A 115,343-nucleotide genomic window follows, 5' to 3' on the forward strand; every position below is an offset into this window, starting at 1 on the left:
CCGGAAACCGGTTGCTGACTTCCTTCGCCTTCGCCTTGGCGAGGACGAGCGCCACAGTATCTGGCGTAGCGCCTTCTCGTTCGAGAGGCGCTTCGACCGCGCGCTCGTCAATCTGGGCTGCATGTGCGTCGAAGGCGAGCCCGGCATTTTGCATCAGCATGCGGCGGAACGGGCTGGAGGATGCGAGAATAAGCTTGGGTACCATGGAGCCTCGAACAGGTCTGATGTGACAGCGCTTAACGGAGCTTCGGACGGAGCGCAACAATCGCTGCTGCAGTCTCTTCGATGGAGCGGCGCGTCACGTCGATAAGGGGCCAGTTGTGCCGGGCACAGAGCGACCGCGCGTATTTCAGTTCCTCCGAGATGGCAGCCCGGTCGGTGTATTGCCCGCGGTCAAAGCCAGGAGTTGCTCCCAAAATACGGTTCTCGCGAACCTGCGATATCCGATCGGTCGTAGCAATCAGGCAGACAATCAGAGGTTTGGTCGCGGTCAGTAGTCCGTCCGGAAGCGGCACGCCGTGGACAATCGGTATGTTCGCCGTCTTGATGCCGCGATTGGCGAGGTAGATGCTCGTCGGAGTTTTCGACGTCCGGCTGATGCCAATGATGACAACATCGGAGTCATTGTAGTCGTCGGGCATCTGTCCGTCATCGTGATCCATCGTAAAGTTAAGCGCTTCGATGCGTGCAAAGTAGCCAGCATTCATTACGTGTTGCGCACCGACACGACGGCGCGACGGTGCACCAAGATAGATCTGGAAGGCATTCATGACGGGTTCAAGTACGTTGACGGACGCAACACCCATCTCCGTGCAGCGTTGATCGATGAAGGCTGCCAGCTCACGGTCGACAATCGTATAGAGAACGATCCCGGGCTGACTATCGATCGACTGCAGCACCTGCAGAAGCTGCTTGCGATTGCGGACCAACGGGTAAACGTGCTCGATCGGCTGTGCGGCTTTGAATTGTGCCGAAGCCGCGCGGCCGGCAGAAATCAGTGTTTCGCCGGTCGAGTCAGAAATCAGATGCAGATGGAAGAAGTTTGGGCGGTTCTCCACGTTATTATTGGCCACCTGTTGAAAAGACTGGACAGCCGAGAGCTAAGAGACGCGGCGGGGATAAGGCAAGGGAAAACATGCCACCTTTTCCACAAATCGAATTTCGCGGAAGCTCAAAAAAGTCGCTTGTTGGTTCTGTGGATAGTTGGTGGCCGTTCCACGAAAGTCGATACCTTTTCCACAGTTCCGCCCGAACTTGCAGTTCACTATCCGATTGTAACTATTCTCATATTTCCGCCTATCCACGATTTGCGTATAGCGGTTCTCAGTTTCCTCCCTTTGGCGCGGCGGCAGCGCGACAAAACGCTCCGGTAGTGGATCGATTTTAATCCTTGATAGAAACAGACTCTAAGAAATAGAAACCTTTTAAATTATCTTTGATTTTTTATAGGGAAGAGAAGCGTGGGAGACAGCCGCCGGAAAATCATGAGGGTCTTGGACGGCGAGACACTCAGCCCCCCTCCAATCTGGCTGATGAGGCAGGCCGGACGATACCTTCCCGAGTATAAAGAAACGCGCGCGAAGGCAGGAAGTTTCCTGGACCTTTGCTATACGCCTGACCATGCCGTTGAGGTAACGCTCCAACCCATTCGTCGCTATGGTTTTGATGCAGCCATCCTCTTTTCCGATATTCTCGTGATTCCGGATGCGATGAAACGTAACGTTCGCTTCACGGAAGGGCATGGACCGGAGATGGATCCGATCGATGAAACCGGAATCGGCCGACTGGAGTTCGACCACGTCGTCGACTACCTCAAACCGGTTCTCGAAACAGTTGAGCGTCTTCGAAATGAGCTGCCTGCCGAGACGACTTTGCTCGGCTTCTGTGGCGCTCCGTGGACGGTGGCGACTTATATGATAGCCGGTCACGGAACGCCCGATCAGGCCCCTGCCCGGCTCTTCGCCTACAAACATCCGAAAGCTTTCGAACACCTGCTTGCTGTTTTGGCGGAAGTGTCAGCCGACTATCTCGTCGCGCAGATCGATGCCGGGGCCGACGCTGTGCAGATTTTCGATTCCTGGGCCGGTGTTCTCGGTGAGCGGGAATTCGAGGCATTCGCGGTGAAGCCGGTCGCGCGGATGATCGCCTCCATAAAGGCACGACGGCCGAATGCCCGGATAATCGCCTTTGCAAAGGGCGCCGGCTTCCTGCTGAAGAGCTATCGTCAGCAGACGAAGGCGGATGCGATCGGTCTCGACTGGTCGGTGCCACTGAATTTCGCTGTAGAGCTGCAGAAAGACGGTGCGGTTCAGGGTAACCTCGATCCGATGCGCGTGGTGGCCGGTGGCCGAGCTCTGACGGATGGTATCAACGATATCCTCGACAAGCTCGGTAACGGCCCGCTGATCTTCAATCTCGGTCATGGGATTACCCCCCAGGCGAACCCTCAAAATGTCCAGCTGCTCGTGGACCATGTCCGCGGTTGGAGGCGATAGCGCATGGAGAAGCAGACCGATGAGAAACCTGGCGCCTACGCACGTCGCCGGGCGCATTTCGCGATCCTATTCTTTGCACTTCTGGCTGTGGGGTTATTTCTCTGGAATCCGGATGATCTCTACCTTTGGATCAAGGCGCTTCATATCATAGCGGTGATTTCGTGGATGGCCGGCCTCTTCTACATGCCGCGCCTCTTCATCTATCATACCGATGCCGAGCCGGGTTCAACGCAGTCGGAAACCTTCAAGGTCATGGAGCGCCGTCTTCTGAAGGTGATCATGAACCCGGCAATGATGCTGACGTGGATTCTTGGCCTCTATCTTGCCTGGTCGGTCTACGGCTTCCAGGGAGGATGGTTGCATGCAAAGATCGGTCTCGTCGTACTTCTGACAGCCGTGCACGTCTTCTTCTCACGCGCCGTCAAGGCGTTTGAGCGTGATGAAAACCGCCGGTCTGCACGCTATTGGCGTTTCATGAACGAGGCGCCGACCCTATTGATGATCGGGATTGTTATCCTCGTCGTCGTCAAACCGTTCTAAAGAGTCGTTGTCGGTTTAAATTTGCTTGATTTTAAGCAGCCCCCTTGCGGCGGTGAACCTTACTCGCTATTTTCCCTCCACCTCATCCTTGTGGCATGTATGTAAAGTTTGATCGTCTGCGATCTCTTCGCAGGACCGGTTACAGCCTCGACATCGCCTTCCCCCCAGAATTTAAGAGTAATGGTCACTTCATGGCTGAAATGAAGCTTCAAGAACTTAAGAGTAAGTCCCCGACGGATCTGCTGGCGTTTGCCGAATCGCTCGAGGTCGAAAATGCAAGCACCATGCGCAAGCAGGAACTGATGTTTGCGATCCTGAAGGTGCTTGCCAGCCAGGATGTGGAGATTATCGGCGAAGGTGTTGTTGAGGTTCTCCAGGATGGTTTCGGCTTCCTGCGGTCCGCCAACGCCAATTATCTTCCGGGTCCCGACGATATCTATATCTCGCCCTCCCAAATTCGCCGCTTCTCGCTAAAGACTGGCGATACCGTTGAAGGCCCGATCCGTGGACCGAAGGAAGGCGAGCGCTACTTCGCACTGTTGAAGGTCAACACAATCAATTTCGACGATCCCGAAAAGATTCGTCACAAGGTGCATTTCGATAACCTGACACCGCTCTACCCCAATGAACGTTTCAGGATGGAGCTGGAGGTTCCGACCTCCAAGGATCTTTCGCCGCGCGTCATTGACCTTGTTGCGCCGCTGGGCAAGGGGCAACGTGGACTGATCGTCGCGCCGCCGCGCACCGGTAAGACCGTTCTTCTCCAGAATATCGCTCATTCAATTACGGCGAATCATCCCGAGTGCTATCTCATCGTTCTCCTCATCGACGAGCGTCCCGAGGAAGTGACGGACATGCAACGCTCCGTTCGCGGGGAAGTCATTTCGTCAACCTTCGACGAACCGGCCGTGCGCCACGTTCAGGTGGCGGAGATGGTCATCGAAAAGGCCAAGCGCCTCGTTGAGCATGGCCGCGACGTTGTCATCCTGCTTGATTCGATCACCCGCCTCGGTCGCGCCTATAACACTGTCGTACCCTCTTCCGGTAAGGTCCTTACCGGTGGTGTCGATGCTAACGCCCTGCAGCGCCCCAAGCGTTTCTTCGGCGCGGCCCGCAATATTGAAGAGGGCGGATCGCTCACGATCATCGCCACAGCTCTCATCGATACCGGTAGCCGCATGGACGAAGTTATCTTCGAAGAATTCAAGGGCACCGGTAACTCGGAAATCGTCCTCGACCGCAAGGTTGCCGACAAGCGTATCTTCCCGGCGATGGACATCCTGAAGTCCGGAACACGTAAGGAAGACTTGTTGGTACCGCGCCAGGACCTGCAGAAGATCTTCGTGCTGCGGCGTATCCTTGCGCCGATGGGCACGACCGACGCAATCGAATTCTTGATCGACAAGCTGAAGCAAACGAAGAATAATCCAGACTTCTTCGACTCTATGAACACCTAATCCTTAGCCGGTTTCACCAAGGTAAGCCGGTCACAGCGTGGCCGGTTTTTTCTTTTTATACAGCTGTTATCTTCAGCCTTGCACTGGAGAAGGAAAATGCTGCCCAACATGGACACAATATTCGCGCTGTCGAGCGGTGCCGTCCCTGCCGGTCTCGCGGTGGTTCGAATCAGCGGCGCTGATGTCCCTAAAGTTCTGGCCTCACTGATTGGCGCGCCACCCCCGGCTAGACAAGCAGCACTGAGGTCGATTCGGACTCGTAATGGTCTGGTGATTGACACCGGGCTCGTTCTATATTTCCCGGCGCCGCATTCATTCACGGGCGAAAGCGTCGCAGAGATACACCTCCACGGCGGCCGCGCCGTGGTTGATGCTTTACATCGGGAACTTGCGGAATTCGAGAATTTAAGACCAGCGGCGCCGGGAGAATTTTCGCGACGCGCCTTCGAAAATGGCAAGCTGGATCTAATCGAAGTCGAGGGTCTGGCAGATTTGATTGCAGCCGAAACGGAGATGCAGCGGCGGCTAGCTGTCGAGCAGAGCTCCGGCGGCCTTTCATCGGTTTACTACGGATGGGCGGATCGGCTGACGCGCGCCCGCGCCCTAATCGAAGCAGAGCTTGATTTTCCAGACGAGGAGGACGTGCCGGGTTCCGTATCGGATCAAGTATGGGCCGGCGTGGCGAACCTCGTCACGGAGATGCGCGAGCATCTTCTACAGCTCGAGGCTGGTGAGATTATCCGTGACGGTTTCAAGGTTGTTATCGCCGGCAGACCGAACGCCGGTAAGTCCAGCCTGATGAACGCCTTGGCTAAGCGCGACGTTGCGATTGTCACCGATATCGCCGGGACAACAAGGGACGTGCTGCACGTTGATCTGAACATGGACGGCTACCTGGTCAAACTCTACGACACGGCAGGCCTTCGTGACGCAGCGGAGAGAGTTGAACGCGAGGGTATCCGACGGGCCGAGAAGGCGATCTCCGAAGCCGACCTCTTGATCTTTGTCGAGGATATGTCGTTAGATTCCGCAACGGACACGTACCCTGAGGGTGCGTTGCTGGTCGGCGCCAAAAGCGACTTGCCCCGTAAGAGTATGAATGACTATGATCTCGTCATCTCGGCGACGGACGGAACCGGCCTGGGAAGACTGCGCGAGCTGATTGTCGAGCGCCTTAGAGCCAAAGTGCATCCACAGTCGATGGCTATCCCGAGCCGGACGCGTCACAAGGATTCGTTGGCGAAATCGCTCTCGGCTTTGGAGACTTCGCTACTAAACCCCACGCGAGGGTTGGATCTGCGCGCCGAAGACCTAAGAGCGGCCGGTGATGCACTGGGGCGTGTGACAGGACGTGTCGACGTGGAGAACTTGCTCGACGTGATCTTCGGAGAGTTCTGCATCGGAAAATGATTCACGTGAAACATCCGAATCGGTGCCGCCGCAGAGCGGTTTCACGTGAAACGCCTTGACTCGTTGCAACACTTCGATCATCACCGGACAATCTCAGGAGCTCGAAGAATGAACACCTCACGGTTCGATGTCATCGTCATCGGCGGCGGACATGCCGGATGCGAAGCCGCTGCGGCCGCTGCGCGTCTTGGTGCCAAGACGGCGCTGGTCACGCATCGCCGGGAGACGATCGGTATCATGTCATGCAATCCGGCGATTGGAGGACTTGGTAAAGGTCACCTGGTTCGAGAGATCGACGCCATGGATGGACTGATGGGACGGGTGGCTGACGCCGCCGGCATTCAATTTCGTATGTTGAACCGGAAGAAGGGGCCAGCGGTTCGCGGCCCGCGCACCCAAGCCGATCGCAGGCTGTATCGAGAAGCGATGCTCGCGGAAATCGAAAGCGTCGAAAATCTTACCGTCGTCGAAGGTGATGCGTTCGATCTGACGATAATAGAAAATCGTGTTGCAGCGGTTGTCATGAAAGATAGCCGGATTCTTTCCTGCGGCTCTGTGGTGTTAACCACCGGAACTTTCCTACGCGGTCTTATTCACATCGGCGAAAAGAAGATACCGGCTGGTCGCGTTGGTGAGGAGCCGTCGCTTGGCCTCTCTCATACGCTTCTGAGCCTAGGTCTGGGGCTTGGACGCCTCAAGACCGGTACCCCGGCGCGCCTGGATGGCACTACCATCGATTGGCAGAGTGTTGGCCGACAGGGTGCTGATGACGAGCCCGTCCCGTTCTCGTTCATGACAGATCAGATCGTGAACCCGCAGATCGAATGTGGCGTCACACGTACCACCGAGGCAACACATCGGATCATCGTTGAGAATCTCACGCGATCCGCAATGTACTCGGGTCAGATTGAGGGAGTCGGCCCGCGTTACTGTCCGTCAATCGAGGACAAGCTGGTGAAGTTCGGCGAACGCGACGGACATCAGGTTTTTCTTGAGCCTGAGGGTCTCGACGACAGGACGGTCTATCCCAATGGAATCTCGACCTCACTGCCTGCCGAGATCCAGGACACATTCATTCGAACGATTCCCGGTCTTGAGCGCGTTCAGATTCTGCAGCCGGGTTACGCGATCGAATACGATCATGTAGATCCTCGCGAACTGAAGCCGTCGCTGGAAGTTAAGAAGATGCCTGGATTGTTTCTGGCTGGGCAAATCAACGGTACAACGGGCTATGAGGAAGCGGCAGCTCAGGGTCTCGTCGCCGGTATCAATGCCGCCCGCCTGGCTGGCGGCCAGAGCGAGGTTCTCTTTAGTCGCACTGATTCGTACATCGGGGTGATGGTCGATGACCTAACATCTCGCGGTGTTGCTGAGCCATATCGGATGTTTACGTCCCGTGCCGAGTATCGTTTGTCGCTGCGGGCAGACAACGCAGATGTACGCCTCACGCCGTTGGCTATTCAGATCGGGAGTGCTTCATCCCGCCGCCGTGATCGCTTTCAAGCCTATAGTGACGCGTTGGAGCGGGGCCGCTCGCACCTTAAGGCACTGTCAGTGACCCCAAACGAGGCCGGCCGCTTTGGACTGAAGTTGAATCAGGATGGCCAGCGCCGCTCAGCTTACGATCTTCTGTCGTATCCCGATTTTAGCTTGCAGGATCTTCGGCAGATTTGGCCCGAGCTGTCGCGTATTGACAGTCGGGTGGCTGATGCCCTGGAGATAGAGGCGGGCTATGCAGTCTACATGCAGCGGCAATCAGCTGATATCGCGCACGTGAAGCGTGATGAGGACCTGACGATACCGGACGACTTTGACTTCAGTGTCCTCGCCGGTCTATCCAACGAGTTAAAGTCTAAGTTGCACAATACGCGCCCATACAACGTCGCGCAGGCCGCTAAGATCGACGGCATGACGCCAGCCGCCATCTGCTTGTTGCTCGTTCACTTGAGACGTGGTGTCTTTAGCGCCGCGGCATCAGGCTGAAGCGCCTATTGCAATTTACGAGAGTCCTATCATGCACCTAAACGGTCGGCGTGTTTCACGTGAAACACAGGAGCGCCTTGAACATTTCGTGGGCCTTTTCCAAAAGTGGGCAAAGGCTATCAATCTCACTGCGCCGTCCACGCTAAATGACGCGTGGAACCGACATATTGCGGACTCCGCACAAGTCTTTCAGATCCAATCGTCGCCTTTCAGCTGGGTTGACCTCGGTAGCGGCGGCGGCTTCCCCGGCGTTGTAACGGCTATTATGCTCGCCGAACTTGGTGGTGGATGGGTCCATTTGGTTGAGAGCAACCGCAAGAAGGCTGCGTTTCTCCGCACAGCACTTCGCGAGACCGATGCTCGAGGGTCCATACACATTGAGCGAATCGAAGACGCTCCGCCGATTATCGAAAACTGCGATTTTGTCTCTGCTCGGGCTCTTGCAGACCTCACAAAGCTCCTGACCTATGTCGAGCCATGGTCGCAGAAGAATGTGAATCTTCGTGCTTATTTCCATAAAGGACGGGATTACCGCACCGAGATCGAGAAAGCGCGTGGTGAGTGGCGATTCGATCTGTTAGAACATAAGAGCGCTGTCGAAGTGGATTCCGTGGTTCTGGAGATCTTCAACATTCGACGCTTGGCTTAACAGATCGGGCTTTGGCTATGGCTGGCGAACGAAATCGTATAATCACCATTGCAAATCAGAAAGGCGGCGTTGGTAAGACCACGACCGCTATCAACCTGGCTACTGCCCTGGCTGCGATCGGCGAGCGGGTTTTGATTGTTGACCTCGATCCACAAGGCAACGCCAGCACCGGCCTCGGTATTGACCGGAAGCATCGCCGGCTATCTTCCTATGACTTGCTTTTGGGCGATTGCTCTGTGGAGGAGGTGGCGCAGGAGACTGCAGTACCCAACCTCTATATAGTGCCTTCGACAATGGATCTGCTCGGTGTCGAAATGGAAATCGCGAGCCAAAATGATCGCGTCTTCAAGCTGAAGAAGGCTCTCGCCAAAGAGGATGCTTTCCGCTTCTCCTATATTCTTGTCGATTGCCCACCCTCCTTCAATCTGCTGACGATGAATGCGATGGCTGCGGCGCATTCAGTGCTTGTGCCGCTGCAATGCGAGTTTTTCGCCCTCGAGGGTCTTAGTCAGCTCCTGGAGACTGTTGATCAGGTTCGACGTACCGTTAACCCCAACCTCGATATCCAAGGCATCGTGCTGACAATGTTCGATTCTCGCAACAATCTGGCGCAACAGGTTGTTAACGATGTGCGCACCCATCTCGGAGAAAAAGTCTACCATACGTTGATTCCGCGAAATGTACGCGTTTCGGAAGCGCCGTCCTATGGAAAGCCGGCAATTCTGTATGATCTGAAATGTGCGGGGAGCCAGGCGTATCTCCAGTTGGCATCTGAGGTTATCCAGCGCGAGCGCCAACGTCTCGCCGCGTGATTTGAAGAAAGAATGGCGAGTTATTCATGAACGATGATGTCTCGAAGAGAAGACTTGGTCGCGGCTTAGCTGCATTGATTGGCGAGATGGACCAGCCGATTCCGGTTGATACTGCAAAGCCGGGAGTCAACGCCGATCGTATGGTTCCGATCGAATTCGTCAGCCGGAACCCGCGCAACCCTCGGCGTTTCTTTGATGATGGCCAACTGCATGAACTCGCGAGTTCTATCCGCCAACACGGCATTGTCCAGCCGGTCGTAGTTCGCACGCTTGCAAGCAATCAGTTCGAGATCATCGCTGGCGAAAGACGGTGGCGGGCGGCGCAACTGGCCGGTCTCGTCGAAATCCCCGTGATCGTGCGCGACGTCGATGATAAAACCGCGCTCGAGATCGCGATTGTTGAGAACGTGCAGCGCTCCGACCTCAATCCGCTGGAAGAGGCGCTAGGCTATGATCAGCTGATGGCTGAATATGGTTATACGCAGAATGATCTCGGCGAAATTATCGGCAAGAGCCGTAGTCATGTTGCGAACTCGCTGCGTCTCCTGAAGTTACCGGAGCCGGTTCGCGATCTGTTGGCTGCGGGCAGCCTCTCGGCCGGCCACGCCCGAGCGTTGGTGCCGACCTCTGACCCGACCGCCCTCGCCCGCACGATCGTCGCAAAGGGCATGTCAGTGCGCGACGCTGAACGACTGGCTCAGAACGATATTAAGGCTCAATCCGAGCCAAGGGCTCCAGGGCACCAGAAGGATCAGAAGGATTCGGACACGCTCGCATTAGAGCGGACATTGTCGGATGCACTCGGCCTCGATGTGATGATCAATCACAAAGCGAGCGGAGGACAAATTCGAATTTCCTATAAGTCATTGGAACAATTAGAAGAAATCTGCAGACTTTTGGAGCGTCGCTAAGTAGTTATCGACGTGCCGACTGTAATGTCGTTGAAAGCAGCGTTTGGAGAGCGATGCTGTCTTCCAGGGTTGCACGCTTGCGGGTTTGTAGAATTGCAGCCTGCAGGCGATTTGCCTCCCGCGCCAAGGCCTCAGCGGACCAGGTTCGGAGCGCCTGTTCGATGATTGGCTTTCGTCGAAAGTGAAGATGGCGGCCTAACGTCTGCATGACCTGCGCAGCCGGCAATCGCTTCTCGTCCATCTCCGTCTTCATCGCGTCAAGCAGTTGAAATTGCTTTAGGCAGGCCTGAATAACAAGGAACACGGCGGTCTTGGAGGATATAATCTTCTGCATCGCGTGCAGAAAACTTGCTGGATTGCCGTTCAGCACCGCATCGACGGCATCATCTACCGATATTGCGCTAGCGTCGCCAATGATCTCTGTAACGTGGTGTTCTTCGATCGTCGGTTTTCCGCGGCAATAGAGTGCGAGCTTTCGCAGTTCATTGCGCGAGGCAATACGATCTCCCCCAATGAGCTCCAGCAAAACTTGCCGCGCGGCCGGCGTGATGCCGATCCCAGCGCTGGAGAGTTCGCTGTCTATCAGACTGTTTAGCGCACGGGTGTCGTCTGCGTAACAAGGGATTGCCACCACATTGCGCGCCGCTTCGGTTGCCTTTCGCAGTAGGGATCCTTTCTTCAGATCCCCAGCTTCGACGATCACGTACGTGGCTTCGGGCATGTTGATTGACAAGGCCTGGAGAGAGTCGACCAGATATTTCTCGTTCGCCGCTCCGCGTATCCAGATAAGTTTGTCCCCGCCGAAGAGGCCGATTGCCCCTGCCTCGTCCAGAAGACGGCCTTGATCCCGCTGCAAATCGGAGATGTCGAGCTTTATCAGGGAGAAGGGATCGTCAAGCGAAACTCCGGTCTTGCCCGCGAGCAGTGTCGCACGCTCAGAGACGAGGCCGCGGTCTGGTCCGTAGATGACGAATAGGCGGTAGTTGCGGGCGGATCGCTCAAGAAAGCCTTCAAATTCGTGCGATTTGATTTCCACCACGCTCCGGCTCCTCAGCGGCCGAGCGCCGCCGCAATATCTGCACCAACGAACTCGGCTGCCTGCCGCGCGGCACGATTTTCGGCATCACGAATGGCGCGCTGCTTCGCAAACTCCTGACCCGGAAAATCAAGCAGGGCTGTCGCATAGCGGTTGCCAGCCTTTATAACATGGCCGTCCTTCGTCGACTTCAGGGTATAGTCGACGCTAACCGTTGCACGGCCAGCCAGCGACTCATCCGACGACGCGACGAGCAATGTGCTAATGATGTTCGAACGCACGCTCAATTCCACCTTGTAGTCGGGGTTCTCAGGCTCGCCGGCGCCGCGCGACGCGATAAAGATCAGCCGGTTGCGAACCTCCTGACCGACACGGCTGCTCGCTTCTGAGAAACCGACTGACGAGAGCTTGCCGGAGACGCCCGAGCTTTCGGAATAAAGGGGCCGAACTTGGCAGGATGCGAGAAAGGCCGTGGACGCAAGGATTGCGGCAATACCGGTGCCACGCACCAGCTTAAAAGCGATATCAAACGACAATGTTCACAATCCTTTGCGGAACCACAATGATCTTCTTGGGCGTCTGACCGCTCAGAGCCCTCTTAACGTCGTCTAATGCTAGTACGGCCTCGGTAACGGCATTCTGATCTGCGTCGCGTGAAATTGTCAATTCGGCGCGCTTCTTACCGTTGATTTGAACTGGCAAAACCACATCGTTTTCAACGACGAGGGCGGCATCGTAATGCGGCCAATCGGTGTGTGCCAGCAAACCATCGTTGCCGAGCGCTGCCCAGCATTCTTCGGCCAGGTGGGGCGTCATCGGCGCTACCAGCTGGATAAGGATCTGCGCAGCGTCACGTACGGCGGCGCGATAGGCCAAATCGCCCTCGCCGGCAGCAACTTTGGTCAGAGGCGATGCTAGCGCATTGACCAGTTCGTAGATCCGCGCGACAGCCTTGTTGAACCAGAGACGATCATAATCGTTTTCAACGGCCTTGAGTGTCTTGTGAGCGATCTGCGAGATCGCTTGCCCTTCGCCATCCTTAGCCGGAGTCGCAGCTACATTCTTCAGAGCGTCCGCTGCTTCGGCGATCAGTCGCCACAACCGCTGGGTAAATCGGTGAGCGCCCTCGACGCCCGCTTCCGACCAGATGACATCCCGTTCCGGCGGCGAGTCCGAGAGGACGAAGAAGCGGGCAGTGTCGGCGCCGTAAGACGCGATGATATCGTCCGGATCAACGACATTCTTCTTCGACTTCGACATCTTCTCGATCGACCCGATCGCGATTTCTTCCCCGCCGGAGAGGTGATAGGCGCGGCGTTTGCCGTCGAGCTCTTCAATGCGAATGTCGGCGGGCGCGACCCACTCGCGGCTCATTCCCGAGCCGCGGCTGTATGTTTCGTGCACGACCATACCCTGCGTAAAGAGACCCTTGAACGGCTCCCTGGCGTCGACGTGACCCGTCTCGCGCATCGCCCGGGTGAAGAAACGCGAGTAGAGCAGATGCAGGATGGCGTGCTCGATGCCGCCAATATATTGATCGACCGGGAGCCATCGATTGGCAGCGCTGACGTCGGTCGGCTTGTCCTCCCAGGGGGCGGTGAAGCGCGTGAAATACCAGCTCGAATCGACAAAGGTATCCATCGTGTCGGTTTCACGCCGCGCATCCTTGCCGCACTGCGGGCAGCCGACATGCCGCCACGTCGGATGACGGTCGAGCGGATTACCGGGCTGATCGAAGGTAACGTCCTCAGGCAACTTTACCGGCAGATCCGTCTTCGGAACGGGAACGACACCACAGTCATCGCAATGGATGACCGGTATCGGGCAGCCCCAATAGCGCTGGCGTGAAATGCCCCAATCGCGCAGGCGGAAGTTCACCTTGCGCTCCCCTTGAGGAGCATTACCGAGCGTCATCGATGACAGGCGGTCGGCCACGATCTCGAATGCTTCAGTTGTGTTCTTGCCATCGAGGAAACGCGAATTGATCATCACGCCATCACCGTCATAGGCAACGTCGCCGACGCTGAACGTCGCGGCATCGCCATCTGCGGGCATGACAACCGGAACAACGGGCAGACCGTACTTGCGTGCGAAATCGAGGTCGCGCTGATCGCCGGACGGGCAACCAAAAATCGCTCCAGTGCCATAGTCCATAAGAACGAAGTTCGCGACATAGACAGGTAGTTCCCATGAGGGATCAAGCGGATGCCTTACCCGAATCCCGGTATCGATGCCCTTCTTCTCCGCGGTTTCCAGTGCCGCGAGCGAGGTGCCGGCACGACGGCATTCCTCGCAAAAAGCATCGATAGCCGGATTTTTCGCCGCGGCATCCTTCGCCAGCGGATGGTCGGCCGCTATGGCCAGGAACGAGGCGCCAAACAAAGTGTCCGGTCGAGTCGTATAGACTTCGATCTCGGTTTCTCCGGCCGGCGCCGTCTGCTGGACGATCTCCCAGCGCAGCATCAAGCCCTCGGATCGACCGATCCAATTCTTCTGCATGAGCCGGACCTTTTCAGGCCACTGATCAAGCGTGTCCAGCGCGTCAAGCAGATCCTGACTGAAGTCGGTGATCTTGAAGAACCACTGCGTCAACTCTCGTTGCTCGACCAGCGCACCTGAACGCCAGCCGCGGCCGTCGATCACTTGCTCGTTGGCGAGTACCGTGTTGTCGACCGGGTCCCAATTGACCTTCGACTGCTTGCGATAGACGAGCCCCTTCTCTAGAAAATCCAGGAAGAGATGCTGTTGGTGCTGGTAGTAGGCGACGTCGCAGGTTGCGAACTCGCGGCTCCAGTCCAACGACAGGCCCATCGCCTTCAATTGGGACTTCATGGAGGCAATATTCTGATAGGTCCAGGACGCGGGATGGACGCCCCGCTCCATCGCCGCGTTTTCAGCCGGCATACCAAAAGCGTCCCAGCCCATGGGATGCAGGACATTGTAGCCGCGAGCGCGCTTGTAGCGGGCGACGACATCGCCCATCGCGTAGTTCCGCACATGGCCCATGTGGATGCGACCGGAGGGATACGGAAACATCTCGAGGACGTAATACTTCTCGCGCGGGTCGCTGTTGTCGGTCTCGAAGACCTTCGCCTCGTTCCATTTCTGCTGCCAGCGAGGTTCGGCATCGCGCGGGTTATAACGTTCGGTAGCCATGGTATTCGTATTTCCAGAAAATCAGGGGAAGTTGGTGGTGACCTTCACCATGAAACCGCGGTAGCGTCAAGTTTTGTGGGCACCGTAGGCGCCGGATCTCGGTCTTCCGGCCACGATTTCAAGCATGTGGGCCTTGGCAAGCACAGCCCGGGCGTTTAGTGCATGGCCATCTTCTCACGCGACATCTCGAGGCGAACGATGGAACTAGAAGAGCGATTGAACGATGTACGCTCGCGTATTGCTGCAGCCGAGCTGCAAGGCAGACGACCGGATGGGTCGGTCCAGCTGGTTGCCGTCTCGAAGACATTCGGCGCAGACGCGATTCGCCCAGCGCTCGAGGCTGGGCAGCGAATATTCGGAGAGAACCGGGTCCAGGAAAGTCAGGGAAAATGGCCTGACCTGAAAGCTGAGATACCCGGCATCGAACTCCATCTGATCGGACCCCTGCAGTCGAACAAGGCAGCGGAAGCAGTGGCGCTGTTTGATGTCATCGAAACTGTTGATCGTGAGAAAATTGCCCGCGTACTTGCCGATGAGATGAAGCGTCAGGCGAAGACCCCCCGCCTCTACGTTCAGGTGAATACCGGGCTTGAGCCGCAGAAGGCGGGAATCGCACCCAAAGAGACGATGCAGTTTGTTGGTTTTTGCCGCGACGAGCTCGGCCTCGCCATTGAGGGATTGATGTGCATTCCGCCAGCCGACGAAAATCCGGGCCCGCATTTCGCTTTGCTGGCGCAGCTCGCGAAGGCTGGCGGCGTCGAGAAATTATCGATGGGAATGTCCGGGGACTATGAAACGGCGATCGCCTTTGGGGCGACCAGCGTCCGCGTGGGGTCCGCGATTTTCGGCGCCCGCTGATACGCTGCTTTCGTCGGGCTTCCTCTCCTGCCCAGCCTCTCCTAGATTGCTAAGGTAACTTGCATATCCTGGGGAGGAGCAGATGCAGGGTGGCTATCAGCGAACCTATGCCAGATGGAAGGACGATCCCGAGGCCTTCTGGCAGGAGGCGGCGGCGCAAATTGACTGGTTCAAAGAGCCGGAGCTGACGTTCTCACGGGAGGGCGGTCCATATGGCCGTTGGTTCCCCGGGGGCGAAACCAATACTTGCTATAATTGCCTGGATCGCCATGTTCGGGCAGGTCGCGGCGGCGACACCGCATTCATCTACGACAGCCCCGTCAGCGGTGCGAAGACCATCTTTACCTATGGCGAAGTTCTCGCCGAAGTGAGCGCGATCGCCGCGACGCTGCGCGAACGGGGGATTGGGAAGGGCGACCGCGTTATCATCTACATGCCGATGGTGCCGCAAGCAGTCTTCTCCATGCTTGCATGCGCGCGCATCGGCGCTGTTCATTCCGTCGTGTTTGGTGGCTTTGCCGCAAACGAGCTTGCCGCGCGCATCGACGATTCGGGAGCGAAACTAATCGTGACCGCAAGTTGCGGGCTCGAGCCGGGGCGGGTGGTACCCTACAAGCCTCTGGTCGATCAAGCGATTGCCATCGCCAAGTCACAACCAGCGCATTGTCTTGTCCTGCAAAGACCGCAGCTCGCGGCAGATTTGGTCGATGGTCGTGATGAGGATTTCGAGGCTGCTGTTGCGAGAAACCGTGGAGTGAAGGTGGAATGCGTTTCCCTCGGCGCTACGGACGAACTCTATATTCTCTACACATCGGGCACGACGGGCCAGCCTAAGGGCGTTGTGCGCGACAACGGTGGTCACATGGTCGCCCTTAACTGGTCGATGCGGAACATCTTCGGCATCCGGCAGGGTGAAGTCTTCTGGGCTGCCTCCGATATCGGTTGGGTTGTGGGGCATTCGTACATCGTCTATGCGCCGCTGCTGGCAGGCGCCACCAGCGTGATCTTTGAAGGAAAGCCGGTGGGCACACCCGATGCCGGCGCCTTCTGGCGGATCGCTTCGGAGCATGACGTTCGCGTTCTCTTCACCGCCCCCACCGCCTTCCGCGCCATTCGCCGCGAAGATAGCGAGGGTGTTCACCTCAAGGCGTATTCCATGCCGAATTTCAGGGCCCTGTTTCTGGCGGGAGAGCGCGCTGATCCGGAGACATTGAAGTGGGCCGAGCGTATGCTCGATGTTCCTGTGATCGATCATTGGTGGCAGACCGAAACCGGATGGCCGATGGTGGCGAATCCGCTCGGCCTTGAGGTGTTGCCGGTAAAGCATGGCTCCCCATCGGTACCCATGCCCGGATACAGCATCCACGTTCTCGATGACGCAGGCCACCCGGTTGCGCCGGGGATACTTGGCAATGTGGTTGTCCAGCTCCCCCTGCCCCCAGGTTGTCTGCCCACTTTGTGGAATGCGGATGCGCGCTTTCACTCAGCTTATCTGGCCGAATTTCCCGGTTATTACAAAACGGCGGATGCCGGGTATGTGGATGAGGATGGCTACCTCTTCATCATGTCTCGCACCGACGACATCATCAACTGTGCAGGTCACCGTCTATCAACGGGCGCAATGGAAGAGGTTTGTGCTACGCATCCGGATGTCGCCGAATGCGCGGTGGTCGGAATTGCCGACCAGTTGAAGGGGCAGGTGCCCTGCGGTTTCCTTGTCCTCAAAAAGAATGTTTCACGGGAAACATCGGCGATCGAATCGGAGGTCGTTCAGCTCATCCGGGACGCGATCGGCCCGGTGGCTGCTTTCAAAACGGCGATAACCGTCGACCGCCTTCCCAAGACCCGCTCTGGCAAGATCCTGCGCGGCACGATGCAGAAGATCGCCGATGGTGTGCCGTGGAAAATGCCGGCGACGATCGACGACCCGGCAATTCTCGAGGAGATCGGTGAAGCGTTGCGCAAGCGCGGCTTCGGCTCGCTGCCGATGTAGATACAAAGTAAAAAGGCCCCGCTACGCAGGGCCTTCTAAATCACTCATCAAAACAATCAGTACTGATCGTCTTCGTCCTCATCCTTCGGAGAGGACTTCAGCGACTTGAGTTTTGCGAAGACGGCATCGGCGTCGATTTCCTTCTCCTCTTCGCGATCATGGCTCGTCAGACGTTCGGTTTCATGCGCCGACTGCAGGGTCGCGCCAAGCTCGGCCGCCGTCGGCAGCGGACGGCCCTTCGCTGCCTTTTCGACTTCCATGTCGAGATCGATTTGGCTGCAGAGACCAAGTGTCACCGGGTCCATCGGCGCGAGATTTGCGGAGTTCCAGTGTGTGCGCTCGCGAATCTGTTCGATTGTCGACTTTGTGGTACCGACCAGCCGTGAAATCTGCGCATCCTTGAGTTCCGGATGGTTGCGCACCAGCCAGAGAATGGCGTTCGGACGATCCTGGCGCTTCGAAACCGGTGTGTAGCGCGGACCGCGACGCTTGGATTCGGGAACGCGAACCTTGGGCTCGGAGAGCTTCAGCTTATGCGCCGGATTCTTTTCCGCGCGGGCGATTTCGTCGCGTGAAAGCTGACCGGTTGCAATCGGATCGAGACCCTTGATGCCTTGCGCAGCTTCGCCATCGGCAATTGCCTTCACTTCGAGCGGATGCAGTCTGCAAAACTGAGCGATCTGGTCGAATGACAGGGCTGTGTTGTCGACGAGCCAGATGGCAGTCGCCTTCGGCATGAGCAATTGTTGAGCCATGGATATAGTCCTTCTGTCGTCCGCGCCGGTGTCGCGGTCCGTGGATTGTCACCACTATGTCCGGGAAATATGGCGCTATATAACCGCAGTGACGCAGAATTGCAATTGATCACGAATGAAATGACCTTTGTCTAATTGCCGGGCAAATGCGACCTGCTATGAATGCCTAGAGCCAAGCCGGACTGCTTCGTTCCGTCCGGTGTCCGAGTGAGGAGGAGTTCCATGTCCGAAAAGATCTACCCGGTGCAAAAACCGGTGAAGAACCATGCGCTTATCGATAGAGCCAAGTACGAACAATGGTACGAGGAAAGCGTCGAGAACCCTGACAAATTCTGGGGCAAGCATGGCAAGCGGATCGATTGGTTCAAGCCCTACACGAAGGTCAAGAACACGTCCTTTACTGGCAGGGTCTCGATCAAGTGGTTCGAGGACGGGCAGACGAACGTTTCGTACAACTGCATCGATCGGCACCTGAAGACCAACGGCAATCAGACGGCAATCATCTTCGAGGGCGACAACCCGTACGTCGACAAGAAGATCACTTACAACGAGCTTTACGAGCATGTTTGCCGCATGGCGAACGTGATGAAGAAGCACGGCGTCAAGAAGGGTGATCGCGTCACGATCTACATGCCGATGATCCCGGAGGCGGCCTACGCGATGCTCGCCTGCGCACGCATCGGCGCAGTCCATTCGGTGGTGTTCGGCGGCTTCTCCCCGGAAGCACTGGCCGGTCGTATCGTCGATTGCGAATCCACCTTCGTGGTCACCTGCGACGAAGGCGTCCGCGGCGGCAAACCTGTTCCGCTGAAGGACAATACCGACACGGCCATTCACATTGCCGCCCGCCAACATGTCATCGTCGACAAGGTGCTCGTGGTGCGCCGTACCGGCGGCAAGACCGGCTGGGCGCCGGGCCGCGACCTCTGGTACCATCAGGAAATCGCCACGGTTAAGCCGGAGTGCCCGCCGGTGAAGATGAGGGCGGAGGATCCGCTATTCATCCTCTACACCTCCGGCTCGACGGGAAAGCCAAAGGGCGTATTGCATACGACCGGCGGCTATCTCGTCTACGCGGCAATGACCCATGAGTATGTCTTCGACTACCATCCGGGCGATATCTACTGGTGCACCGCCGACGTCGGCTGGGTCACCGGTCATTCCTACATCGTCTACGGTCCGCTTGCGAACTGCGCGACGACGCTGATGTTCGAGGGGGTGCCGAATTTTCCGGACCAGGGTCGGTTCTGGGAGGTTATCGACAAGCACAAGGTCAACATCTTCTACACGGCGCCGACGGCGATCCGGTCGCTGATGGGGGCTGGCGATCACTTCGTCACCCGCTCGTCGCGCTCTAGCCTGCGTTTGCTCGGAACAGTCGGCGAGCCGATCAATCCGGAAGCGTGGGAATGGTATTACAATGTCGTTGGCGACAAGCGTTGCCCTGTCATCGATACCTGGTGGCAGACGGAAACGGGCGGTCACATGATCACGCCGCTTCCGGGCGCGACCGACCTGAAGCCGGGGTCCGCGACGATGCCGTTCTTCGGCGTGAAGCCGCAGCTGGTCGATAATGAAGGCAATGTACTCGAGGGTGCCGCCGACGGAAACCTCTGCATTACCGATAGCTGGCCGGGTCAGATGCGGACCGTCTACGGCGATCACGAGCGCTTCATCCAGACATACTTCTCGACCTACAAGGGCAAGTACTTCACCGGCGACGGCTGCCGACGGGATGAGGACGGCTACTACTGGATCACCGGTCGCGTCGATGACGTGCTGAATGTTTCAGGCCACCGCCTCGGTACCGCCGAAGTCGAATCCGCGCTCGTTTCGCACAACCTTGTCTCGGAGGCGGCTGTCGTGGGGTACCCGCATCCGATCAAGGGTCAGGGCATCTATTGCTACGTCACGCTGATGGCCGGCAACGAAGGTTCGGACGATTTGCGCCAGCAACTGGTCAAGCATGTCCGCAGCGAAATCGGCCCGATCGCTGCACCTGACAAGATACAGTTTGCCCCGGGTCTTCCGAAAACGCGTTCGGGCAAGATCATGCGCCGTATCCTGCGCAAGATCGCCGAAGATGACTTCGGCTCTCTCGGCGATACCTCGACGCTTGCCGATCCCGCGGTCGTCGATGACCTCATCGCCAACCGCCAGAACAAGGCGACCGCATAAAGAAGGAAGCCGCTCCGAGCAATCGGGGCGGCTTCAATTCGCTGCGGCGCAGGTTTCTCGTGGTTTTCGGCCGCCGTTGTAGGTCCGCACGATCCCTTCTTCCAGCAGGTCCTGAGCCGGATTCCTGCCATCTGAAAGGGTGACGTTCGCCAGGATGCGGCCGAAATACTTGTCGCCCGCGATCTGCGTTAGCTGGATTTCCGATGATCCCGATGTCAGGGTTTCGAGGGCATGGCGCGCGTCGATCCCCGCGCGTCTTGTTTCAGCGCAGCTAGAGTGCATTTCGGGCGCGTCGATTCCGCGGATCCGGACATACACTTCCATTGTCTGCTGCGGCCAAGGACGCGCTTCGACCAGCAGCGTGTCGCCATCGATCACCCTCAGGATTTCCGCCGAAACAGGCCCTTCTATTTCGTCGCGAGCAACGGCCGTTACAGGGGTCGCAACAAGGGCAAGTGCAACGAGGGGAGCAATCTTTCTCATAAAAGGAATAAATTCCGATCATGAGGGAAAGTCAATAGGAATATTTACTTAGAAATCGATCGCCCTGCCATTGATTTCCCAATCTCCAAAACGCGAGGGATCTGCGCCGCCGCGACCACCTATCTCTGCAGGCATTTCTACCGGCTTCTCGTTTCGGCGCCGCTCTTCGGCCTCGGCAAGCGCGCGCTTGGCAGCCGGTGATAGCAACTTCCGAGGAGCCTCGGCAGCCTCAGTCGCCAGGGTTTCGTCGTTGTCGTTGTCTGCTGGCTGCATCATGCGATTCCGCCTGAAAAACATTGAAAATGGCTGGTGAATGACCAAATCATAGAACGCCAACGCCGCAATTGAAACCCTGTGGCTTTATGCGGTCCGCTCAGGGGCACTTTGGAGATAGCGATGAATCTTGTCCGTACTGCCATGTTGCTCGCCTTCATGACCGCATTGTTCATGGCCGTCGGCTTCCTAATTGGCGGGCGTGGCGGCATGATGATCGCGTTCGTGATCGCCGCCGGAATGAACTTCTTTTCCTACTGGAATTCCGACCGGATGGTGCTGTCGGCTTATCACGCCCAGGAGATCGACGAGCACAATGCGCCGGAGTTTTTCACGATCATAAGGGATTTGGCGCGCAATGCTGGCTTGCCGATGCCGAAGGTCTACCTCTACGACAGCCCACAACCAAACGCCTTCGCGACAGGTCGTAATCCGGAAAACGCTGCCGTTGCCGCGTCCACTGGGCTACTGAGTGCGTTGACGCCCCAGGAAGTCGCCGGCGTGATGGCGCACGAACTGGCGCACGTGCAGAATCGTGACACCTTGACGATGACCATCACGGCGACGCTTGCCGGCGCGATTTCCATGCTGGGAAATTTTGCGTTTTTCTTCAGTGGCAACCGAGAAAACAACAACAATCCGCTCGGTTTCGTAGGGGTGTTGCTGGCGATGATCGTGGCGCCGCTTGCTGCAATGATGGTGCATATGGCCATCAGCCGGACGCGCGAATACTCGGCCGATCGCCGTGGTGCAGAGATTTGTGGTAATCCGCTGTGGCTTGCATCGGCACTTGGCAAGATCGCACGTGGCGCCTCGCAGGTGCCGAACTACGATGCCGAGCGCAATCCGGCAACCGCCCACATGTTCATCATCAATCCGCTGACCGGTGCTGGGATGGATAATTTGTTCTCCACGCACCCGAACACGGAAAACCGGATCGCAGCGCTGCAGGAAATGGCGCGCGGTGGCATGAATATCTCGACGCCGCCGGTTCGCGCTGATAATCCGATGCGCAAATCGCGTTCGGTTCCGAATACCGGTATTGATCGCGGTGGTTCACAACCGCCAAAAGGTCCGTGGTCTTGAATTCTGACGGCAAGAAAAAGCCATTTCGCAAACCAAAGTCTTCCAATTCGGGCTCTGTCGCTGCTCCGGCAAAGCCCGGATTGCAGGTTCGCGCTGCCGCGGCCAAGATCCTGGCGGCCGTCGTCGACCGGAAGCTTTCGCTTGACGGTGCCTTGGACAATGAACATGGCAATCCGGCGTATAGGGCTCTGAATGAGGGTGACCGAGCCCTCGTCCGCGCCATTCTCAATGCGACGCTGCGCCATTTGCCGCGGATCGACGCCGCAATCGCCGGCTTGCTTGAGTCACCCCTTCCGGAAGGCGCGCGGGCCCTGCATCACGTTCTTGCGATTGCCGCCGCGCAAATTCTCTACCTTGATGTGCCGGATCACGCTGCGGTCGACCTCGCCGTCGAGCAATCAAATCAGGACCCCCGGAATCGCCGTTTTGCAAAGCTGGTGAATGCCGTTCTGCGCCGTCTTGGACGCGAGAAAGACCAGATCTTTGCCGAGATCAACTCCATTCCAGTAATGCCAGAATGGTTTCTCGACCGGCTTGAGAAGGCCTACGGCAAGGAAAGGGCGCGATCGATCTCTGACTCGCAGCTGGAGCCGGCGGCTATCGATCTTACGGTCAAGGATGACGCGCAGGGATGGGCGGAACGTCTGGGCGGCCTCGTGCTGCCGACCGGTGGTGTCCGGCTGGCTGCCTTCGAGGGTGGCGTCCCCTCACTGGAAGGATTTGCGGAAGGCGCGTGGTGGGTTCAGGACGCAGCAGCCAGCATTCCCGCCCAGTTGTTTGGCGACTTGGCGAGCAAGCGCGTTGCCGATTTATGCGCAGCTCCCGGCGGTAAGACAGCCCAGCTGATCCTTGCCGGAGGCAACGTTACTGCGGTCGAACAGTCCGAAAACCGCATCAAGCGACTGCGAGGGAATCTCGATCGGCTTGGATTGAATGCCGAGACTGTTGCCAGCGACCTCACCAAATACGAGCCGGCGGAGCTTTTCGACGCCATACTGCTCGATGCGCCCTGCTCATCGACGGGAACGACGCGTCGCCATCCCGATGTTCTCTGGGCCAAGGGACCTGATGACATAGCGAAACTTGCAAGTCTTCAGGAACGTCTGCTGCGGCACGCGATAACCTTGTTGAAGCCGGGCGGGACGATCGTCTTTTCCAATTGCTCGCTTGATCCGGCCGAGGGCGAAGAGGTAGCCGCCCGCGTACTTTCCGACACACCGATGCTTGAGCGTGTCGCCATTGATGCCCAGCAATGGCCGGGCCTGGAGTCTGCCATCAATGCCCTTGGAGAATTCCGCACCACACCCGACATGCTCGAAGCTCCCTCCGGTTTTGCGAGCGGACTTGACGGTTTCTACGCCGTCATGATGCGCCGTGTTGCCTGATTGAAAGGCAACTGGCATAGTTGAGCACCTGTCATAATTTGATACGTAAGTGTCACTGATTCCGGGCTTATTCACTTATTCTTAACGACGCGGGTCAATAGACAATAAACATGTGGTCCGGGTTCTCGACTCTTTACGTGGGAGAGGCTTGGCGGCGCACGCTGTGCCGCGGAGCAATCCTGCGGCTGCGTCTCTTCCGCCATACCGTTCACGCCCCGGAGCGGTTGATCGTCGCTCCCACCGACCTGCGCGCGGTCGATCCGCATGTGGCCGACGAGATTTTGAACGGTCGCTTCCCGCTCGCCGGTCGGCTCCTCGAAACCGGCGGCAAGTCGCCCTTCAATTTCAGTCTCCCATCCCGATCATTCGCCCTGCGGCTTCATAGTTTTGGCTGGCTCCGCCACATGCGGACTAAGAAGAGCGACCTGCATTCGAGCGTTGCCCGGTCCATCGTCAACAATTGGCTGTCGCTGCATGGCGGCCGCATCGAAGGTATCGCCTGGGAGATCGATGTTACCGCGCAGCGTGTTATTTCCTGGCTCTCGCATTCGCCTGTCGTTCTCCATAACGCCGATCGCGGCTTCTATCGCCGCTTCCTGCGCTCGCTAGCCTTCCAAGTGCGATTTCTGCGCCGCATGGCAAAGTACGCGCCACCCGGCGAGGTTCGCTTTCGATTGCGCATTGCCCTTGCAATGGCCTCTATTGCCATGCCGACGCGCGCAGGTGCCCTTCGGCGCGCTGCTGATGCACTGGACCAGGAGTTCGACAGCCAGATTCTAACTGATGGCGGGCATGTCTCGCGCAATCCGCGTGTCGGCCTGGAATTGCTCCTGGATCTTCTTCCGCTCCGGCAAACCTATGTCAATCTCGGGCATGATTTGCCGCAGAAGCTGATTTCGGGCATCGATCGCATGTACCCAGCGCTGCGGTTTTTCCGGCACCAGGATGGCGACCTTGCGCTTTTTAACGGCGCAACGTCGACGCTCGCGACGGAATTGATGTCGTTGCTGCGGTACGACGAGACTGCGGGTGATCCCTTCAAGGCGATGCCCCATTCACGTTATCAACGGTTAGCCTCAGGTAGAACGGTGGTCATTGCTGATACAGGATTGCCGCCGGCCGGCAGTCTGTCGCGCACGGCGCATGCGGGTTGCCTGTCGTTTGAAATGTCGTCCGGACGTCACCGCTTTATCGTCAATTCCGGATCGCCGAAGTTTGCCGGCAAGCGCTACATGCAGATCGCTCGAACGACGGCTGCGCATAGCACGGTGACCGTCAACGACACTTCTTCCAGCCGTTTTGCGTCCTCCACCTTCGTCGCGAACGTTATCACTGACGGCGTGAAAAGCCTGAATGTGGATCGCGTGCTCGCCGATGACGGCCGCGACGTGATCAAGGCAAGCCATGACGGCTACCTCAACGCCTTCGGTGTTCTGCATGAGCGAGAACTGACCCTGAACGCCACGGGATTGATCGTTACGGGCTGTGATCGGTTGGTTGCGCCGGAAGGCAAGGTCGATGAGGCCGTGCGTGCGGTGGCGCGCTTCCATGCGCACCCATCCATCAATCTGAAGCAGTTCGACAAAGAGTCGGTGATGATGACGGCGCCCGATGGAGAAGCATGGCTGTTCTCGTCGCCTGGAAATGAGATCATGATTGGCGAGGACGTCTTCTTTGCTGATGCTTCGGGCATTTGCGGTTCCGACCAAATCGAGATTGCCTTCTCCTATCCCGAGCGGCCGGAAATACGCTGGTTTTTATCGCGCAAGGGCTAGCGAGTGTTTCCGCGGCGGCAAAGCTGTGCTAACGCGGCGCCATCATCCGCTTATCCCTCGCCGGATATCTCCCGAAGACCAAACGGAGAAGCCTCATGGCCGTTGTTTCCAAGAAAATCCCCGCACCCGACAAGGTCGCAGTCAAGACCGCGTTGCTTTCGGTATCGGACAAGACCGGTATCGTCGAACTCGCGCGTGCGCTCGCCGACAAGGGCGTTCGCCTCCTGTCGACCGGCGGCACACACAAGACAATTGCGGCGGCCGGTCTTACAGTGACCGATGTTTCCGAGGTCACGGGCTTTCCAGAGATCATGGATGGTCGCGTGAAGACCCTGCACCCGAAAGTGCACGGTGGCCTGCTCGCCATCCGGGACGATGCTGAACATCAGGCGGCAATGAAGGCGCACGGTATCGAGGGTATCGATCTCGTGGTCATCAACCTCTATCCGTTCGAGGATGTCCGCGCTGCCGGTGGCGACTATCCGACGACCGTCGAGAATATCGATATCGGTGGCCCGGCGATGATCCGCGCATCGGCCAAGAACCACGCCTACGTAACGATCCTGACCGATCCGGCGGACTATTCTGAGCTGCTCGACCAGCTGGCTTCGGACGCCGGTCAGACTGCCTATGCGTTCCGCCAGCGGATGGCCGCCAAGGCTTTCGCGCGTACCGCGGCCTATGATGCCATGATTTCCAACTGGTTTGCCGAGGCTCTCTCCATCGACACCCCGCGTCACCGCGTCATTGGCGGCGTGCTCAGGGAAGAGATGCGTTATGGCGAAAATCCGCATCAGAAGGCGGCATTCTATGTGACGGGCGAGCGTCGCCCCGGTGTTGCCACCGCGTCGCTGCTGCAGGGCAAACAGCTTTCCTACAACAACATCAACGACACCGATGCGGCTTATGAACTCGTCGCCGAGTTCCTGCCCGAAAAGGCAGCAGCCTGCGCGATCATCAAGCACGCAAACCCCTGCGGCGTGGCGACCGGCACCAACCTGCTGGAAGCCTACAAGCGCGCGCTTGCCTGCGATTCCGTTTCGGCTTTTGGCGGTATCATCGCGCTCAACCAGACGCTCGATGCGGAAACGGCGGAAGAGATCATCAAGCTCTTCACCGAAGTTATCATCGCGCCCGACGTCACCGAGGAAGCGAAAGCCATCGTTGCACGCAAGGCAAATCTTCGACTGCTGAGTGCCGGTGGGCTTCCTGATCCACGCTCTGCCGGCCTGACGGCGAAAACCGTCTCCGGCGGCCTGCTTGTGCAGAGCCGAGACAACGGCATGGTCGAGGATCTGGAGCTCAAGGTGGTTACCAAGCGTGCGCCGACGCCGCAGGAACTCGAAGACATGAAATTTGCCTTCAAGGTTGCCAAGCATGTCAAATCGAACGCCGTGGTTTATGCCAAGGATGGACAGACGGCCGGCATTGGCGCAGGCCAGATGAGCCGCGTCGATTCTGCCCGTATCGCTGGCCAGAAGGCTGAGGAAGCAGCCAGGGCTCTCGGGCTTGCAGAACCGCTGACACGCGGTTCAGCAGTGGCGTCTGAGGCCTTCCTGCCCTTCGCCGACGGCCTGCTGTCGATGATCGCCGCTGGTGCGACAGCAGTGATCCAGCCCGGTGGATCCATGCGCGATCAGGAAGTGATCGATGCTGCAAACGAGCACAACGTCGCGATGGTCTTCACCGGCATGCGGCACTTCCGCCACTAAACCCGTGGGCCGCCGTTACGCCCTGTCCGCGGGATAGGGCGTACGGAAAAGCAGGATCAGCCCTGCAGCCAAGAAGATTACCAATGTTGACATCCCCAGCCGCGACGAACCGGTCGCGTAGGTCACTGCGGAAAAGAGTAGTGTCGCCAGAAAGCTCGTAGCGCGCCCTGAAAGCGCGTAGATGCCAAAATAGCGCCCGGCCTCGTTCAGGTTTACGCTGCGCGCGAGATAGGACCGCGAGGACGCCTGCACCGGGCCGAAGGCAAGACCGATCAGCAGGCCGTAGGCAATGTATGCCTTCTCCGCTGCCGTACCGAAGAGGCCGCCGGAATCGGCAGTTGGCAGCTTCAGCAAACCAAAGAGAGTGTATCCCGGCCCGGTCGACACTATCCCGATAGTGGCGATCAGCAACATTGTCAGGCTGATAACGATCGTCGACTTAGAGCCTATACGCCGATCAACGCGACCGGCAATCATGCAGCCGAAGATCGCAACGACGTTGAGTATGATTCCGTAGATCCCGATCTCAATCGTCGCCCAGCCGAACATTCCGGCAGCAAAAGCGCCGCCGAGGATCAGCAGCCCGTTGACGCCATCCTGATAGATCATCCGGGCGATGAGGAAGCGAACAATGCCACGGCGATGCTTGAGTTCGGCAAGTGTACTCTTCAACTCGGTAAAGCCGGCTCGCACCGCAGCGCCAAACGGAAGGCCCTTGCTGATGTCAGGTGTGAAAAAGAACATCGGCAGAATGAAGATCAGATACCAGAAAGCCGAGATCGGCCCAGTGATGCGGGCATCTTCGCCCTGGTGCGGATCGAGACCGAACAACGGATCGAGACCAAGAATTGTTTTGCCGGATTCGAGATTGCCGGCGAGCAGGACCACGACGGCGATAAGAACAATCATCCCGCCGAGGTAGCCGAGGCCCCAGGCCGTATTGGAGAGTTTGCCGACCTCGTCTTTGCTGACGAGCCGAGGCATCATGGAATCATTGAAGACGATCGAGAACTCGGCCGCGATCGAGGCCAGGATCATGAAGATTATTGGGTAGATCAACGGTGAGCCGGGCGCTGCAAACCAAAGGCCGAAGAGGCTCGCAATCTTGATCACCGCGAAAAACGCGATCCAGGGCTTTCGGGCGCCGGACTGATCGGCGATGGAGCCGAGGATTGGCGACAATATGGCGATGATCACCGAAGAGATCGTCGCCATATTGCTCCACATTGCCTGGGCGGAGACCGGATCGGCCGTCAGGCGCGACACGAAGTAGGGACCGAAGATGAAGGTCGTTACAACAGTGAAGAATGGCTGGGCTGCCCAGTCAAAGAGCATCCAGCCCCAGATGCCCTTCTCCGATGCCCTAGCCGGCTGCGTTCCCGTCCAGTCGATACGATTCACAGTCCGCTCCTGATTCCGAGCGGAACTGTCTCACCTCGCCCCGTCGCGCGCAAGATCGGTCAACAGACCAGCCGCCACGGTGATACGGGCAAGGTTCGGGTCGCCGCTGTCGCTCAACCCCGACAGTTCCTCCGCTATCCGGTTGATCCTGATGCGATCGCCTGCATGCCAAGCTTGGACCGGAAGCTTGTCCTTACCGTGGTTGGCAAGTGCCGAAATGACGATATCGCGTCGCGCGCTTGCGATCTGGTCGATGCTGCGGGCCAGCGCCAGGTTTTCATAGTGGTCAGCCGTGATGATCCGTGAGCCGGCGGCAAGCAAGCGCCCGATCCGGAAGGTCTGGGAGACAGCAAAATAGCTTTCCGCGGCACGCGCCAGCGGTTCGCCCGTGCGGGCAGCGATTTGCATGATCTCAGGTACGAGGGCAAAGCCGAGCAGCCCCGAGATCTCGGCGGCCAACTTATCCGGCACACCGGCGTCACGATACTCCTGCTGCCGCGCTTCGAGCTCCGGCACCGTCTGGTTGGCGAAAATCGGCTTGAGCTTCTTGAGGGCAGTCTGAAGTCCCTCGACAGTTGCGGATATATCGCCCTTGGTCATCTGAGTCTTCAGGAGCAGGCGGGTCAGCACCGTGAACGTATGACTGATTTCCTCGTAGATGCGGTTCTGCATCTGGCCGGAAATCTTGCCATCCAATGCGTCTGTCTCCGCCCAGAGTCGGCTGAGGTCAAAGCCATCGCGGGCGATTATCGCGGCCCGAACAACCTCAGGCGCGGATGCCGCCGTCGCATCCGTCATGCTGATGGCAAAGCTTGGGCCGCCGCGGTTGATGGCCTCGTTTGCCAACACTGTCGCAATGATCTCGCGCCGTAGACGGTGGGTATCGATATCCGACGCGTTCGTCTTGCGCATCTTTGCGGGGAAGTAGTTCGAAAGCGTTGCCGCGAAATAGGGATCGTCCGGCAGATCGCTGGCAGCCAATGCGTCGAACAGCACGATCTTCGCATAGGACAGCAGAACGCCGATTTCGGGTCGGGTGAGCGGCTTGCCAGCGGTATAGCGTTCCGCGAGGACCGTGTCGTCGGGAAGGGTCTCCACCTTCCGGTTCAGCTGCTTTGCGCCTTCGAGCACTGTCATGAGCCGAGCAAGTTCCAGCCCGTTGGCAGTGCCCTTGCGCTCGGTCAGCGATATCGCGAGAGACTGCAAATAGTTGTTCCGCAGCACGAGCCTGCCGACCTCGTCCGTCATGGAAGAAAGAAGCTGATCGCGCTTTGACCGAGTCAGGCGACCGTCGTGCATTGCTGCTGCGAGAGCAATCTTGATATTGACCTCGACGTCGGACGTATTGACGCCGGCCGAATTGTCGATTGCGTCGGAATTGCAGCGCCCGCCTCGCATTCCATAGGCGATACGACCTTTCTGTGTGACACCAAGGTTTGCGCCTTCGCCGATCACCTTGGCGCGCACGTCTTCGGCAACAACACGAATTGGGTCGTTGGCACGATCGCCGACTTCAGCATCGGTTTCTGAAGGCGCCTTAACGTAGGTGCCGATGCCACCGAACCAAAGCAGGTCGACCGGGCTCTTCAAGATGGCCGCCATGATCTCGAACGGCGTTGCTACAGCCTTGTCGATGCCAATCGCAGCCACCGCTTCCGGCGTCAGAGTGACGGACTTTGCCGAGCGCGAAATAATCATCGCACCTTTCGAAAGGACGCTCTTGTCGAAATCCTGCCAGCTCGACCGTGCTAGGTTGAAGAGTCGCTGCCTTTCGGCAAGCGTCTTCGCCATATCTGGATCGGGATCGATGACGATGTCGCGATGGTCGAAGGCCGCAATCAGCCGGATTTTGGGCGACAACAGCATGCCGTTGCCGAAGACGTCGCCCGACATGTCGCCGACGCCGGCGACCGTGAACGGCGTGGTCTGGATGTCGATGTCCATTTCGCGGAAGTGGCGCTTTACCGTTTCCCAGGCGCCGCGAGCGGTGATGCCCATCTTCTTGTGGTCATAGCCAGCCGATCCGCCCGATGCGAAGGCATCATCGAGCCAGAAGCCCGCTTCCTGAGCAAGCGCGTTGGCGGTGTCCGAGAAAGTCGCGGTTCCCTTGTCGGCTGCCACGACGAAGTAGGGGTCGTCGCCGTCGAGCCTCACCGTATCCATTGGCGGCACGATATCGGGGCCACTGATGTTGTCAGTAATGGACAGCAACGTGCGGATATAGGTCTTGTAAGCCTCGCGGCCGGCATTGAAGACTTCCTCGCGGCTGCCGCCAGCCGGCAGTTTCTTCGGGTAGAAGCCGCCTTTGGCGCCGACCGGTACAATGACGGCGTTCTTGACCTGCTGTGCCTTCACAAGGCCGAGTACTTCGGTCCGGTAATCTTCGGCACGGTCCGACCAACGCAAGCCGCCACGCGCCACCTTGCCGAAGCGCAGATGGACACCTTCGACTTCGACGCCGTAGACGAACATCTCGCGGAATGGCCGCGGTTCAGGGAGTCCGTCGACCAGATGCGGATCCAGCTTGAAGGCCAGCATCGCCTTCGGCGAGCCGTCCGCATTGCGTTGGAAGTAATTTGTCCTCAAGGTCGCGTCCACTACGTTGACGTAACGGCGAAGGATGCGATCATCATCGAGGCTCGGCACATCGGAGAGAGCCGCCTCGATCCTCTGATGATGCTCGGCCGCCTTCTTGATCCGTACCTTCTCGGAGATTTTGGGATCGAGCGCGTCGTAGAACAGCCGGAATATCATTGCCGCGATGACCGGATACTTGTCCAGCGTCGTAGCGATGTAATCCAGCGAGTAGGGAATGCCCGCCTGACGCAGGTAGCGCGCATAGGCGCGAAGTACGCTGGTTTCGCGTGCAGTCAATCCGGCCGAAACGATGAGCCGGTTGAAGTTGTCGTTGTCGATGACGCCGCTGAACGCAGCGAGGAATGCTTCTTCCAGCATTTCGCCATGACGGTGAAGGTCGATTTGTATGCCCCCCCGCGGCTCCAGTTCCATATCATGCAACACAACCAGCGTTTCCGCGCCGCCGTGGAGGGTTACGTCGATGTCGAATGTTCCCTCGCTAATGACGTTGAAGCCGAGGTTTTCAAGCAGCGGTACGCGGCGGGACAGGGCAAGTTGGCCGCCGGAATGGAAGATCTTCAGGCAAAGCAGCTCAACGCCGTCTTTTTCCCGCGTGTAGAACGCGATGCGGATCGGCTCCCCGGCCGCGCAGGCGGCGATATCCTCGAGATCGTAAAAGGTTTCTTCCGGCGGGAAGAGATCCTGGAAGGCGTGGCTTACGTGCAACTGAGGGGCCTTCGGCCCGGCTAGGGCTTCGAACCGATCATCCCACCGCGCGGTGATGGCGCGAATGGCTTCTTCCAGCTTTGCCTGCGGTACACGAGGGGTCTTGCCTCCGGACCGGCCGATGATGAAGTGGACGCGTGCGACACCGCCCTCCGGGAAAGCCGGATAGTAGGCCGAGACACGGCCATCGTAGACGGTCTTCAGATAGGTCCCGATCTTCTCACGCACGATCGAGTCATACTCTTCGCGTGGGACGTAAACGATCACCGATACAAATCGGTCGAAATGGTCTATGCGCGGCAGGACTCGAACACGCGGCCGATCGGCAAGATCGTTGATCTGCTCGGCGAAGCCGGCCAGAAGCGGTGTGTCGATCTGGAAGAGGTCGTCGCGCGGATAAGATTCCAGCGTGTTATCGAGCATACGGCCCGAGTGGCTCATTGGGTCGAAGCCGAAATGTTCCTTCACTCGCTCGATCTTGGAGCGGAGCAGCGGGATATCGCTTGCAAGCGACGTGTAGGCAGTCGAGGTGAACAGACCGACAATACGCAGTTCGCCCGTCACATTGCCGTCGGCGTCGAAGCGCTTGACCCCCACATAGTCCATGTAGGCGCGGCGATGGACGATCGACTTCACATTGGCCTTGGTCACGATCAGGAAGTCCGGGCCATCCAGGAATGCCAGGATTTCCGGGGTCGTCGTCACCGCATCCTTGCCGGTGCGCAGAACGAGAACGTCGGGGTTCGACAGGATGCCAAGACCCGTGCCCTTGTCGCGCTCGACCTTCGCGCTCGCGCCCTTGCCGGAATAGACATACTCCCGCATGCCGAGGAAGGTGAAATTTGCGTCGCGGAGCCAGGTCAGGAAGGCAAGCGCTTCGTCCCGTTCAGTCTTCCGCCGGCTGGCATTGTAGGCGGAAAGCTCATCGATCACCGTTCCAAGCTTATCCAGCATGGGTCTCCAGTCGGATACCGTTACCCGCACTTGCTCGACCACCGTTTTCACTCGCTTGACAAGCTCAGCGGCCTGGGCCGCTGTCAGGGGCGCAAGATGTAGCTGGATGTGACTGACGCGATTGGCCGGCTCGCTCGGGAGATCAGCGGTGTAAAGTTCGGGAGCCTTGCCGGGCTCCATCACCAGGATCGGATGCACGGCCATGTAAAGGTCGCGATAGCTGCTGGTAACCTCGCCCATCACCGATTCATACAGGAACGGCATGTTGTGGTCGGTCACCGAGAGAATGGATACCGCAACACCGCCCGGCTCCACGTCGGCAATCGTATCGATGGTGATACGTGCCGAGTTGCTGCCCCAGGCAGCCAGTTCCTTAGCCGAATGAACGGCGGAAAGCGCCAACATCTCCGGTGTGTATTGCTCCAGGTCATCGCCGCTGGCACGCCCAAAGAGGATATCAGGATCGAGATAGGTTTCCCCGGTTGCAGCCGCGATTTTGGTCGCGCTTTCAAGCTGTTTTTCTCGTTTCGGATTGTTTCGACCAGCCATCGCAGATACTCCCTCATCTCCTCGATTTGGCGCAAAGTAGCAGAAGATTTGACGAAAGAATCTCTAAATGAGCGCTTTCTGAGGCAGCTTTCATGCGTTTTTGGCCACCGCAACGCAAATTTTCGAAAGATTTTGCTTCGTCGTAGATATGTGGAAATTTCCCGAGCTGACGTTTTCATGTCTCTATGAAGAGCGGTTGACAGTGAAGCAGCAAAAAGGGGATCAACGGGTGTCGAAAGCTGAGTGGAGCATCATGTCGGAAAGTGCTGCAGGAACTGTCATCGTCATCTCCAGCCATGTTGTGCGTGGTTCTGTCGGAAATCGCGCGGCCGTCTTTGCGCTGGAGACCCTCGGCCATCAGGTCTGGGCGCTGCCGACGATCGTGCTCCCCTGGCATCCCGGCCATGGTCGGTCAACGCGGCTGACATTTACCGAAGCAGAGTTTGACGCGGCGATTGACGATCTCATCCGCGCGCCGTGGATCGGCGAAGTGAAGGCCGTTCTTTCGGGCTATTTCGGCAATGCGGCGCAGGCACGCTCGGTTGCCCGGCTCGTGACTGCTTTGCGCGAACGAAAGCCGGAATTGTTTTATGTCTGCGATCCGGTGATGGGGGACCTGGGTGGGCTCTATGTGCCGCAGGCAACGGCGGAGGCGATCAGGGATCATCTGATACCCCTCGCGTCGCTTGCGACGCCCAATCGCTATGAGCTTGCTTGGCTCGTTGGCGCCTCGCTGGATGACAATACGGCGATCATGGATGCCGCGCTGTCGCTGGGGCCGTCTCGCATGCTGGTAACGTCAGCCGTGCCGATGATGGCAGGCGGCACGGGGAACCTCTATCTTTCGGGGCGCCACGCGCTGTTGGCGGAACATCGCCTTATCGACAAGCCGCCGAATGGTCTTGGCGATCTCCTTGCGGCCCTGTTTCTATCGCGGCTTCTCTCCGGCATGGAGGACGAAAAGGCGCTCCAGCTTGCAACGGCAAGCGTCTATGAGGTGCTTGCTCGCGCTGTGAAGCGGGGCAGCGATGAACTGACGCTTGCGAGCGACTCCTCGAGCCTGGCAACGCCGATGGCAATGGTTCAGATGAGGCGCCTGCTGCATCCGGCCCAAAGGCGCAAGGGCTAGCGGCTATCGTGCGGTGCGATATTGATCTTGTATTGCGCAGGCTGTAATCGAAGATCATGCAGCATTTTCCAAGCACCCTTCTAGACGGTTATCGCAACTTTATGAACGGGCGTTATGCGGACGCCCGTGATCGCTATCGGACACTAGCGGAGCACGGGCAGAACCCCAGTACGCTTGTGGTAGCCTGCTCGGATTCCCGTGCTGCGCCCGAACTGATTTTCGACGCCGGCCCGGGCGAACTTTTCGTCGTCCGGAATGTCGCCAACATGGTGCCGCCCTATGAGCCGGATGGGCATTTCCACTCGACGTCTGCCGCGCTGGAATTTGCGGTTCAAGCCCTGAAGGTTACAGATATCGTCGTCATGGGCCACGGCCGTTGTGGTGGCATCAGGGCGGCTCTGGACCCGAGCGCTGAACCTCTTTCTCCTGGTGACTTTATTGGACGCTGGATGTCGCTCGTGAAGCCTGCGGCAGAACAGATCGGCGCCAACGACGTGATGACTGCCGCCGAGCGTCAAACTGCACTCGAGCGAGTATCGATCCGCAATTCGATTGAGAACCTCAGGACATTCCCGAACATCAAGGCCTTGGAAGAGGCCGGTGAGATCGCGCTTCATGGAGCATGGTTCGACATTTCGACCGGTGAACTGTGGGTGATGGATGCCGAAACCCGCGACTTCATTCGACCGGATGTCTAAGCCCAAATAAAAAGCGCCGAACTTCAGTTCGGCGCTCGTGGCTCAGTGTTGAATACTCAGTTTCCGTCGATTTGCTGGCCGATGTAGGCAATGGCCTGCTGATAGACCGTGGCGGCATTCCAGCCGGCGATCGCTGCAAAGTTGGGCTCGCCGGGCTGATAGCCGGCGCCGGCCTGCCAACCATGGCCCTTCAGGAAATTAGCCGTCGAGGCCAGCGCATCCGCGCGCGAGCCGACCATGTCGACGCGACCGTCGCCATCGCCATCGGCGCCGAAGCGTACGACATTGCGTGGCAGGAACTGCGTCTGGCCAATCTCGCCGTGCGCGGCGCCTCGCGCCTGCGGGCTGAGGTAGCCTTCCGAGACGAGTTGAAGCGCTGCGTAAAGCTGATCGGTGAAGTAATCAGAGCGCCGGCAATCGTAAGCAAGTGTCGATACGGCCGACATGGTGTGCTGGTTGCCCATGTAGCTGCCGAAGCCGGTCTCCATGCCCCAGATCGCGATCAGCGGGCCAGCGGGAACACCATATCGGCGTTCGATCGATGCAAAGAGCGCAGCATTGGCACGCTTCATACCCTTACCACGGGAAATGATCGTTGCACCGCCGCGCTTCTGCATGAAAGCGTCGAAGGAAAGCTTGAAGCTCTTCTGGCCGCGGTCTGCGGCGATGGTCGGTCTGTTATAGGAAACGTTCGCAAAAGCGCGATCAAGAACCGACGGGCTGACGCCGTTCGCAGCAGCCTCTTGCTTGAACTCGCCAACCCAGGCGTCGAAGCCGGCACCGTTATTGCCGCACTGGGCGGCTGTGGCCGCTGCCGGAACTGCGTGGAGAGTACAGGCCGCCGCAGCTGCCAGCAAAAATTTCGTCATGCGCATGGAGATACCCCGATCCCGATCTGACTAGCCTTCAAACCGGGCCAGCTGCCCGCTTCCGGCAATATTGTCACCGTCTTTGAATTGGCAAGCGCGGGAGGCCGAAAACGGCAAACCCGCGCCCAGCAAGCCCTACCTTAATAAGCGGGACTTAACAAATCACAGTTAACAGTTGGTTAGGCTGCCTTCTTGCGTGGCTTCACAAGTCCGCGATTGATGAGAAGCTCGGCGATCTGGATCGCGTTGAGCGCAGCCCCCTTGCGTAGGTTGTCGGAAACCACCCACATGTTCAGGCCGTTCTCGACCGTCGCATCTTCGCGGATGCGCGAGATGTAGGTCGCGTCTTCTCCGGCAGACTCGTATGGCGTGATGTAGCCACCGTTCTCGCGCTTGTCGATGACGAGGCAGCCCGGAGCTTCGCGCAGGATATCGCGTGCCTGATCGGCAGTGATTTCGTTCTCGAACTCGATGTTGACCGACTCGGAGTGGCCAATGAAGACCGGAACGCGAACTGCCGTGCAGGTCACCTTGATCTTCGGATCGAGCATCTTCTTGGTTTCGGCGAGAACCTTCCACTCTTCCTTCGTGTAGCCGTCTTCCATGAAGCTATCGATGTGCGGAATGACGTTGAAGGCAATACGCTTCGTGAACTTCTTGTTCTCGATCGGATCCGCTACGAAGACGGCGCGGGTCTGGTTGAACAGCTCGTCCATACCATCCTTGCCGGCGCCGGAAACCGATTGATAGGTCGAAACAACGACGCGCTTGATCTTGGCGAAGTCGTGCAGCGGCTTGAGAGCAACGACGAGCTGTGCAGTCGAGCAATTCGGGTTGGCGATGATATTGCGCTTGGTGAACTGGGTAACGGCGTCCGGGTTCACTTCCGGAACGATCAGCGGTACGTCCGCGTCGTAGCGCCATGCCGAGGAGTTGTCGATGACAACGCAACCCTGTGCGCCGATCTTGGGAGACCACTTCTTGGAGACCTCGCCGCCTGCCGACATCAGGCAGATATCGGTGTCGGAGAAATCGTAATTCTCGAGATTTGCGACCTTCAGCGTCTTGTCGCCGTAGGACACTTCCGTGCCCTGCGAGCGCGCGGACGCAAGTGCTACGACTTCATCGGCAGGGAAACCGCGCTCGGAGAGGATGTTGAGCATTTCCCGACCGACATTTCCGGTCGCTCCCGCAACTGCAACTTTAAAACCCATTTCTCAAGCTCTCTTTCTCTTCTCTCCTCTTGTCCGGTGAGGGGGGAAGCGCGAAAACATCGCGTCTTCCTTGTCCCCAGCCGAGCCGGGGAGAGAGCGGCAGGCCAGAGACGTCAGACGGTTTTCGTCGTCGTTTTGGCCTTGGTTTTGGAAGAAACCGGAACGGCAATATCCATCCCGGCACTAAGTGCCCGGTCATTGCATGCAGCAATGGCGTGTTCGTGGCGAACCATGGATATTCCTTTTCCGCCGTTGCTCTTAAAAGGTTTTCCACAGGAGTCAAGGTTTTTGCAATTGGAGTACGCAGCAGGATAGCGGGCTGGGAGCGTCGAACCGCCGAAGCATCTCGCCTCCTAACGCCGATCCCTAGAACGATCGACGTGCACGGGAACCGGAACGAAACCTCGGTCGGGCAACCGCCTGGGGCTCCCGGCGTCCAATTTGCGCTTACGCTCAAGATGATAGGCATAGGCAAACTGGACAGCGATGCCGATCACCACAAAGACCGGGCCGACGATCCGATCGTGGTTGTTGATGTAGAGCACCACCTGACCCACCATCGCCAAAATCGTGCCGGCGACGAAAATGCTGAGCGAATGGCGACCAAGAATGGTCAGCGGGTTGTCCGTGGACCTGCTAAGCAAGCGCGAGATCGCTGGAATATTGAGGACGAGATAGGTGAGTGCCAGGACGTGCAACAGCCTCGGCAGCGACAGGAATGTTTTGTCGAAGCCCGTCAGCACGGGCGGCAGCCCGAACGAGGCCAGCGCAATTCCGAAGCTCCAGAGCTGACCGACAACCCAGGCAAAGGACAAGGCGACATAGGCAGCCGCAAGTCCAGAGAGAACGGGATGTTGCGGCAGTTTGCCGCCGCGGCGCACATGCATCATTCCGACAATGCCGATGGTGAAGAGGAATTGCCAGGACAACGGGTTAAGGAACCAATAACCCTCAATCAGCATGTTGTGAGGAGCAATTTCGTAGACGCCGGCAACCAGCCATACGGCGCCCGAAACGGCAAGCGCAAGGAGCGGGCTTACGGCATTGAGCAACAGTATGACCGGCACCATCAACATCAGTGCGCCATACATCGGGAGAATATTGTTGTAGCCGATCTGGTGCCCAAGCAGTAGCAGCGAGGGAATGCCGGCCTTCAGATTGGTGAGAACGGCAAGGATGTTGATCTCACACAGAAGCCCAGGCCGATGGAAGATCCAAGCGCCGGTCAGAAAAAGAGCCAGCGTCATGAACGTCGTAATCATGTGAGCCAGGTAAAGCGTAAACGATCGCTTCGTGGCCTTCATCGCCGTCTGCCACCAGGTGGCCGGTTGAAAGCGCGATCCATAGGCCAGGCCGACCGCAATCCCCGAGATTAGGACGAAGCCTTCGGCTGCATCGGAAAATCCAAAATTCTTGGTTGTGAGATTCTCAAAAATCTGCCCTGGGACATGATTGATAAAAATCGTGATGAGCGCGAGTCCGCGCAGAACGTCCAATCTGGTGTCACGTTTCGGCGTCGCTACCGACACAGCAATTTGCTTGGCGCTGATCTTTCCTTCAAGCGCTACGGCCATGGACTTCTCCTGCTTTCCGATTTGCAAACGCAGTTGCGGCCAAAAGGGTTCCCTTTTGGCCGCAACGAATCGCCGGATGATTAGCGTGGAAGAATGCTGTTATCCGACCGGATATCCCTCACCGGGATCGGTGACTTCGCGTCCGTTGATGGTCACATCGTAGCCCCTTGGTTGGGACGATTTTGAGACCGAAATGAGATATTTAGCACCTAAATGTTCGATCTCCGCCGAGAAGCCGTCCCAAGTGCTCGGCAAGGCCGGACGCACATACAAGCGGCCGTCCTTTATCCGGATACCGAGGATCCCCTCGGTCACCGCCCGGTAGAGCCAGCCTGCGGAGCCGGTATACCATGTCCAGCCGCCGCGTCCTGTGAGGGAGCCTTCGCCGTAGACGTCAGCGGCAATGATGTAAGGTTCAACGCGGTAGCGTTCCGCCGAGGCCGGATCCCGCGCATGGCTGATCGGATTGAGGAGTTCAAAGCAACGCAAGGCCTCATCGCCGCGGCCAAGCTCGGCCAGAGCCATCACCACCCAGGTCGCGGCATGGGTGTATTGGCCGCCGTTTTCACGAACACCTGGCGGATAGGCTTTGATGTAGCCGGGGTCCTTAGCCGAGTTAGCAAAGGGCGGGGTGAAGAGCCGGATGATCCGCGCTTCAGGATCGACCAGCTTGTCCAGCACTGAGTTCATTGCCTTTGCTGCGTGCGCCGGATCTCCCTCCCCGGAGAGCACGCTCCAGGATTGGGCAATCGAATCGATCTGGCACTCCAGGCTCTCCTTTGAGCCAAGGAGGCTGCCGTCGTCAAAGGTACCACGCCGGTAATAGCTGCCATCCCAGGCAACGGTTTCAAGCGCAGCCTTGAGCTCGGTGAGGTGCTTTGTCCACCGCTCGACACGTGCCGTGTCGCCGCGCTCTTGGGCATAGGCAGTGAAGGAGCGCAGCGCGCCGGCCAGGAACCAGCCGAGCCAGACACTCGTACCCTGTCCGCCGATGCCGACGCGGTTCATGCCGTCGTTCCAGTCCCCGCCGAGGAACAGCGGCAGACCGTTCTTGCCCTTCCGGGCGATGGCAAGATCAAGCGCGATGGCGGCATGTTCGTAAACGCTGACGGTGTCGTCGGACACCTCAGGCAAATAGAACGAGTCATGCTGGCCCTCGAGAAGTGCCGGACCTTCCAGGAAGGCGAGCTGTTCGTCGAGGACGCTCTTGTCGCCCGTAACGCTGCAGTAGTGGTGAATCGCATAGGCGAGCCAGACAACGTCGTCCGAAATGAGCGTTCGGACGCCTGCGCCGGTACCGGGCAGCCACCAGTGCTGCACATCTCCCTCGCGGAATTGTCGCGAGGCGGCGTTCAGGATCTGCTTCCGGGCGATCGACGGCTCGTGCACAATGAAAGCCAGCGTATCCTGGAGCTGATCGCGGAAACCAAAGGCACCGCTGGCCTGATAGAAGGCCGTGCGCGCCATGATGCGGCAACCGAGGCTCTGGTAAGGTAACCAGGTGTTGATCAGATTGTTCATGCTCTGATCAGGCGTGGAAACCTGCAGCTTTCCAGTGAAATGCTGCCAGAAGCCGCGATTTGCCTGGACTACGTCGTCGAAGGCGACCTTGCGGATATCGTTGATTACCGCGCTCGCCTCGGCCCTCGTCTTGGTTTCGCCGAGGAAGAAGCAGACATCCCGCTCCTCGCCCGGCGCGATCTCGATATCGATCGCTAGCACCGCTGCCGGATCGCCGTCGAGCTCGGTTGCGCCGGAAAGGAGGGCGGCAGAGCTCACAGCGTGCGGTGCCTGGATCGTGCCTGTCTTGCCGATGAATTCCCGACGGCTGGCGGTAAAGCTCGACGGCTTTTCGCTCGCCACAAAGAAGGCGGTGCGACCGGAGTAGTCGATGCTGTAGTTGTTGCTGGCAAACAGTGCACCCGTCTCCGCGTCGTGCTCCGAGAGGATGAATGGCGCCGACTTTTGTGCATTGTTGCCGAGAATCCACTCGACATAGCCGTAGAGCCGCAGCTTCCTCGGCTTGGTGCCAGTGTTGCGTAGCCGGATTCTCTGAAGCTTGACCGGTTTTTCCCGATCGACAGTTTGCGTGACCTCAAGCGCGATTTCATTCTGGACGCTGGAGAATACGGAATAGCCCAGGCCATGCCGTGCTTCGAAGCGAATATCCTGCCGTTCCGAGAGGCTCGCAAACGGTGTCAAAACCGCTCCACTTTCGCGATCGACAACGTAGATCGCCTCACCCGGCCGGTTTATAACCGCGTCATTCGACCACGACGTCAGCTGATAATCGCGCGAGTTTACACTCCACGTGAACCCTGCGCCTTCTGCAGATACATGGAAGCCGAATTTTTCATTCGAGATCACATTGATCCAAGGCTGAGGCGTCGCGTGGCCACCGGGAAGACGCACGACATACTCGCGACCATCGACAGCGAAGCCGCCGATGCCGTTCCAGAAATTGAGATCGCCTTCCTCCTCGATCACGACCTTTGACGGACGTGGGGCGGGCGTCGGGGCAGCCCGCTTGACGGGCGCCTTCGCCCGATCGGCACGCTCAAGCTCCTGCTGTTCTTCCTTGGACGGAGCAAACAACGCGACGGCACGGTTGATCTGGTCAAGAATCTTGCCGTTCTTGGCGTGGAAGGTGACACGCGAGGCGGAGATGAGGGCGTGATAGGTCGCTTCTTCCATCAAGTCCTTGCGGACCGTGAAGATATGCTGACGCAAACCATCGGCCTGGCCCATGCGGCGGACGTTTTCGGCCATCTGGTCGACGGCATGCTGCATGTCCTGCGCATAAGACGATGCACGTTCGTTCATGATGACCAGATCGGCAGTGACGCCGCGCGAGCGTAGGTATTCTTGCGCAAGCAGGGCTTCCCTGACGACGTCGAGGTCCATGTCATCGGTGACGCGCAGCGTGAAGATCGGGAAGTCGCCCGAAATCGCGAGTGGCCAAAGCGATGACTGCGATTGCATGCCGGCTGCGACTGCGGCGGCATCGGCGCGCAGGTGCATGTCCGGATATACAAGGTGACGGCCAAGATGCTGAAAGGCCGCGGCCTGCTGCGACGTCACGCCGACATGGCGCATCTGCACCTGCGTGCGGGTCCATGCCTGGACGAGTTCGTGGTTGAAGGCGTCAGCATGCCGATAGCGATTGACCGCCTGGTCAACCTCGTTACGGCTCGGGGCAGCAATGGTCCAGAAGATGACACTGACCTTCTTGCCGGGGGGGACGCGAACCGTACGGCGAAGCGAGAGAACCGGATCAAGGGTAAAGCCGTCTGTGCCGGAAAGCGTCGCACCCGGGTCGAAGGCGGCAGCATTCGCGAGGCTGCGACCGCGGCCGAGGAACTTGCGGCGGTCCGTTTCGAACTCAGTCTCGCGCGTGGAGCCGGAGGTGTCGACGATAAGGTGAGCAACGGCCATGTTCGGCTCGTTCGGATCGCGCTTGTTGCGCTCGACGCGGATAACGTCACCGCGCTTTCCGACCTCCGTCTTGACGAACATGCGCGCGAATGCCGGATGGGCGTTGTCGACGTCGTCCGTCGCGAGAACGGGCTCGAGATAGGAGGTCACTTCGATAAATCGATCCTCCGTCCCGGAATTGACAAGGGTCAGGCGCCGCGCTTCGGCGTCATGCTCGGTGGCGACAATGCATTCGACTTCGCTCGTGATGTCGCCGACCGTCTTGGTGAACTCCGCCTTTTCGTCGGCGAAGAGAACCTTGACCTCTTCGCCTTCGACACTCTTCGGCTCCGTGGTTGCCGACCACCATTCGTTGGTCGCCGTATCGCGAAGGAAGAGGAAGGTGCCCCAGCGATCCTCGGTCGGGTCAGCTTTCCAACGGGCGACCGATTGGCCGTTCCACCGCGAATAGCCGGCGCCTGTCGCGGTCAGCATCAACGAGTAGTGGCCGTTCGAGAGGAAGACCAGCTCGCGATCACGCGACGCGGGATCATAGATTTTGCGTAGTTCAGGGCGCAACAGATCGTCCTGAATGCTAGCGGGGGTGTCGGATTCGTGTTTGCCGCTCATGACCGGAATATCCCGCGGTGCCTTCTCTTGGAGAAGGAGCTCGGCAGCTTCGATCACTGGATCCGAGTGGAAGAGTTCGCGCAGGTGACCATTGAAGGCGACGTTCGCGACTGCAGCGATCGACATGCCATGGTGGTGAGCATAGTAGTTATAGACGACCGCGCAAGTCTTGCCTTCCGGCACGCGGGTCGGCGTAAAGTCGACGGCGTCGTGGTAGCCGAACTTGCCGAGCGCGCCGAGCTTGCGCAGGCGCTGCAGGTTTTCAAGCGCAGCGTCAGGGTCGTACTGGCTGGCAAGGATCGAAGCATACGGCGCGATGACCGCGTTGTGGCCGAGGCCCCGCTTCAGACCCAACGATGGGACGCCGAAGTTCGTGTACTGGTAGTTGAGGTTATGGTCGCGCGCATTGAAGGCCGCTTCCGAAATACCCCACGGGATGCCGAGCTTGCGGGCATGATTCATCTGCTCGACAACAACGAGATTATTGGTCTGGTTGAGGATGCCTCCGCCGCGCTCCTGCATGACGAGCGGCGGCATGAGATATTCGAACATCGAACCGGACCAGGAGACAAGCGCGCCGCGCGAGCCAACCGGAACGACCTGGCGGCCGAGACGGTACCAATGCTCCGTGGGCAGATCGCCCTTCGCGATGCCGAACAAGCTGGTGAGGCGGCATTCCGACGCCAGCAGGTCGTAGCAAGCCTGATCCAGCTCGGCGCTTTCGACGCGATAGCCGATCGAAAGCAGGCGACGCTCAGGTCTGAACAAGAAACCGAAGTCCATGGAGAAGGCGAGGTCGCGTGCCTTGTCGCGCAGCGCAATCAGGCGAGGACGTAGCGCGTCGATGTTGGACAGATCGAAGGTGCTGTCGGAGATATGGGCTTCGCAGACCTTAACCAGCGATTCCGCCCAGCGCGTGACTTCCGCGCTCAACGGGGACTTCACCTCATGGTCGAGGTTAGCGGCAAGTTTCTGAATGTCGCGCGCCAGGACGGCGAGGTTGATGATGCGGATCGATGCGAATTCATGTTCGCGTTTGACCGCGGCTAGCGCATTCTGGAAGCCGATGATGCGTTCCTCGAGGCGGCGGCGCAGCGGACGAACTGTCTTGCGATCATCCGGCAGCTCCGACAGCCCCTCGGCAAGAATACCCGCCGTATCGCCGACGCCGTCGAGGTTGCCCTGCATGTGGGCCGACGGCGCTTCTGCCCAGTCACGGCAGGCGGACGAAATCGCGATCAAGTGGCCGGCAAGGTTGCCGCTATCCACCGCTGAAACGTAACGCGGTCCGAGCGTCTGGAGCGTATCGGTGTGATACCAGTTGAAGAGATGGCCGCGGAATTTTTCCATCTTGTCGATCGTTGCGATGGTCTGCTCAAGCCGTTCGATCGTTTCTTCGAAGGAGAACCATCCGAATTGGCGGCCGGATACAACAGACAGCAGGTAGACGCCGATGTTCGTCGGAGACGTGCGTGTGGCCACAATCACATGCGGCGTTTCCTGGACGTTGTCCGGGGGCAAATAATTCTGCTCGGCGGTCGTAAACGTCTCGAAATACCGCCAGGTGCGGCGGGCGATCTTGCGAAGCTCGGTGGAGACAGATTCGGCAACTTCAAGCCGGTCTTCGGTCTCGGCCGACTGGCTGACATAGTAGGCGACCAACGGCGAGAGGATCCACAGGCAAGCGAAAGGGACGCCGACGAGATATGCATTGTCACCGGAGAGCGCCGCGAAGCCGAGCGCAAACAAGGCCAATACTGGTGCGTGCCACATGGCCCGGTAGTAAGACAGGATCGTTCCCTGCTTGCCCGCCTGGACGCTCGCCGCCGTGCGCCACTGCAGCATCAGCCTGTGGCTGAAAAACAGGCGATAGAGCGAGCGGCCGATCGCGTCGGCCATCATGCATGCGGAATCGGCGATGAAGATGATCCGCAAGGCGACTTGGGCATTGGCCGCACGAATGTCGGACCAAACGGTATAAAGGTGAGCGCTTGCGACCACATCGCTGCTGCGCGGAATGATGCCGTGAATGAGCGACAGGGTCGGGGCGACAAAGAGGCAGAAAATCAAGAGAATCTGCCACACGAGCGCGCCAAGCGGGCTCATGAAATACCAACCGAGCACGGAGGCGAAAAACCAGGCGATCGGCGTCAGCGAGCGGCGTAAATTGTCGAACATCTTCCAACGGCCGAGCCCGGTCACACCGTGCTTGGGGTTGAACATATACGGCAGCAGCTGCCAGTCGCCACGCGCCCAGCGATGCTGACGCGAGGTTTCGACTTCATAGCGGATCGGGAAATCTTCAACCAGTTCCAGGTCGGTGACGAGCGCGCAGCGCGCCATCGAGCCTTCGAGGAGGTCGTGGCTGAGTACCGAGTTTTCGTCAATTCGCCCTTTCAGAGATGCCTCGAAGGCATCCACCTGGTAGAGCCCCTTGCCGGTGAAGGTGCCCTCGCCCGCCAGGTCCTGATAGACGTCGGACACGGTGAAGACGTAGGGATCAAGGCCGCGGTTGATCGAGAAGACGCGTTGGAAGACCGACGCGTCCTTGCCTGTCGTCAGCGACGGGGTGACACGTGGCTGCAGCACGCCATAGCCGCTTTCGACCCGCCCTGTAGCCTGATTGATGACGGGACGGTTGATCGGATGGTAGAGCTTGCCGGCGAGCTTCGTGACCGTGTCACGCATAAGGCGCGTGTCGGCATCGAGCGTCATCACGTACTGAATGTTTGCCGGCACGACATTGGCGCCCGGAAGGTAGGTCGTATCGCGATCACCGCGAAGCAGAAGGTTCAGTTCGTGCAGCTTGCCACGTTTGCGTTCCCAGCCCATCCAAGCGCCCTCGGACGGATTGTAGAGCCTGCGGCGATGCAAGAGGTAAAAGCGCGTCTTGCCATCAAAGGCATAGCGCGCTGAGAGGTTCGCGACCTCGCGACGGGCATAGTCCAGAACTTCGAGGTCCGCCGGCGTTTCCTCGACCTGGCTGTCCGGCCAGTCGCTGAGCAGCGCGAAGTAGATCTCGCCGCGGGGGTTGGCGAGGTAGTGTACCTCGAGATTGCGGACCAGCTCGTCAACACTGTCACGGTTCGAGATCAAGCACGGAACGACCAGAAGCGTACGGGCCTCCTCGGGGATGCCCTCCTTGAATTCGTAACCGACCAGTCGAGCCGGCGTCACGAAAAACGACAGCACGGTGTTGAAGAGGCCGGTCGCACCTTCGGAGGCCGGAAGCGAGAACATGATCAGCAGGATCGCGATCTCAAGCGGACCCATCCCCGCATTGGCCATGAACCTCCCGACGATCGCCATCGCGATGATGGTCAGAAGGATCACGGGAACGGCGATCGAGAGCCAGTTAAACCGACGAACAGTTCGAACAAAATGCTGCGTCAGAGTCGGGCGATAGTTTGACCGCGCTTCCAGCTTGGGTCTTTGGACGCCGGTCAGGAAACCGCCGACATTTGGTTCACGCTGCTGCGGTTCGTCGGAGGCCTTGGCCTCCTCGGTCATATCGAGCGCCAGCTGGGCGATCTCCATTTCCGACAGCGGCGAGCGCTTGGCAAGCTTTTCGATCTGCTTGCGGTATTTGTTGCGAGAGCCTGAATCGAGATCGCCATAATCGGAATGATCCCAAAGCAGCTTGTCGACGTGGCTGACCTGCTCCACCCAGACGGACCATTCGGTGTCGTCGATCTCGCGAAGACTGCGAATGATGTTGCCCATCGTGACGTTGCCGGAAGACAGGCGGCTGTGCTCCGCCATTGTCGTTTCTTCGGTATCGCGCCCGAGTGCCTCAAGGCGTTCGTCGAGCCAGGCGATCGCCACGCTGGACGCCTGAGAGCCGTCACGCATGCGGTAGAGGAACTGCGTCGCGAAGGTGTTGTCTTCCGCAAGCGATTCCAGCGACCTGAGATATTCGGCAGCCTTCGTCGGGTCCGTCAGCCGCACGAGCTCATCCGCAGCCTCATTGGCGCGTCGGCGCATCCGGCGGCTGCGTTCGACGCGGATAGAGATGCGGCGCAGGTTCTCCACGAGAACGTAGCGGACCAGTGACGGCAGCGCCCAAAGCTCACCGATCTTCAGTGTCTCGCTCTGCTGAAATCCATCGACGAGGGCTGTGAGGCTTTCCTGCGAGATTGTGCTGTGGGTGTGGGCCACATAGAGCCATGCAAGTGCGAGCGTGCGCGGCACTTGTGCGCCGTTGACGTCAAGCGTCGGCAGCTCTCGGTAGAAGCGCCGCGGGAAGTCGCGACGCACTTCCTGGATCGCTTCCTCGACAATGTAGTGGTTATCGAGCAGCCACTCCGCCGCCGGAGTGATGGTTTCACCGGATTCCACGTCTGTTGCCGTGGTGCGGTAGACCCGCAGGATCTCCTTTTCGTTCTCCTTGTGCCGCGCGAAAAAATCGAAGGGCGCAAAAGCCGGCAGCGAGTCTATGCCGCGGGCAGCGACAGAGGCGCCTATGGCCTTGATATCTTCGATGGAAAGGTAAGTTGAGCGGATCGAGTCGTTATGATCGATCTGCTTCGTTTCGGACTCGCGGGACGGGTTCGGAGACGTGGCGGAAATGTTCATGGGTTCGGTTCTGGATCCAAACAAAATTATGATGATTTTGCGTTGCCTTTTGCACTGCCGAATATGACTGCCGCATGAACAGCACCGGGGTTTCTAGATCCCGGACAGCAAGATCGGAACGGTAATCAACCAACGATGCGAAACGGTTTAAACGCGGACCTGTGTGGGCGACGCGCGACACGGCTCCGTTGTGCCCTCCACCCTTTTGGAGCCATTCCGGGAAAGTTGGACACCATTGCGATAATTCAAGTCAAGATGTTTCAAAGGAGGCATTTCGGCCGCACGTGGGATCGCACCTACCGACAAAAGGAAACCGGCGCTTGGGCAAGCGCCGGCTTTCACTTTGTAGATAGGTTTTCGTCAGGTGCGTCGCATGAGGCGCATGACCACAGACACGACGAACAGAATCAGGAACAGGAAGAAAAGAACCTGAGCGATCGAGGCGGAAGCGCCGGCAATGCCGCCAAAGCCCAATACGCCGGCGATCAGCGCCACAACGAGAAATACGAGTGCATAATAAAGCATGGCGATCTCCTTGTCTTAGCTGATGGAATTAACGGGAGGTCGCTCTATTGGTTCCGTCAAAGCTACAAGACCGCCCCAGCCAAAAGGAAAGGCGCGCCCGTGACGCGCCTTGCCATAACCGCTAATCGATCGCAATTTTAGAATGCGTGGAAGAGGTAGAGCAGAATAATTACCGGGATCGGAATGCCGATCAACCAGAGTAAAATGCCTTTCATCGTCATTCTCCCTTTTCACAATGTCTGTGCGGAGAGAATGAGCAGCTAAGCGGATAGTTCCGCAGCGGCACCCTTCAAGTGCCACTACGACATATTCTCTGGCTTAGCCTACGACGCCAAAGACGAGAGCTGCGACGAAAACAAATGCCGCCGTGACAAGCGTTGCGTTAATAGCAAGTTGGATCTTGCTGCGGGTCGTGCCCGGCTTCTTGGTTTGGACGGAACCATACTGATTCACATGAGCATGCGAGATACCCAGGTCTGCCATGTGTTGCCTCCGTTTCTCCGTGTTCTTTTTTGTTAGAGCGTTTTCGTATTTTCTCTATCTGATAGGTAGAGATAAAATTCTGTCCTGCTAGGGGGTGTTAAAAAATCCGCCCCTTTGGGTGGAATTAGACAAGAATCCGCCAGGCCCAGAGCAAGGAGCGGTCATCTTCCACCGCTTGGCGCGGGCTTCCTTTGGGTTCCGGTTTTTCGAGGAGCCGCCGGTCTTTCTCCGCCGGAATCGAGGTCGAAGCTGCAGCTTTTCTATCGGTCTTGGCCGGTGGGTGCAGATATCCCATGGTCATGCCGCCGAGAAAAAACATGCTTGATCTCCATGATCACGAAAATTAACGGGCGTTAACGGGATCATGACAGAAGTAAGGCGGGTGTCAATAGTCTAGTTGAATGGTCGTGTTTTAGCGGATCGTTAAGGCTAGGGCCCGCCGAGCCCTAGCGAAAACAATTCGTTGAAAGGATTGCGTTTCACGCTTTGACGAAACCTTTGCTGGCCACCATCAAATTTCGCGTGTAGTCCTCGGACACGGCCGCCCCTGCCAGCTGTGCGGATGTTAATCGTTCGACGACGGATCCATTGCGCATCACAGCGAGGCGATCGCACATATGGGTAACCACGCCGAGATCATGGCTGACCATAACGAAGGTCAGCTTGCGATCCCGCCGCACCTGTTCGAGGAGGTTCAGAACCTCGGCCTGCACGGAAGCGTCAAGGGCTGAGGTCGGCTCATCAAGCAGGAGGATGGACGGCTCGACGATCAATGCCCGGGCAATCGCAACGCGTTGGCGTTGGCCACCGGAAAGCTGATGCGGGTAACGGAAGCGGAAACCGTTTCCAAGTCCAACCTCATCGAGAGCGCGGGCGATCCGCATGTCGCTGTCGCGGATGCCATGGATAGCCAGCGGCTCGAGCAGGAGGCGATCGATGGTCTGGCGCGGGTGCAGGGATCCGTATGGATCTTGGAAGACCATCTGAACCTGTCTGTAAAAGGTCTTGGATCGCTTGGCGCCGACGAGGGGATCGCCATGGATTTTGATCGAACCGCTTGCCACCGGCGCCAGGCCGGCAACGGCACGAAGCAGCGTCGATTTTCCCGATCCGGACTCGCCGACCAGACCGAATGACTCGCCGGACTCGATATCGACGCTGACGTCTCTCAGCGCGTGGAAGTGATCATAGATAACGCTCAGCTTGCCGACTGAAAGTGCAACGCTCATGCGGCCCACTCCGGCTTGCGATCCAGAACCGGCAACGGATGCCTGCTTTCGCCGATTTGGGGCATGCAGTTCAACAAGCCCTGCGTGTAGGGATGGCGCGCATTCTTGAGCTCGGACGCCTTGAGTTCCTCCACGACCTTGCCGGCATACATGACGATGACGCGGTCGCAGAAGGATGAGACCAGGCGGAGGTCGTGGGATACGAAGATCAGGCCCATGCCGCGTTCCGAGACGAGCCGGTCCATGATCCTGAGAACATCGAGCTGGACCGTGACATCCAATGCGGAGGTCGGTTCGTCGGCGATCAGTAGCTCCGGATCGGCGATCAGCATCATGGCGATCATGGCGCGCTGACCCATACCGCCCGAGACCTCGTGCGGATAGAGGTCGAAGACCCGCTTCGGATCGCGGATCTGCACGGCCTCAAGCATTGCGAGAGCGCGATCGCGCGCCTCCCCCTTGCCGACCTTTTCGTGCGTTCTAAGTGTCTCGCAGATCTGCCGGCCAATCGACATGACAGGGTCGAGCGAATACTTGGGATCCTGCAAGACCATCGCGATGCGCTTGCCGCGCAGTTGCCGGCGCTGTTTGGCCGATGCGCTGAGAAGGTCGATGCCATTGAAATCGAGCTTGTCGGCTGAAACAATGCCGTGCTTTGGGGTCAGGCCCATGATGGCGCGCCCCGTCTGGGACTTGCCTGAGCCGGATTCGCCCACGATCCCGAGGCGTTCCTTGCCAAGCGTGAACGAGACGCCTCGAACGGCTTCGATCACGCCCGTGCGCGTGGGATAGCTGACCTTGAGGTTTTGAACGGTGAGGAGGTCGGTCATTGGCCGCTCTCCTTCGGGTCGAGCGCGTCGCGCAGGCCGTCGCCGAGAAGGTTGAAGCCGAGGCTGACGATGAGGATCGCAAAGCCTGGCATGGCTGCCACCCACCACTGGTCGAGGATGAAGCGCCGGCCAGAGGCGATCATCGCGCCCCATTCAGGAAGCGGCGGCTGCGCGCCGAGGCCGAGGAAGCCGAGACCAGCGGCCGTCAAGATGATGCCAGCCATGTCGAGCGTGACGCGCACGATGAGTGAGGAAAGGCAGAGCGGCATGACATGCCGGACCACAATCCGCAGCGGCGATGCGCCCATCAGCTTGACGGCGGAGATGTAGTCGGAGCGGCGGACGGTCAGCGTTTCCGCGCGCGCAATCCGAGCGTAGGGCGGCCAAGAGGTGATCGCAATCGCGATGATGGCGTTCTGGATCCCAGGTCCGAGTGCCGCAACGAAGGCGAGCGCCAGAACCAGCTTTGGGAAGGCCAGGAAGATATCGGTGATGCGCATCAGCGTCGCATCCACCCAGCCGCCGGCATAACCCGACACCGTCCCGACGATCAGACCGATTGGCGCCGAGATGGCGGCGACGAGAACAACGACGAGCAGCGTTAGGCGGGAGCCGTAGATCAGGCGTGAATAGATATCGCGGCCCTGGTCGTCGGTACCAAGCCAATAACCCTCAGCGCCGGGCGGAAGCAGCCGCGCATTCTTCAGGTCGCCAACGATGGGCGAATGCGTTGCGAGGAGGTTTGCAAAGGCAGCCACGAACAGCAGGGCAATGATGATCAGCAATCCGACGACGGCCAGGCGGTTTGCGGTGAACTGGCGCCATGTCACATAGGCTCGGCCCAATTGCGCCTGTTTGCGCGACTGTGGCCGATCGGAAAGCAGCCACTCGCGGCGGCTCATCGGCGCTGATTGATGTGCGGGAACCGTCATCGGCTTCGCGTCCTAGGGTCGAGTGTCCGATAAAGAAGATCGGACAGAAGATTGATGCCGATGAAAACCGTGCCGATGACGATGGTGCCACCGAGAACAGCGTTCATGTCGGCATTCTGAAGGGAATTGGTGATGTAGAGTCCGATGCCCGGCCATGAGAACACTGTCTCTGTCAATACCGAACCCTCGAGCAGGCCGGCGTAGGAGAGCGCGATGACGGTGACGAGCGGCACTGCGGCGTTGCGCAAGGCATGGCCCCAGATCACCCGTGTTTCGGACAACCCCTTGGCGCGCGCGGCAACCACATATTCCTGGCTGAGTTCATTGAGCATGAAGCTGCGGGTCATGCGGCTGATGTAGGCAAGCGAGAAGTATCCGAGCAGCGAGGCAGGCAGAATGATGTGGCGGAAGACGTCATAGAAAACGTCCCACTGCCCCTGCATGGCGCTGTCGATTAGATAGAAGCCGGTCACCGGCGTAAAACTGTACTCGAAGACGATATCGATGCGGCCCGGGAAGGCGACCCATCGCAATTGCGCGTAGAAAATCACCAGCGAGATCAGCGCAAGCCAGAAGATCGGGACGGAGTAACCGATCAGGCCAATCACACGGACAACCTGGTCGGCAATGCTGCCGCGCCGAACAGCAGCAAGCACGCCAAGAGGCACGCCGATGACCGATCCGATAATGGTCCCGAGCGTCGCAAGCTCGATCGTCGCGGGAAACACACGCCTGATGTCGACCATGACGGGATTGGTGGTCAGGACGGAGGTCCCGAAGTCGCCCGACAGGATGCTCTTCAGGTAAATATAGAACTGCTGGTAGAGCGGCAGGTCGAAACCGAGCTCGCGACGAACGCGCTCGACAACGTGCGTGGGCGCACGATCACCGAGGATGGCAAGGACGGGATCGATCGGTACGACGCGGCCGATGAAGAAGGTTACAGCCAGGAGGCCAAGATAAGTCGTGACGGCGGCGACAAGAAATCGCCCGACCGCCTTGGCAATGGGAACGGCACGGCCCCGTTTGGGCCGCGCCTCCATCTTTGTTTCAACGATGCTCAACGGATCAATCCTGCCGGATCATTCCTTGCCGATCGGGCCGACATAGTTGGTGTCGAAGCTCGGGCCGAGCTTGAAGTCCTTCAGGCTCTTGCGGGCGCCTGCGACTTCGATCTGCTGGAAGATGATCACGAACGGGCTGTTTGCGAGAAACTTCTTCTGAACGTCCTCGTACATGGCGGCGCGCTTGGCGCCATCACGTTCCAGCAGGGCTGCCTTCGTTTCCTTGTCGAGTTCCGGCGCTTCCCAGGTGTTGCGCCAGGCGAGCGTCTTGACGGTACCGGCATCCGAGTTGTCCGGATTGCTGGTGAACGTATCGGCGTTCGAATTCGGGTCGAAATAGTCCGAACCCCACTGACCGATGTACATGTCGTGGGTGCGCGCACGGAACTTCGTCAGGGTCTGCTTGCCGTCGCCGGGGATGATCTCCATCTTGACACCGGCCTGGGCGAGCGACTGCTGCATGGATTCAGCAATACCGGTTACCGGCTGCGTATTGCGGACGTCCATTGTTACCGAGAAGCCGTCCTTCAGGCCGGCCTTTGCAAGCAGTTCCTTGGCCTTGGCGACGTCGAGCTTGTACGGGTTTTCATCGAGCGCGCCGAGCTGGCCCTTGGGCAGGAAGGTCTGGTGGATTTCGCCGATGCCCTTGATGAGCGTCGAGCCGATCGCATCGTAGTCGACGAGATACTTAAAGGCTTCCTGGACTTCAGGCTTCTTCAGGTTCTCGTTCTTGGAATTGAGGCTGACGTAGTAGACAGTGCCCTTCGGCGCGCTGACAGTCGTCAGGTCGGCATTCTTGGAGACTGCGTCGAGGTCACCGGGCTCTAGGTTGCGCGCGATATCGATGTCACCGGCTTCGAGCGCCAGGCGCTGCGCCGAGCTTTCCTTCATGAAGCGATAGATAACGCGGTTGAGTTTCGCCTTGTCGCCATAATAGTTGTCGTTGCGCTCCATCACGACGACTTCATTGGCGCGCCATTCGCGGAGCTTGAAGGCGCCGGAGCCGGCATAGCCGGTCTTCAGCCACTCGTTGCCGAAATCGTTGTCGTATTTGTAGTCGGCGCTCGGCGTCACGGACTTGACGTGATCCATGACCAGCTTCTTGTCGACGACGGATGCCACGGTTGCCGTCAGGCAGTTCAGCACGAAGCTCGGCGCGTAGGGCTTGTCGACGGTGAAGACGAACGTGCTTTCATCCGTTGCCTTCGCCTTCTCGGTGACGTTGTCACCGTTGATGCCGAATTGGGTTATGATGAAGGCCGGGCTCTTGTCGAGTTTGACGGCCCGTTCGAACGACCACGCGACGTCTTCAGCCGTGATCGGGTTGCCGGACGCGAATTTCATGCCGGGCTTCAGCTTGAAGGTATAGGTCAGGCCATCGTCGGAAACCGTCCAGCTCTCAGCAAGGTCACCCTTTACCTTCGACGTGTCGCTCATATCGAGACGGACGAGCAGGCTGTAGGTGTTGCTCGTGACCTCAGCCGTCGACAGCTCGAATGCTTCGCCCGGATCCATGGTGATGATGTCATCGATGGCGAAGCCTTCGACCAGCGTGTCCTTCGGCGTTTCTGCGAAGGCGACCGGCGCGGCTGCCATCATGATCGAGAGCGCTGCCCCCGCAGAGAGTGCGCGGAAAGTGCGGTTGAATTTGCTGACTATCATGGTTTTTGTTCCCCTGTTTTCCATTTCAACACAAAGCAATCGGCAAGCTTAGGCGGCCTCTTCTCCCCACGCCGAAGCCAGAATTCTCAGCCAGTTCCCGCTGGCCAATTTTTCAAGATCTCGGGCACCATAGCCAACGCGCTGGAGGGCAGCAATGAGCTTCTGATTGCCTGCGGCATCCCCTATTTCTTCAGGAATTGTCGCGCCGTCAAAGTCCGAACCGAGCGCCACGCAGTCGATGCCGACGCGCTCGACCAGATAGTCGATATGGCGCACCATATCCCTCAGTGGCGTGTCACCGTCGGAGCGTCCGTCGCTGCGCAGCATCGCAGTCGCGTAGTTTACGCCGACGAGACCGCGGCTTTCTCTAATGGCGTCGAGTTGTTTGTCGGTGAGATTGCGGGCAACCGGTGTCAGTGCATGGGCGTTCGAATGGCTAGCAACGAGCGGCTGATCGGTCGTCTTTGCGACATCCCAAAAGCCTTTCTCGGTGATGTGCGCCAGATCGATCAGGATCCCAAGCCTGTTGCATTCGCGCACGAGGGCAAAGCCCGCTTCGGTCAGGCCGGGGGCCGTGTCCGGCGACATCGGGAAAGCGAAAGGCACACCGTGGCCGAAGATATTGTGGCGGCTCCATACTGGGCCGAGTGATCGCAGGCCGGCGGCATGGAACACTTCGAGCGCTGCCAGGTCGGGGCCTATTGCCTCGCAACCTTCCATGTGCATCACCGCGGCGAAGACGCCGTCGGCCATGGCTTTGCGGATGTCCTTTACCGTGCGGCAAAGACGCCAGGCGCCGGCGCGGTCGAGGCGAAGCGCGATTGCGGCCATCTCCGTCGCGATATTCAGCGACGAAAGCGGTTCGAGCGGCGCGGCAAGGGGAGTCACGTAATGACCGTTCTTGTCGGGATCGGCGAAGACGAGATCGCCGGAAGGAACGTAGATTGCACAAAGGCCACCGGCCAGACCGCCAGCCTTGGCGCGTGGAGCATCGATGTGGCCTAGATCAGTTCCGTTTGAAAATTCAGCGATTGGATCGCCGCCATCCCGTTCATGTGTCCAAAGCCGGAGAAGGACGTCGTTATGGCCGTCGAATACGAATTGCATCTGCGTTCCTGTGTGCCCGAGCGGGCGATATGAAGAGCGCAGAATAGAAAAGCTGGCGGAATACGCTACCCCTTTTTTCAGAATTTTTGCGGTTCGGTAGCAATGGTTAGCGGAAACGAAAAACGGGAGCCGAGGCTCCCGTTCCAGAGTCCTTTTCGTCAGTGCTTCGCGCGTTTCTTTTGCCGGTAAACGTCGATCACGACAGCGGCCACGATGATCAGCCCTTTGACGATCTCCTGGTAATACGCATCAACCCTGAGGAAGGTAAAGCCTGAGGTCATCACGCCGAGGATGATCGTGCCGATAACCGTGCCGGTGATCCGACCGACGCCACCTGTCAGAGACGTGCCCCCGATGACCGTCGCAGCAATCGCGTCCAATTCGTACATGACACCCATGCCTGCTTGCGCGGTTTGAGCGCGGGCTGCGGTGACCACGCCGGCAAGACCTGCCAAGAGACCAGCGATGGCGTAAACCTTGATGAGGTGCGCCTCGATATTGATACCGGAAACGCGCGCTGCCTGAAGATTGGCGCCGATTGCATAGGTGAATTTGCCGTAGCGGGTATAGCGCAGGGCGATATGGAAGATCAGCGCGACGACGAGGAAGACAATCACAGGCCAAATGCCGGTGCCGATGAAATTGAATTGATCGGTGAGCCCCGAAACCGGCTGGCCTTTGGTGTACCACTTCGAAATGCCGCGTGCGGAGACCATCATACCGAGCGTGGCGATGAACGGCGGGATCTTGGTCCTTGCGATCAGCTGTCCGTTGATGAAACCGGCCGCCAGGCCAATCAGGAGACCTACGCCGATCGGAATGAAGAATGGTAGGTCGGTCAACGACGGATAAAGTGCCCGAGGCCACGTCGACGCCTGCGCGAAGCTCGCCGCGATCATCGCCGTCATGCCAACGACGGAGCCGGACGACAGGTCGATGCCTCCGGTGATGATGACCTGCGTCACGCCCACCGCGATGATGCCAATGACGGAGACCTGGAGGATCATGATCGTCAGGCGCTGCGAATTGAACAGGAAGCTCTGGCCGATAAAGATCCAGCCAAGAACTTCGTAGACAAGCGCAATCCCAATCAGAACGAGGAAAATACTGAGCTCCGGCGGAACGCGTCGTCTGCGCGCCCGCGTTGCGAGTGGGGCTGCCGCCTCAGCTGCGTTGGTATTCATGATATCCTCCCTTCGGTTCCCGGAGCCCGCGCGTCATTGCGCGGCAAGCTCCATCACCTTGATCTGCGTTGCTTCGTCGCGATTGAGAAAACCGGTTACGCGTCCTTCATGCATCACCATGATGCGGTCGCTCATGCCGAGCACTTCTGGCATTTCCGACGAGATCATGATCACTGCCACTCCATTCCTCGCCATCTCCGACACAAGACGATGGATCTCGGCCTTGGCGCCGACATCGATGCCACGTGTCGGCTCGTCGAGAATGAGGATCTTCGGATTGGTAAGCAGCCAGCGACCGATCAGAACCTTCTGCTGGTTGCCACCGGACAGATTCTCCACCCGCTCATCGAGGTTTGGCGTCTTGACGCGAAGCTTCTTGGCCATGTCTTCACAGGTTGCCTCGATCGAGCCTTCCTGCACGAAGCCACCCTTGACGAACTTGTCCTGGAGGACGGCGATCTGCATGTTCTCGAGAACACTGAGGATCAGTAGGCAGCCCGTTTCCTTGCGGTCCTCGGTCAGGAACGCCATACGGTTCTGGATTGCGACGGTTGGCGATGCGATATCTGTCTTTTTGCCGAAGAGTTCGATGGTGCCCGATGTCGCCGGCGTTACGCCGAACAAGGTCTCCGCGACGTTCGATCGACCGGATCCCACAAGTCCGGCAACGCCGAGGATCTCGCCGGATCGCACATCAAACGAGACGTCGTGGAAAACATTGTTCAGCGAGAGGTTCTTGACCGAAAGGACGACGTCGCCGATCGGCACCTCCTCCTTCGGGAACATTTGTGTGATCTCGCGACCGACCATCATGCGGATGATGTCGTCGCGGGTGACGTCTGTCGACGCATGGGTGCCGATGTAGCGCCCGTCGCGGAACACCGAAAACTCGTCGGCAATCTCGAACAGCTCGTTCATCTTGTGCGTGATGTAGACGATGCCGATGCCTTGAGCGCGAAGGTCGCGAATGATCCTGAAAAGATGCTCGACCTCACGCTCGGTCAGTGCCGATGTCGGCTCATCCATAATCAGAACGTCGGAATTGTAGGAAACCGCCTTGGCAATTTCGACCATCTGCCTGTTGGCAACCGAAAGATCGCGAACCTGGATCTCCGGGTCGATATCGATATTCAGCCGTCGAAACAGCTCGTCCGTCTGGCGGAACATTGCTGCGTGATCAACAAAGCCGAACTTGTTCTTCGGCTCGCGCCGGATCCAGATGTTCTCGGCAACGGTCATGAAGGGCATCAGGTTCAGCTCCTGATGGATCATCGCGATGCCATTTTCCAGCGCATCGAGCGGTGATTTCAGCTGAATCTCGACGCCTTTGAGGCGTACTTCGCCCTTGTCTGGGATGTATATGCCAGCGAGGATTTTCATCAGGGTCGACTTGCCCGCGCCATTCTCGCCCATCAAGGCGTGCACGGTACCGCGCTTCAGCCGGAACTGAACGTCATCAAGCGCGATGACGCCGGGGAATTCCTTGCGTACGCCTTCGGCGCTCAGCAGGTATTCCGCATTCGGAACAACGCCGCTTTGACGCACTGCGGCCATGGTAGACGGGCTGACAACCATCTCATTTCCTCCCGGACACGGACTGAAGGAAGGGATGCGGACCATGCCCGCATCCCGATGCTCTGAACGTCAGTTCTTTGCGACGAAGTCCTTGACGTTCTCAGGCGTGACGAGTTGGAAAGGAATATAGACCTTCTTTTCCACCTTTTCGCCCTTAGCCAGCTTCAGAGCTGCATCGAGCGCACCCTTGCCCTGACCTGCTGCATCCTGGAAGACCGTCACGTCGAGGTCGCCCGCCTGCATGGCGGCGAGTGCGTCCTGGGTGGCGTCAACGCCGCCGATGACGATCTTGCTGAGATCCTTACCGGCTGCCTTGAGCGCCTGGATCGCGCCGATTGCCATTTCGTCATTGTTCGAGATGACAGCATCGAACTCGAGACCGCTGGAAAGCCAGTTCGTCATAAGGTCGGAACCTTGGGTACGGGACCAGTTAGCCGTCTGCTCTTCAATGATCTGGATGCCCTTGCACTCATCGGTCGCCACGACATCGTGGACGTCCTTGGTGCGCATGCGCGCAGCCTGGTTGGAGAGTTCGCCCATCATTACAACGGCCTTGCCCTTGCCACCGAGCAGCCGGCAAACTTCCTTGGCTTCGAGGGTGCCGGACTCCTGCTCATTCGAAGCAACGAAAGCCTGCTTGTCCGGAAGAGCGTCAACGTTGACCGGCTCGCGGTTTACATAGACAAGTGGAATGCCGGCTTCGGCTGCGATCTTCGACATCGCCGCCGTAGCGTCGGTATCAACCGGGTTGACGACGATCGCGTCGACCTTGGACGCAATGAAGTTCTGGATCTGGCTCTGCTGCTTGGCCACGTCGTTCTGCGCGTCTTCAACCTGCAGCGTCACGCCGTTCATGGTCTTGGCGTAGTCCTGCATGCCGTTGCGCAGAACGGTCAGGAAGTTGTCGTCGAACAGCGCCATAGAGACGCCGACCGTTTCAGCGTGAGCGGCCGTCGACAGGACGAGCGCCATGGCAGTGCCCAGGATAAATTTCTTCATTTTCTTTCCTCCACAAAGCGGTGTCCGGCTGCACCCTCCTCACGCCGGAGCTCCGGGCCATGCCCAAAAGCCAGTATATGTTCGTTGGGCCATCTCCCGTTGGCAGTCCGTCAAGAAACGGAACAAACGAACCGTAAAATCTGCATCACGGAATATTCATTCCATTTTCTGATAAAGGCGTCAAGTCCATTTCAATGATGGATCCCGGGCCGACCGCGAAAATCGCGCGAAGACACCTTGGCTGGCGCTGAAAAGCGTTCCCGCGCGAACTATATGCGCCAGCGGCAGCAGGTCGCTGCCTACCATGGAGAAACCGATGCCTATTTCGATGTACCGATTGACAGTTCCCGTCTTCCAGCACGGTCTTGAAAGCTTGAAGACCTATCTCGACAAAGCCGAGAACTTCGCGAAAGAAAGAGGGATCGATGGCGCGGATCTCGTTACCGCGCGGTTGACTTCGGACATGCTGCCGTTCTCGGGTCAGTATCAGCGCGCGACCGATAGCGCCAAACTGGCGATCGCGCGGCTGACCGGCAGCGATGCGCCCAAATTTGAGGACAACGAGGCGACGATCGCCGAGTTGCGCGAGCGTGTTGCCAAGACGGAAGCCTATCTCGCTACCGTCGCGCCGGCAGCGCTCGAGGGAACGGAAACGCGGGAAGTCACTCTGTCGCCAGGGGGCAACAAGCTCACGTTCCGCGGCGACGAATACGTGCTGACCTTTGCACTGCCGAACTTCTTCTTCCACCTTGCAACGGCTCACGCGATCCTTCGTAACCAGGGCGTACCCGTCGGCAAGATGGATTACCTCGGACGCCTCGGCGGATAGGTCGGAGGGCCATCGCGCCTAACTCGTTTCGCGCCGACTAGGCCTATCGCCTTCAGCGTCGCCGTGCATCAGGACCGGCCACGCACGTCAATCATCGCGCCGACTGAGCGCGGTGATTGACGTAACGTCTTCGACCGATCATGGATGCATTTCAGTGCTGATTTGATTTCGCGTGCCAGTTCCACGCCGAGCGGATGATCTGAGATAAATCGTACTGCGGCGCCCAGCCGAGAATTTCCCGCGCCTTGTCATTGTTGGCAACGAGCGTGTGCGAGTCGCCTTCACGACGACCGACATATTCCACCGGAAACGGCCGCTCCGAGACGCGCTCGATTGTGCCAAGAAGCTCCTTAACAGTCGTTCCCGTGCCGGTGCCGAGATTGAGGGCAACCGACTCCCCGCCCCGAAGCAGATGTTCCACGGCACGAACGTGGGCGTCGGCGAGATCGAGGACGTGGATGTAGTCGCGGACGCAGGTGCCGTCACGCGTCTCGTAATCGGTGCCGAAGACCTTGAAGCCTTCACGGCGACCCAGTGCGGCGTCGATCGCCAGCGGTATGGCGTGGGTTTCAGGCTGGTGCCACTCGCCGATCCGACCCTCGAAATCGGCGCCGGCTGCGTTGAAGTAGCGAAGCACGACCGAGCGAAAGCCCGTGTACTTGTCATAGTCGGCAAGCGCCTGCTCGACGATGTATTTCGTGCGGCCGTAGGGATTGATCGGCACCTGGCGGTGCGTCTCGTCCAGCGGCACACTCTGCGGCAGGCCATAGGTTGCGCAGGTTGACGAGAACACGAACGCTTTCACGCCAGCAGCCTGGGCGGCTGCCAAAAGGGTCAATGTGCCGATGACGTTGTTTTCGTAAAAGGCTACCGGATCCTTGACCGATTCACCGACCTCGATGAGGGCGGCAAAGTGCAGGATGGCTGCTGGTTTGTGCTTGGCCAGGACCTCGTCAAGACGGGCCCGATCCCGGATGTCCCCTTCCTCCGCGGGTCCCCATTTCACAAATTCGCGATGACCGTTGGAGAAATTGTCGAAAACGACCGGCTTGAAGCCCTTGTTCGCAAGATCGAGACACGTGTGCGAGCCAATATACCCAGCGCCGCCCACGACCAGAACCGTTTCACCTGCCATGCACCACCTTTAATTCTCGTTTCGATGGAGAGGAGACTTAGGACAGGTCGATGGCAAGAAAAAGAACGAAACGACCGGCGAGCGGCGAGGGCATCATTTTGTCAGCGATGGCATTAGCAAATTGATTGATCGAAGCTTTTCGGCCGGATTGACTGTCCGCCGGCTTAGTGGCGGCGCGGATTTCTCAATAGATCTCTGCATCAAAACTTCAGATGCTTAAGCAACCTGATGCATCTCTAAAGACATATGCCGCTCCAGCTTAAATAGAATTGACTTATGTTCCTTTCTTCTGCGAAACATTGTCTCTCTCGGGGGGCTGTTGATGCATCGGAAGGCGCGGTGCCATGAATTCATCGGTCAGAAAATTCATATTCCATGATCTTCAAGCGATTGAAGGATACATTGATCCGCCGGACGCGCTGGTCTTTCTTGCTATTTTGCGCTCCCAGCAATCAGCTTCCCTGCAAGGCGGCTTGGCCGAGATAGGTGTTTACTACGGCCGATCCTACTTCCTCCTGCGAAAGATATGCGGAGACAGAGAGAAGATCGTGGCTATCGATCCGTTCGACATCGTGAAACCGGATCATAGTCTTACGCAGTATGAACGTTTTGCGGCGGGTGGCCGCCAACTCGGGCTTTCCGTAGATGAAGAGCGTGTCATCAAGAGCGATAGCACGCTGCTTCGGCCTGCGGACGTGATCGAGCGGGCCGGCCTGATTCGCTTCTTCAGCATCGATGGTGGCCACATGCTGCCCCATGTCGAGGCTGATAGCCGCCTGGCCGCCGCGTCGCTTGCCGAGCATGGCATCATCGTTTTCGACGACACGTTCAATCCGGCCTGGCCCGAGGTTACTGCTGGCGTGACCGACTTCCTGCGTGAAGAGGCCGGTCGCTATTCCGTCTTCTGCCTGACGAAATACAAGACTTACGTTTGCCGTCGGCCGTTCCATGAATTTTACGCGCAGACGATCAAGACTTCGCCCGAGCTAAAGACGTTCGATCACATTGAAACCGAGTTTCTGGGTTCTACGGCAATCCGACTGCACAATCCGATGCGCCGCCGCATCGCCTACGAAGTGATGGTGGGGCTCGGTATGCGAGCGTGGTCTGAGCGCGCGTACCGATGAACCGACTTAGGCCGGCGGCGGATCGGCTTCTTTCAACCTGTATCCGACACCGGTTTCCGTCGTGATGTATTGTGGCTGGTCCGGGCTCTGTTCGATCTTCTGGCGCAGCTGGCGAACGTAGACGCGCAAATACTGGACATCGGCGGCCGGCCCCCAGATCTGCTTCAACAGGAACTGGTGCGTCAGGACCTTTCCGGCGTGCTGGGCAAGTACCCTCAGGATGTCGTATTCCTTCGGCGAGAGTTTGATTTCCCTGCCGTCGATCTTGACGATGCGCTTGACGAGATCGATGGACAGGCCGCCGGCCTGGAAGATCGCCCGCTCACCCTGCTGTTGTAGACGGTGGCGCAAGGCGACGCGTAGCCGGGCGCCGAGTTCGTTCATGCCAAACGGCTTCGTCAGATAATCATCTGCACCCGCTTCGAGGGCATTGACGATGCCGGTTTCATCTGTGCGGCTGGAAAGGATGACGATTGGCAGGGTGAGGCCCGCGTCTCGCCATTCCTGCAATAGTTCGTGGCCCGATTTGTCTGGCAGACCAAGGTCGAGCACAATCAGATCCGGCGGATCGTCTTTTGCCGATTGCAGGGCCGTCGCGCCGTTCGGCGCCTCGTTCACTTCGTAACCCTGTGCGGTTAAACCGACGCGAAGCAGCTTGCGGATCGGGGGTTCGTCGTCGACGATGAGAATTTTTACGGCTGAACCGGTCATTTGAGCTCATCCAATTTCGGAATTTCAGTTGGTCTCGGAAGACGGATTGTGAAGACGGCGCCAGAGCGATCGTTCCGGTTTCCGGCCGTTATCGTGCCGCCCATGGCCTCGACAAAGCCTCGACAGATGGACAAGCCGAGGCCGGTTCCGGCGCGAACCTGGTCGCCTTTGCGCACGCGATAGAAAGTATCGAAGACCCGATCCACGTCTGCCGGCGGAATACCCGGCCCCTCGTCCAAGACCTGAATCATGACACTGTATGCGTCGGCCCAGGCTTCAATGCGGATCGATGACCCTTCCGGGGCATATTTGGCAGCATTGTCGAACAGGTTGAAAAGTACCTGCTCGAACAGCACGGGATCAACGCGGACCATAGGCAGGTCGGCGGGTATTCTTATCGCCGTCTGGTGGTGTGCGAGAATTTTCTCGGCACGGCGCAGCGCGCTTCCGGCAATGTCGCCGGGATAGTGCAGCGCGTAGTTCGGTTCCATTGCGCCGGATTCGATTTTCGTCATGTCGAGGAGGTTGGCGATAAAGCGGTTCAGCCGTTCCGATTCATCGATGACGGTCGACAGAAGATCGACACGATCTTCCGGAGGCATGGAATCGAGATAATCACGCAACGTGCCTGCCGCGCCAAGGATCGCGGCCAGCGGTGTCTTCAGGTCGTGTGAGATCGACGTCAGGAGGGCCGAGCGCAAGCGATCGGCTTCGGCGGCGAGTTTTGCGCGATCAACGTCTGCAACGAGTTGAATGCGTTCAATCGCAAGAGCGGCCTGGTCCGCGAGCGCGTCGAGAAGACGCTGTTGCTCAGGTGTCAGCAGCGGCCCGTCTCGCCTGTCATTGTCCAGGCCGATCACGCCGACGGCCGCGCGTCCGGTTCGCAGCGGCACGTAGAGACGCTTGGCACCGGGCAGAGTGTCTGCACCGCGGCCGGCGGCGTGATTGTGCTCCCAGGCCCATCGGGCGGCGGCAATATCTGCCTCATCGAGGGTGTCGTCCGGCGGGTAGCCGGCTTTGACGGCAATGGTGCCTCCTTCGGGCAGCAGCAGGACGACTCGGACCTTGAGCATCGAGGCGAGCTGGAATGCCGTGGCCCAGAGAACGTCGTCCAGTGTGCCGGTGCCGGCCAGCTTCTTCGAGAAGAGGTAGAGGTCTTCCGTCGTTCTGGCGCGCTGTCGGGCAGCCGCGGCCTGGCGTTGAACCGTTGCCGTCAGATTGCTCGCGATGACGGCAACGCCCAGGAAGAAGAACAACGCCAGCACGCTTTCCGGATCATTGATCGTCAGCGTATAACGGGGCGGCAGGAAGAAGAAATTGAAGGATAGTGCGCTGAGGACGCAGGTGTAGAGCGCCGGACGTAGCCCGTGAATGACGGCCGATGTGAGGACTGCCATCAGGAATACGAGGGCAAGGTTGCGGACGTCAAGAACCTGATCAAGCACAACGCCTGCGATGAGCGCGATCGCCACATAGGCTGTGGCGGAGACGTATGGCTGGATATTGAAGGCAGGGGACGACGGAGCTGCTTTCACACCGCGTGCAGACGTTCCATCCTTCTCGCTGCCGGAAATGACGTGGACGCTGATGTTGCCCGATGTTCGGATCAGATCGTCGGCAATGGAGCGGTGAAGCCAGTCCCGCCAGGTCGGCTTGCTTGGAGCGCCGATGACGATGTGAGTCACGTTGTTGGCGGCGGCGTGACGGACCAGCTCTTCCGACACCTCGCGACCGGGAATGGTGAGGGCCTCGCCGCCGAGCTGTTCGGCCAGGCGCAGCGTTGCCGCAATCGTGTCGCGGTCGGCCTCGGTCAGGCTGATCGATTGATTGGTCTCGATATAGACGGCCGCCCAAGGTGCGCGCAGCCGCGAGGCCATTCGCGACGCGTAGCGTACAAGCGAAGCTGAGCGCGCATGCTGATCGATGGATACAAGCACCCTTTCGCCGGCGGCCCAAGGGCCAGCGATGGCGTGGGCCTGCATGTGGGTCAGAAGCTGGTCGTCCACGCGCTGTGCGGTTTTGCGCAATGCGAGTTCGCGGAGCGCGGTGAGGTTTCCGGCGGTGAAATAATTCGTCAGGGCCTTTTCGGCGGTCTTTGGGACATAGACCTTGCCGTCGTGCAGCCGCTTAATCAGGTCTTCCGGCGTGAGATCGATGATCTCGACGTCATCGGCCATATCGATGACAGAGTCTGGCACTGTCTCGCGCACGCGGATGCGCGTGATCTGCGAGACGACGTCATTCAGGCTTTCGACGTGTTGGATGTTCAGCGTCGTGTAGACGTCGATGCCGCGGTCGAGCAGCTCCTTGACGTCGAGATAGCGTTTCGGATGCCGACTGCCTTCGGCGTTGGTATGGGCGAGTTCGTCGACCAGAACAAGAGAGGGCCTACGCGCAAGAATAGCATCGATATCCATTTCCTCGAGAGGACGCCCCTTGTAGTCAATCTTGACGCGGGGAATGGCTTCGAAGCCGTTGACGAGCGCCTGCGTTTCCTTGCGTCCGTGAGTCTCGACGATGCCGATGACCACGTCGACACCATCGGACATCTTGGCGCGGCCCGATTCCAGCATCTCATAGGTCTTGCCTACGCCGGGCGCGGCGCCGAGGAAGATCTTCAGTCGGCCGCGGGTCTCCTGACGCGCTTTCTCGAGCAGCGCATCGGGCGAGGGCCTTCCAACCGTGTCGCGGTTGTCTTCCGGCATGCGTTTTATCTTTCCTTGACGAGCAAGCCCCGGGCGCGCACAGGCGCCCGGGGCTTTTGACCTTACTCAGACATAGAAGCATCAAGGGACTGGTTCAATGCCAGCACATTGACGGTCGCCTCACCGAGAATCCCTAGTTCAGGGTGCTCGACGGCGGCATCGACAATCGTCTTGAGTTTGGCTTCATCGATCCCACGTGCCTTGGCGACGCGCGGTATCTGGAAGTAGGCGGCTTCCGGCGAGATGTGCGGATCGAGGCCGCTGCCGGAGGCGGTCACAAGATCGATCGGAACCTGCGTATTCGGGTTGGTCGCTTTTGCCGCCTCGTAATCAGTCTTTACGCGATCAAGCAGCTTCTGGCTCGTCGGGCCAAGGTTCGAGCCCGAAGACGCGGCGGCGTTGTATCCATCGCCTGCGGCCGAGGGACGGCCGTGGAAATATTTGTCGCTGGTGAACGCCTGGCCGATCAGTGTCGAACCGATCACCTTGCCGTCCCTTTCTATCAGGCTGCCATTTGCTTGCGCCGGGAAGAGTGCCTGCGCGGCGCCGGTCATGGCGAGCGGGTAAAGCAGGCCGGTGATTGCTGTGGTGGCGATGATCATGACGATTGCCGGACGAAGTTCTTTCAACATGATGTCAACTCCTTAGGCGAGACCGATGGCCGTGATGACCATGTCGATCGCCTTGATGCCGATGAAGGGGACGATGATGCCGCCGACGCCGTAGATAAGCAGGTTGCGGGACAAGAGCGCGCCGGCGCCGATCGCGCGATATTTCACGCCTTTCAGCGACAGCGGGATCAGCGCGACGATGATCAGCGCGTTGAATATGATCGCCGACAGGATGGCGCTTTGCGGCGTGGCGAGGCCCATGATGTTCAGCACACCAAGCTGCGGGTAGAAGGCCAGGAACATCGCCGGAATGATCGCGAAGTACTTGGCGATGTCATTGGCGATCGAGAAGGTCGTCAGCGCACCACGCGTCATCAGCAGCTGCTTGCCGATTTCGACGATTTCGATGAGCTTGGTCGGATCGCTGTCGAGGTCGACCATGTTGCCGGCTTCGCGGGCCGCGACCGTGCCGGTGTTCATGGCAACGCCGACATCGGCCTGGGCAAGGGCAGGGGCATCGTTCGTGCCATCGCCGCACATTGCGACCAGCTTGCCCTTGGCCTGCTCCTCGCGGATCAGCGACAGCTTGTTCTCAGGCGTGGCTTGGGCAAGGAAGTCGTCAACGCCTGCCTCAGCGGCAATAGCGGCGGCAGTCATGGGATTGTCACCGGTGATCATCACCGTGCGGATGCCCATCCGCCGCAATTCGTTGAAGCGCTCGCGAATCCCGCCCTTGACGATGTCCTTCAGCTGGACGATGCCAAGAAGGCGTCCGTCGCGGGCAACAGCCAGCGGGGTGCCGCCTTGCTTGGCGATCTCATCGGCGATTGCCTGCAGTTCCCGCACGACCTCAGTGTTGCTACGAATGGCGACGGCCGCATTGCCGGAAACCGGCGCTGGTGCGGCGCCCACGTAGGCAAGCACGGCATCCACCGCGCCTTTGCGAATGGACGAGCCCTCGACATCGACGCCGCTCATGCGCGTCTGAGCAGTAAAGGGGACAAAGGTCGCCTTCAGGCTCGTCATATCGCGACTGCGGATACCGTACTTTTCCTTGGCGAGCACGACGATCGAGCGGCCTTCCGGTGTTTCGTCGGCCAGCGAAGCAAGCTGCGCCGCATCGGCGAGGTCCTGTTCGGTGACGCCGCGGACGGGGCGGAATGTTGTCGCCTGGCGGTTGCCGAGGGTGATCGTTCCGGTCTTATCAAGCAGCAGCGTGTCGACGTCACCGGCTGCTTCGACGGCACGGCCAGACATCGCAAGCACGTTGAAGCGCACGAGACGGTCCATGCCGGCAATGCCGATCGCCGAAAGAAGCGCGCCGATTGTGGTCGGGATCAGGGTCACGAAGAGAGCGACGAGGATGATGATCGGAATAGAGCCGCCAGCGTAGCTTGCAAAGCTCGGGATCGTGGCGGTGGCAAGAACGAAGATCAGCGTCATGCCCGCGAGCAAAATGTTGAGCGCGATCTCATTGGGAGTTTTCTGACGTTCCGCGCCTTCGACGAGCGAGATCATGCGATCGAGGAACGTATGTCCCGCTGCAGCGCTGATACGGACACGAATCCAATCCGACAACACCTGTGTGCCACCGGTAACGGCCGAACGGTCGCCGCCGGACTCGCGAATGACCGGAGCGGATTCGCCGGTGATGGCAGCTTCGTTGACGGATGCGACACCCTCGATGACTTCACCATCAGAGGGAATGATATCGCCCGCCTCGACGAGGACGAGGTCGCCCACCTTCAGGCTCGTGCCCGGGACCAGGCGATAGCCGGTGCCGTTGTTGGCCGTCAGGAGCTTTGCCTGGGTTTCGGTGCGGGCCTTGCGCAAAGAGTCCGCCTGTGCCTTGCCGCGGCCCTCGGCGACGGCTTCGGCGAAGTTGGCAAAAAGCACGGTGAACCAGAGCCAGAGGTTGATCTGGAACGAGAAGCCGAGATTTCCGCCGCCGCTGACGAGATCGCGGACGAACAGGATCGTCGTCAGCGCCGAAACCGTCGCCACGACGAACATGACAGGATTTTTGGCAAGGGTGCGTGGGTTCAGCTTCTTGAAGGCGGCGCCCACGGCCGGAATGAGAATGCGAGAATCCATGATGCTCGCTGATTTTGCCTGGCTCATAAGAGACTCCAGCTTGAAAGAGTAAGGCGACCGTTGTGGCGATCAGCCGTGTAGGATCCGAAATACCGCGACGATGACGAGGAGCCCGGCGAGCATCACCAGAATGATGTCGGAGGCGCGGGTCATGCGCTGGCTGTCACGTCCCGGCGAACCGGGACGTGCGTTGAAGGATTTACGAAGCTTGTGACGAAGGATCATTGCGTCCACCTCAGAAGGTCTGGCCGGCGATCATGACCAGGTGCTCGACGACCGGGCCAAGCGCCAGCGCCGGGAAGAAGGTCAGGCCGCCGACGATCAGGATCGTGCCGGTCAGAAGGCCCACGAAGAGCAAGCCATCTGTCGGAAACGTGCCTGCCGAGGCGGGGACGGTCTTCTTGGCGACCAGGGAGCCGGCGATTGCGAGCGCCGGGACGATTACCAGGAAGCGGCCCATCAGCATGCCGAGGCCGAGCGTGATGTTGTACCAAGGTGTGTTGCCGGTCAGCCCGCCGAAGGCCGAGCCGTTGTTGGCGGCGGCCGAGGTATAGGCATACAGAATCTCCGAGAAGCCGTGCGGACCTGCCGTGCCGATCGAGGCAACGGCCGACGGCAAAACGCTCGATATCGCGGTGAAGACAAGCATGGCGAGCGGCAGGCAAAGGATGGCAAGCACCGCCATCTTCATCTCCTTGGCTTCGATCTTCTTGCCAAGATATTCCGGCGTACGGCCGACCATCAGGCCAGCGACGAAGATCGCGATGATGATGAAGAGCAGGATGCCGTAGAAGCCCGCGCCAACGCCACCGACGATCACTTCGCCAAGCTGCATGTTGATGAGTGGGATCAAGCCGCCGAGCGCTGTGAAGCTGCCATGCATCGCGTTGACCGCACCGCACGAGGCGGCCGTCGTTATGACCGCGAAGAGCGAGGACATGGCGACGCCGAAACGTACTTCCTTGCCTTCCATGTTACCGCCCTGCAGGCCAAAGGCATGCATCAGCGGATTGCCGGCGGCTTCCGCCCAGTAGGTGACAGCCACGCCGGCGACAAACAGGATGCCCATGGTGGCGAGGATTGCCCAACCCTGGCGCTGGTTGCCGATCATGCGGCCGAAGACGTTGGTGAAGGCGGCGCCGATCGCGAAGATCGACACCATCTGGATCATGTTCGAGATGTTGTCAGGGTTCTCGAATGGATGCGCCGAATTGACGTTAAAGAAGCCGCCGCCGTTGGTGCCGAGCATCTTGATGGCAAGTTGCGAGGCGACAGGGCCGAGAGCGATTGTCTGCTTGGCGCCCTCGAGGGTCGTCGCGTCGACATAGGAGCCCAGTGTCTGTGGGACGCCAAGATATACATAGACCAGCGTCAACACGATGCAGATCGGCAGGAGGATGTAGAGCGTGCTACGCACCATATCGACCCAGAAATTGCCGATTGCCTTGCCGGATGCGCGCGAAAATGCGCGGATAAGGCCGATGGCGATTGCCATACCGGTGGCCGCAGATACGAAGTTCTGCACGGTCAGGCCCGCCATCTGCGTGAGATAGGACATCGTGCTTTCGCCGCCGTAGTTCTGCCAGTTGGTGTTGGCGACGAAGCTTGTTGCGGTGTTGAAAGAGAGTTCGGGGCCGACCGCAGCCATTCCAGCTGGATTCAGCGGCAAGACGTCCTGCATGCGCAGCAGCGCATAGAGGACGAGCGTGCCGAGCAGGTTGAACATCAGCATGGCGAAGGCGTACGACGTCCAATGCTGTTCTTCGCGTTCGCTGGTGCCGGCCAGCGCGTAAAGTCCCCGCTCTATTGGAACGAGGACCGGTGAGAGAAACGTGCGTTCGCCATTGAAGACGCGCGTCATGTAACCGCCGAGCGGTTTGACGAGCACGATGAGGATTCCGCAGAACAGCAGAATCTGAAGCCATCCGTTGAGGGTCATGGGAGGTAACTTTCAATACCCGATTGGTTCCACCTGTTGCGCGCTGGGAGAGGCACGCGATGCTAGAAGCGTTCGGGGCGAATGAGAGCGTAGGTGAGATATACCGTGAGGAACACGGTGACGGCACCGCTGAGAATATAGTCGAGGATCATGGCGCTTCCTCCGGTCAGAGCCGGTCGCAGGCTTTGGTGTAGGCAAAGCACAGAGCGAAAAATACGATTGCTGTGGCGAGTAGAACTATGTCCATCATCGATCTTGACTCCTGTTGTTCTTCTGGAGTCAGACAAGACAAAGGGCGCCACCCACCGGATGGCACCTTTCATGCTTTCTGGCGTGGAGATGATCCCTTGGATCTCTCGGACATTAATATGCGGCTGAAGCGCATAAGCGTTCGAGATTGGCGGCGGGCCGCGGATATAAAAATCTTATAAATACGGGAAAGAAAAATGCCTCGCCGAAGCGAGGCTAGTCCTAGGCCGCTTCGGGGAAAAGAAGAAGCGGCGCCGTTGTTCTATTGCCCGGCCGCACGGCTGCAAAGCGCACTTTCCGGCTTTTCGGTACGCTTGAAGAGGAATGAGCAGATCTCATCAGCGACCAGCCTTCAGGCTTCGAACGATATTTCTGCCTCGCCGCAATGCTGTGAAGGCGGCGCCGATCGCGATCAGCCAGAGGCCTGCCTGCAAGACTTGATTGTGCCCGTTCCACAGCGGCTCGAGGATAGAGAGAACCGCCGCGGCCGTAATCGTCGCCATTCGGTGCTGCTTTGCCATCGGGCCTGAGAAGTCGCTCGGCGTCCCCGTTGCTCGTCCGAGCTCGCGAACATAGGCGGTCAACACCGCAAAGGCGGCTGCTGCCCAACCTAGGCCAGGGGATCCAACGCCATACCCCACGCCGACCAGGATCATGATATCGGCGATGCGGTCCGGGAATTCGTTCCAGAATGGTCCGTCGGAAGCGCCTTTGCCGCCTTCGACGGCAACCATGCCATCGAAGAGGTTGCACAGCAGCCGTAATTGGCAGAAGGCGGCCGCGAGAACGAGGAGGACGACCCGGATCCATCCGATCTCAAATCCGGCAAGGCAAAAGGAGCCGCCGGCCAGCGCCGCCGCGATCATGCTCGCCTGCGAAATCTGGTTCGGCATGATCGACCGTGACGCTAGCCACTGCGCAATGCGCTTTGCCCATTGCGTGTCCCTGCTTGCCAGCGGCCGCCGTTCGCCCGTTTCCGTCATGCCCCAATCCCCTTTTGGTAGAGAAAGTAGTTGTAGATGGCCGCATAGCTCGTCGAAACGGCCAGTGGCACCGCTATGGTCTTCAGGATTTCCGGCGTGCCGCTCAAGGCATGGATCGAGATCAGCACGCCAGTCGAGGCAAGGCATGCAATCAATGGCGGCGCCCAGAGCCTGGCGCGCCCCTTAAACTGCTTCGAGAGCCACTCGATCACGGTCTTGAGAAACAAGGTAAGACAGGCTGAGAGTCCGCCTTGTACAACGCCGGCCAGCAGGGCCTGTTGCAGCGGATGGTTACCGTTGGCGAGGACCGCCCAGCCGCCCATGGCGACGAATGCGAAGAGTACGTGTGTCTCACTGCTCTGAACCAAACGGCGTGCCATCGCCATCATGTGGTCGACCACCAGTAGCGAACGATGTGGAAGAAGATCGGTGCGGAAAAGACCACGGAGTCGAGCCGGTCGATCAATCCGCCATGGCCTTCGATCAGGTGACCCCAATCCTTGACGCCGCGATCTCGCTTGATTGCCGACATGACGAGGCCGCCGAAAAAGCCCATCATCGTGATAACAAAAGCCATGACCCCGGCTTGAAATGGCGTAAATGGTGTAATCCACCACAGCGCGGCGCCGATCAATGTGGCGCTGGCGACACCGCCGACAAAGCCTTCCACGGTCTTCGAAGGAGACAGGCTTGGCGCGATTTTCGTTCGGCCAAACAGCTTGCCCCAGACATATTGGAGAACATCGCTGAGCTGCACGATGATCACCAGGAAGGCGATCAGAAGAACGTTGCGGCCTTCGTAGCCCGGGATCGTCAGCGTCAACAACGCCGGAACGTGGGAGGCGCAGAATACGCAGATCATCAGCGCCCACTGGACTTCGGCAATACGTATGAGGAAACGCTCCGTATCGCCGCGCAGCACGGAGATGATCGGCATCAAGAGGAACGCGTAGACCGGAATGAAGATCGAGAAGATGCCGTATTGTCTCTCCCACAGCAGCCAGTATTGCAGGGGGAGCACGACGAAGAAAGCGGCCGCGAGGGCCCAGTGGTCGGCGCGCTTGGTGTCGGTCAGGGTGATGAACTCGCGTAGCGCCGCGAAAGAGCAGAAGCCGAACAGCAGCAGCACGCCAACTCTGCCGGCAAGAAAGGCGAGGCCGATCAGGATTGCCATGATCCACCACGCCTTGATGCGTGCATTCAGATTCTCGATCGCAGCATTCGATTGACCGGCCGGCAGGCGTCGTTGCAGCAGGTAGCCGATGCTTGAGGAAACGATGAGGAGCGTGAAAATGCCCAGGACAAGCGTCCACAGGTCGGAGTTCGCTGCGTTCATTCTTTGCCGCCTGGGTGCGTTGGTGACAGATCGAGCAGTGCCGTACGCGCCCTGCCCAGGAAGGTCTCTTTATTCTCACTGGCTTCAAGTTGTATGGCGTTGCCGAAGGTCACCGTGCAGATCAAGGGGATCGGGACAATCTCACCCTTGGGCATGACGCGATTGAGATTGTTGATCCAGACCGGCACGAGCTGAATGTCCGGTCGGGCCGAGGCAAGATGGAAAAGACCGCTTTTGAACGGCAATAGCTGCGCATCCGTCTGGTTGCGTGTGCCTTCGGGAAAGAGAATCAACGACGCGCCGGAATCAATGACCTCCGCCATGACTTCAATCGGATCACGTGTGCGCCTCTCGCGATCCCGCTCGATAAGCACAGCGTCAAAGACATCGCGGCCGATGAAGCGGTTGATCGACGACTTTAGCCAATACTCCGCGCCGGCAACGGGGCGTGTCCGCCGCCGCAAGCTTGGCGGCAGGACGGTCCAGACCAGAATGAAATCGCCATGACTGGAGTGGTTGGCGAAATAAACACACTGTCCGTCGGGAATACCGTCATTCGGCCAGATGGCGCGTACGGCCGTTATTGCACGCGCGAATACCACGATGGCCGCCGCGACAGGCTTCGCGATTATCCTCCTCACCGATTTCCAGCCCCCCGCTGCACTGACAAAGCAGTCTGCAAAACCTAGCGACATTTTTGGCTATCCGGAAGTCCTGCCTATGGCGGAAGTGATTGGGGGCTTAATACTCCCATATCCACCCTTCAACTGGAGCTGGCATGATGTGCGACGAACCGAACGGGTGACTTTGTCGAGTATGAAAAGGAAAGCGTTAACCATGGTCAGCTAGGAATGAGTCGGACGCAACGGAATGAGTCGATGACAGTACAGTCAAACAAAACTCTGCAAGCAATGACGACGAGCGAGATCGTGCTTTTCCCGGTCGCTTCGCGCGCCGGTGACATCGAACGGTGCGCGGCCGAACTGGATCGCCGCCATGGCGAGGAAGCAGTCACCTTCTGGAAGACCGAGTGCCGCCGGCTCGCCGCTGAGCTGACGTCGTTTGGCTGCTCCGACGACGAGGTCCGTAACCAGGTCATGACATTCCAAGCCGAGGTCCAGGCTGAGCTGGTTCGCCGGCATCAAGTGCGGGCAATTGCCGAAAGCCGCAGTGGCCGCGCCATCAAGCGCTGACCGCATCACGATCGGTTCCAGCCGCATTTGGGCTGCCGCTTTGTCGGACAACCCTTGCGGTTGAACGCGTCGTCCCGACGACAAAATCTTTCCAAATTATGCGCGAGATGAACCGTCTTGGTTCAGAAATTCCGCGCGCCCGGTGCTAGCATCCCTTGTTCTCGCGCGAATCTGTACAGATCCTGCGCGTATTCAGGTCGTTGCCTATCTCGGGAGGAAGGGCATATGCCGGCGGCAGATCTATCGAATATTCGCGGGAGCAAGCTGGCGGTCAGAATTGTCTGGCCGATCGGAAATGCTTGCCATTTTTGCGTTCTTCAACGAAATTTATAGGGCCGACCGGCAGTGGAGGAGCTGCCGACCAGATACGCGCGTGAAAACAATGACGGGAAAATAACGACACACGCATGCCGGACGCTGCGGTAACCGCGCGCCGGACTTGGGAGGGAAGGCATGTATTCCGGTGGTTTGAGATTTGGTCTGGCGGACGAGATCGAGGCGCTCCGCGACAGCGTTCGGCGTTTCGCGACGGAGCGCATCGCGCCGCTGGCAGCCGAGACGGACAGCAGCAACCGTTTCCCAGCGCCGCTCTGGCGCGAGATGGGCAACATGGGACTGCTTGGGATTACGGCCGAAGAGACCTATGGCGGCGCCGGTCTGGGATATCTGGCTCATTGCGTTGCGATGGAGGAGATCAGCCGCGCTTCAGCTTCGGTCGGGCTCAGCTATGGCGCGCACTCCAATCTCTGCGTTAACCAGATCAGCCGCAATGGAACGGAAGCGCAGAAGTCAAACTATCTGCCGAAGCTTATTTCCGGCGAGCATGTCGGTGCGCTTGCCATGTCAGAGCCGGGTGCCGGGTCGGACGTCGTTTCGATGAAGCTTCGGGCGGAGAAGCGCGGCGACAGCTACGTTCTCAATGGCAACAAGATGTGGATCACCAACGGCCCGGATGCGGATGTGCTGGTTGTCTATGCGAAGACAGACCCCGATGCGGGACCGCGCGGCATCACCGCTTTCCTCGTCGAGAAGGCCTTCAAGGGCTTTTCAACCGGCCCGAAGCTCGACAAGCTCGGCATGCGCGGTTCCAATACCTGCGAATTGATCTTCGAGGAGTGTGAGGTTCCCGAGGCAAATGTCCTCGGTGCTCTCGGTGGCGGGGCACGCGTTCTGATGTCGGGGCTCGACTATGAGCGCGTCGTCCTTTCCGCTGGGCCGATCGGCATCATGGCGGCCTGCATGGATGTCGTCGTGCCCTATCTTCATGAGCGAAAGCAATTCGGCCAGGCGATCGGCGAATTCCAGCTGATGCAGGGCAAGCTTGCCGACATGTACGTGACCATGAATACGGCGCGCGCTTATGTCTACGCCGTGGCCGCTGCCTGCGATCGCGGCGAGACGACACGCAAGGATGCTGCCGGCTGCATCCTCTATGCCGCGGAGAAGGCAACGCTTCTGGCCCTCGAAACGATCCAGGCACTCGGGGGCAACGGCTACACGAACGACTATCCCGCCGCCCGGCTCCTACGCGACGCCAAGCTCTACGAGATCGGTGCCGGAACCTCTGAAATCCGACGCATGCTGATTGGCCGCGAGCTCTTTGCTGAAACGGCCTGATCCGAACGTTCATCCGACAACCATCCTGGTGACCAATGACGGTTTTGAAGTCGCAGATTTCGACGAATTCGGAGAGCTTCAGGACAAATCGCGCGGCAATGGCCGAGGCGATTCGGGCCATCGAAGAGGCGGCTGTGAGTGTCGCCAATGGTGGCGGACCCGCCGCGCGTGAGCGCCATGTTTCCCGCGGCAAGATGCTGCCGCGCGATCGGATCGCAGCCCTGCTCGATCCGGCCACGCCGTTTCTCGAGATCGGATTGACCGCGGCCCACGGCATGTACGGCAACGAGGCTCCCGGTGCCGGCCTGATTACCGGCATCGGCCGTGTTTCAGGGCGCGATTGCATGATCGTCTGCAACGATGCGACGGTCAAAGGCGGCACCTACTTTCCGATGACGGTGAAGAAGCACCTGCGTGCGCAGGAAGTTGCAGCCCAGAACAATCTGCCGTGCATCTACCTGGTGGATTCCGGCGGCGCGAACCTGCCGAACCAGGACGAGGTGTTCCCTGATCGCGATCATTTCGGCCGGATATTCTACAATCAGGCCAATATGTCGGCGGCAGGAATTCCACAGATTGCCGTCGTCATGGGCTCGTGTACGGCAGGCGGTGCCTATGTACCGGCCATGTCCGACGAGGCGATCATCGTCGAGGGGCAGGGAACGATTTTTCTTGCCGGCCCGCCACTGGTCAAGGCAGCAACCGGTGAAGTCGTCTCGGCCGAGGATCTCGGTGGCGGCGATGTGCACACAAGGCTCTCCGGTGTAGCGGACCATCTTGCGCGCGATGACGGACATGCGCTGGCGCTGGCGAGGCGTGCTGTCTCCAACCTCAATCGATCTAAGGCGGGTGGCGTCGAGCGCCAAGCGGTCGAGGCGCCATTGTTCGATCCCGCGGAAATCGCAGGGATCGTTCCGGCCGACTTGCGCGTGCCCTATGACGTGCGCGAGGTCATTGCCCGTATCGTCGACGGCTCGCGCTTCGATGAATTCAAGGCACGTTATGGGACGACGTTGGTCTGCGGCTTCGCCCATGTCCACGGTATCCCGGTGGGCATTGTCGCCAATAACGGGGTGCTGTTTTCGGAATCGGCCCTGAAGGGCGCTCATTTCGTTGAACTCTGCTCGCAGCGCAGGATACCGCTGGTCTTCCTGCAGAACATCACGGGCTTCATGGTGGGCCGCAAATACGAAACCGAAGGCATTGCGAAGAATGGCGCGAAGCTCGTTACCGCCGTCGCAACAACAGGTGTGCCGAAGGTAACGATGCTGGTTGGCGGTTCCTTTGGGGCGGGCAATTACGGCATGGCGGGTCGCGCCTTCTCGCCGCGCTTTCTCTGGACATGGCCGAACAGCCGCATCTCGGTCATGGGTGGAGAGCAGGCGGCAGGCGTGCTCGCGACTGTGCGGGGAGAGGCGCTTTCCCGCGCCGGCACGCCCTGGTCGCCAGAGGAGGAGAGCAGTTTCAAGCAGCCGGTGCTCGATCTCTTCGAACGGCAGAGCCATCCGCTCTACGCGTCGGCGCGGCTCTGGGACGACGGGGTGATCGATCCGGCAAAGAGCCGCGATGTGCTCGGTCTCTCGCTGTCTGCGGCGCTGAATGCGCCGATTGAAGAGACGCGCTTCGGTCTGTTCCGGATGTGAGGTAGCGATGTTCCAGAAAATTCTCATCGCAAACCGTGGCGAGATTGCCTGCCGGGTGATCCGGACCGCCAGACGCATGGGGATCGCCACCGTGGCGGTCTATTCGGATGCCGATGTTGGGGCACTGCATGTCGAGATGGCGGACGAGGCGGTTCGCCTTGGGCCGGCCAGTGCACAGGAAAGCTATCTCTCGATCGAACGGATCCTTTCCGCAGCGGAGCGGACCGGCGCCGAAGCCATTCACCCCGGTTATGGGTTTCTGTCCGAGAATGCCGACTTTGCGGCAGCCGTGGAGGCCGCGGGGATGGTCTTCATTGGACCGCAGCCGTCCTCCATCCGTGCCATGGGACTGAAGGACGCGGCAAAGGCGCTGATGGACCAGTCCGGCGTGCCCGTGGTTCCCGGCTATCATGGCGAGGAACAAAATGACGGCTTTCTGGCTGATCAGGCGACCCTTATCGGTTTCCCCGTGCTCATCAAGGCCCGCGCCGGCGGTGGCGGCAAGGGCATGCGCCGCGTCGACAGTGAAGAGGATTTTCCCGAGGCACTCGCGGCCGCACGGCGGGAGGCGAAAGCAGCCTTCGGCGACGATGCCGTATTGATCGAGCGGTATCTCATTCGCCCACGCCACATCGAAGTTCAGATCTTCGGCGATCGTCATGGAAACGTCGTGCATCTTTTCGAACGCGATTGCTCGCTGCAGCGTCGCCACCAGAAGGTGATCGAAGAAGCGCCGGCACCGGGGATGACGCCGGAGATGCGGCGCGCGATGGGCGACGCCGCCGTACGTGCGGCGCGTGCCATTTCCTACCGTGGGGCCGGCACCGTGGAATTCATCGCGGACGTCTCGAACGGCCTCTGGCCGGATCGCTTCTACTTCATGGAGATGAATACCCGCCTTCAGGTCGAGCATGCTGTCACCGAAGCGATCACCGGCGTCGACCTGGTCGAGTGGCAATTGCGTGTCGCTGCCGGCGAGCCCCTACCGAAGAAGCAGTCGGAGCTTGAGATCTACGGTTGGGCCCTCGAGGCTCGGATTTACGCAGAGGATGCTGCCAAGGGATTTCTGCCGGCGACGGGAACGATCAGGCATCTGGACTTTCCGGATGTTACGGCGCGGATCGATGCCGGAGTCCGTCCAGGCGACACGGTCTCCGCCCATTACGATCCGCTGATCGCCAAGATGATCGTGCATGGACCAAACCGCAATGTCGCTCTGTCGCGGTTAACCCATGCGTTACAGAGTTCACATGTCGTTGGCGTCACCACCAATTTGGACTTTCTGGCCAGGTTGAGTGCGCAGGAGGAATTCGTCGCCGGCCATCCCGATACCGGCCTGATCGATCGCGATCTTCAATTGCTGACGGCAATCGAGTCGCCTGCAGACACGGTTGTTGCTCTTGCAGCGGTGCTGTCGCTGGGTGCGCTTAGGCAATCATCGGATGGCGATCCATGGCTGACGCTTGGGCACTGGCAGCTTTGGAGCGAAATGCAGCGCATCGTCGCGCTGACCTACGAAGGAGGGCATTCAACGCTACGGGTTGCCGCAAAGGGGTTTGATTTCTTTGCGGTACACGACGGCCGGCGCGTCATTCCAGTGAAAATCGTCAGTCGGCAGAATGACGGATGCCGGGCGGAGATCGATGGCCGGCAAGTCCGCGTCAAGGCGAGCCTGGCGGCACATCACTTGGTGGTCAGTGTCGATCACAGAACCCATATTTTCCACCTCGGAAACCCGCTCGATTTCAGTGCGAGCGATGTGGCGGATGGCAACAGGCTGATCGCCCCGATGCCGGGCTTTGTGAAAATCGTGCGCACGAGTTCGGGAGCCGCGGTCTCCAAGGGCGATGCGCTTGTCGTCATGGAAGCGATGAAAATGGAACTCACACTCGTTGCGGCCCGCGACGGAACGGTGGAAGCAGTCGAGGTGAGTGAAGGCCAGCAGGTCGATGAAGGCGCGGTGCTTCTGACGCTTCGGGTAGAGGAGACGTGATTGTGCAGCCCGGAGAATCGTCATTGCTGCCGCGGGATGTCTCGATCGTCGAGATGGCACCACGCGATGGGTTGCAGAACGAGAAGGATTTAATCCCGACCGCCACGAAAATTGCTCTGATCGACATGATCTCGGAATGTGGTTTCGAGCGGATCGAGGCGACAAGCTTCGTCAGCCCGAAGTGGGTGCCGCAACTTGCTGATGCGGCCGAAGTCATGGCCGGCATTAAGCGGAGACCAGGTGTTCGCTACGCAGTTCTGACGCCGAATATGAAAGGGTTCGACGCGGCAATCGCGGCGGGCGCGGACGAGGTCGCGATCTTCGCGTCCGCCTCGGAAAGCTTCTCGCAAAAGAACATCAACTGTTCCATCGCCGAGAGCATCGAGCGCTTCAAGCCGGTTGCCGAAGCAAGCCATGCGCGCGGCGTCCCGATGCGCGGCTATGTCAGCTGCGTCGTCGAATGTCCCTATGAGGGTACGGTTTCGCCCGATGCGGCGGCGCGCGTTGTCGAGAGCCTGCATTCTTTAGGCTGCTACGAGATCAGCCTCGGTGATACGATCGGCAGAGGACGGCCGGAGGAGGTCGATCAGATGCTGGTCACGGTCCTCTCGTCTGCACCGGCGACCATGCTTGCCGGTCATTTCCACGACACCGATGGCTGGGCCCTCGACAATATCGAGGTTTCGTTGAAGCACGGGCTGCGGGTTTTCGACGCCTCAGTCGGCGGCTTGGGCGGTTGCCCCTACGCACCGGGCGCAAAGGGAAATGTCGATACATTGGAAGTCGCCCAGTTCCTTGCCCGCAAGGGTTATCGAACCGGGCTCTCGCCGCAAAAGCTGGAAGAGGCTGCGCGCTTTGCCCAGAGCCTCAGGAGTGCAGGGTAATGCCGGAAACGCTGATGATTTCGATCGACGAACGCGGTGTTGCTCGGCTTACGCTGGCCCGCGAAGACAAACACAATGCCATGTCCGCCGGAATGATCGACGAACTGACGGAAGCGGCAAACGCTCTCGGATCGGATAGGAATGTACGTGTCATCGTACTTGCGGGGGCGGGCAAGAGCTTCTGTGCCGGAGGTGATCTGGAGTGGATGAGTGCCCAGTTCCAAGCAAGCCGGGCGGAGAGAATCGCCGAAGCGCGGCGGCTGGCGATGATGTTCAAGGCGTTGAACGAGGTTCCGAAGCCACTCGTTGGCTCCGTCCACGGGAGTGCCTTTGGCGGTGGTGTTGGTTTGATCAGCGTCTGCGATACCGTGATCGCTTCGGAAACCGCTCGTTTTGGCCTGACGGAAGTTCGGCTTGGCCTCATTCCAGCAACGATCAGCCCCTATGTCGTGGCGCGAATTGGCAGTTCTGCGGCGCGGTCCCTCTTTGCTTCCGGCCGAACGTTCGAGGCGTCCCATGCCAAATCGATCGGTCTTGTTGCCTCCGTCGTGCCGCTAGGTGATCTCGAATGGGCCATCAATCAGGAAGTCGCCGAATTCCTCGCAGCTTCGCCGCAGGCCGCAGCGCGCGCCAAGGCCCTTGCACGTTCGCTTGCCACGCCAATTACAGACGAGATCATCGACAACGTGATTACCCAACTCGCGGACACGTGGGAAACAGAAGAGGCGCAAGCCGGCATTGCCGCCTTCTTCGAAAAACGCCGATAGAATTCCAGCGGGCGTCGACTGCCGGGGAAGACTGACTCAAGCCGGGTGTGGGATTTATGGCGGAGAGGGTGGGATTTGAACCCACGATACCCTTGCAGGTATGCCGCATTTCGAGTGCGGTGCATTCGACCACTCTGCCACCTCTCCGCGGTTTGGTCGGCGCTCGTTCGGCGCGGTGGGCTACATAGCGACAGAATGACGGGCTGGCAAGACGAAATCTCAAAGCTTTTCATCCTTTTGCCTTGACAGTGTTTTGGGCCTCGCGTATCTCGGCTTCGCAATAGGTGTGGATAACTCTGCACCTTACCAGTCTCGCGCTCGCGCGGGGTGGATCACCGGCAGCGAGAGTTCTGGGCTAAAGTCTCTGAAATCCCTGCTTAACCTCGACTGATAAAAAGACGGCCACCTGCTTGTTGGGCGGGTATGAGCCGGAACGAACATGAAAGGATAAAAAATGTTCGCAGTCATCAAGACCGGCGGTAAGCAGTACCGTGTGGCGGCAAACGACGTGCTGACCATCGAGAAGCTTGAAGCAACCGCTGGCGACGCAATTGAATTCACCGAAGTCCTCGTAATCGGCGAAGGCGCCGACGCTGCGATTGGTGCTCCCTTCGTCAAGGGCGCTTCCGTCAAGGCCGAAGTGGTCGAGCACAACCGCGGCAAGAAGGTCATCGCCTTCAAGAAGCGCCGTCGTCAGAACTCGAAGCGTTCGCGCGGCCATCGCCAGCATCACACCGTTGTCCGCATCACGGACATCGTGGCTGCCAAGTAAGATCACGGGACTTAAGGTTTAAAGGAGAACACCAATGGCACACAAAAAAGCTGGCGGTTCATCGCGCAACGGTCGTGATTCCGAATCCAAGCGCCTTGGCGTGAAGAAGTTCGGTGGCGAAACCGTCATCGCAGGCAACATCATCGTGCGTCAGCGCGGTACGCAGTGGCATCCGGGCGCCAATGTCGGCCTCGGCAAGGACCACACCATTTTTGCGCTTACGGCCGGCAATGTGAACTACCGTACGAAGGCCAATGGCCGCGTGTACGTGTCTGTAATGCCGAAAGCGGAAGCAGCGGAATAAGCCGGTAGCGCTCTAAAACAGCCGGCGTCTCATCGACCCGGCTGAGCGTATCAGGTTCAGTCCAGAAAACAGGGGAGATGGGGCGCCATCTCCCCTTTTTTCTTGTCCAACGAAGGAGGACTGAACATGCAAGGCGAATTGTTGAGGGAAGGCCAATCGCGGTCTTTCAGGGAAGACCAGCGGTCTCCCAAGGAACGGCTGAGGCCGGAGCGGTTAAGGACCGATTGCCCTGTCTTACTGTCGGAGCGGCTCGTCATGCGCGCGCCGCACGAAGAAGACATCGACGCCCTTGCCCATCTTGCCAACAACGCCAAAGTCGCCACCATGGTGTCGCGTATGCCGCACCCGTATACGGCCAATGATGCCGCCGACTTCGTGCGACGCACGAAAAACGGCGAGATTGGCAAGTGCGTCTATGCGATCACGAAAGCCGAAAATGGCGCCTTCATGGGGTGCTGCGGAGTTGAACCGCATCTTGACGGGCGGACTGTCGAGATCGGTTACTGGCTAGGAGAACCTTACTGGAATCAAGGCTTTATGACTGAGGCGTGCCACGCCCTGGTCGATATGGTCTTTCGTACGAGGCAGGATGTCGATCAGATCGATGCTCGTTGCCGGGTGATGAACGTCGCTTCGCGGCGGGTCATCCAGAAGTGCGGCTTCCAGTTCCAGGGATCGGGCCTTGCGGCATCGCTGGCGCTCGGCAGTAACGTGCCGGTCGAGTGGTACAGGCTTGACCGCAAGACCTGGATGTCGCTGAGAAGCTGGGGGAGCGTCTTATGAACGCGATCAGTCTTCAAAGGCCCAGGAGCCAGTCGATGGCGCCCGGCCCGATGCCTGTCATTGCGACCGACCGGCTGGTTCTCCGGCCGCACCGGCTGAGCGATGCCGATGCGATCGCGGACACGTTGTCCGACTTCGCCGTGACCCGCATGCTCGCGCGTGTTCCTGCTCCTTACGACAAGCAGGACGCGCTCGACTGGCTGGTACCGGTGACGGCTGGCGGTATGCCCGACTGGCAGTTTGCGATCACGACTGGCGACGACGCCCATATCGGCGTCGTCGCGATCGAGCTTCGCCATGGTCAATGGCACCTCGGTTACTGGCTGAACCGTTTCTACTGGCGGCGCGGCTACATGAGCGAGGCGGTATCAGCTGTGTTGGAGCGTTTTTCGCGCCGCATGCCCGAGACCACGCTTCATTCCGGCGTGTTCGCCGACAATCCGGCCTCGCTGAAGCTGCAGGAGAAGCTCGGCTTCCGCATGACCGGTTGCAGCGAGATCTACAGCTTCGCACGCAACACCATGGTCACGCACGTCGAGACAATGCTGAAGCCGGGCGCGTTGCAACAGGCGAGGATTGGTTGAAGAAAGAAGAGGCGTCCCGAGGTGTTCGGGACGCCTGCCTATTCACCGTCGATCTCGACCCAGACGGGGAAGTGGTCGGAACCGACCGAATCGGTATCGATCTTTGCCGATTTCAAGCGGCCCGTGAGGCCGCAGCTGACAAAGATGTAATCGAGATGCATGCGTTTGCCATGATCCTTTGGGTCCATCCAGCTATAGCTGCCAAGCGGGTAAGCCTCCAACGCCGCAAGCGCATCGACAGGCGTGCCGATGCGCGGGACGCGTCCGTAGTAGCCGTCCTTGGCGCCGGCAAGAATGCAGTATTCCGGCGACTCCGGCGTCATGTTGAAGTCACCCATGACGACGTAATCCTCGGGCAATGGCGGATCATCGACGTCGACCTCTGCAGCGCCCGTGACGGAGCCGCCCTCGGAAACGAAGGCGTTGATGCGTTCGTTGAGGTGGGCGAGCTGGCGACTGCGCTCGTCGATGGAGACGTGATCGAGATGCACGGAGTAGACACGCAGCGCCCCCGCCGGCGTTTCGATCACTGCTTCAGTTGCGCCGCGCTGGAGATTGACCTTGGAGATCGTTCGGCTGCGCGGCAGAAGCAGCGTTCGGGTCGCGAGGATCGGCCAGCGCGAGAGTACCATGTTGCCGAATTGGAAGCGCGTTCCGCGTGGCGGCCAGCCATCGGAACCCTCTTCGATATGCAGGTCACAAGCCGCTCCATAGACCCAGAAATGGTTGGGAAAAAGCTCTGCAAGGTCGGCAACCATGTCGGCATAGTCGTTCCTGGCGAAGCCGCGAGTGACCTCCTGGAGCGCGATGATGTCAGCACCCTCGAGGCTCGCGGCGATTCGGTCGAGGTCGTAGATGCCATCAAGACCGAAGCCGTACTGTATGTTATAGCTCGCAAACTTCACGATAATCCTTTGACCTCCGATTGAACCGCCTATATCGAAAGCGGCAAGAGGGGCGATGAACAGCCACCGGACATGGAAGTAAAATGAAATTTCTCGACGAAGCAAAGGTCTATATCAAGTCTGGAGACGGCGGCGCGGGCAGCGTCTCGTTCCGACGCGAGAAATTCCTCGAATTCGGCGGCCCGGATGGCGGTGACGGCGGACGCGGCGGCGACGTCTGGGTCGAGGCAGTAAATGGCCTCAACACGCTGATCGATTTCCGCTACCAACAGCACTTCAAGGCCAAGGTCGGCACGCACGGGATGGGCAGGGACCGCACCGGCGCCAATGGCGACCACGTGACGCTGAAGGTGCCTGTCGGCACGCAGGTTTTCGAGGAAGACCAGGAAACACTGATCTGCGACCTCACCGAGGAAGGCCAACGCTTCCGGCTCGCTACCGGCGGCAACGGGGGCTTCGGAAACGCGCACTTCAAATCCTCGGTCAACCAGGCACCGGACTGGGCCAATCCCGGTCTTCCCGGTGAGGAAAAGACGATCTGGCTGCATCTGAAACTGATTGCAGATGCCGGTCTCGTCGGATTGCCGAATGCCGGCAAGTCTACGTTCCTTGCGGCTGTCACTCGCGCCCGGCCGAAGATCGCTAATTATCCCTTCACGACATTGCACCCGAACCTCGGCGTCGCGACGGTTGATGGCCAGGAGTTCATCCTTGCCGACATTCCGGGGTTGATTGAAGGCGCGCATGAGGGCGTCGGGATTGGGGACCGGTTCCTTGGTCACGTCGAGCGTACGCGTGTGCTGCTGCATCTTGTCTCCTCGCAGGAGGAGAAGGTTGGCAAGGCGTACACGACCGTGCGCCGTGAACTCGAGGCATACGGCGGTGATCTTGGCGACAAGCTGGAGATCGTTGCGCTTTCGCAGATCGATGTGCTTGATGATGCTACGCTGAAGAAGAAGACCAAGGAACTTGCCAAGGCCTGCGGCAGGACACCGTTCCAGATTTCCGCAGCCACGGGCAAGGGCATGACGGAAGTGTTGCGCGCCTTGCGGGACATCATCGTCGAGGCGAATGCCGGTACGGCCGAAAAACTCGCGAAGGCACCAAAGCTCCGTCACCGCGATATGGTGTCGGACGATGAAGGCGAGGCCAATGACGACGCGTAAGTCGCTCGAGCGCTATCGCCGCGTCGTTATCAAGATCGGCTCGGCCCTCCTCGTCGATCGCAAGACGGGCCTGAAGAAGGCGTGGCTCGACGCGATGTGCCGCGATATCGCAGCGCTGAAGGCCAAGGGCGTTGATGTCCTCGTCGTTTCCTCCGGTGCTATTGCACTCGGTCGCTCCGTCCTCGACCTGCCTTCGGGCGCCTTGAAGCTGGAGGAAAGCCAGGCGTCGGCGGCCGTCGGCCAGATCGCCTTGGCCCGCGCCTGGTCGGAAAGCCTGTCGCGGGACGAGATCGTTGCCGGTCAGATTCTTCTGACGCTCGGCGATACCGAAGAGCGCCGCCGCTATCTCAACGCGCGCGCCACTATCAACCAGCTTCTGAAGATTGGCGCGGTGCCGATCATCAATGAGAACGATACTGTTGCCACCAGCGAAATCCGCTACGGCGACAATGATCGCCTGGCCGCGCGTGTCGCGACGATGACCGGCGCTGATCTGCTCATTTTGCTGTCCGATATCGACGGGCTCTACACGGCACCGCCGCACCTTGATCCGCAGGCCGAGTTTCTCGCTACGATCGCTGAGATCACGCCTGAGATCGAAGCCATGGCAGGGGGCGCGGCATCCGAACTGTCGCGCGGCGGGATGCGCACCAAGATCGATGCCGGCAAGATCGCGACGACGGCTGGCTGTGCCATGATCATTGCGTCAGGCAAGACGGACAGCCCGCTTTCGGCAATCGAGAACGGGGCGCGGTCCTCTTGGTTTGCGCCTTCTGGGACGCCCGTAACAGCGCGAAAGACCTGGATTGCTGGTCAATTGCAGCCGGCGGGCGAACTTCACGTCGACGAGGGCGCCGTTGCGGCACTCGGCGCCGGCAAGAGCCTGCTGCCAGCCGGCGTGCGCAAGGTGGTCGGGCTTTTCAGCCGCGGCGATACGGTGGCAATCGTTGGCCCGCACGGGCGCGAGATCGCGCGCGGGCTTGCCGGCTACGATGCCGAAGAGGCGCGGCAGATAACCGGTCGTAAGTCGGCGGAGATCGAGGCAATTCTCGGCTACGCGGGGCGAGCGGCAATGATCCATCGCGACGACATGGTGATGACGTCGCAGATCGGTTCGAAGTCGGAAAGGCAGAAGAAGGACACAAGCTATGCTTGATACCGTTGCGCAGAGCCCTGACATTGACGCGCTGATGAACGACATCGGCCGCCAAGCCAAGGCTGCCGCGCGACCGTTGGGCTTTGCGTCAACCGAGGCGAAGAACAAGTCGTTGAGCGCCATGGCGGATGCGATCCTCGCCAACAAGGATGATATCCTCGCCGAGAATGCCAAGGATCTGAAGGATGTCGCCGGTACGGAGATGCTAGCCTCATTCGTTGACCGCCTGACGTTGACCGACAAGCGCATTGCCGAAATGGCTGACGGGATCCGCGCCATTGCTGCCCTCAAGGATCCGGTCGGCGAAGTGATCGCGGCTTGGGATCGGCCGAATGGTCTGAAGATCGAGCGCGTCCGCACGCCGCTCGGCGTCATCGGCGTGATTTTCGAGAGCCGCCCGAATGTGACTGCGGATGCTGGCGCCCTGTGCCTGAAGGCCGGCAACGCTGTCATTTTGCGGTGTGGTTCTGATTCCCGGCGTTCCTCGCAGGCAATCCATAGCTGCCTTGTGCAAGGCCTGAAGGCCGCAGGGCTTCCGGAGCATGCAATTCAGCTTGTGCCGGTAAGCGACCGGGCTGCCGTCGGCGCGATGTTACGCGGACTGGGTGGCGCGATCGACGTGATCGTTCCGCGCGGCGGCAAGAGCCTTGTTGCACGCGTTCAGAACGAGGCGAGAGTGCCGGTCTTCGCGCACCTTGAAGGGCTTTGCCATATCTATGTGGATGCCTCGGCCGATCTTGCCATGGCCAAGGAGGTCATCGTCAACGCAAAGATGCGGCGCACCGGAATTTGCGGCGCGGTGGAAACCATCCTTGTGGACAGCGCTGCGGCCAGCGTCCATCTTCGCCCGCTGCTGGAGGCCCTCGCAGGCGCCGGTTGCGAGATCCGCGGTTCGGCGGCGGTCGTTCAGGCGATGCCCGGTGTGAGGGCCGCCACCGAGGAAGATTGGTCGACGGAATATCTGGATGCCATCGTTTCGGTTGCTGTTGTCGACGGCATCTCCGGTGCGATCCAGCATATCCAGACCTACTCCTCCAATCACACCGAGGCTGTTATTGCCGAGGATCCGGATGTGGTTGAGCGATTCTTCACCGAGGTTGATTCCGCAATCCTGCTGCACAATGCATCCACCCAGTTTGCCGATGGCGGCGAGTTCGGGATGGGGGCAGAGATCGGCATCGCCACGGGCAAGATGCATGCCCGCGGCCCCGTCGGCGTCGAGCAATTGACATCCTTCAAGTATCGGGTGCGCGGCACCGGACAAACCCGGCCCTGACGTGATCAACGACGAAATCGACCGACCTTATCTTCGCATGCCGCATACGGAGCGCGGCATGGTCGTCGGTCTTTTCGGCGGCTCCTTCAATCCGCCGCATGACGGCCATGCGCTGGTTGCCGAAATCGCGATCAAGCGGCTCGGCCTCGATCAGTTGTGGTGGATCGTTACACCGGGCAATCCCCTCAAGGACCGGCGCCAGTTGCTGCCGCTTTCCGAGCGGATTGCTTTGAGTGAGCGGCTTGCTCGGCATCCTTCGATCAAGATCACCGCATTCGAGCGTGGTTTCGCGACGAGCTTCACGGCCAACACGTTGGCGCGCGTCAAGGCGCGAAATCCGCATGTCCATTTCATCTGGATCATGGGGGCTGATAGCCTGAAGACGTTCCATCTGTGGCAGCGCTGGCAGGACATCGTCAACACGTTTCCGATTGCCGTCATCGACCGGCCGGGTTCCACGCTGTCGTTCCTCTCGTCGAAGATGGCGCGGACGTTCGATTTCGCTCGTATTGACGAGGACGATTCTCAAGCCCTCTGGAAACGGCGCGCACCTGCCTGGACTTTCATACACGGTCCGCGCTCGGGCCTCAGCTCGACGGCTATCCGCGCCACGAACGGCGCCTTGAAATAGTTGGATTTTCCGGGATCGAACAAACGAAAAGCCCGACGGGGGAGGAGATCCGTCGGGCTTCGTAAACTTGATCGACAACTGGGAGGAGTGTTGCCGATCCATATCAAACGACTTTGGGAGGAGGAGGTCGTCGTTTGATGAGTGTGTTGTACCACATTTCCCGGTTTTTCAAAGCTAGTCTATTGCATTGCAGCAATGCGTAGAGGGCATATCTCGCGATCGAAGCCGTTTCTGTGATGCTCATTTCTTTTGCATCCTCAAGGATTTCGGCCAAGCCTCCGCGTTTTTGGCGCGCCCTCATGCGGAATTCCAGCTCTTTTAGCGGCCGGCGGTGCCCAGCCATGCACTTCACGAATGCGTGAAGTCCTGCGATCAAACAAAATGGTTATGCCCTCGAAAATATAACGGTAGCCAAGGCGCTGGCGACGTTATATTTCTCCGAATATTGCGAAACTCGGGGAGAGATCATGTACAGTCGCCGCCAATGGATCAACGTTGCCGCCGCTGCCATTTCGGCAGTTCTTTTGGGTGTTGCAGCAACGCCGGCAATCGCCGCGGAAAAGGTTACCGTTTTCGCGGCAGCCAGCCTGAAGAACGCCCTTGATGCGGCGAATGCCGCCTGGGCGAAGGAAGGCGGCAAGGAAGCGGTTGCGTCCTATGCTGCGAGTTCGGCGCTTGCCAAGCAGATTGAAGGCGGTGCGCCTGCCGACATCTTCATGTCGGCAGATCTGGACTGGATGGACTATCTCGCAAAGAAGAACCTGATCAAGGCCGATACTCGGTCAAATCTCCTCGGCAACAAGATTGTACTCGTCGCACCCAAGGACCATGCCAAACCTGTCGACATCAAGAAGGGCTTCGACCTTTCTGCTCTGCTCGGTGATGGCAAGCTCGCGATGGGCGAGGTCAAGTCCGTGCCTGCCGGCAAATACGGCAAAGCGGCGCTTGAGGCGCTCGGCGTTTGGCCTTCCGTTGAGGCCAAGGTAGCTGGGGCTGAGAGCGTTCGGGCGGCGCTTGCTCTGGTCTCGCGTGGTGAGGCACCGTACGGCATTGTCTATCAGACCGACGCATCTGCGGATCCGGGCGTTGCGGTTGTTGGAACCTTCCCGGCGGATTCGCACCCGCCGATCATCTATCCGGTTGCTGTTCTCTCCGAGAGCAAGAACCCGGATGCCGCTGCTTACCTGGAATTCCTGAAGTCGGAAAAGGCAGCTCATTTCTTTACTGATCAAGGTTTCACCATCTTGAAATGATTGCGAATTTTCGTACGAAGACTTAGCGTGAGAAGGCCCGTCCGAACGGGCCTTCTGTTTTTGGAGAAATGGCTTGAACGCACTCGGCCTGAGCGACGACGAATGGACGGCAATCTTGCTCAGCCTGCGCGTGTCAGTGGTCGCGATGCTGGCGAGCCTGCCATTCGGCATCGGAGTAGCCCTGTTGCTCGCGCGCGGGCGGTTCTGGGGCAAATCTGTTCTCAACGGTGTCGTTCATCTGCCGCTGATCCTGCCGCCGGTGGTCACGGGTTTCATCCTGCTGATCCTCTTCGGGCGACGCGGACCGATTGGCAGCGTCCTCGATCAATATTTCGGCATCGTCTTTTCGTTTCGTTGGACGGGTGCGGCACTTGCCTGCGCAGTCATGGCCTTTCCCCTGATGGTGCGCAGCATCCGGCTTTCTATCGAAGCGGTGGATCGAAAGCTGGAGGAGGCGGCCGGCACACTGGGCGCCAGCCCGTTCTGGGTCTTTTTGACCATAACGTTGCCGTTAACGCTGCCCGGAATCATTGCCGGAATGATCCTTTCCTTTGCCAAGGCAATGGGGGAATTCGGGGCAACAATCACCTTCGTTTCCAATATCCCGGGGGAAACACAGACGCTTTCAGCTGCGATCTATTCCTTCACGCAGGTTCCTGGCGGTGATGCCGGTGCTCTACGGCTGACACTTGTCGCAGTCGCCATCTCCATGGTCGCTTTGCTTGCATCGGAGTTTCTATCGCGCATCGCCGGTCGGAGGATCGATCCGGAATGACGCTCGTTGTCAACGCAAAGCAGCGTCTTGGCACGTTTTCGCTCGATGCCGCCTTTACCTCGGAACGCGGGATCACCGCGCTGTTCGGCCGGTCCGGTTCCGGCAAGACGTCGATGATCCGCATCATCGCCGGATTGGCACGGCCCGATAGAGGACAGGTCATCCTCGATGGGCAGACGATGACGGACACCGACCGGCGGATCTTCGTCGCGAAGCACCGCCGAAGGTTCGGGTATGTCTTTCAGGAAGCGCGACTGTTTCCGCATCTCAACGTTCGTCACAACTTGTCCTATGGCAAATGGTTCGCCAAAGCTGCCGGCTCGCCGGAGGGCCTGGACCGCATTGTTGCGTTGCTCGGTATCGAAAGCCTGCTCGAGCGCCGACCCGAGAAGCTTTCAGGTGGCGAAAAGCAGCGCGTGGCAATTGGCCGGGCTCTGCTCTCGGCTCCCCGTTTGCTGTTGATGGACGAGCCGCTGGCGGCGTTGGATGATGCCCGAAAGGCTGAGGTGATGCCCTATCTCGAGCGGTTGCGCGACGAGATGGACATTCCGATCGTCTATGTCAGCCATTCGATCGCCGAGGTAGCACGCCTCGCCAATCAGGTCGTGGTCATGCGGGACGGCAAGGTCGAGGCGGTCGGCTCGGCGGCGGACGTCCTCAGCCATCCGCCCGCCTCGTTCGAGCGGCGTGAAGCGGGTGCGCTTCTCGAAGGACAAGTGGAGAGTGTCGACGGACGGCACCGCATCGCGACGATTGCCCTGAAATCGGCGAAACTTCACATCCCGGGAGCGATGTCGGCGCCGGGCAAGACCGTTCGGGTGCGAATCCCCGCGCGCGATGTGATGCTCGCAATGAAAAGACCCGAGGCTTTGAGTGCTCTCAATGTCCTTGAAGGTCTAGTTCAGGCCATGACCCAGGCCGACGACGCGACAATCGACGTGCTCGTTGATTGCGGCGGAGATCCCATCCTTTCCCGAATTACCGGCTTTTCGGCAGAGCGGCTGGGCCTGCGTGTCGGGGCGCCGGTTTTCGCCGTCATAAAGACGGTTGCTCTAGAGCCGTGATCAGCGGCTGTTTTGGGTGGATCGGTTGGCCTCCAGCCATGCCAGGTCATCCGCGAGGGTCGCCTTCATGACTTGTTCCATCTTTCGAAAGCGGGCAAGCAGTTCGTCGCCAAATGGTGTCAGCGCCGCCCCGCCTCCCTTTTGCCCTCCCCTTTGCGATTCGACCACGGGCTCGAGGAACATCCTGTTCATGTCGCTGACCAATAGCCAGGCGCGACGATAAGACATGTCCATCGCCCTGCCGGCGGCAGAAATCGATCCTGTTTCCCTGATGTGCTCGAGCAATTCCATTTTGCCGCGCCCGAGCCGGTCTTCGTGGGGAAAGCTGATACGGAGGACTGGAGTAAGCGTGTTTATTGCGGAGCTTTTCATGGCAAGGGTCTTTGCGATCGGAAACGGACTTACTTTACGTATGGTCGGAAGCACTGTACACAGCCGGCCATATACAGTCTTCCATCCAAGGATGAGTTGTCGCGCCAAAGCGGATATTCACGCTTTGTGATTGTGCGCGTCTTGAAACATTAATGGTTTGGTGCCTATCTTAACTATGATTTGGTTGTCCAAATCAGTGATGTGCATGTTTTGTCATTCCGAGAAAGGGAAAGCACTGACAACAGTACACGCCAAGGGAAAAACGCTTGCCGTTGTCCCGAAGAGCCCGGAACGTGGCGCCGATGCTGCCGCCCGCGCCCTACACGCCGTCCTCACAAGCCTTGAGGACTCTAAAGCTGAAGATATCGTCACCATCGACATCGCTGGAAAATCGGCACTGGGGGACTTCATGGTCGTCGTCTCCGGGCGCTCGAGCAGGCATGTCATGGCGATCTCCGACCACTTGCTGACCGATCTGAAAGACGAGGGCCTTGGAAGCGCCCGCGTCGAGGGTCAGGAAGGCGGCGATTGGATCCTGATCGACACCGGCGATGTCATCGTCCATGTCTTCCGTCCAGAGATACGCGAGTTCTACAACATCGAAAAGATGTGGGCCGCGCCCGACATGGACGAAGAAACGGTGCACTAACAGGCTGCCTGGACGCTGCGTCCGGTACCTGATAGACGGCAAGCAATTTAGGCCGGATGATTGGATCCGGCCAGGTGGCATATGTGCGCCGCCCTTTGCCGAATTGCAGGAGCGGATAATGCGTGTTGGTCTTTTTGCAGTGGGGCGGCTGAAGTCCGGCCCCGAGAAGGATCTTGCGGCGCGCTATTTCGATCGTTTTGCCAAGGCCGGTCCCGCTGTCGGCCTCGAATTCTCCCGCGTCGCCGAAGTTGCTGAAAGCCGCGCGTCGAATGCGGATACGCGCAAGCGTGACGAAGCGGCAATGCTGCAGAAGTCGCTGGCGGATGGGAGTATCCTCATCCTGTTGGACGAGCGGGGCAAGGCGCTGGACAGCGAAGGCTTTGCCAATCTCCTTGGAAACTATCGCGACCGGGGCAAACGTGACCTGATGATCGCCATCGGCGGTGCTGACGGTCTCGATGCGTCGCTGTACGATCTTGCCGATGCCACGCTTTGCCTCGGCAAGATGACCTGGCCGCATCAGCTGGTTCGTACTCTGATTGCTGAGCAGTTATATCGAGGCGTCACGATCCTTTCCGGCCATCCCTATCATCGCATTTGATGGGTTCCGTTGCTCACGCGAGCGTGTCCATCCTGGGGCGCGCAAACCCTCAATCGATCTGGCAAAGAATGACAAATCAGCTTAATCTCCGCGCGATTTGAAAGGGATCTCGAAGCTGATATGCCGACGCGTGTGTTCAAGCCAAAATACGTCATTTTGTCGGCCCTGGCCGCAGCCTTGAGCATGTCTCTGACGGCAGTTGTAAGCCGCCCCTTCGCCGCCAGCGCCTTCGCACAAGATGCGCCGGAAGTTGCAGGGATGTCGCCGGGCGAGGCGCCTACTGTGGCAGGTGCAGCCGTTGCCCAGCCGCCACCGGATCCGGCGGCCGACCTTGCGAAGAAACGAGACGAGACGCGAGCCGAGCTTGATGCCTTGTCGAAGACGATAGGCCTCTCATCCGGCAAGGTTGCCGAGTTGGAGAAGAGCATCGCGGATCTGGACAAGAGCAGCGGCAGTGTTCGTCAGGCGCTGATCGATTCAGCGACGCGGCGCAAGGCGCTCGAGAAGCAGATTTTGGAGAGTGAGAAGAAGCTTGCCGATCTGAGCTTGAAGGAAGATACGGTTCGGCGTTCCCTGTATGAACGGCGCGGCTTGCTGGCGGAGGTGCTAGGGGCCTTGCAGCGGATGGGTCGCAATCCGCCACCTGCCCTGCTCGTCACACCCGACGACGCGCTCGCCTCAGTGCGCAGCGCGATCCTGCTCGGCGCCGTGGTTCCCGGAATTCGAAAGGAGACAGACAAGCTCGCTGGCGATCTTGCTAACCTTTCTGCATTGCAAGCAGCAAGTGCTGCGGAAAAGTCAGCGCTCACCACGACGATGACGAACAACATCGAAGAAGAGCGCCGCATGGATCTGCTTCTTGCCGAAAACGAGAAGCTGAGCCGCAGCAGCGCCGCAGAACTGAACGCGGAGAAGAAGCACTCGGAAGATCTTGCCAGCAAGGCGACAAGCTTGGAGGGTCTGGTGGCGTCGATGGAAACCGAGATTGCATCGGTTCGGGAAGCGGCGGCTGCAGCTCGCCAGGCCGAGGAGAACCGCAAGCTCTTGACCGAGGAGCAGCGTGCCCAAGCCAAGGCGCTCGCGGAGAGCGGTGTGCCTGATAAAAACCGCATTGCGCCCGCATATCCCTTCGGAGAATTGAAGGCGAAGCTGGAATTGCCTGTGGCAGGCGATGCGCTCCGCCAGTTCGGCGATGCCGACGGAACCGGCCATGAGGCATTGGGAGTGACGCTTGCCACCAATCCGGAAACGGTGGTTACCGCTCCCGCAGATGGCCTTGTTGTCTATGCGGGCGCATTTCGCAGCTACGGCCAAATGATCATCCTAGACGTCGGCGACGGCTACCATCTCGTCCTCTCCGGCATGGAGACGATCAGCACGCGCCAGGGCAAGTTCGTCTTCGCTGGCGAGCCGCTTGCCGCAATGGGTGCAAAAAGAGTGGCGAGCGCGACTGCATTGGCGCTGGAAACCAACCGTCCAACGCTTTACATTGAATTTCGAAAAGATGGAAAACCGGTCGATTCCCGGCCTTGGTGGACCGCTAAAGACACTGGAAAGGCACGCAATGATTCGTAGGGCTTCTCTTGTTCTGGTCGGCGCATTGATGGGTGCGACCGCGATGAGCGTCATCTATTCGGCGGGCGTGCCTGCGGAAGCAGCTGGAGCCTCCACCTATAAGGAGCTTTCCGTTTTTGGTGACGTCTTTGAGCGCGTGCGCGCACAGTATGTGACGCCGCCGGCCGAGGACAAACTCATCGAAAATGCCATCAACGGCATGCTTTCCTCGCTGGATCCGCATTCGAGCTACATGAATGCCAAGGATGCGGCCGACATGCAGACCCAGACGAAGGGTGAATTCGGCGGCCTCGGCATCGAGGTCACGATGGAAGACGAGCTCGTCAAGGTCATCACCCCGATCGACGACACGCCTGCGGCAAAGGCCGGCGTTCTTGCTGGCGACTACATCTCCGAGATCGACGGTCAGTCGGTTCGCGGCCTGAAACTGGAAGACGCTGTCGAAAAGATGCGCGGTCCGGTCAATACGCCGATCAAGCTGACGTTGATCCGCAAGGGTGCCGACAAGCCGATTGAGCTGACGATCGTTCGAGACGTTGTCGCGGTTCAGGCCGTCAAGTCGCGCGTCGAGGATGATGTCGGTTATCTGCGCGTTATCTCCTTCACGGAAAAGACCTATCCCGACCTCGAGAAGGCTATCGAGAAGATCAAGAAGACGGTCCCAGCCGACAAGCTGAAGGGCTATGTGCTCGACCTTCGCCTGAACCCCGGCGGTCTGCTCGATCAGGCGATCCAGGTGTCGGATGCGCTGCTGCAGCGCGGCGAGGTGGTGTCCACCCGCGGCCGTAATCCGGACGAAACCCGTCGCTTCAACGCTGGCCCGGGTGATCTGACGGACGGCAAGCCGGTGATCGTGCTCATCAACGGTGGTTCGGCGTCTGCTTCGGAAATCGTTGCGGGTGCGCTGCAGGACCTGCGCCGTGCGACGGTTCTCGGCACGCGTTCGTTCGGCAAGGGCTCGGTCCAGACGATCATCCCGCTTGGCGAAAACGGCGCGCTGCGCCTGACGACCGCGCTTTATTACACTCCGTCGGGCCGCTCCATCCAGGGCACCGGTATCACGCCTGATATCAAGGTCGAGGAGCCGCTGCCCGATGATCTGAAGGGCAAGATGGTCACCGAAGGCGAGTCTAGCCTGCGCGGGCACATCAAGGGTCAGAGCGAGACGGACGAAGGCTCCGGTTCGGTTGCCTATATTCCGCCGGATCCGAAGGACGACGTCCAGCTCAACTACGCGCTTGACCTGCTTCGCGGCAAGAAGACCGATCCGGCCTTCCCGCCGAATCCGGACAAGGCCGTCAGCGCCAAGTGATTGCAATTTGAGGCGTCAGGCTGGATGGTGTGTCCGGCCTGACGCCTTTTTGCTGTCCTGATTCTGAAGCGGAAAAGAAGTTTGAATACCGATCTGCACGCCCCTCTGGGACAGAACCGAAAGGCTAAGCGCCAGCGGCCGGGTATTCTGCGCACCGGGCGCGTTGTCGCCGGGATTTGTCTCGTGCTCATCGGGGCGTCATCGCTCTACACTGCGTTTCGCGGTGACGGATTGAAACGAGAAAAGCCGCCGGCGCAAAACCAGACGACTGCCCCACCTTCTGACACAGTTCAAAATCAGGTGCCGCCGCAGCCGCCATCCCCTGCAGCTCCTGGCATGGCGCCATCCGGCCCGAGGTCGGGCGCGAATGTGGAGCAGATGGTCGCCGGCGACGGATCCGTGGTCACGAAATACTCCCCAAGACAACGCGATGGAAATGGTCCAGTGCTGGTCGATGCCTCGCAGATCGGACAGGATCCACGGGTGGCGGCCTTGCCGAACGACGCGCTTCTGGAGGAGACGCCATTTGGGCGACTGCCGATCGTTGGGCCGGACGGACGGCGCCCGATGGACCAGTATGCACGGCCATGGTCGGGCGCTCACGGAACGCGCATCGCGATCGTTGTCAGCGGTCTCGGGCTTAGCCAGACGGGCACGCAGCGGGCCATTCAACAATTGCCTGAGGAGGTCACGCTCGCCTTTGCCGCCAGCGGCAACAGCTTGCAGCGCTGGATGCAGGAGGCGCGCCGTGGTGGCCACGAAATCCTGTTGCAGGTTCCGTTCGAGCCTTTTGATTATCCGGCAAACGATCCTGGACCGGATACACTCCTGACCTCGGCATCAGCTGCGAAAAATATTGAAAACCTGCACCGGGCGATGGGCGAAATCACCAACTATACCGGCGTCATGAATTATCAGGGCGGGCGCTTCCTTTCCGACCCCAATGCCATGGAGCCGGTTTTGCGGGACATCGAAAGGCGCGGGCTGTTGTTCCTTGATGACGGAACGTCAGCGCAGTCCAAGACCGCCGCGATCGCCAAAGGAACAGAAACGCCCTACGCCTTCGCAGATGTGCAGTTGGACAAGCAGCTTGACGTGAGCGCCATCATCCAGAAACTGGACGAGCTGGAGCGCGTTGCAAAGCGCAACGGCCAGGCGATCGGCATCGCTGCCGCCTTCGATGAGAGCATTGACGCGATCGCGCAATGGACACAGGAAGCGGCGATGCGAGGCATTGAAGTCGTGGGTGTCGCAGCACTGACCAATGATCTCAAAAGACCTTGAATAGAGAGAGCCGATGAGCAAGCCGATCGTCAAAGCCGAGGACCTGCCGTACCGCCCCTGTGTCGGCGTCATGATCCTCAACCGTCAGGGCCTCGTGTGGGCAGGGCGACGGATTCCGGAAGAGAATTCCGAGTATGATGGATCGCCGCAGCTTTGGCAGATGCCGCAGGGCGGCATCGACAAGGGCGAGGATCCGCTTGAGGCGGCCTACCGCGAGCTTTACGAGGAAACAGGCATTCGTACCGTGACGCTGCTCGCGGAGGCGCGAAACTGGATCAATTATGACTTGCCGCCGCAGCTGATCGGCATCGGATTGAAAGGCAAGTTCCGCGGTCAGACGCAGCGCTGGTTCGCGTTCCGCTTCGATGGCGATGAGAGCGAGGTCGCAATCAATCCGCCGCCAGGCGGGCATGCGCCTGAGTTCGATGCCTGGGAGTGGAAGCCGATGGAGAGCCTGCCCGGTCTTATCGTGCCCTTCAAGCGAGCTGTCTATGAGCAGGTGGTCGACGAGTTCAGGCACTTGGTTAATCTAAACGCCGCAGAGTGAATGACCGGCGGCCGGAGCTGCCGGTCACTAGGATTACTCGGCCTCGTTGGCAGAGTCGGCGTTGAGTTGGCCGTATTTCGATTCGCCGATCTTGCCGAGCAGATCAAGCTGCGTCTCGAGGAAGTCGATGTGGCCTTCCTCGTCCGCGAGGAGCTCTTCGAAAAGCTTCATCGAGACGTAGTCGCCGGCCTCATGACAGATGTCGCGTGATTTCTTGTAGGCCGTGCGCGCATCGTATTCGCCGGCAAGGTCGGCTTCCAGAACTTCCTTGACGTTCTGGCCGATGCGAAGAGGAGCGAGGGTCTGGAGATTGGGATGGCCTTCGAGGAAGATGATGCGTGCAACCAGGCGATCGGCATGGTGCATTTCCTCGATGGATTCCGCCCGCTCCTTCTTGGCTAGCTTGGTGTAGCCCCAATCTTCAAGAAGTCGGTAGTGGACCCAGTACTGGTTTACGGCGCCGAGTTCGAGAAAGAGGGCCTCGTTAAGCCGCTCGATGACTTTTTTGTCGCCTTTCAATGTCCGCTCTCCTGTTTTCTTCGTGGAATTCTCTGAGGCGGGACATGAAATCAAATATTTCGGCGTCCGTCGAGTCGTGACGGGCGTGATATTCTTCGGTTGTCTGGATGATGATATCGACCACATTCGGGAAGCAGCCGCAGCAGCGGCCCCGTTTTTCCATGGCGTGGTAGACCTTTGCTGGAACAATGAGCTGCCAACAGTCCTGATCGAGAAGCTCATTGATGACTTCCCGGATTTCGTGATCAGTTATGTAGTTGCAGCTGCAGACAAGCACGGCATCATTCCAAACATGACATTCACTATCCCCTTTTCTGCAAAAGAAGATGATATGTGTCAAGAAAAAATCGAGTCGCGGGGGTAGTTCATTGGTCGCAGACCGTGTGGCGCTCGGAACAAGCTTTCAGGTGGATTGCGAATCCACAAGATCGCGATCTCAATGAAAATTGCGGCCCCTTGGCATAATGTTAGCTGTTTCTCTCGCTTCGGAATGGCTTGAAGTCAGCCTCTTCTCCATGGCAGCCTTTTCAAGTGAGTTTGCGAGTTTCCTTTGTCGCGGGTCCATCGTCGGATTGAGCGCTTCGTCCGAACGATCGCTCACGCCGAAGCGACGGGCTTCCTTCTGGAGGATGCCAAGCGCAGGGGTCATATCCTCGATATGGTCGACGACAGTGTGGATCACGCCGCTCTGGCTCTGAAGCTTGCCATATATTTTCACGAGCCGCGCACCCATGACGATCGGGCGATACTTCTCGAAGACCTTCTTCCAGACAATCGCATTGGCAACGCCCGTCTCGTCCTCGAGTGTCATGAAGATGACGCCCTTGGCCGAGCCGGGACGTTGACGCACCAAAACCAGGCCAGCAATCGTTACTCTTCTCCCGTTCGGGACGGTCAGAAGATCGACATTCCGCACCACCCCGGCCTTGCGGAACTCGTTACGAAGGAATGAGACGGGGTGGCCTTTCAAAGATAGCGAAAGGTAGCGATAGTCTTCAACCACCTGTTCACCAGCCAGCATTTCCGGCAGGCGCGTCTCAGGCTCGAGCTGTAGATCGATGTGACTCACTTGGTCGAACAGAGGGAGTTTTTCAGCGGCGCTTTTCGCATCGAGTGCACGCACTGCCCAGAGCGCTTCGCGTCGTGATAGTCTTATGGAATGAAATGCATCCGCATCTGCGAGCCGTTCTATATCCGCTTTATGCAGGCCTGAGCGTAGCCAGAGATCGCGAATCGAGGAATAGCCCTTGCCTCTATTTACGACGAGCTGCTGCATGCTCGCTTCCGAAAGGCCTTTTATCTGCCTGAAGCCAAGCCGAACGGCTCGCTTCGTCCGGATGATTTCCCGCATGGCGGCATGCCGGAAATCAACGGCCCGTCTGTTGAATTCGGCCTCCTCAAGCAAGCAATCCCAATTCGATTCATTGATGTCGACCGGCCGAATCTCAACGCCATGCTCCCTGGCGTCCCGGACGAGTTGAGCTGGGGCATAGAAGCCCATGGGCTGTGAATTCAGCATCGCTGCACAGAAGACGTCGGGGTAATAAGCCTTTACCCAGGACGAGGCATAGACCAGCAAAGCGAAAGAGGCGGCGTGGCTTTCCGGGAAACCATATTCGCCAAATCCCTTGATCTGGTTGAAACATTGCTGGGCAAAATCACGAGCGTAACCCTTCGCGACCATGCCTTCGATGAACCGCGTTTCGAAATTGCCGATGGTGCCTGTCCGTTTGAAGGTCGCCATGGCTCGCCTCAGTTGATCCGCTTCGGCTGGCCGAAAACCCGCTGCCGTGATGGCTATCTGCATGGCTTGCTCCTGAAAGAGTGGCACGCCAAGTGTTCGTTCCAAAACCCCCTTCAGTTCCTCGCTCGGGTAAGTCGCTGGGATGCCACGTGCCTCGGCTTCTCTGCGCTTCAGGTATGGGTGAACCATGTCGCCCTGGATGGGGCCGGGTCTGACGATGGCGACCTCGATGACAAGGTCGTAGAACTCCTTCGGTTTCAGACGTGGCAACATGCTCATCTGCGCCCGACTCTCGATCTGGAAGACGCCAAGCGTGTCGGCTCGACACATCATCGCATAGACAGGCTTCTCGTCTTCATGCGTAGCGTTGCCGAGATCGGCAAGCGTCTTCTTGACGTCGTAATGCAGGAGAAGCAGATCGAATGCCCGCTTCAATGCGGTCAGCATTCCAAGGGCCAGAATGTCGACCTTGAGGATTTTCAGATTGTCGAGATCATCCTTGTCCCATTCGACCATATAGCGTCCGGGCATTGCCGTCTTCATGATCGGAACGACTTCATCCAGCCTGTCCCTGGTGATGACGAAACCCCCGACATGCTGGGTGAGGTGCCGGGGAAAACTGAGAAGCTCGGATGCATATTTCAGCACGTTCTTTGTCATGGGATCGGAGGTTTCGAGCCCGGCGGCCCTTGCTTCGCGCTCGGACAACTTCTCTTCCGACCAGCCCCAGACCAGGCTGCCGATTGCCGACTGGACGTCCTCCGAGAGGCCGAAAGCCTTAGAGACCTCGCGCCCGGCGGACCGGGTACGGTAGGTCGTTACCCCTGCCGTCAAGCCGGCATGTTCCTTGCCGTACGTCTGATAGATATACTGGATGACCTCTTCGCGCCTCTCGTGCTCGAAATCGACATCGATATCAGGCGGCTCGTCGCGGTCCATCGAGAGGAAGCGGTCGAAGAGCAAGGTGCTCTTCTCCGGATTGACCTCGGTTATCTCCAGGCAATAGCAAATGACCGAGTTTGCAGCGGAGCCGCGCCCCTGGCAGAGGATCCTCCTCTCGTGCCGGGCATACTGGATGATCCGATGGACCGTCAGGAAGTATGATTCATATTGCTTCCGGCGAACGAGATCCAACTCGTACTCAATGTTCTTCTGAACTTTCTCAGGTACGCCGTCGGGGAAGCGCTTTGCTGCACCTGAATTGGTCAGGCGTTCCAGTGTTTCATAAGGCGTTTCCCCCTCGTCATTCTCGGAGGGGTAATTGTGTTCCAGTTCGTCGAGCGAAAAGGAAAGGCTGCCAAAGAACCTCCCCGTGTTCGTGACTGCCTGCGGATAGTCTCTGAAGAGGCGCAGAATTTCGCTGCCACTCTTGAGATAGCGTTCGGCATTTGGAGCCAGGAGAAAGCCAGCCTCGGGAATGGAAACGTGCTCTCGGATTGATGTCACGATATCGGCGAGAGGGCGGCGGGCGATATCGTGGTAGAGCGGCTGGTTGGTTGCGATCAGCGGGATGCGGTTGCGGTCCGCCAGCATGGCGATGGTCGCAAACATGCGCTTATCGCGGCCGTCATAGGCGGGAGCGAGCGTCATGTGGATGTTTTTCCGGAAGCGTCTTCTGAACCGCTCCAGACAGGCTTCGAAAGCGGCGTGATTGTTATCATCGGCAATGGATGGATGCGGAATGATTGCAAGCATCATGCCGTCGCCCCATTCCATCAGATCCTCTTCTGACAGAATGCACTTACCCTTCTCGGCTCTCAGGTTTCCGTTGCTCAGCAACCGGCAAAGATGCGCCCAGCCTCGACGATTTCGGGGATAGGCAAGAATGTCAGGCGTTCCGTCTGTAAAAACCAGACGGGCTCCCGGCTGGAAACGGATCGGATCGGGAATGATGTCCTTCTTCTCGCGCTCCTCCAGAAGCCCGGCTCTCATTCGTTCGAACTTCTTCCGGATCGCCTCTGCCTGGGCATGGGCCCGGACGACACCCGCAACTGAATTTCGGTCGGCAATGCCAAGGCCTCCAAGCTTCAGAACGGCAGCCTGAACGATCATCTCCTCGGGCTTGGAGGCGCCCTCCAGAAAGGAGAAATTGCTCCTTGCGCCGATTTCGAAGAAGGCGGACATCAGGCAATGATCCCATGCATGAACCAGCTCTGTGCGGTGTCCCGCTCATAATGGCCCTGGCGATAGATCCAGAAGCGACGTCCCTTATCGTCCTCGATCCGGAAATAGTCTCGATCCGCAGCTTCCGCACCATCTAGCCACCATTCCGTTGCCAGTCGCTCCGGTCCCTCGCTCTTCAAGACACGGTGCTGCATGCGTCGCCAATGAAAGCTCGCTGGTGCGCCATCGGGAATTTCGATGGCAAAGGCCTCCATCGGCTCCGCTTTCCGCAATAGCCGGATGGGCCGCTCGCTCCTGGCCGGCGGTGGATGTCCCTCCCGGGTTTTCGGGGCGGACAGATGATCGATCGCCGGCACTGTAACGGAGGCTCTTTCCGGTATGTGGCTCTCCCGCAATTGGAAGGTTTGCAGGCAGTCTTCTCCAAGGCGGGCGGAAACCCGATCCACGAAGGCAGCAAGAGAGGCATCCTTCTGCTGGCGGTGTTCGAAATCCCCCTGCGAGGTCACGAAGTCCTCGTGCAGGAGCACGTTGAGACGAAGGATCTCGAATCCGTAACCGGCATCGAAATCGTCGTGAATTGCCTGCAGGCGTTCGGCAAAGAGGGCGGCGATGCGCTTGGGCTCCCTCAGGGGCTGCGCGGTGCCGGCGGAAATGCGGAACACCTTGCCGTCGACACGGAACAGGACCAGCTCAAAGATGCGGCCGCCGACGCCACGCGCTTCCAGCGAGGACTTCAGGGAGGCGGCAATCTGATCGGTGAGCGCAAGGATATCGTCTTCGGCTGCGATCGGCTCAATCAGGCGACGTTCGACCGAGAGGCTTGCGACGGGCAGGCGTGGAGAAACCGGTTCCTCATCGGTTCCAAGCGCCTGATCGAGCCTCAAGAGCACCGTTCCGCCAAAGCGGCGGGTGAGCGGGGCGCGCGGCGCGGTCAGCAAATCGCCGACATATTTAAGGCCCATCTTGTTCAGGCCTCCTATCGTTTCTTCCTCTAGACGCAAGGCCGCGACGGGCAAGGGGGCCAGCGCCTGTTCGGCCTCTCCATACTCGATGATGCCGCCTTGGCCGAAACGGCTGATGGCCCAGGACAATCCAGGTGAGGAAGAGATCGCGCCGCGGGCGTCAATTCCCATCTGGAAGAGTCTTGCGAGAATATCCTTGAGAAGGGTCGTCTCACCGCCGAACAGATGGGCGCAGCCGGTTATGTCCAGAAACAGGCCATCCACGCCATCGAGAGCGACAAGCGGAGTGTAGCGATCGCACCAATCGGCAATCGCTTCCAGGAAGCGCCGGTTGGCGGCCGGGTCGTCCTCGATCACATCAAGCGTGGGGTGGATGGCGCGGGCTTCGGCGACGCCCATGTGCTTTCGGAGATTGAGGGTTTCGGCTGCCTCGTCCAGCGCTGTCAGCCGCATGGTATTGTTGAGACGGCTAGAACAGACGATCGGTGCGGCCTCAGGACGTCCGCGCGAACGCCAGGAGAGCCCCCATTTCCTTCTTGATATCCGGTCGGTTGGAAGATGTGGAAAGTGGAGTGCCAGAATGCGTTGCGCGTTCGTCTGGAAGGCGAGGGTCGACTGATCGGGAGACGGCGAAAAAACGGCGGTCATGAGAGTTCCACTCCAGTAGAAAGGAGAGGGGAGCCGGGTTGCGGCTCTTCTCCAGGGTCAGATGAAAAACCGGATTGCCGATGCTACCGCCCAGCATCGTGCCATCCGGCAAGGGGCGCGCCTGTGCCGGCGCGGGTGCCACAAGGAAGCGGAAGTAGGCACTGCTGGCCTCTTCCTCTCCAGCCTGCCGCAACAGGAAAAGCGGGCGTTTCGATGCTTTCGCCCGCAAGCTCAAACGACGGCTTTCCGTCAGGCCGAAGGGTTTCGGATTGCCGCGAACCTCCAGAATTGTCGCAGGAAAGACGCCGCTTTCGACTGCGGCCTCGGCAAGCCAGAGGGCATCTTCAAGCTTGCGTGGACTGGCATAGAAGAACTGGTCAGGTTTCAGGCCGAAATCGCGCAGGCCCACGGCGTAGGGGACGCCTGCTTCCATCGTGGAAACGATGTCTGCGATCCAGAGGATCGGCAGCGAAGCACTGTGGCTCTCTTCCACTTGGCGCTGCAGCATGGCGGCAAGCGCCAGCACGAAGCCGCTGCCGGCGCCGGCTTCGCGCAAGAGGTCGGAACGAACCTCGGTGATCCCGTCGAGCGGCAGGCCGCCATCAACTGCCTCGTCGAGCGCGGGGATTCCAAGAGGAAGACGCAGGCCACTGTCGTTGTTGGTGGAGAGGTCCTTTTCGGCCAAGGCTTCGCCTTGCGCTGCAGCCAAGGCCGGCGCGGGCTTTCCTTCAAGCTTTGCGATGGTTTCGCGGAGCGCAAAAAGCCGCTCGCGCGTCACGGCCGACTGTGCCATGACGTTCTCCAAGTCTCATATGTTCCTGTTATGTTCTTATGGATTCCAGAGGCGGGCGAAAGAGTCAACAGGCATTCGATGTGAATTTATTCCTGCCTTTGATTCCGCTCTCGAAAATCGTACGCAAAGGTTCTATATGGGCGGCAAAGGAAGGGAATTTTTATGGCCCGCATAGACAAGAGCGATAATTGGCAGGATCGCCACGCTCCGACGATCAGTACTTTCGAGTCGTTGGCAATGGAGGCGTACAGCCACCTGCCGGAAGAGTTTCGCTCACTGACCACCAATCTGACGATCGAGATCGAGGATTTCCCTGACGACGACGTGTTCGAGGACATGGCGCTGGAAACGCCGTTCGACCTTCTCGGCCTCTTTGAAGGCCGAGGCATCTCCGAGCGTTTCACAATGGAAACCGGCGAATTGCCGAACCGTATCCGCCTCTACCGGCGGCCGATTCTCGACTACTGGGCCGAGAACGATGAGACGCTGGGCGACATCATTACTCACGTCCTCATCCATGAGATCGGCCACCATTTCGGTCTTAGCGACGACGACATGGAACGGATCGAGGCGAGCGCCGAAGAGGCGGCTGAACGCTAAGCCTTCGCTTACTGTTCGGACAGCTTCATGTCCGGGTGGTAATCCTTGCCTTCGACTTCCTTGACGATCGCCTGAGCACAAATCACCTGGCCGGTCTGGGTGTTGAAGGTCAGCGACGGCGAGCCGTTCAGCGACCAGCCCTTGTTGAGGGCGTCGGTTACGCGGTGACAGAAAGCGGCATCATCCTGGCCGGTCAGAAGGCGATAAAGCTTCATCTAAAGTCGTCTTTCACTTCGCCGTTTGGCGTTCTGCAATCAGGCGGGCTTTATGAACCAGACTTTCCGCCTGGACAAGGTGTAGCCGCTCGATCATCCGACCATTGGCATTGATGACATTCAGGCCATCTGCAGCGGGGTCGGCAAAGGCGGCGATGATCGCCTCCGCCTCGGCAATTGCCGCCTCATCCAGGCCGAAATGCCTGTTGGCGGCTTCGATCTGAGCCGGATGGATCAGCATCTTACCGTCGAAGCCCATGGCGCGGGCGTGCGCGCATTCGGCATCGAAGGCATCGGCATCCTTGAAATCGTTGAAGACGCTGTCGATCGCGTCGAGGCCATAGGCGCGCACGGCAAGTACCACCTGCATCAGCCAGGGCACGAGATAGGTACGACCCGGCTGTGGCAGGACGCCGGTCTGCTTGCGCAGGTCGTTGAGGCCGACGACGAAACAATCGAGCCGTGAGCCAGGCGTGCGCCCAGCTTCGGCAATCGCGGCCGCGTTCAGAATGCCACGGGGTGTTTCGATCATCGCCCAGATGCGGAGGCTTTCCGGCGCGTCGGCATCGGCGAGCCGATCGCTTATGGACATCACATCCTGCGGCTCGTCCACTTTCGGCAGGAGTACGGCATCCGGCTCCAATGCCAATACCAGTTCGATGTCCGCATTTCCGAATGTGGAATCCAGCGCATTGATGCGGATGATCCGCTCCTTGTTCACAAGAGGAGCGCCCGAAAAAAAGGCGTTCAGATTCTCGCGGGCTTCCGCCTTCCGTTCAGGGGCCACGGAGTCCTCGAGATCGAAGATGACGGCGTCGCAATCGAGCGCATGAGTCTTTTCCAGGGCGCGCGCATTGATGGCAGGGACGCTCAGCACCGAGCGGCGCAGGTTCAAGGAACGAGTCGGAGAATTGCGGGTCATCACAAATGTGTGCCAAGCTTTATGACAGGTGGCAAGACAACAAAAAGCCATGCTCACCTTGCAGAGAAAGAAAAGAAGGACCACATTCCTTTCCGAAGAAAGGTCTAAAACCATGCAAAGCATTCGTTCCGTCTTCCTCCTGCTCGCAGGCATCACCGCCTTCGTTGCGCTGGCGTTCGTCACCTTTTCCGTGACGCTGGCAGTCGGTGGTATCCTGACGGTGCTTATGGTTGGCCGCGCGCTTTCGCTGAAGATGAAGCCGGCGCCGGTCCGCGCCACAGCCAAGGCAAAGCCACATTCCGGCGAGAACATGCGCATCTGGAATGACGGGCGCGGCACGATCATCGACCTCTAATCTCAGGTCGCTTCCAGAAAAATTTTGCATCGCTGTCGGATCGACTGATCTTCCCGCGTCTTTGAAAGGTCGGGGTTTTACCCGAACCAATCAAATCATGGAGGACAGTATGGATACTGCAACGGAAACCGGCACGATGAAGATGCCAGCGGTCAAGAATGGCTTGCTGCCTTATGTCACAGTCGACGGCGCGCTGAAGGCCGCAGAATTCTACAAGCGTGCATTTGGTGCTGAGGAGGCGTTTGTCGTCCCGCCTGACGAAAACGGGCGGACGATGCATGTCCACCTCTACATCAACGGAAGCTCGTTGATGCTTTGTGATGCCTATCCCGAGCATGGTCATCCCTTTGAAAAGCATCAGGGCTTCACGCTTCAGCTTGTTATCGACGACATCGATTTCTGGTGGGACCGCGCCGTTGCCGCCGGCGCCGAGGTCATCCTACCCGTCCAGCTGATGTTCTGGGGTGATCGATACGGTCAGCTCCGCGACCCTTTCGGGGTTCTCTGGGCGATGAATGCGCCAGCGAACGCAAACTGATCTCATGACGACCATGGCGGCTGTGCGTCGAATCCGCGCGCAGCCGCACAGACGATATAAATTTTCCTTCATTTCGATCGAAATCTGGACTAAACGCAGATTAACAAAACTACGTCTGCTGACATTGGAGCCAGGCCATGGACAAATTCGTAAAGCTGACGGGCGTTGCTGCCCCTCTGCCGGTTGTCAACATCGATACCGACATGATCATTCCGAAGGACTACCTGAAGACGATCAAGCGCACGGGTCTTGGCAAGGGTCTTTTCGCTGAAGCGCGTTACAATGAAGACGGCTCCTTGAACCAGGATTTCGTGCTGAACAAGCCGGCCTATCAGAATGCAAAGATCCTCGTTGCCGGCGACAACTTCGGTTGCGGCTCGTCGCGCGAGCATGCGCCGTGGGCGCTCCTCGACTTCGGCATCCGTTGCGTCATCTCGACCAGCTTTGCCGACATCTTCTACAACAACTGTTTCAAGAACGGCATTCTGCCGATCAAGGTCAGCCAGGAAAACCTCGACAAGCTGATGGATGACGCCTCGCGCGGCTCCAACGCGATCCTGACGGTCGATCTGGAAAACCTTGAGATCACCGGCCCGGACGGTGGCTCGATCAAGTTCGATCTCGACGAGTTCAAGCGTCACTGCCTACTGAACGGCCTCGACGATATCGGCCTGACGCTCGAGAAGGGCAAGGCGATCGACAGCTTCGAAGCCAAGAACACGGCATCGCGCCCCTGGGCAGCGTAGTCCTGGAAAACATACCAGTCGTCAAAGCCGGGCCTTTTGCCCGGCTTTTTCTTTGGTCGGCTTACAGCAAGCGCTCTTTCCAGGTTCTAAGCTTCTCCATGGAAACGCCGATGCCGCCGCAGACCTCGATCAGCGGATTTTTGAAACGCTCGAGGATATCGGCATGGACGTCGGCGACCGCGAGCGCTGCGCCACAAGCGGGTTCGACCAGGATGCGATAGGCATCGGCGAACTTGATGCAGGCTGCGACTGCCCGTGCGTCGGTGACTGTCACGCTCTCGATCGGGTGGTATTTCGGCAGGTTGAAGACGTGTCGGGCCACCTGGCGCGCACCGAGCGAGCTGGCGATGGAAGTAATCGCCGGCAGGGTGATGCATTCGCCTGCGGCAAGGCTGGCATGAAGGGACGCGGCTCCTTCGGTTTCAACGGCAATGACGGGCACATCAGACAAGCCGTTTCGCTGAAGTCCGGCAACGATCCCCGCAAGTAAGCCGCCGCCGCCGACGCTCGTGATGACGCAATCAAAGTGAGCGCCCTTTGCGACAACCTCGTCGATCAATGTGCCGTGCCCTTCCCACAAAAGCGGATGGTCGAACGGGTGCACATAGGCTGCGTTTCTGGCATTCGCACGTTCGATTGCGTAGGCATTGGCTTCGTCGAACACCGATCCGTGCACCAGAACCGTCGCGCCGGTCGCCTCGATCGATTGGCGCACTTCCGGCGACGTCGTCTCGGGTACGACGATCGTCACCGGAATGCCGAGCGCTCGTCCGGCATAGGCGGCGGCGATCCCCGCATTGCCACCGGAGGCGCAGAAAATCTCACGGGCGCCATTTTCGATTTCATGCTGACAAAGCCTGCCGACTCCGCGGAGCTTGAAACTGCCGGATGGCTGCAGCGCATCAAGCTTCAGCCAGAGCGGCTTGTTGCTTGCGCTGTAATCGGCGGAGGTGCGGAAAAGCGGTGTGTCGAGGTGGAGCGGTGCAGATGGCATGGTGGTACCCGATGAGCTTGGCGATACAGGCTCTCCTTGTGGACCCGCTTGCGCTGGTCGGTCAACGAGGGATCTCGGCCGTAATTCCGCAACCGTACCGAATCGGCCTCGCACTCGCTTGAAATGCCGTTTTTGCAGGTCTAAGAAACCGCAACTTGTTTTTCCGCGGAGGGTTTCATGACAGCGCGCAATCTTTTCCTGCTGCCGGGCGACGGCATCGGCCCCGAGGCCATGGGCGAGGTCCGCAAGATCATTGCCTATATGAACGAGGCGATGGATGCCGGTTTCGTCACCGACGAAGGCCTGGTCGGAGGCAGCGCTTATGACGCGCATGGCGCCGCGATCTCCGAAGGCGACATGCAGAAGGCGCTTGCCGCCGATGCCGTTCTCTTCGGCGCCGTCGGCGGCCCGAAGTGGGATGATGTTCCCTATGAAGTGCGCCCCGAAGCCGGCCTACTGCGCCTGCGCAAGGATCTGGAGCTGTTCGCCAACCTGCGTCCGGCCATCTGCTACCCGGCGCTCGCTTCCGCTTCCTCGCTGAAGCCGGAGTTGGTCGAAGGCCTCGATATCCTGATCATCCGCGAACTGACGGGCGGCGTCTATTTTGGCGAACCGAAGACCATTACCGATCTCGGCAACGGCCAGAAGCGCGCGATCGACACGCAGGTCTATGACACCTACGAGATCGAACGTATCTCGGCCGTGGCCTTCGAAATGGCCCGCACGCGCCAGAATCGCGTTTGCTCGATGGAAAAGCGCAACGTCATGAAGTCGGGCGTGTTGTGGAACCAGGTGGTCACCGCGACGCACAAGGACAAGTATTCCGACGTCAAGCTCGAGCACATGCTGGCGGATGCCGGCGGCATGCAGCTGGTGCGTGCGCCGAAGCAGTTCGACGTCATCGTCACCGACAACCTGTTCGGGGATATGCTGTCCGACGTTGCCGCCATGCTGACGGGCTCGCTCGGCATGTTGCCCTCGGCCTCGCTCGGCGCGCCGGATGCCAAGACCGGCAAGCGCAAAGCACTCTACGAGCCGGTGCACGGTTCGGCTCCTGACATCGCTGGCAAGGGCATTGCCAATCCGATCGCGATGATTGCGTCCTTCGCCATGTGCCTGCGCTATTCCTTCAACCTCGTGCAGGAAGCCGACAACCTCGAAAAGGCGATCGCCAACGTGCTCGACAAGGGTATCCGCACCGGCGACATCATGGCCGAAGGCTGCACGAAGGTCGGAACCACTGAGATGGGCGACGCGATCCTCGCCGAATTCAAGGCGCTTTCTGCCTGATATTTCACGTGAAACACGCTTTTGGCCTTCCGCATCGCCCGGTGCGGAAGGCCTTTGCTTGAAGGCGGGTGATGCCGTTCCTATTTCCGTTCTGCACTGAGCAAAGAGCGGGAGTAGAATGAACGAAGCCATCGATCGCAAGTCGAACTGCTGGGGCTATTTGCGAAAGCGCTACGCTGCGCGGCGCTCAATCCACCGTCGGGTTCCCTGGAAAGGCTTCGCGCTTTTTGCCATCAACGCTGTTGCCATTGCCTTCTTCGTCTTCGACCGCCCGTTGGGGCAGGCAGTCAAGAGCCTTTCGCCTCCGCTGGTGTCGATCGCCGGGGATGTCACTGACGTCGGCAGGCTTGTCTGGATCCTCGTCGGTCTTTTGACAATCCTGGCGACCGGCTATTTCGTTCGTCGACGACTATGGAAGGTACGCGGCCGTTTCCGGCTCGCCTATTTTTGGCAGATGACCGCCTATGTCGGGTTCTCGGTTCTGTTCGCCAGCATCGTTTCCAATCTGCTGAAGTTCGCAATCGGGCGTGCTCGACCGCTGCTTTATGATCAGGAAGGCATTTTCAGCTTTGTCCCTTTCAGTACCGATTTTCTTCATCAGAGCTTTCCGTCGGGCCACTCCTCCAACGTCGGCGCTCTGTTCATGGCGCTGGCGCTTCTCTTTCCACGATTCCGCCTAGGCTTCATCGGCATCGGTCTTTGGCTTGGAGCCACGCGCGTCATCATTGGCGTGCACTATCCCAGCGACGTGGCGGCCGGCCTCGCATTGGGCGCGTGGTTGGCTTTTGCGACATCCATTTTGTTTGCGCGCTTCGGGCTGGTCTTCTCGATCGGTCGTGATGGTTGGCCGACGCCCAGGCTCAGCCGCCTTCTCTAGGGTTGGCCAGACACGAAAAAGCCCGGCGTCTTGCGAGCGCCGGGCTTTCTCAGATTTCGGTTACCTGGATCAATCCATCGCGTGGATGTCGCGATCCTTCGTTTCCGGCAGGAAGATGAGACCGATGACCAGTGTGATTGTAGCGAACACGATCGGATACCAGAGACCGTAGTAGATGTCGCCGGTTGCCGCGCTCATTGCGAAGGCCGTTGCGGGCAAGAGGCCACCGAACCAACCATTGCCGATATGGTAGGGCAGGGACATGCCGGTGTAACGGATTCGGGTCGGGAAGAGTTCGACCAGAAGCGCCGCGATCGGGCCATAGACCATCGTAACGTAGATCACGAGCACGAAGAGAATGGCAATCGTACCGATCCAGTTGACGCGGGCCGGGTCGGCCGTCATCGCAAAGCTGCCGCCATTGGCGATGCTATAGACCGCCATATCGGTTGCGCCCTTCGCTTCATCAGCCGTTAGGAGCTTGTCGACGACGAGCTTGTCTGCCGGCATGGTCTGCTTTTCACCGGCGCGGACTGCATCGGCGTTGAGAGCAAGCTCCGGGTTGGCTGCAATGAAGGCGTCCAGTTTTGCATCTGGAACCTTGATGGCTCCGCGCTTCAGCGGATATCCGGCATCATGAAGGGCGATGTTGACGCCTTTTTCAAAGGCGCCGGTCATTGCCTTTGCCTTGTCGCCGGCGGCGACGGCATCGAAGCTGGCGATAGTTTCGTCACCGATTTTTACGGTTGCGGGCTGCCCCGCCGGGCCAGGCACGACGTCATAAGGCACCGAGTTCTTGGTCAGGAAAGCCGTTGCCACATCGCAGGAACTCGTAAACTTCGCGGTTCCGGTCGGATTGAACTGGAATTTGCAATCCGCCGGGTCGGCCGTGACCGTGGCCCGTATGGAAGCCTGTGCTTCGGCAAGCGCCGGATTGGCCGTCCAGGTCATGGCCTTGAACAGCGGATTATAGGTCACTGCTGCAATCAACAGGCCGGCCATGATGATCGGCTTGCGGCCGATCCTGTCGGACAGGCCGCCAAAGACGACGAAGAAGGGTGTGCCGAGGATGAGGGCAATCGCCACCATGATGTTTGCCGATTGCAAATCGACCTTGAGGACGTTCTGCAGGAAAAACAGCGCATAGAACTGACCGCCGTACCACACGACTGCCTGACCCATCGTTGCGCCGAGAAGCGCGATCAGGGCGATCTTCGCATTTTTCCATTGGCCGAAGGCTTCGGTCAGTGGCGCCTTGGACCCCTTGCCTTCCGCCTTCATGCGCTGGAATGCCGGCGACTCGTTCATCTTCAGACGGATCCAGACGGAGACGCCGAGAAGCACGACCGAGAGCAGGAACGGGATACGCCAGCCCCATGCTGCAAAAGCTTCCTTGCCCATCAGGAACTGAACGCCGACGATGACGATCAGAGAAAGGAAGAGGCCGAGCGTTGCAGTGGTTTGGATCCAAGAGGTGAAGTAGCCGCGGCGCCCATTTGGCGCGTGTTCGGCCACATAGGTTGCCGCGCCGCCATACTCACCACCGAGCGCCAGGCCCTGCAGGAGGCGAAGGCCGATCAAAATGATGGGTGCTGCGATGCCGATCGATGCAGCACCGGGAAGAATACCGACGAGGAACGTCGAGAGACCCATGATGAGGATCGTGACCAAGAACGTATATTTGCGGCCGACGAGATCGCCGAGGCGCCCGAAAACCAGCGCGCCAAACGGGCGCACCAGAAAGCCGGCGGCGAAGGCCAGAAGCGTGAAGATGTTGCGCGTCGCTTCCGGATACTGGGTGAAGTAGGTCGCGCCGATATAGGTGGCGAGCGAACCATAAAGATAGAAGTCGTACCATTCGAAAACCGTGCCGAGCGACGAGGCGAAGATAACCTTCTTCTCGTCGCCCGTCATCGGACCGGCTTTTGTGCCGTCGACGCTTGCGATATTTGCCATTTTCTGTCCTCCACAGAACGATGTGAAACGCGGCGCGCGACCTTGCTCTCCTCAAAGCATACCCCAGGTCGCGGTTCGCCTGATGAGAGTGTGACAGAAAAGCTCATCCATACAGAGAGCGGCTTTGGGATTATGACTTTAGTCTAACGCCTTTGCAGGGACGGCCGAGGCCGTGCGACGGCGCCGGATCGGCTCGACTTTTGATCTCATGGTCTGTGCGAAAGGATATTTACGACTGTCCCGAAGGGATCGCGCACATAGAAGCGACGAACCCCCCAAGCCTCGTCGACCGGGCCGTAAATGACCTCGAAAGCTGAAGAGCTCATGACCGCGAAGACTTCATCGACATCGTCGACCTCGATCGAAAGACCCGGGACGGGCGTCCCGGAGCCGCCCTCGCTCGCGAAGCTTACCTGGACCGGCATTGACTGGTTTGAGCCAAAGGTGGCGATCCAGCCGTGATCCATGAGGATGTCGAGGCCAAGGATATCCTGATAGAAGACCTTCGCGGCAAGAGGTCGGCGGTCTCGATGTTTGCTACGATTCGCAGGACCTTCATGTCGCCTCCATTATGCGTGAACTCTCAAGCGGCAAGAAAAAAGCCGGGCGGCGAAGTGCCGTCCGGCTGTTGTTGGTACGATCCGTTCAGCCCTACGCGGCTTCGGTCGTGTGTGCCTTACGAACTTCTTCATCCGTCAGGATGCCGCTAGCGCGCAACAGTGCCGCAAAGCGACCGTTGCTCTGGCTGAGCTCATCGAAGCTACCTTCTTCAACGACGCGGCCGCCATCCAGGAACAGCACCTTGTCAGCTTCACGAACCGTGGAAAGACGGTGCGCGATGATGAAGGTCGTGCGGTTCTGGCGCAGGTTGTCGATTGCGGCCTTCACGCGGTTTTCCGTTTCGACATCAAGTGCGCTTGTTGCCTCGTCGAGCACCAGGATCGGTGCATCCTTGAGGATGGCGCGGGCGATTGCCACACGCTGACGTTCACCGCCCGAGAGCTTGTTGCCGCGCTCACCGACGTGGGTGTTGTACTGGTCCTCACGTGTCTCGATGAAGTCGGCTGCGGCGGCAGCTTCGGCTGCACGGCGCATGTCTTCATCCGAAGCTCCTTCCCGGCCGAGGCGAATGTTGTCGCTGATCGAACGGTTGAGCAAGCCGGCATCCTGGAACACGGTTGCGATGTAGCGGCGAAGCGACTTGCGGGTGATCTTCGTCGTATCATGACCATCGACCAAGATCTGGCCGCTGTCCGGATCGTAGACGCGCTGCAGAAGGTTGATCATCGTCGTCTTGCCGGAGCCGGTTGGGCCGACGATCGCAACCGTCTGGCCAGCCTTGGCGGTGAACGAGACGTTGTGCAGACCCTGAGCCGTGTTGCCGAAGCGGAACGACACGTTGCGGAACTCGACCTCGCCCTTGACATCGGTGATATCGGCATTGCCGGCCGGCTCTTCGCGGTCGCGGACGGAGTCTTCCAGCGAATAGAAGTCTTCGAGCTTCGAACGGGCTTCGAAGATCTGCGTCGCGAACTGGCGCATCTGGTCGAGGCGCGAGATCAGCAGGTTCGCAAAACCGATGAAAGCAATGACGTCACCGATGCGCAGTTCGCCAGACTGAACCATCAGCGTACCGATCACCAGGATGATCATCATGGCGATGGTCGATGCCATGCGGTTCATGGCGCCGGCCAGAGCCCACCAGTCGAGAACCGGATACTGAGCCTGCAGCAGACGGTCGGCAAAGGACCTCAGCGCCTTGGTTTCCGCCTCGATGCGGTTGTAGCTGTGCAGGACCGATACGTTGCTGATCGAATCGCTGACGTGCGAGAAAACCGTGTGGTAGTGGTTTTCGACCGAAGCCTGTCCGTCCTTGGTGCGGCTCATGACGAGACGACCGATAAGCCAGTAGGCAATGCCGAGCACAACCAGCACGCCCGAAAGACGCAGGTCCATGGACATCGCAGTCGGCACCAGAAGCGCGATGGCTACGACCGTCGCCAGGTGATTGCGCATGAACTCCAGCCACAGGCCGAAAAGCGTTTCACAGGCGCGAAGCAGCGTATGCAGCGCATTCGACGTGCCGCGCTGGTGATGCCAGGAGAGCGGCATGGAGATAATGCGGCCGAACGCTTCCGTCAGCAGCGTGGCGCGACGGCCATGAGCCAGCCGGTCGGCCTCACGAGCGACAAGAACGAACGCTATGGTGTTGAAGACGGCAAAGCCGGCCCACATGAAAAGAATGGGTTTGACTTCACCCTTGCCTGAAATCGCGTCGATGATGCGACCGAACAAAATCGGTTCAGCGATCGTGATCGCGGCAAGCACGATGTTCGCAATAACGACCAGGGATACGCGGAGCTTGTAAGCGCCAAGATAGCGCAAAGC

The 115,343-nt window shown here is 59.0% G+C and carries 98 protein-coding genes, 1 tRNA gene and 2 pseudogenes (2 of these 101 cut by a window edge); 48 read left to right on the forward strand and 53 right to left on the reverse strand.

The window, feature by feature from the left end; genetic code table 11:
* Positions 1-205: the 5' portion of a Maf-like protein gene (locus FHT77_RS10250; RefSeq protein WP_183754890.1), read on the reverse strand. The gene continues 395 nt to the left of window position 1, outside the view; the window shows 205 of its 600 coding nt (coding positions 1-205); its start codon is at positions 203-205; its stop codon lies off the left edge, out of view.
* Between the two features lie 31 nt (positions 206-236).
* Positions 237-1,058, reverse strand: coding sequence for a pyruvate, water dikinase regulatory protein (locus FHT77_RS10255; protein WP_183754892.1), 822 nt, complete (start codon positions 1,056-1,058; stop codon positions 237-239).
* Positions 1,059-1,460: 402 nt separating this feature from the next.
* On the opposite strand from FHT77_RS10255, the gene hemE reads away from it, so the two are divergent.
* From hemE to FHT77_RS10295, 8 genes are all read left to right on the forward strand, one after another.
* Positions 1,461-2,495 carry a uroporphyrinogen decarboxylase gene (gene hemE / locus FHT77_RS10260; RefSeq protein WP_183754894.1) on the forward strand — a complete coding sequence of 345 codons (1,035 nt, stop codon included), beginning with the start codon at positions 1,461-1,463 and terminating at the stop codon, positions 2,493-2,495.
* A 3-nt stretch (positions 2,496-2,498) separates the two neighbouring features.
* Positions 2,499-3,035 carry a protoporphyrinogen oxidase HemJ gene (gene hemJ, locus FHT77_RS10265; protein ID WP_183754896.1) on the forward strand — a complete coding sequence of 179 codons (537 nt, stop codon included), beginning with the start codon at positions 2,499-2,501 and terminating at the stop codon, positions 3,033-3,035.
* 191 nt (positions 3,036-3,226) lie between these two features.
* Entirely contained in the window at positions 3,227-4,492 is a 1,266-nt protein-coding gene (rho, locus tag FHT77_RS10270) for a transcription termination factor Rho (RefSeq protein WP_183754898.1), read from the forward strand.
* A 96-nt stretch (positions 4,493-4,588) separates the two neighbouring features.
* A complete protein-coding gene (gene mnmE, locus FHT77_RS10275) occupies positions 4,589-5,902 on the forward strand; it encodes a tRNA uridine-5-carboxymethylaminomethyl(34) synthesis GTPase MnmE (protein ID WP_183754900.1) in 1,314 nt (437 codons plus the stop codon).
* Positions 5,903-6,010: 108 nt separating this feature from the next.
* Positions 6,011-7,885, forward strand: a complete 1,875-nt coding sequence (gene mnmG, locus FHT77_RS10280; protein WP_183754902.1) for a tRNA uridine-5-carboxymethylaminomethyl(34) synthesis enzyme MnmG — start codon at positions 6,011-6,013, stop codon at positions 7,883-7,885.
* 31 nt (positions 7,886-7,916) lie between these two features.
* Positions 7,917-8,534: a 16S rRNA (guanine(527)-N(7))-methyltransferase RsmG gene (gene rsmG, locus FHT77_RS10285; RefSeq protein WP_183754904.1), complete on the forward strand. Its 618-nt coding sequence runs from the start codon at positions 7,917-7,919 to the stop codon at positions 8,532-8,534.
* Positions 8,535-8,551: 17 nt separating this feature from the next.
* Positions 8,552-9,346, forward strand: a complete 795-nt coding sequence (locus tag FHT77_RS10290; protein WP_183754906.1) for a ParA family protein — start codon at positions 8,552-8,554, stop codon at positions 9,344-9,346.
* A gap of 26 nt (positions 9,347-9,372) precedes the next feature.
* Positions 9,373-10,257: a ParB/RepB/Spo0J family partition protein gene (locus FHT77_RS10295; RefSeq protein WP_183754908.1), complete on the forward strand. Its 885-nt coding sequence runs from the start codon at positions 9,373-9,375 to the stop codon at positions 10,255-10,257.
* Between the two features lie 4 nt (positions 10,258-10,261).
* Here FHT77_RS10295 and holA read toward each other — a convergent pair whose 3' ends face one another.
* From holA to leuS, 3 genes are read right to left on the reverse strand one after another with little or no spacing between them, the layout of a single operon-like run.
* Positions 10,262-11,296, reverse strand: coding sequence for a DNA polymerase III subunit delta (gene holA / locus FHT77_RS10300; RefSeq protein WP_183754910.1), 1,035 nt, complete (start codon positions 11,294-11,296; stop codon positions 10,262-10,264).
* Between the two features lie 11 nt (positions 11,297-11,307).
* Positions 11,308-11,829: an LPS assembly lipoprotein LptE gene (lptE, locus tag FHT77_RS10305; RefSeq protein WP_183754912.1), complete on the reverse strand. Its 522-nt coding sequence runs from the start codon at positions 11,827-11,829 to the stop codon at positions 11,308-11,310.
* Positions 11,819-14,449, reverse strand: coding sequence for a leucine--tRNA ligase (gene leuS, locus FHT77_RS10310; RefSeq protein WP_183754914.1), 2,631 nt, complete (start codon positions 14,447-14,449; stop codon positions 11,819-11,821). Before leuS ends, lptE begins: the two co-directional genes overlap by 11 nt.
* Before the next feature lie 198 nt (positions 14,450-14,647).
* On the opposite strand from leuS, the gene FHT77_RS10315 reads away from it, so the two are divergent.
* Positions 14,648-15,307 carry a YggS family pyridoxal phosphate-dependent enzyme gene (locus FHT77_RS10315; protein ID WP_183754916.1) on the forward strand — a complete coding sequence of 220 codons (660 nt, stop codon included), beginning with the start codon at positions 14,648-14,650 and terminating at the stop codon, positions 15,305-15,307.
* An 82-nt stretch (positions 15,308-15,389) separates the two neighbouring features.
* A complete protein-coding gene (locus FHT77_RS10320) occupies positions 15,390-17,300 on the forward strand; it encodes a propionyl-CoA synthetase (RefSeq protein WP_183754918.1) in 1,911 nt (636 codons plus the stop codon).
* Between the two features lie 56 nt (positions 17,301-17,356).
* Here the strand turns inward: FHT77_RS10320 and FHT77_RS10325 are convergent, their stop codons facing one another.
* Entirely contained in the window at positions 17,357-18,055 is a 699-nt protein-coding gene (locus FHT77_RS10325; RefSeq protein ID WP_016556837.1) for a DUF1013 domain-containing protein, read from the reverse strand.
* A 222-nt stretch (positions 18,056-18,277) separates the two neighbouring features.
* Between FHT77_RS10325 and acs the strand changes: the two genes are divergently transcribed.
* Positions 18,278-20,233, forward strand: a complete 1,956-nt coding sequence (gene acs / locus FHT77_RS10330; protein ID WP_183754920.1) for an acetate--CoA ligase — start codon at positions 18,278-18,280, stop codon at positions 20,231-20,233.
* Positions 20,234-20,266: 33 nt separating this feature from the next.
* On the opposite strand, the gene FHT77_RS31220 is transcribed toward acs, so the two are convergent.
* On the reverse strand, positions 20,267-20,611 hold the full coding sequence (locus tag FHT77_RS31220; RefSeq protein WP_312859739.1) for a thermonuclease family protein: 345 nt from the start codon (positions 20,609-20,611) through the stop codon (positions 20,267-20,269).
* A gap of 153 nt (positions 20,612-20,764) precedes the next feature.
* Positions 20,765-20,989, reverse strand: coding sequence for a DUF1674 domain-containing protein (locus FHT77_RS10340; RefSeq protein WP_183755320.1), 225 nt, complete (start codon positions 20,987-20,989; stop codon positions 20,765-20,767).
* A 123-nt stretch (positions 20,990-21,112) separates the two neighbouring features.
* On the opposite strand from FHT77_RS10340, the gene htpX reads away from it, so the two are divergent.
* The 4 genes from htpX (at position 21,113) to purH (ending at position 26,947) form a co-directional block, all read left to right on the forward strand.
* The gene (gene htpX / locus FHT77_RS10345) at positions 21,113-22,075 is read left to right on the forward strand and encodes a zinc metalloprotease HtpX (protein WP_183754923.1); all 963 of its coding nucleotides are present in this window, start codon (positions 21,113-21,115) and stop codon (positions 22,073-22,075) included.
* On the forward strand, positions 22,066-23,460 hold the full coding sequence (locus FHT77_RS10350) for an RsmB/NOP family class I SAM-dependent RNA methyltransferase (RefSeq protein WP_183754925.1): 1,395 nt from the start codon (positions 22,066-22,068) through the stop codon (positions 23,458-23,460). The genes htpX and FHT77_RS10350 overlap by 10 nt, the downstream gene beginning before the upstream one ends.
* 110 nt (positions 23,461-23,570) lie before the next feature.
* Positions 23,571-25,235 (forward strand): heparinase II/III family protein, encoded by a 1,665-nt coding sequence (locus FHT77_RS10355; RefSeq protein ID WP_183754927.1) that lies wholly within the window; start codon positions 23,571-23,573, stop codon positions 25,233-25,235.
* Between the two features lie 95 nt (positions 25,236-25,330).
* Positions 25,331-26,947 carry a bifunctional phosphoribosylaminoimidazolecarboxamide formyltransferase/IMP cyclohydrolase gene (gene purH, locus FHT77_RS10360; RefSeq protein ID WP_183754929.1) on the forward strand — a complete coding sequence of 539 codons (1,617 nt, stop codon included), beginning with the start codon at positions 25,331-25,333 and terminating at the stop codon, positions 26,945-26,947.
* Positions 26,948-26,962: 15 nt separating this feature from the next.
* Here the strand turns inward: purH and FHT77_RS10365 are convergent, their stop codons facing one another.
* Together FHT77_RS10365 and FHT77_RS10370 are read right to left on the reverse strand one after the other, a co-directional pair.
* On the reverse strand, positions 26,963-28,348 hold the full coding sequence (locus tag FHT77_RS10365; RefSeq protein ID WP_183754931.1) for an MFS transporter: 1,386 nt from the start codon (positions 28,346-28,348) through the stop codon (positions 26,963-26,965).
* 30 nt (positions 28,349-28,378) lie between these two features.
* Complete coding sequence (locus FHT77_RS10370) at positions 28,379-33,154, reverse strand: NAD-glutamate dehydrogenase (RefSeq protein WP_183754933.1); 4,776 nt, start codon at positions 33,152-33,154, stop codon at positions 28,379-28,381.
* A 253-nt stretch (positions 33,155-33,407) separates the two neighbouring features.
* Between FHT77_RS10370 and pdxY the strand changes: the two genes are divergently transcribed.
* On the forward strand, positions 33,408-34,283 hold the full coding sequence (gene pdxY / locus FHT77_RS10375) for a pyridoxal kinase PdxY (RefSeq protein ID WP_183755321.1): 876 nt from the start codon (positions 33,408-33,410) through the stop codon (positions 34,281-34,283).
* 56 nt (positions 34,284-34,339) lie between these two features.
* Positions 34,340-34,981, forward strand: coding sequence for a carbonic anhydrase (locus FHT77_RS10380; RefSeq protein WP_016556826.1), 642 nt, complete (start codon positions 34,340-34,342; stop codon positions 34,979-34,981).
* A 56-nt stretch (positions 34,982-35,037) separates the two neighbouring features.
* Here the strand turns inward: FHT77_RS10380 and FHT77_RS10385 are convergent, their stop codons facing one another.
* The 17 genes and pseudogenes from FHT77_RS10385 to FHT77_RS10460 all read right to left on the reverse strand — a co-directional run bounded on the left by FHT77_RS10385 (position 35,038) and on the right by FHT77_RS10460 (position 58,847).
* Positions 35,038-35,856, reverse strand: a complete 819-nt coding sequence (locus tag FHT77_RS10385; RefSeq protein WP_114714200.1) for a lytic transglycosylase domain-containing protein — start codon at positions 35,854-35,856, stop codon at positions 35,038-35,040.
* 173 nt (positions 35,857-36,029) lie between these two features.
* A complete protein-coding gene (locus FHT77_RS10390) occupies positions 36,030-37,064 on the reverse strand; it encodes an aspartate-semialdehyde dehydrogenase (RefSeq protein WP_183754936.1) in 1,035 nt (344 codons plus the stop codon).
* 113 nt (positions 37,065-37,177) lie between these two features.
* Positions 37,178-37,363 (reverse strand): annotated as a pseudogene (locus tag FHT77_RS32230) (hypothetical protein); the annotation flags it as partial.
* Between the two features lie 54 nt (positions 37,364-37,417).
* Positions 37,418-38,638: an OpgC family protein gene (locus FHT77_RS10395; protein ID WP_183754938.1), complete on the reverse strand. Its 1,221-nt coding sequence runs from the start codon at positions 38,636-38,638 to the stop codon at positions 37,418-37,420.
* Between the two features lie 99 nt (positions 38,639-38,737).
* A complete protein-coding gene (locus tag FHT77_RS10400; protein ID WP_183754940.1) occupies positions 38,738-47,257 on the reverse strand; it encodes a GH36-type glycosyl hydrolase domain-containing protein in 8,520 nt (2,839 codons plus the stop codon).
* Between the two features lie 360 nt (positions 47,258-47,617).
* A complete protein-coding gene (locus FHT77_RS10405; protein ID WP_016556821.1) occupies positions 47,618-47,782 on the reverse strand; it encodes a DUF1328 domain-containing protein in 165 nt (54 codons plus the stop codon).
* 318 nt (positions 47,783-48,100) lie between these two features.
* Positions 48,101-48,265: a hypothetical protein gene (locus FHT77_RS10410; protein WP_016556820.1), complete on the reverse strand. Its 165-nt coding sequence runs from the start codon at positions 48,263-48,265 to the stop codon at positions 48,101-48,103.
* Positions 48,266-48,389: 124 nt separating this feature from the next.
* On the reverse strand, positions 48,390-48,584 hold the full coding sequence (locus tag FHT77_RS10415; RefSeq protein WP_183754942.1) for a hypothetical protein: 195 nt from the start codon (positions 48,582-48,584) through the stop codon (positions 48,390-48,392).
* Positions 48,585-48,744: 160 nt separating this feature from the next.
* Positions 48,745-49,494, reverse strand: a complete 750-nt coding sequence (locus FHT77_RS10420) for an ABC transporter ATP-binding protein (RefSeq protein WP_183754944.1) — start codon at positions 49,492-49,494, stop codon at positions 48,745-48,747.
* On the reverse strand, positions 49,491-50,324 hold the full coding sequence (locus FHT77_RS10425) for an ABC transporter ATP-binding protein (protein WP_183754946.1): 834 nt from the start codon (positions 50,322-50,324) through the stop codon (positions 49,491-49,493). Before FHT77_RS10425 ends, FHT77_RS10420 begins: the two co-directional genes overlap by 4 nt.
* Complete coding sequence (locus FHT77_RS10430; RefSeq protein WP_183754948.1) at positions 50,321-51,256, reverse strand: ABC transporter permease; 936 nt, start codon at positions 51,254-51,256, stop codon at positions 50,321-50,323. The genes FHT77_RS10425 and FHT77_RS10430 overlap by 4 nt, the downstream gene beginning before the upstream one ends.
* Positions 51,253-52,320, reverse strand: a complete 1,068-nt coding sequence (locus FHT77_RS10435) for an ABC transporter permease (RefSeq protein WP_183754949.1) — start codon at positions 52,318-52,320, stop codon at positions 51,253-51,255. Before FHT77_RS10435 ends, FHT77_RS10430 begins: the two co-directional genes overlap by 4 nt.
* Before the next feature lie 18 nt (positions 52,321-52,338).
* Positions 52,339-53,982 (reverse strand): ABC transporter substrate-binding protein, encoded by a 1,644-nt coding sequence (locus tag FHT77_RS10440; RefSeq protein WP_183754951.1) that lies wholly within the window; start codon positions 53,980-53,982, stop codon positions 52,339-52,341.
* Between the two features lie 48 nt (positions 53,983-54,030).
* The gene (locus FHT77_RS10445; protein ID WP_183754953.1) at positions 54,031-55,089 is read right to left on the reverse strand and encodes a dipeptidase; all 1,059 of its coding nucleotides are present in this window, start codon (positions 55,087-55,089) and stop codon (positions 54,031-54,033) included.
* Between the two features lie 158 nt (positions 55,090-55,247).
* A complete protein-coding gene (locus FHT77_RS10450; protein ID WP_016556812.1) occupies positions 55,248-56,273 on the reverse strand; it encodes an ABC transporter permease in 1,026 nt (341 codons plus the stop codon).
* A gap of 33 nt (positions 56,274-56,306) precedes the next feature.
* Complete coding sequence (locus tag FHT77_RS10455; protein ID WP_183754955.1) at positions 56,307-57,848, reverse strand: sugar ABC transporter ATP-binding protein; 1,542 nt, start codon at positions 57,846-57,848, stop codon at positions 56,307-56,309.
* A 69-nt stretch (positions 57,849-57,917) separates the two neighbouring features.
* Positions 57,918-58,847 (reverse strand): sugar ABC transporter substrate-binding protein, encoded by a 930-nt coding sequence (locus FHT77_RS10460; RefSeq protein ID WP_183754957.1) that lies wholly within the window; start codon positions 58,845-58,847, stop codon positions 57,918-57,920.
* Between the two features lie 316 nt (positions 58,848-59,163).
* On the opposite strand from FHT77_RS10460, the gene FHT77_RS10465 reads away from it, so the two are divergent.
* Positions 59,164-59,676: a DUF1993 family protein gene (locus FHT77_RS10465; RefSeq protein ID WP_183754959.1), complete on the forward strand. Its 513-nt coding sequence runs from the start codon at positions 59,164-59,166 to the stop codon at positions 59,674-59,676.
* A 151-nt stretch (positions 59,677-59,827) separates the two neighbouring features.
* Here the strand turns inward: FHT77_RS10465 and galE are convergent, their stop codons facing one another.
* Positions 59,828-60,811 carry a UDP-glucose 4-epimerase GalE gene (galE, locus tag FHT77_RS10470; RefSeq protein WP_016556808.1) on the reverse strand — a complete coding sequence of 328 codons (984 nt, stop codon included), beginning with the start codon at positions 60,809-60,811 and terminating at the stop codon, positions 59,828-59,830.
* 344 nt (positions 60,812-61,155) lie between these two features.
* Between galE and FHT77_RS10475 the strand changes: the two genes are divergently transcribed.
* Positions 61,156-61,938, forward strand: a complete 783-nt coding sequence (locus tag FHT77_RS10475) for a class I SAM-dependent methyltransferase (RefSeq protein WP_183754961.1) — start codon at positions 61,156-61,158, stop codon at positions 61,936-61,938.
* 6 nt (positions 61,939-61,944) lie between these two features.
* On the opposite strand, the gene FHT77_RS10480 is transcribed toward FHT77_RS10475, so the two are convergent.
* The 11 genes from FHT77_RS10480 to FHT77_RS10530 all read right to left on the reverse strand — a co-directional run bounded on the left by FHT77_RS10480 (position 61,945) and on the right by FHT77_RS10530 (position 73,207).
* The gene (locus FHT77_RS10480) at positions 61,945-62,649 is read right to left on the reverse strand and encodes a response regulator transcription factor (RefSeq protein WP_183754963.1); all 705 of its coding nucleotides are present in this window, start codon (positions 62,647-62,649) and stop codon (positions 61,945-61,947) included.
* Positions 62,646-65,354: a sensor histidine kinase gene (locus tag FHT77_RS10485; protein ID WP_183754965.1), complete on the reverse strand. Its 2,709-nt coding sequence runs from the start codon at positions 65,352-65,354 to the stop codon at positions 62,646-62,648. The genes FHT77_RS10480 and FHT77_RS10485 overlap by 4 nt, the downstream gene beginning before the upstream one ends.
* A gap of 62 nt (positions 65,355-65,416) precedes the next feature.
* Positions 65,417-65,986, reverse strand: a complete 570-nt coding sequence (gene kdpC / locus FHT77_RS10490; protein WP_183754967.1) for a potassium-transporting ATPase subunit KdpC — start codon at positions 65,984-65,986, stop codon at positions 65,417-65,419.
* 12 nt (positions 65,987-65,998) lie between these two features.
* Positions 65,999-68,086, reverse strand: coding sequence for a potassium-transporting ATPase subunit KdpB (gene kdpB, locus FHT77_RS10495; RefSeq protein ID WP_183754969.1), 2,088 nt, complete (start codon positions 68,084-68,086; stop codon positions 65,999-66,001).
* A 42-nt stretch (positions 68,087-68,128) separates the two neighbouring features.
* Positions 68,129-68,284 (reverse strand): hypothetical protein, encoded by a 156-nt coding sequence (locus FHT77_RS10500; RefSeq protein WP_183754971.1) that lies wholly within the window; start codon positions 68,282-68,284, stop codon positions 68,129-68,131.
* Between the two features lie 10 nt (positions 68,285-68,294).
* Positions 68,295-69,998, reverse strand: a complete 1,704-nt coding sequence (gene kdpA / locus FHT77_RS10505; protein ID WP_183754973.1) for a potassium-transporting ATPase subunit KdpA — start codon at positions 69,996-69,998, stop codon at positions 68,295-68,297.
* Between the two features lie 62 nt (positions 69,999-70,060).
* A complete protein-coding gene (locus FHT77_RS10510) occupies positions 70,061-70,150 on the reverse strand; it encodes a K(+)-transporting ATPase subunit F (RefSeq protein WP_183754975.1) in 90 nt (29 codons plus the stop codon).
* A gap of 435 nt (positions 70,151-70,585) precedes the next feature.
* Positions 70,586-71,230: a CDP-alcohol phosphatidyltransferase family protein gene (locus tag FHT77_RS10515; RefSeq protein WP_183754977.1), complete on the reverse strand. Its 645-nt coding sequence runs from the start codon at positions 71,228-71,230 to the stop codon at positions 70,586-70,588.
* Positions 71,227-71,619 carry a hypothetical protein gene (locus tag FHT77_RS10520; RefSeq protein ID WP_183754979.1) on the reverse strand — a complete coding sequence of 131 codons (393 nt, stop codon included), beginning with the start codon at positions 71,617-71,619 and terminating at the stop codon, positions 71,227-71,229. The genes FHT77_RS10515 and FHT77_RS10520 overlap by 4 nt, the downstream gene beginning before the upstream one ends.
* Positions 71,616-72,566 carry a phosphatidate cytidylyltransferase gene (locus FHT77_RS10525; protein ID WP_183754981.1) on the reverse strand — a complete coding sequence of 317 codons (951 nt, stop codon included), beginning with the start codon at positions 72,564-72,566 and terminating at the stop codon, positions 71,616-71,618. Before FHT77_RS10525 ends, FHT77_RS10520 begins: the two co-directional genes overlap by 4 nt.
* On the reverse strand, positions 72,563-73,207 hold the full coding sequence (locus FHT77_RS10530; protein ID WP_183755322.1) for a lysophospholipid acyltransferase family protein: 645 nt from the start codon (positions 73,205-73,207) through the stop codon (positions 72,563-72,565). Before FHT77_RS10530 ends, FHT77_RS10525 begins: the two co-directional genes overlap by 4 nt.
* Before the next feature lie 237 nt (positions 73,208-73,444).
* Here FHT77_RS10530 and FHT77_RS10535 point away from each other — a divergent pair, with 237 nt between their 5' ends.
* The 6 genes from FHT77_RS10535 (at position 73,445) to FHT77_RS10560 (ending at position 80,663) form a co-directional block, all read left to right on the forward strand.
* A complete protein-coding gene (locus FHT77_RS10535; RefSeq protein ID WP_183754983.1) occupies positions 73,445-73,759 on the forward strand; it encodes a DUF6074 family protein in 315 nt (104 codons plus the stop codon).
* Between the two features lie 453 nt (positions 73,760-74,212).
* A complete protein-coding gene (locus FHT77_RS10540; RefSeq protein ID WP_183754985.1) occupies positions 74,213-75,376 on the forward strand; it encodes an isovaleryl-CoA dehydrogenase in 1,164 nt (387 codons plus the stop codon).
* A 35-nt stretch (positions 75,377-75,411) separates the two neighbouring features.
* On the forward strand, positions 75,412-77,019 hold the full coding sequence (locus tag FHT77_RS10545) for a carboxyl transferase domain-containing protein (protein WP_183754987.1): 1,608 nt from the start codon (positions 75,412-75,414) through the stop codon (positions 77,017-77,019).
* Between the two features lie 7 nt (positions 77,020-77,026).
* Complete coding sequence (locus FHT77_RS10550; protein ID WP_183754989.1) at positions 77,027-79,012, forward strand: acetyl/propionyl/methylcrotonyl-CoA carboxylase subunit alpha; 1,986 nt, start codon at positions 77,027-77,029, stop codon at positions 79,010-79,012.
* Positions 79,009-79,896: a hydroxymethylglutaryl-CoA lyase gene (locus tag FHT77_RS10555; RefSeq protein ID WP_183754991.1), complete on the forward strand. Its 888-nt coding sequence runs from the start codon at positions 79,009-79,011 to the stop codon at positions 79,894-79,896. The genes FHT77_RS10550 and FHT77_RS10555 overlap by 4 nt, the downstream gene beginning before the upstream one ends.
* Positions 79,896-80,663 carry a crotonase/enoyl-CoA hydratase family protein gene (locus FHT77_RS10560; RefSeq protein WP_183754993.1) on the forward strand — a complete coding sequence of 256 codons (768 nt, stop codon included), beginning with the start codon at positions 79,896-79,898 and terminating at the stop codon, positions 80,661-80,663. Before FHT77_RS10555 ends, FHT77_RS10560 begins: the two co-directional genes overlap by 1 nt.
* 57 nt (positions 80,664-80,720) lie before the next feature.
* On the opposite strand, the gene FHT77_RS10565 is transcribed toward FHT77_RS10560, so the two are convergent.
* A tRNA-Ser gene (locus FHT77_RS10565) sits at positions 80,721-80,810 on the reverse strand.
* 307 nt (positions 80,811-81,117) lie between these two features.
* Between FHT77_RS10565 and rplU the strand changes: the two genes are divergently transcribed.
* From rplU to FHT77_RS10585, 4 genes are all read left to right on the forward strand, one after another.
* On the forward strand, positions 81,118-81,435 hold the full coding sequence (gene rplU / locus FHT77_RS10570) for a 50S ribosomal protein L21 (protein ID WP_007528566.1): 318 nt from the start codon (positions 81,118-81,120) through the stop codon (positions 81,433-81,435).
* Positions 81,436-81,469: 34 nt separating this feature from the next.
* Entirely contained in the window at positions 81,470-81,739 is a 270-nt protein-coding gene (rpmA, locus tag FHT77_RS10575; RefSeq protein ID WP_018855954.1) for a 50S ribosomal protein L27, read from the forward strand.
* Positions 81,740-81,865: 126 nt separating this feature from the next.
* Positions 81,866-82,522: a GNAT family N-acetyltransferase gene (locus tag FHT77_RS10580; RefSeq protein WP_183754995.1), complete on the forward strand. Its 657-nt coding sequence runs from the start codon at positions 81,866-81,868 to the stop codon at positions 82,520-82,522.
* Positions 82,519-83,106, forward strand: a complete 588-nt coding sequence (locus tag FHT77_RS10585) for a GNAT family N-acetyltransferase (RefSeq protein WP_183754997.1) — start codon at positions 82,519-82,521, stop codon at positions 83,104-83,106. The genes FHT77_RS10580 and FHT77_RS10585 overlap by 4 nt, the downstream gene beginning before the upstream one ends.
* A 38-nt stretch (positions 83,107-83,144) precedes the next feature.
* On the opposite strand, the gene FHT77_RS10590 is transcribed toward FHT77_RS10585, so the two are convergent.
* Positions 83,145-84,011 (reverse strand): endonuclease/exonuclease/phosphatase family protein, encoded by an 867-nt coding sequence (locus FHT77_RS10590; protein ID WP_183754999.1) that lies wholly within the window; start codon positions 84,009-84,011, stop codon positions 83,145-83,147.
* 83 nt (positions 84,012-84,094) lie between these two features.
* Here FHT77_RS10590 and obgE point away from each other — a divergent pair, with 83 nt between their 5' ends.
* The 7 genes from obgE (at position 84,095) to modC (ending at position 91,332) form a co-directional block, all read left to right on the forward strand.
* Positions 84,095-85,177 carry a GTPase ObgE gene (gene obgE / locus FHT77_RS10595; protein WP_037131719.1) on the forward strand — a complete coding sequence of 361 codons (1,083 nt, stop codon included), beginning with the start codon at positions 84,095-84,097 and terminating at the stop codon, positions 85,175-85,177.
* Positions 85,164-86,333, forward strand: a complete 1,170-nt coding sequence (gene proB, locus FHT77_RS10600; protein WP_183755001.1) for a glutamate 5-kinase — start codon at positions 85,164-85,166, stop codon at positions 86,331-86,333. Before obgE ends, proB begins: the two co-directional genes overlap by 14 nt.
* Entirely contained in the window at positions 86,326-87,609 is a 1,284-nt protein-coding gene (locus tag FHT77_RS10605) for a glutamate-5-semialdehyde dehydrogenase (RefSeq protein ID WP_183755003.1), read from the forward strand. The genes proB and FHT77_RS10605 overlap by 8 nt, the downstream gene beginning before the upstream one ends.
* A 37-nt stretch (positions 87,610-87,646) precedes the next feature.
* A complete protein-coding gene (locus tag FHT77_RS10610; protein ID WP_210280878.1) occupies positions 87,647-88,240 on the forward strand; it encodes a nicotinate-nucleotide adenylyltransferase in 594 nt (197 codons plus the stop codon).
* Positions 88,241-88,707: 467 nt separating this feature from the next.
* Positions 88,708-89,493 carry a molybdate ABC transporter substrate-binding protein gene (gene modA, locus FHT77_RS10615; RefSeq protein ID WP_183755007.1) on the forward strand — a complete coding sequence of 262 codons (786 nt, stop codon included), beginning with the start codon at positions 88,708-88,710 and terminating at the stop codon, positions 89,491-89,493.
* 73 nt (positions 89,494-89,566) lie between these two features.
* Positions 89,567-90,268 (forward strand): molybdate ABC transporter permease subunit, encoded by a 702-nt coding sequence (gene modB / locus FHT77_RS10620; RefSeq protein WP_183755009.1) that lies wholly within the window; start codon positions 89,567-89,569, stop codon positions 90,266-90,268.
* Positions 90,265-91,332 carry a molybdenum ABC transporter ATP-binding protein gene (modC, locus tag FHT77_RS10625; RefSeq protein WP_183755011.1) on the forward strand — a complete coding sequence of 356 codons (1,068 nt, stop codon included), beginning with the start codon at positions 90,265-90,267 and terminating at the stop codon, positions 91,330-91,332. Before modB ends, modC begins: the two co-directional genes overlap by 4 nt.
* On the opposite strand, the gene FHT77_RS10630 is transcribed toward modC, so the two are convergent.
* Entirely contained in the window at positions 91,333-91,704 is a 372-nt protein-coding gene (locus FHT77_RS10630) for a winged helix-turn-helix domain-containing protein (RefSeq protein WP_183755323.1), read from the reverse strand.
* A 205-nt stretch (positions 91,705-91,909) separates the two neighbouring features.
* Here FHT77_RS10630 and rsfS point away from each other — a divergent pair, with 205 nt between their 5' ends.
* The 6 genes from rsfS (at position 91,910) to FHT77_RS10660 (ending at position 97,672) form a co-directional block, all read left to right on the forward strand.
* Positions 91,910-92,353 carry a ribosome silencing factor gene (rsfS, locus tag FHT77_RS10635; RefSeq protein WP_016556777.1) on the forward strand — a complete coding sequence of 148 codons (444 nt, stop codon included), beginning with the start codon at positions 91,910-91,912 and terminating at the stop codon, positions 92,351-92,353.
* Positions 92,354-92,471: 118 nt separating this feature from the next.
* The gene (rlmH, locus tag FHT77_RS10640) at positions 92,472-92,954 is read left to right on the forward strand and encodes a 23S rRNA (pseudouridine(1915)-N(3))-methyltransferase RlmH (RefSeq protein ID WP_183755013.1); all 483 of its coding nucleotides are present in this window, start codon (positions 92,472-92,474) and stop codon (positions 92,952-92,954) included.
* 120 nt (positions 92,955-93,074) lie between these two features.
* Positions 93,075-94,529 (forward strand): murein hydrolase activator EnvC family protein, encoded by a 1,455-nt coding sequence (locus FHT77_RS10645; protein ID WP_183755015.1) that lies wholly within the window; start codon positions 93,075-93,077, stop codon positions 94,527-94,529.
* Positions 94,519-95,841, forward strand: a complete 1,323-nt coding sequence (locus tag FHT77_RS10650) for a S41 family peptidase (RefSeq protein WP_183755017.1) — start codon at positions 94,519-94,521, stop codon at positions 95,839-95,841. Before FHT77_RS10645 ends, FHT77_RS10650 begins: the two co-directional genes overlap by 11 nt.
* A gap of 81 nt (positions 95,842-95,922) precedes the next feature.
* The gene (locus FHT77_RS10655) at positions 95,923-97,125 is read left to right on the forward strand and encodes a divergent polysaccharide deacetylase family protein (RefSeq protein WP_183755019.1); all 1,203 of its coding nucleotides are present in this window, start codon (positions 95,923-95,925) and stop codon (positions 97,123-97,125) included.
* 13 nt (positions 97,126-97,138) lie between these two features.
* Positions 97,139-97,672, forward strand: a complete 534-nt coding sequence (locus FHT77_RS10660; RefSeq protein ID WP_183755021.1) for an RNA pyrophosphohydrolase — start codon at positions 97,139-97,141, stop codon at positions 97,670-97,672.
* 33 nt (positions 97,673-97,705) lie between these two features.
* Here FHT77_RS10660 and bfr read toward each other — a convergent pair whose 3' ends face one another.
* The 5 genes from bfr to FHT77_RS31230 all read right to left on the reverse strand — a co-directional run bounded on the left by bfr (position 97,706) and on the right by FHT77_RS31230 (position 104,462).
* Complete coding sequence (gene bfr / locus FHT77_RS10665) at positions 97,706-98,191, reverse strand: bacterioferritin (protein WP_028827993.1); 486 nt, start codon at positions 98,189-98,191, stop codon at positions 97,706-97,708.
* Positions 98,157-98,531 carry a (2Fe-2S)-binding protein gene (locus tag FHT77_RS31225; protein WP_246719777.1) on the reverse strand — a complete coding sequence of 125 codons (375 nt, stop codon included), beginning with the start codon at positions 98,529-98,531 and terminating at the stop codon, positions 98,157-98,159. The genes bfr and FHT77_RS31225 overlap by 35 nt, the downstream gene beginning before the upstream one ends.
* A gap of 96 nt (positions 98,532-98,627) precedes the next feature.
* Complete coding sequence (locus tag FHT77_RS10675; protein WP_183755025.1) at positions 98,628-102,059, reverse strand: error-prone DNA polymerase; 3,432 nt, start codon at positions 102,057-102,059, stop codon at positions 98,628-98,630.
* Complete coding sequence (locus tag FHT77_RS10680) at positions 102,059-103,603, reverse strand: DNA polymerase Y family protein (protein WP_312859742.1); 1,545 nt, start codon at positions 103,601-103,603, stop codon at positions 102,059-102,061. Before FHT77_RS10680 ends, FHT77_RS10675 begins: the two co-directional genes overlap by 1 nt.
* On the reverse strand, positions 103,515-104,462 hold the full coding sequence (locus FHT77_RS31230; protein ID WP_246719779.1) for an ImuA family protein: 948 nt from the start codon (positions 104,460-104,462) through the stop codon (positions 103,515-103,517). Before FHT77_RS31230 ends, FHT77_RS10680 begins: the two co-directional genes overlap by 89 nt.
* A 162-nt stretch (positions 104,463-104,624) precedes the next feature.
* Between FHT77_RS31230 and FHT77_RS10685 the strand changes: the two genes are divergently transcribed.
* Entirely contained in the window at positions 104,625-105,062 is a 438-nt protein-coding gene (locus FHT77_RS10685; RefSeq protein ID WP_183755029.1) for a metallopeptidase family protein, read from the forward strand.
* Positions 105,063-105,070: 8 nt separating this feature from the next.
* On the opposite strand, the gene FHT77_RS10690 is transcribed toward FHT77_RS10685, so the two are convergent.
* Positions 105,071-105,277 carry a DUF1737 domain-containing protein gene (locus FHT77_RS10690; protein WP_183755031.1) on the reverse strand — a complete coding sequence of 69 codons (207 nt, stop codon included), beginning with the start codon at positions 105,275-105,277 and terminating at the stop codon, positions 105,071-105,073.
* A 13-nt stretch (positions 105,278-105,290) separates the two neighbouring features.
* Positions 105,291-106,199: a CoA ester lyase gene (locus FHT77_RS10695; RefSeq protein WP_183755032.1), complete on the reverse strand. Its 909-nt coding sequence runs from the start codon at positions 106,197-106,199 to the stop codon at positions 105,291-105,293.
* 112 nt (positions 106,200-106,311) lie between these two features.
* Here FHT77_RS10695 and FHT77_RS10700 point away from each other — a divergent pair, with 112 nt between their 5' ends.
* The 3 genes from FHT77_RS10700 (at position 106,312) to leuD (ending at position 107,838) form a co-directional block, all read left to right on the forward strand.
* On the forward strand, positions 106,312-106,554 hold the full coding sequence (locus tag FHT77_RS10700; RefSeq protein ID WP_028827987.1) for a hypothetical protein: 243 nt from the start codon (positions 106,312-106,314) through the stop codon (positions 106,552-106,554).
* 109 nt (positions 106,555-106,663) lie between these two features.
* Positions 106,664-107,092, forward strand: a complete 429-nt coding sequence (locus FHT77_RS10705; RefSeq protein WP_183755034.1) for a glyoxalase/bleomycin resistance/extradiol dioxygenase family protein — start codon at positions 106,664-106,666, stop codon at positions 107,090-107,092.
* Positions 107,093-107,229: 137 nt separating this feature from the next.
* Positions 107,230-107,838, forward strand: a complete 609-nt coding sequence (gene leuD / locus FHT77_RS10710; RefSeq protein ID WP_028827985.1) for a 3-isopropylmalate dehydratase small subunit — start codon at positions 107,230-107,232, stop codon at positions 107,836-107,838.
* A 61-nt stretch (positions 107,839-107,899) separates the two neighbouring features.
* Here leuD and FHT77_RS10715 read toward each other — a convergent pair whose 3' ends face one another.
* The gene (locus FHT77_RS10715; protein ID WP_183755036.1) at positions 107,900-108,832 is read right to left on the reverse strand and encodes a pyridoxal-phosphate dependent enzyme; all 933 of its coding nucleotides are present in this window, start codon (positions 108,830-108,832) and stop codon (positions 107,900-107,902) included.
* Between the two features lie 177 nt (positions 108,833-109,009).
* On the opposite strand from FHT77_RS10715, the gene leuB reads away from it, so the two are divergent.
* Entirely contained in the window at positions 109,010-110,122 is a 1,113-nt protein-coding gene (gene leuB / locus FHT77_RS10720) for a 3-isopropylmalate dehydrogenase (protein WP_183755038.1), read from the forward strand.
* A 118-nt stretch (positions 110,123-110,240) separates the two neighbouring features.
* The gene (locus FHT77_RS10725) at positions 110,241-110,999 is read left to right on the forward strand and encodes a phosphatase PAP2 family protein (RefSeq protein ID WP_183755040.1); all 759 of its coding nucleotides are present in this window, start codon (positions 110,241-110,243) and stop codon (positions 110,997-110,999) included.
* A 69-nt stretch (positions 111,000-111,068) separates the two neighbouring features.
* On the opposite strand, the gene FHT77_RS10730 is transcribed toward FHT77_RS10725, so the two are convergent.
* The 3 genes and pseudogenes from FHT77_RS10730 to FHT77_RS10740 all read right to left on the reverse strand — a co-directional run.
* Entirely contained in the window at positions 111,069-112,955 is a 1,887-nt protein-coding gene (locus FHT77_RS10730) for an MFS transporter (RefSeq protein ID WP_183755042.1), read from the reverse strand.
* A gap of 206 nt (positions 112,956-113,161) precedes the next feature.
* Positions 113,162-113,514, reverse strand: a pseudogene (locus tag FHT77_RS10735) (VOC family protein).
* Between the two features lie 92 nt (positions 113,515-113,606).
* A protein-coding gene (locus tag FHT77_RS10740; RefSeq protein WP_114714147.1) for a glucan ABC transporter ATP-binding protein/ permease crosses the window boundary here: on the reverse strand, positions 113,607-115,343 show its 3' portion. Its footprint extends 27 nt past the window's final position; 1,737 of the gene's 1,764 nt are visible here — the last part of the coding sequence; the start codon falls outside the window, past its right edge; its stop codon occupies positions 113,607-113,609.

Source organism: Rhizobium sp. BK181 (assembly GCF_014193305.1).
Lineage (GTDB): Bacteria > Pseudomonadota > Alphaproteobacteria > Rhizobiales > Rhizobiaceae > Rhizobium.

What these genes read in the sequence shown, in the direction of transcription:
- leuS (WP_183754914.1), bottom strand. Translation starts at nt 14,449, where the DNA reads ATGGCTACCGAACGTTATAACCCGCGCGATGCCGAACCTCGCTGGCAG.
- FHT77_RS10700 (WP_028827987.1), top strand. Translation starts at nt 106,312, where the DNA reads ATGCAAAGCATTCGTTCCGTCTTCCTCCTGCTCGCAGGCATCACCGCC.
- FHT77_RS10715 (WP_183755036.1), bottom strand. Translation starts at nt 108,832, where the DNA reads ATGCCATCTGCACCGCTCCACCTCGACACACCGCTTTTCCGCACCTCC.
- FHT77_RS10610 (WP_210280878.1), top strand. Translation starts at nt 87,647, where the DNA reads ATGCCGCATACGGAGCGCGGCATGGTCGTCGGTCTTTTCGGCGGCTCC.
- modA (WP_183755007.1), top strand. Translation starts at nt 88,708, where the DNA reads ATGTACAGTCGCCGCCAATGGATCAACGTTGCCGCCGCTGCCATTTCG.
- FHT77_RS10430 (WP_183754948.1), bottom strand. Translation starts at nt 51,256, where the DNA reads ATGACGGTTCCCGCACATCAATCAGCGCCGATGAGCCGCCGCGAGTGG.
- FHT77_RS10460 (WP_183754957.1), bottom strand. Translation starts at nt 58,847, where the DNA reads ATGAAGAAATTTATCCTGGGCACTGCCATGGCGCTCGTCCTGTCGACG.
- FHT77_RS10550 (WP_183754989.1), top strand. Translation starts at nt 77,027, where the DNA reads ATGTTCCAGAAAATTCTCATCGCAAACCGTGGCGAGATTGCCTGCCGG.
- FHT77_RS10445 (WP_183754953.1), bottom strand. Translation starts at nt 55,089, where the DNA reads ATGCAATTCGTATTCGACGGCCATAACGACGTCCTTCTCCGGCTTTGG.
- FHT77_RS10605 (WP_183755003.1), top strand. Translation starts at nt 86,326, where the DNA reads ATGCTTGATACCGTTGCGCAGAGCCCTGACATTGACGCGCTGATGAAC.
- FHT77_RS10485 (WP_183754965.1), bottom strand. Translation starts at nt 65,354, where the DNA reads ATGCCGGAAGACAACCGCGACACGGTTGGAAGGCCCTCGCCCGATGCG.
- pdxY (WP_183755321.1), top strand. Translation starts at nt 33,408, where the DNA reads ATGTCGGAAAGTGCTGCAGGAACTGTCATCGTCATCTCCAGCCATGTT.
- FHT77_RS10535 (WP_183754983.1), top strand. Translation starts at nt 73,445, where the DNA reads ATGACAGTACAGTCAAACAAAACTCTGCAAGCAATGACGACGAGCGAG.
- FHT77_RS10440 (WP_183754951.1), bottom strand. Translation starts at nt 53,982, where the DNA reads ATGATAGTCAGCAAATTCAACCGCACTTTCCGCGCACTCTCTGCGGGG.
- purH (WP_183754929.1), top strand. Translation starts at nt 25,331, where the DNA reads ATGGCCGTTGTTTCCAAGAAAATCCCCGCACCCGACAAGGTCGCAGTC.
- obgE (WP_037131719.1), top strand. Translation starts at nt 84,095, where the DNA reads ATGAAATTTCTCGACGAAGCAAAGGTCTATATCAAGTCTGGAGACGGC.
- FHT77_RS10290 (WP_183754906.1), top strand. Translation starts at nt 8,552, where the DNA reads ATGGCTGGCGAACGAAATCGTATAATCACCATTGCAAATCAGAAAGGC.
- FHT77_RS10540 (WP_183754985.1), top strand. Translation starts at nt 74,213, where the DNA reads ATGTATTCCGGTGGTTTGAGATTTGGTCTGGCGGACGAGATCGAGGCG.
- FHT77_RS10325 (WP_016556837.1), bottom strand. Translation starts at nt 18,055, where the DNA reads ATGGCTCAACAATTGCTCATGCCGAAGGCGACTGCCATCTGGCTCGTC.
- kdpC (WP_183754967.1), bottom strand. Translation starts at nt 65,986, where the DNA reads ATGTTGAAAGAACTTCGTCCGGCAATCGTCATGATCATCGCCACCACA.
- kdpA (WP_183754973.1), bottom strand. Translation starts at nt 69,998, where the DNA reads ATGACCCTCAACGGATGGCTTCAGATTCTGCTGTTCTGCGGAATCCTC.
- FHT77_RS10380 (WP_016556826.1), top strand. Translation starts at nt 34,340, where the DNA reads ATGCAGCATTTTCCAAGCACCCTTCTAGACGGTTATCGCAACTTTATG.
- FHT77_RS10705 (WP_183755034.1), top strand. Translation starts at nt 106,664, where the DNA reads ATGGATACTGCAACGGAAACCGGCACGATGAAGATGCCAGCGGTCAAG.
- FHT77_RS10725 (WP_183755040.1), top strand. Translation starts at nt 110,241, where the DNA reads ATGAACGAAGCCATCGATCGCAAGTCGAACTGCTGGGGCTATTTGCGA.
- FHT77_RS10510 (WP_183754975.1), bottom strand. Translation starts at nt 70,150, where the DNA reads ATGATCCTCGACTATATTCTCAGCGGTGCCGTCACCGTGTTCCTCACG.
- FHT77_RS10690 (WP_183755031.1), bottom strand. Translation starts at nt 105,277, where the DNA reads ATGAAGCTTTATCGCCTTCTGACCGGCCAGGATGATGCCGCTTTCTGT.
- rsfS (WP_016556777.1), top strand. Translation starts at nt 91,910, where the DNA reads ATGTTTTGTCATTCCGAGAAAGGGAAAGCACTGACAACAGTACACGCC.
- leuD (WP_028827985.1), top strand. Translation starts at nt 107,230, where the DNA reads ATGGACAAATTCGTAAAGCTGACGGGCGTTGCTGCCCCTCTGCCGGTT.
- FHT77_RS10685 (WP_183755029.1), top strand. Translation starts at nt 104,625, where the DNA reads ATGGCCCGCATAGACAAGAGCGATAATTGGCAGGATCGCCACGCTCCG.
- FHT77_RS10370 (WP_183754933.1), bottom strand. Translation starts at nt 33,154, where the DNA reads ATGGCTGGTCGAAACAATCCGAAACGAGAAAAACAGCTTGAAAGCGCG.
- FHT77_RS10355 (WP_183754927.1), top strand. Translation starts at nt 23,571, where the DNA reads ATGTGGTCCGGGTTCTCGACTCTTTACGTGGGAGAGGCTTGGCGGCGC.
- FHT77_RS10695 (WP_183755032.1), bottom strand. Translation starts at nt 106,199, where the DNA reads ATGACCCGCAATTCTCCGACTCGTTCCTTGAACCTGCGCCGCTCGGTG.
- FHT77_RS10425 (WP_183754946.1), bottom strand. Translation starts at nt 50,324, where the DNA reads ATGACCGACCTCCTCACCGTTCAAAACCTCAAGGTCAGCTATCCCACG.
- FHT77_RS10650 (WP_183755017.1), top strand. Translation starts at nt 94,519, where the DNA reads ATGATTCGTAGGGCTTCTCTTGTTCTGGTCGGCGCATTGATGGGTGCG.
- modC (WP_183755011.1), top strand. Translation starts at nt 90,265, where the DNA reads ATGACGCTCGTTGTCAACGCAAAGCAGCGTCTTGGCACGTTTTCGCTC.
- proB (WP_183755001.1), top strand. Translation starts at nt 85,164, where the DNA reads ATGACGACGCGTAAGTCGCTCGAGCGCTATCGCCGCGTCGTTATCAAG.
- FHT77_RS10465 (WP_183754959.1), top strand. Translation starts at nt 59,164, where the DNA reads ATGCCTATTTCGATGTACCGATTGACAGTTCCCGTCTTCCAGCACGGT.
- rsmG (WP_183754904.1), top strand. Translation starts at nt 7,917, where the DNA reads ATGCACCTAAACGGTCGGCGTGTTTCACGTGAAACACAGGAGCGCCTT.
- leuB (WP_183755038.1), top strand. Translation starts at nt 109,010, where the DNA reads ATGACAGCGCGCAATCTTTTCCTGCTGCCGGGCGACGGCATCGGCCCC.
- rpmA (WP_018855954.1), top strand. Translation starts at nt 81,470, where the DNA reads ATGGCACACAAAAAAGCTGGCGGTTCATCGCGCAACGGTCGTGATTCC.
- FHT77_RS10295 (WP_183754908.1), top strand. Translation starts at nt 9,373, where the DNA reads ATGAACGATGATGTCTCGAAGAGAAGACTTGGTCGCGGCTTAGCTGCA.
- kdpB (WP_183754969.1), bottom strand. Translation starts at nt 68,086, where the DNA reads ATGAGCCAGGCAAAATCAGCGAGCATCATGGATTCTCGCATTCTCATT.
- FHT77_RS10475 (WP_183754961.1), top strand. Translation starts at nt 61,156, where the DNA reads ATGAATTCATCGGTCAGAAAATTCATATTCCATGATCTTCAAGCGATT.
- FHT77_RS10660 (WP_183755021.1), top strand. Translation starts at nt 97,139, where the DNA reads ATGAGCAAGCCGATCGTCAAAGCCGAGGACCTGCCGTACCGCCCCTGT.
- FHT77_RS10385 (WP_114714200.1), bottom strand. Translation starts at nt 35,856, where the DNA reads ATGCGCATGACGAAATTTTTGCTGGCAGCTGCGGCGGCCTGTACTCTC.
- rho (WP_183754898.1), top strand. Translation starts at nt 3,227, where the DNA reads ATGGCTGAAATGAAGCTTCAAGAACTTAAGAGTAAGTCCCCGACGGAT.
- FHT77_RS10585 (WP_183754997.1), top strand. Translation starts at nt 82,519, where the DNA reads ATGAACGCGATCAGTCTTCAAAGGCCCAGGAGCCAGTCGATGGCGCCC.
- FHT77_RS10405 (WP_016556821.1), bottom strand. Translation starts at nt 47,782, where the DNA reads ATGCTTTATTATGCACTCGTATTTCTCGTTGTGGCGCTGATCGCCGGC.
- FHT77_RS10580 (WP_183754995.1), top strand. Translation starts at nt 81,866, where the DNA reads ATGCAAGGCGAATTGTTGAGGGAAGGCCAATCGCGGTCTTTCAGGGAA.
- FHT77_RS10480 (WP_183754963.1), bottom strand. Translation starts at nt 62,649, where the DNA reads ATGACCGGTTCAGCCGTAAAAATTCTCATCGTCGACGACGAACCCCCG.
- FHT77_RS10340 (WP_183755320.1), bottom strand. Translation starts at nt 20,989, where the DNA reads ATGCAGCCAGCAGACAACGACAACGACGAAACCCTGGCGACTGAGGCT.
- acs (WP_183754920.1), top strand. Translation starts at nt 18,278, where the DNA reads ATGTCCGAAAAGATCTACCCGGTGCAAAAACCGGTGAAGAACCATGCG.
- FHT77_RS10390 (WP_183754936.1), bottom strand. Translation starts at nt 37,064, where the DNA reads ATGGGTTTTAAAGTTGCAGTTGCGGGAGCGACCGGAAATGTCGGTCGG.
- FHT77_RS10315 (WP_183754916.1), top strand. Translation starts at nt 14,648, where the DNA reads ATGGAACTAGAAGAGCGATTGAACGATGTACGCTCGCGTATTGCTGCA.
- mnmE (WP_183754900.1), top strand. Translation starts at nt 4,589, where the DNA reads ATGCTGCCCAACATGGACACAATATTCGCGCTGTCGAGCGGTGCCGTC.
- FHT77_RS10645 (WP_183755015.1), top strand. Translation starts at nt 93,075, where the DNA reads ATGCCGACGCGTGTGTTCAAGCCAAAATACGTCATTTTGTCGGCCCTG.
- FHT77_RS10525 (WP_183754981.1), bottom strand. Translation starts at nt 72,566, where the DNA reads ATGAACGCAGCGAACTCCGACCTGTGGACGCTTGTCCTGGGCATTTTC.
- FHT77_RS10545 (WP_183754987.1), top strand. Translation starts at nt 75,412, where the DNA reads ATGACGGTTTTGAAGTCGCAGATTTCGACGAATTCGGAGAGCTTCAGG.
- FHT77_RS10420 (WP_183754944.1), bottom strand. Translation starts at nt 49,494, where the DNA reads ATGAGCGTTGCACTTTCAGTCGGCAAGCTGAGCGTTATCTATGATCAC.
- FHT77_RS10450 (WP_016556812.1), bottom strand. Translation starts at nt 56,273, where the DNA reads ATGAATACCAACGCAGCTGAGGCGGCAGCCCCACTCGCAACGCGGGCG.
- FHT77_RS10560 (WP_183754993.1), top strand. Translation starts at nt 79,896, where the DNA reads ATGCCGGAAACGCTGATGATTTCGATCGACGAACGCGGTGTTGCTCGG.
- FHT77_RS10515 (WP_183754977.1), bottom strand. Translation starts at nt 71,230, where the DNA reads ATGACGGAAACGGGCGAACGGCGGCCGCTGGCAAGCAGGGACACGCAA.
- FHT77_RS10455 (WP_183754955.1), bottom strand. Translation starts at nt 57,848, where the DNA reads ATGGTTGTCAGCCCGTCTACCATGGCCGCAGTGCGTCAAAGCGGCGTT.
- FHT77_RS10675 (WP_183755025.1), bottom strand. Translation starts at nt 102,059, where the DNA reads ATGTCCGCCTTCTTCGAAATCGGCGCAAGGAGCAATTTCTCCTTTCTG.
- FHT77_RS10630 (WP_183755323.1), bottom strand. Translation starts at nt 91,704, where the DNA reads ATGAAAAGCTCCGCAATAAACACGCTTACTCCAGTCCTCCGTATCAGC.
- rlmH (WP_183755013.1), top strand. Translation starts at nt 92,472, where the DNA reads ATGCGTGTTGGTCTTTTTGCAGTGGGGCGGCTGAAGTCCGGCCCCGAG.
- htpX (WP_183754923.1), top strand. Translation starts at nt 21,113, where the DNA reads ATGAATCTTGTCCGTACTGCCATGTTGCTCGCCTTCATGACCGCATTG.
- FHT77_RS10320 (WP_183754918.1), top strand. Translation starts at nt 15,390, where the DNA reads ATGCAGGGTGGCTATCAGCGAACCTATGCCAGATGGAAGGACGATCCC.
- FHT77_RS10410 (WP_016556820.1), bottom strand. Translation starts at nt 48,265, where the DNA reads ATGGCAGACCTGGGTATCTCGCATGCTCATGTGAATCAGTATGGTTCC.
- FHT77_RS10415 (WP_183754942.1), bottom strand. Translation starts at nt 48,584, where the DNA reads ATGTTTTTTCTCGGCGGCATGACCATGGGATATCTGCACCCACCGGCC.
- FHT77_RS10400 (WP_183754940.1), bottom strand. Translation starts at nt 47,257, where the DNA reads ATGAACATTTCCGCCACGTCTCCGAACCCGTCCCGCGAGTCCGAAACG.
- FHT77_RS10500 (WP_183754971.1), bottom strand. Translation starts at nt 68,284, where the DNA reads ATGATCCTTCGTCACAAGCTTCGTAAATCCTTCAACGCACGTCCCGGT.
- rplU (WP_007528566.1), top strand. Translation starts at nt 81,118, where the DNA reads ATGTTCGCAGTCATCAAGACCGGCGGTAAGCAGTACCGTGTGGCGGCA.
- FHT77_RS10520 (WP_183754979.1), bottom strand. Translation starts at nt 71,619, where the DNA reads ATGATGGCGATGGCACGCCGTTTGGTTCAGAGCAGTGAGACACACGTA.
- FHT77_RS10395 (WP_183754938.1), bottom strand. Translation starts at nt 38,638, where the DNA reads ATGGCCGTAGCGCTTGAAGGAAAGATCAGCGCCAAGCAAATTGCTGTG.
- FHT77_RS10730 (WP_183755042.1), bottom strand. Translation starts at nt 112,955, where the DNA reads ATGGCAAATATCGCAAGCGTCGACGGCACAAAAGCCGGTCCGATGACG.
- mnmG (WP_183754902.1), top strand. Translation starts at nt 6,011, where the DNA reads ATGAACACCTCACGGTTCGATGTCATCGTCATCGGCGGCGGACATGCC.
- hemJ (WP_183754896.1), top strand. Translation starts at nt 2,499, where the DNA reads ATGGAGAAGCAGACCGATGAGAAACCTGGCGCCTACGCACGTCGCCGG.
- FHT77_RS31230 (WP_246719779.1), bottom strand. Translation starts at nt 104,462, where the DNA reads ATGGCACAGTCGGCCGTGACGCGCGAGCGGCTTTTTGCGCTCCGCGAA.
- galE (WP_016556808.1), bottom strand. Translation starts at nt 60,811, where the DNA reads ATGGCAGGTGAAACGGTTCTGGTCGTGGGCGGCGCTGGGTATATTGGC.